Raw genomic sequence first — 115,343 nt, 5'->3', positions numbered from 1 at the left:
ACGACGACCCGGAGACCACCGAGGTCGCCTGCGACGCCGCGGAGCGTGACCCGCGGGTGCGTGTCGTCGTCGACACCCACGAGAAGAAGAACAAGCCGAGGGCCATGAACACGGCGCTGCCGCACTGCCGCGGTGACGTCGTCGGGGTCTTCGACGCCGAGGACCAGGTCCACCCGGAGCTGCTCGCGCACGTCGACCACGCCTTCCGCTCGACGGGCGCCGACGTCGTGCAGGGCGGTGTCCAGCTCATCAACTTCCACTCCAGCTGGTACAGCCTGCGCAACTGCCTGGAGTACTTCTTCTGGTTCCGCTCCCGACTCCACCTGCATGCGCAGAAAGGTTTCATCCCGCTCGGCGGCAACACCGTCTTCGTTCGCACGGACGTCCTGCGCGAGGCCGACGGCTGGGACCCCGACTGCCTCGCCGAGGACTGCGACCTGGGAGTCCGGCTCTCCAGCGTCGGCAAGAAGGTCGTCGTCGCCTACGACTCCGACATGGTGACCAAGGAGGAGACGCCCGGCAGCCTGATGTCGCTGCTCAAGCAGCGCACCCGGTGGAACCAGGGCTTCCTGCAGGTCTACCGCAAGAAGGACTGGAAGCAGCTCCCGGGCTTCGGACAGCGGCTCCTCGCCCGCTACACCCTGATGACGCCGTACCTCCAGGCCATCTCCGGTGTGATCATCCCGCTGAACGTGGCCGTCGCGCTCTTCCTCGACGTGCCGGTCGGCATCGCCTTCATCACCTTCCTGCCGGCCGTCACCGCGTTCGTCACCTTCGTCTTCGAACTGGTCGGGCTGCACGACTTCGGCAAGCAGTACGGGCTTCGTGTGCGATTCGTCCACTACCTGAAGCTCGTCGTCGGCGGCCCCTTCTACCAGGTGCTCCTCGCCGGTGCGGCCGTCCGTGCCGTGTGGCGCGAGCAGAGGGGCCACAACGACTGGGAGCTGACCAGTCACGTCGGTGCGCACCTCACCGACACCGAAGCCGCGGCCCTGACCCGCGGGTCCCGAGAGGACGTTCCTGCGTGACTTCCACCCTTCCCGCGGTGACCACGGTCAAGGTCCCCGCGCAGCGCACTCCTGTACCCAGCACCCCTCCGGCACCTCGGACAAGGCCGTCACGGCTGCGCCGTTCGCGGACCGACCTGATCCTGTGCGGCGTACTCCTCGCGGCCGTCATGACCGTGCAGGGCTGGAACATCGCCGACTACCCGACCCTCAGCGACGACGAGGGCACCTACCTCGCGCAGGCCTGGGCCGTGCAGCAGGGCGACGGCCTGGCCCACTACACGTACTGGTACGACCACCCGCCCCTCGGCTGGATACAGATCGCCCTGCTGACCTGGATACCGTCCCTGATCAGCCCCGAGTCGATGACGGTCGGCTCGATGCGGATCGTGATGCTGCTGGTCAGCGCCGTCAGCGCGATCCTCGTCTACGCGCTGGCCCGCCGCCTCTCGCTGCCCCGCTGGGCGGCCGGCCTCGCCCTGCTGCTCTTCGGGCTCTCGCCGCTGTCGGTGGTCCTCCAGCGCGAGATCTTCCTCGACAACATCGCCGTGATGTGGACGCTCTTCGCGTTCTTCCTGGCCGCCTCCCCGAGCCGCCACCTCTGGCACCACTTCGGCGCCGGACTCGCGGCCGCCGCGGCGGTGCTCACCAAGGAGACGATGCTCGTCGTCCTCCCGGCCGTGATGCTCACCATGTGGCGCCACAGCCACCGGGACACCCGCAAGTTCGCCCTCACCGGAGCCGTCACGGCCTGCGTGCTGGTCGGCCTCTCGTACCCCCTCTTCGCGCTCCTCAAGGGCGAGTTCTTCCCCGGCGCCGGACACGTGTCGCTCTGGGACGGCCTCAAGTACCAGATGACCAGGCCCGGTTCCGGATTCATCCTCGACGCGGGCTCCGGCTCGTACGGGGTCCTGCAGTCCTGGCTCTACTACGACCGCGTCCTGCCCCTCGGCGGGCTGGCCGGGGCACTGCTGCTCCTCGTCACCTGGCGCTGGTCGGTGACCGCGCGGGCCCTCGCCGGGCCCGCCCTGACCGTCGCCATCCTCGCGCTGGTCGCCCTGCGGCCGAACGGCTACCTGCCCGCGATGTACGTCATCCAGGCCCTGCCGTTCCTCGCGCTGGTCCTCGCCGGAGGCACGGCGAGCATCGCGCACGGGGTGCTGCGCAGGTGGCGCGACGTCGACGAGAAGCGGTTCGTCACCGGGGGGAGGTACGTGATCGCGGCGCTCCTCGTCGCCGCCTCGGCGGTGTACGTCGTGCCGCGCTGGTACGACGGCGCCCGCACCGCCGTCACCACCGACGCCAACGCCCCCTACCAGGCCGCGTCGAAGTGGCTGGCGACCGAGGTCGACAACCCCGAGGAGACCCGTGTCCTGGTCGACGACGCGCTCTGGCTCGACCTCGTGCACGCCGGATACCGGCCGGGCCTCGGCGTCATCTGGTTCTACAAGGCCGACCTCGACCCCGCGGTGACGAAGACGATGCCGCGCGGCTGGCGCGACCTCGACTACGTGGTCGCCTCCCCGACCGTGCGGCGCGACGCGGTCGACCTGCCCAACGTCAGACAGGCGATGGAGCACTCCACGCCGGTCGCCACCTTCGGCAAGGGCGAGGACCGGATCGAGATCCGGCAGATCAGGGGCGGCTCCGAGAGGAGCAGGGCGAGCACGGCGGGCACGCCCGGCACCTCCGGCGCGGCGGCCGGCGGAGACGGCCGATGACGTACGAGTCCGTCGTCCCCGAGGAGGTGGGCGAGCCCGCGCTGCGGGTCACCGCGGTCCCCGAACCCGGCGCCGTCACCATCGTCGTCCCGACCTTCAACGAGTCCGCGAACATACGGGAACTGCTGCGCGGGATCACCGAGTCGGTGCCCGCGCGGCTGCCCTGCGAGGTCGTGTTCGTCGACGACTCCACCGACGACACCCCCGAGGTGATCCGCGAAGCCGCCGGGGACTGCCCGTACCCGGTGACCGTGCTGCACCGCGAGAGCCCCGTCGGCGGTCTCGGCGGGGCCGTCGTCGAGGGGATGCGGGCCGCGACCTCCGACTGGATCGTCGTCATGGACGGCGATCTGCAGCACCCGCCGTCGCTGGTACCGGAGTTGGTGGAGGCCGGCGAGCGCACCCACGCGGGGCTCGTCGTCGCCTCCCGCTACATCAGGGGCGGCAGCCGCGCCGGGCTCGCCGGCGGCTACCGCGTCGCCGTCTCCCGCGGCGCCACCTGGCTGACGAAGACGCTGTTCCCGCGCAGGCTGCGCGGCATCAGCGACCCGATGAGCGGCTTCTTCGCGATCCGCCGCAGCGCGGTCACCGCGGACGTCCTGAAGCCGCTCGGCTACAAGATCCTCCTCGAAACGGCCGTACGCGCCCGCCCGCGCCGGGTCACCGAGGTGCCGTTCGTCTTCCGGCCACGGTTCGCGGGCGAGTCCAAGTCGACCGCGCGGGAGGGCGTCCGCTTCCTGCGGCACCTCGCCGGACTGCGCACGGCCTCGCCGGTGGCCCGGATGGTGGTCTTCGGGCTGATCGGCGCGACCGGCTTCCTGCCGAACCTCGCCGCGCTGTGGGCCCTGACGGCCGCCGGGATGCACTATCTGCCCGCCGAGATCGCCGCCAACCAGCTCGGCGTCGCCTGGAACTTCCTGCTCATCGAGCACCTGTGCTTCCCAGGCCGCCGGCAGTACCGGCGCTGGTGGGACCGGGCCGGCCGGTTCGCGCTGCTCGCCAACGCCGACCTGGTGGTACGCATCCCGCTGATCGCGCTGCTCGTGAGCCGGTTCGGCATGAGTGTGCTCGGCGCCACGGCGCTCGCTCTGGTGACCACCTTCGTCCTGCGGTTCGTGGGCACGGAGGCCCTGGTCTATCTGCCGCGGAAGGGAGGGCGCGCAGGTGACACGACGGCCGTCGAGACCGGCCGTCACGTTGGGAGCCGCACAGCAAGGAGACCCAGTTGATGTTCCGCAGATCCGCTCCGAAGTTCAGACGCCCGAACCGCCCCAGACGCCGCACCACCCTGCTGGCCGTGGGGGCGCTCACCTCGGGACTGCTCCTGTCCGTCCCCCAGTCCGCCTCCGCCGCCAACCTCGTGAAGAACCCGGGCTTCGAGACCGCGGGCACGGGCGGCGACGGCATGCCCTACTGCTGGGAGAAGTCCGGCTGGGGCGACAACGACTTCACCTTCTCCACGGTCGGTGACGCCCACTCCGGCTCCAAGGCCATGAAGGTCGAGCTGACCCGCCGCACCGAGGGCGACCGCAAGGCGCTGATCACCGAGTCCGCCCAGTGCGCGCCGGTCGTCGGCGTCGGCAAGCAGTACGACCTCGGGCTCTGGTACAAGTCGACGACCCCGGACACCTCGCTGACCCTCTTCCGGCATGACACGACCGCCGGCTGGCAGTACTGGACCGACCTCAAGACCCTGCCGGTCAGCGCCGGATGGGCCGAGGCGACGGTCCGTACCCCCGAGGTCCCCGCGGGCACCGACCGCATCAGCTGGGGTGTCTCCGTCTACGGGACCGGCTCGGTGACCACCGACGACTACACGATGGACCAGGTCGCCGACCCGATCCCCGACCCGGTGTGCACGGGCACGGCCGAGGAGTGCGCCAACGGCAGATGGGACGTGCTGCCCACGCAGAACCCGGTCCGCTCCATGCACTCCGTCGTCCTCAACAACGGCAAGGTGCTGCTGATCGCGGGCTCCGGCAACGACCCGGAGATGTTCAAGGCGGGTACGTTCACGAGCACGGTCTACAACCCGGTGAACGGCACGTACAAGCAGATCCCCACGCCCAAGGACATGTTCTGCGCGGGACACGTGCAGCTGGACGACGGCCGGGTGCTGGTGATGAGCGGCAACAAGGGCTACCCGTCCGCCGACGGCACGATCGGCTACCAGGGCTACAAGGACTCCTACACCTTCGACCCGGTCACCGAGACGTACACCAGGACGAACGACATGAACGACGGTCACTGGTACCCGTCGGCGACGATCCTCGGCAACGGTGACGTCATCTCCTTCGGCGGCCTGAAGGAGGACTCCACCGGGTCCGTGACGGCCGAGCGCTGGTCCGACGCCGAGAACAAGTGGCTGCCGACCTGGCAGGTCAACCAGACCTGGTCGTACTGGGGCCTGTACCCGACGATGGTCCTGATGCAGGACGGCCGCCTCTTCTACACGGGCAGCCACACCTTCGGCAACAACATCCCCGGCTCGGGCTCGGCGATCTACGACTACGACGCCAACACCATCACCGACGTGCCCGGACTGCGGCGCAAGGACGAACGCGACCAGTCCGCGAGCGTGCTGCTGCCCCCCGCCCAGGACCAGAAGGTCCTCACCATCGGCGGCGGCAACATCGACTCGAACCCCGACGCCAACCGACTCACCGACATCATCGACCTCAAGTCCGCCAACCCGGCGTACGTCGCCGGACCGCCGCTGCCGCAGGGCACCGTCGACCTGGGCAACGGCAGGGTCCCGCAGACCGGCGACCAGGGCAAGATGTACGTCTCCACCGTGCTGCTGCCCGACGGGAAGGTCCTGGAGACCGGCGGCGCCCTGCACAACCGCGCCGATCCGGTCTACTCCTCGTCGATCTTCGACCCGGCGACGGAGACCTTCGACCCGGTGGCCACCGACCCGGAGGCACGCGGCTACCACTCGTCCGCGTTCCTGCTCCCCGACGGCCGCGTGATGGCGACCGGCGACAACCCGGGCAACGGCTCCTGGAACCACGACGTGTCCGTCTACACCCCGCCGTACCTGCTCAAGGGCCCCCGCCCGACGATCACTTCGGTGATCGACAACGAGTGGACGTACGGCGACACGCAGCGCATCACGGTCGACCGGCCCATCGCCAGGGCGGAGCTGATCCGCCCGGCCGCGGTGACGCACTCCTCCGACCCGAACCAGCGCTTCGTGGACCTGCCGCTCTCCGTCGACGGCAACAACATCGACCTGAACGTGACGAGCAACCCGAACATCGCCCCGCCGGGCTGGTACATGCTCTTCGCGGTCGACGCGAACGGTGTGCCGTCGGTGGCGAAGTGGGTCCGTCTCCAGGGCCCGCCCGCCCTGGCCGCCGCGTCCGGGGAGGCTTCCTCGGGCCACGTCCACTCGTTCGCGGACTCCCTGGAGGGCAAGGTCAGGAAGCCCGGCAAGAAGCGTGACTCGGTGGAGGTCAGCCCGGCCGTCGCCGGCTGCGACCGCCACTACGGCACCGCCAACGTCTGCGTCCCGACGGTCTTCCCCGACGAGGTCAAGAAGACGACGGCGGCCCGCTGCGCCTGGCTGAAGGCGAACGACTACGGCCGCCTGAAGGTGAACGGCAAGGACGACCCCCTGCGCTTGGACCGCAACGGGGACGGCCTGGCCTGCGGCAAGGGGGACACGTCGAGGCGCTGACCCCGATTCCCTGAACGGATGTTGTCCCGTGCCCCGATGGGGGCGCGGGACAACGTCGTTCGCCGGGGCCGAGGACTGAGGGATGCGAGCTGCGGGGCGCCTTCAGGGGCGCGGGGAACTGCGCGACCAGCCCCCACCCGCCCGCACCGGACAACGAACCCGCAAGGCCCCGGCAGGCGTCCGCTCAGCCGGAGCCGAACTCCGCGAGCGCCCGCCCCACGATCGCCTCCAACTGCTCGTGGTGGGCGCCCCGCCAGTACGCCCGCCCACACTCCCCGCACTGGGCGAACACGTCGTACGACCGCCGCGTCCCCCCTTCGAGCTGCCCCGCGACCTCCTCCCTGGAGGCCTCCCGCAACAGCCCGTTGCACGCCGTGCACCGAGTCCACGGCCTCAGCTGGGGCGCGAACCGCCCCAGCACGTCCCGCAGTTGGTCATCGGGCTGCGTGCTGTAGACGAACGCTCCCGCCCACAGCTCCCTTCGCCGCAGCAGCCCCCGGTCCCGGCTGAGCAGCACCCGCCGCTCGGCGGCGGACCGCGAGGCCAGCGCGGGGTCCCCGATGTCGAGCGACTCGTACGCGGTGTCGACACCGAGCAGCCGCATCCGGCGGGCCAGCGTCCCCAGATGCACGTCGAGCAGGAACCGCAGCGGTGCGCCCGGCACCGGCTGGGGCCGCTCGACCGCCCGTACGAGAACGGACTCGTCCGCGAGCGGCACATGCGAGACGGCCACCGTACGACCGTCCACCACGAGCTCTCCGACCTCGGTGAGCGGGACGCCGAGCGACTCGACGACATGGCCGAGCGTGGACGAACCGTCGGTGGTGACGCCCGTGGCGCCCGCCCGACGCCCGTGCGGGACGAACAACCGCAGCTCGGGGGCGAATTCGACGTGGATCTCCGGTCCGTTCACCGGGTCAGGATGCCATGCGGACCGGGCGGCCGGCCGGTGCTTTTCGCCGCCGCGGTGTGTCCGCGATCAGCACTTCGGGAGGTCCTTGAAGGTGGCGAGGGTGCGGTCGACCAGGTCCAGCAGGTCACCTCGGCAGTCGCGCTCGGCCCAGTAGATGGCGGTTTCGAGGAGTGCGCCCATCAGCCCCATCGCGTAGACCCGTACCTCCAGGTCGTCCGCCTCCCTCCCCGTGCGCTCCGCCATCGCCCGGCACATCAGGCGGCCCGTGACGGACATGCTCTCCATGGCCCGGGTCCGCACGGCGGGCACCCGCGCCATCAGCATGATGCGCGGTTTCATCTCCCGTTCCACGAAGTCCGGACGGTCGGCGACCGCCATGGCCAGTCCCTGCCGGATCGCGAACCGCAGCGAGTCCAGCACGCTCTCCTGCGCCGGGCGTTCCCGCAGCAGGTCCTCGATCAGGGGGTCGTACTCGTCCGTGAGGACGATGTCCTCCTTGGCCGGGAAGTAGCGGAAGACGGTGCTCGGTGAGACCTCCGCGCGCTCCGCGATCTGCTCGACGGTCGTCGCGTCGTACCCCTGCTCCGCGATCAGCGCGTAGGTGGCGTCCCTGATGGCCGTGCGCGTCTTCAGTTTCTTCCGCTCCCGCAGGCTCATCCGGGCCTGCGGCGCGGCGGGGGTACGTGCCGTGGTCATACCGTTCATTGTCGGTCACGGAGGCCGGGGCCGGCCACATCCGTCCTTGCCCGGTCCGGGAGCACCTGGTCCGGGAGCGTCGGCTCGGCGGGGACCGGGTCCGCCGTCGGGCCGTCACCCGGCCCGGTCACGGCAGGTGGTTCGCCGTCGGGCCCGGCGGGCCGTACGTTCGGCAGCAGAGCCGCCGTCAGCAGCGCGGTCACGAGCGCCGCGACACCGCAGACCGTCAGGACCGCGCCCATGCCGTCCACGTACGCGGCGTCGGCGGAGTCGGCGAGGCGTGGCAGCCCGAGCCGCTCGGCGACCAGGTGCGCGCCGGTCAGGGAGTCGCCCGCCGCCTCGGCGGCCCGCGCGGGCAGGCCGGTGGTGTCGAGCCGGTCGTCGTAGGCACCGGCGAGGAGGCTGCCGAGCAGCGCGATGCCGATCGCCGCGCCCACCTGGCGCAGCGTCATGAGCAGCCCGGAGCCGCTGCCCGCGCGGTCCGCCGGGATCCCGCCGAGTGCCGCGTCCATCGCGGGCACCATCGCGAGGCCGAAGCCCAGCCCGGCGATCGTCAGCCACAGCGCGGTGAACGCGTAACCGCTGCCGGGTTCCGTGCGCGCGCCCAGGAGGGCGGCGAAGCACAGCACCGTCAGGCCGGCGGTCACCACCGGGCGCGGTCCCAGGCGTCGCACCAGCGCCGTGCTCGCCCGCGCGGAGACCATCAGTCCCGCCATCAACGGCAGCAGTCGCAGGCCGGTGCCGAACGCGTCGTTGCCGCCGACCTCCTGCAGATACGCCGGCACCATGAACAGCAGTCCCGCGAAGACGAACGTGCCGAGTGTCGCGGCCAGGCCGTTGCACAGGAAGCCGCGGTTCGAGAGCAGCGTCAGGTCGAGCATGGGCCGCGAGGCGCGACGCTCCCGCAGGACCAGGGCGGCGAGCAGCACCGCGGAAGCGGTGAACGAGCCGATGACGAGAGCGCTGCCCCGGCCGTGCTCCGGCGTCTCGATGATGGCGAGGACCAGCGCGCCGAGTCCCAGTGCGCTGAAGGCGGTCGACAGCACGTCGACCCGGGGCGAGGCGGGATCGCGGGACTCGGGCAGCAGGAAGAGGCAGGCGGTGACGCCGAGGGCCACCATCGGGATGTTGATCAGGAAGATCGAGCCCCACCAGTAGTGGTCGAGGAGCAGTCCTCCGACGAGCGGCCCGAGCGGCATGCCGGCGGCCATGGAGGCGGTGACGGCGGCGACGGCTCTGCCGCGCTCCGCCGGCCCGAACATCGAGGGCAGGACGGACAGTCCCAGCGGGATGACCAGCGCGGCGCCCACACCCATGACGGTGCGCGCGGCGATGACGAGAGCGGGGCTGTCGGCAAGGGTGCCGAACAGGGCTCCGGCGAGGAACACGAGGAGCCCGGCGATCAGCATCCTGCGCCGGCCGAAGCGGTCGCCGAGCAGTCCCGCGGGCAGCATCAGGGCCGCGAACACGACGATGTAGGAGTCGACGATCCACTGGAGCTGACCGCTGCTCGCCCCCAGCTGATCGGCCATCGTCGGCAGCGCGACGTTGAGGATCGTCATGTCGAAACCGAGCACGAGCATGCTCGCGACCAGGGCGCCGAGCGCCCACCAGCGACGGGGGTCGAGGCGCGCCCCGGCCTGCGTGGTGACAGTAACCATAAAATGAAAGTAACTATCAAAAGATAGTGTCTGTCAATGAATAGGACGGGGATGTCCCGAGGGAAGTGGCGGACCGGGCATGCGAAAGGGCCCCGCCGCGTGCTGCGGTGGGGCCCTCTCGTCGCAGGGCGGCCGTGGCCGTCCGTGGCTATCCGTACTGGTAGGCCACCATCGAGATGCCGATGTAGTGCGCGATGAACGCCGCGAGGGTCAGCGAGTGGAAGACCTCGTGGAAGCCGAACCAGCGCGGTGACGGATTCGGCCGCTGGAGCGCGTAGATGATGCCTCCCGCGCTGTAGAGGAGCCCGCCCGCGATCACGAGCACCAGGACGGCGACGCCGCCGGCCCGCATGAAGTCGGGGAGGAAGAAGACGGCCGCCCAGCCCATCGCGATGTAGCAGGGGGTGTAGAGCCAGCGCGGGGCGCCGATCCAGAAGACGCGGAAGGCGATGCCCGCGATCGCCGCGCTCCAGATGCCCCAGAGCAGCCAGCGGCCCTTGCTCTCCGGGAGCAGCAGCATCGTCAGCGGTGTGTAGGAGCCCGCGATGATGAGAAAGATGTTCGCGTGATCGAGCCTGCGCAGCACACCGTCCATCCGCGGACTCCAGGTGCCGCGGTGGTAGATCGCGCTGACGCCGAACAGCAGGCAGGCCGTGAGGACGAACACCGCGCAGGCGGCGCGGGCGCGGGTCGAGTCGGCGAGTGCGGTGAGCACCAGGCCGGAGACGAGGACCGCCGGGAACATTCCGGCGTGCAGCCAGCCGCGCAGTCTCGGCTTGACGGGGTGCGGCAGGGAGAGCGCTTCGGCGACGCGGTCGACGACCGGCGTGTCCGTGGAGGCGTCGGAGATGGGCGCAGTCATGCCGTCCATCGTACCTACGGAACCGTAGGTTACATATCGGTCGGCCGGTACGAGGGGCGCCGAGTGGCGGGTGTCTCACCGGGTGCCGGGCCGCGTGACGGGCGGGCCGGAACCGCCCTTTCGTAAACGGCCGGCAATAAGTGGCGATGCTCACGCTGCTCAGGTGTGAGGCCCTCTGGACATATGCGCGGGCCCGTCGGATGATCAAATGAGTGCGGTCGGCACCGGATGAGCGCCAGGAAGATCGATACGTACCGGAAAGATCGGTAAGGATCGGTTACGTGAAGCATCCGGGTCGCGGCCCCCACGGGGCACAAAAAACAAAAACCCCTCATCTAGGAGCGATCGTGGCGCGCGACATCGCGGCTCCCACTTCCACCGGCGTCCCCACCAACCATCAGGAACTGGTCTCGTGGGTCAACGAGATCGCCGAACTGACCCAGCCGGACAGCGTGGTCTGGTGCGACGGCTCAGAAGCCGAGTACGAGCGGCTGAGCGAGGAGCTCGTCCGCAAGGGCACCTTCAGGAAGCTCGACCCGATCAAGCGCCCCAACTCGTACTACGCGGCCTCCGACCCGACCGATGTCGCACGGGTCGAGGACCGGACGTTCATCTGCTCCGAGAAGGAGGAGGACGCGGGCCCGACCAACCACTGGAAGGACCCCGCCGAGATGCGGGAGATCTTCAGCGGCGAGCAGGGCGTCTTCCGCGGCTCGATGAAGGGCCGGACGATGTACGTCGTCCCGTTCTGCATGGGCCCGCTCGGCTCCGACCTCTCCGCCATCGGCGTCGAGATCACCGACTCCGCGTACGTCGCGGTCTCCATGCGCACCATGACCCGGATGGGTCAGCCGGTCCTGGACGAGCTCGGCTCCGACGGCTTCTTCGTGCGTGCTGTGCACACGCTCGGGGCGCCGCTGGCCGAGGGCGAGGCCGACGTGCCGTGGCCCTGCAACTCCACGAAGTACATCTCCCACTTCCCGGAGACCCGCGAGATCTGGTCGTACGGCTCCGGCTACGGCGGCAACGCGCTGCTCGGCAAGAAGTGCTACGCGCTGCGCATCGCCTCCGTGATGGCCCGGGACGAGGGCTGGCTCGCCGAGCACATGCTGATCCTCAAGCTCACGCCCCCGCAGGGTGAGTCGAAGTACGTGGCCGCCGCCTTCCCGAGCGCCTGCGGCAAGACCAACCTCGCGATGCTGGAGCCGACGGTCCGCGGCTGGACCGTCGAGACCATCGGCGACGACATCGCCTGGATGCGCTTCGGCGAGGACGGCCGTCTGTACGCCATCAACCCCGAGGCCGGCTTCTTCGGTGTCGCGCCCGGCACCGGTGAGCACACGAACGCCAACGCGATGAAGACGCTGTGGGGCAACTCCGTCTTCACGAACGTCGCGCTCACCGACGACAACGACATCTGGTGGGAGGGCATGACGGAGGAGACCCCGGCCCACCTGACGGACTGGAAGGGCAACGACTGGACCCCCGAGTCGGGCGTCCCCGCCGCTCACCCCAACGCCCGGTTCACCGTGCCCGCCGCGCAGTGCCCGATCATCGCGCCCGAGTGGGAGGACCCGAAGGGCGTGCCGATCTCGGCGATCCTCTTCGGTGGCCGCCGCGCCACGGCGGTGCCGCTGGTCACCGAGTCCTTCGACTGGAACCACGGTGTCTTCCTCGGCGCGAACGTCGCCTCCGAGAAGACCGCCGCGGCCGAGGGCAAGGTCGGTGAGCTGCGCCGCGACCCGTTCGCCATGCTGCCGTTCTGCGGCTACAACATGGGCGACTACATGGGTCACTGGGTCGACGTCGCCAAGGGCAGGGACCAGGCGAAGCTCCCGAAGATCTACTACGTCAACTGGTTCCGCAAGAACGACGAGGGCAAGTTCGTGTGGCCCGGCTTCGGTGAGAACAGCCGCGTCCTGAAGTGGATCGTGGACCGGCTCGACGGTAGGGCCGAGGGCGTCGAGACCCCGATCGGCATCCTGCCGGCCAAGGGGGCCCTGGACACGGAGGGTCTCGAACTCTCCTCGTCCGACCTCGACTTCCTGCTCACGGTCGACAAGGAGGTGTGGCGGGAGGAGGCGGCGCTGGTGCCGGACCACCTGAACACGTTCGGCGACCACACGCCGGTCGAGCTGTGGGACGAGTACCGGGCGCTGGTCAAGCGCCTGGGCTGACCTCCGCACACGCCGGACGGGCTGATGAACCAGCGCCCGTCCGGCGTCCGAGGACCGGGGGGTCACGCCCGGTCCTCCAGATACCGTGTGTGGGACTCCTGGCGTCGCGCCTCCGTCTCGCGGAGGTTCGACGCCAACGACGTCAGTTCGTCGTGCAACAGTCCGAGCTGCCGATCGAGATGCCGCTCGGGCGCCTCCGTACCGGGCGTCAGCCGAGCCCACCACCGCGTCCGTACGAACGTGTCGACGGCCTCCGGAACATCGAGCCGCACGGCCCGCGACAGCGCGTGCACACCCTCCGCGTCCCGGGCGAGGATCTCGGCGACCCAGCCGGGATCGAGCAGCGCGCCGAGCAGTTCGGTCAGTTCGGTCAGCCGCCCGGCTGCGGCGGGCGGCAGCTCGACGTCCGCCAGGTAGGCCCGCAGCTTCACGAAGTCGCCCCGCACCTCGTCCAGCTGGGCGGACGGATCGGGGAAGTCCGGCAGCGGCGGCCGCTCCGGCGGGGCGACCAGCGCGCCCGCGCCGTACAGCCCCGCGACGACGACCGGCCAGTACGGCCCCGCGACTCCCGCGAAGGTCAGCGCGAGGCCGACGACCCCGCAGGCGCTCCCGGTGATGTTCTTGCGGGACTCCAGGTAGCCCAGAAACCTATTGGTAGCCACGGATCTCCTCGAAGGCGCCGTCGAGCGAGCCCTTCCGGGCGTCGAAGAGGCGGCCGCCGGTCAGGTCGGCGATGTGTTCCAGCTCGCCGCGGTCGGAGTCGCCGAAGAGGATCGGGAAGACGGGGATCCGCCGCTCGTCCTCGGCCAGCCGGCGGTAGAAGCCGTCGAACTCGGCCGGGCCGGCGCCCGCCGTGTTCTCGCCGTCCGTCATCAGCACGATCGACGTGAACGTGTCGTCGTCGGCCCCGAGGTGCTCGTACGCCTTCTCGAGCGACGTGTAGATCGCCGTGTCGCCCTCGGCGGTGAGCTCCTCGGTGTCCCGGCGGATCGCGTCCAGGCCCGCCCGCGGGTTCCCGGGCCGCACCACATGCGTGCGTACGCTCTTGACCGCCGAGCCGAACGGCATCAGCGTCACCTCCTCACGCTCGCGGAAGTCGCCGGTGAGACCGGTGAGCGCCTTCTTCAGCCGGTCGAGCCGGCCTTCGTCGCCCATCGAACCCGAGGTGTCGAGGACGTACACCGTCCGGGAGGGCCGGCGCAGCTTGTTCTCGTACGAGTCGAGCAGCCCGTCGGCGACCGAACGGCTGCCCGGGAAGGGGAGTTCGCGGCGCCGGGTGGTGTCCAGGCCTGCCGCGGGCGGCACGGAGGGCACGACGGGGCGGCGGAGGGTGCGTTCGGTGATCAGCCGCTGGGTCGCCGGGGTGCGCAGGGCCTCGGCGAGGCGCCGGACGTCCTCGCGGACCTCCCGGCTCGTGGACGCCAGCGAGGAGATCGGGTAGTCGGCGGTGACGACTCCGTCGCGTGGCCGGATCACCGTCAGGCCCTTCTTCGACTGCAGCACCGACTCGTAGTTGAGCAGGGCGTCGACGTCACCGCGCCGGTCGTACGCCGCCGCCAGCCAGCCCGAGGAGCCGGACGTCAGCCGCTGGCCCCCGAAGAACTCCCGCAGCCTCGGCGCCGCCTGCCGCACGTCGGCGTCCGTGAGCGCGGACTGGGCGCCGGAGAGACCCGAGGCCACCGAAACGAGCGTGGAGAAACCGGAGTTGGAGCGCGCGGGATCGGTCATCCCGTAGGTCAGCCCGCCGTCCTTCACCGCCTTCTCGACGTCGGCCCAGGTGACGTCCTTTGGCTGCCAGCCGAGCTTCCGCACGGTGGCGTCCTTCACCCCGACGGCCAGCGGGCTGGACATGACCGGGGTCTGGGACACGACCCGCTTCGCGGCGGCCGGATCCAGCCGCAGGTAGTCGTTGGAGGAGAGCCAGACCGCGTCGTACGTGCCCTCGGTCCGGCCCTTCGCGAGGAGGCCGACGGCGTCGAGGGTGCCCATGTAGGTGGGGCGGACCGTGATGCCGGTGTCCTCGCGGACCTGCTCCAGAATGCCCTTCATGTCCGCCAGTTCACTGGAGGCGAGGACGCGGAGGGTGCCGGGTTCGTGCGGCGCGGGCCCGGTGGTGTCCTTCCCGGGAGCCGTGCACGCGGCCACCGCGAGCAGCAGGACCGCGCCGAGAGCCGTACGCCGTACTCCGGGATGAACCGGGTGAACGGGGTGGCCGGAGCGAGCGGGGTGAACTCTCATGTGAGACCCCCTTCCAACGCGCCCTTCGACCTCGACCGCTCCAGGTACGCGCTCGCGTGCTGGAGTTCGGAGGTCAGCGACTCCACCGTCGCGGCCATGGACTCGGTGGCCCGGGCCTTGTACGTGTCGATGGTGTCGAGGGTCCGGTAGATCTGCTGGAAGGCCGAGCGGAGCGTCTCCGCGCCGACGGCCGGGTCGGCGGCGATGCGCTGGATCTCGCCGGACTGCGTGGCGAGCATCTCCGCGTTGCCGCGGATGAGGTCCTCCGTCGTGCCCCGCAGGGCGTTGACCTGCTCGACCACCTTGCGCTGGTTGTCGAGGGCGGAGGCGAGCATCACGGAGATGCGCAGCGCGGAGACCGTCGTGGTGGCGGCGCGGTCGACGCCCTTGATCAGCTCCTCGTTGTTGCGGCGGACCACGTCCATCGCCAGGTAGCCCTGCGCGCACACCGCGAGCTGGGTCAGCAGGTCCTGGTGCTTCTGCCGCACGGGGAACAGGACGTCGGCGCGCAGGGTGTCCGCCTGGGCGGGATCCACCGCCTCCGCGCCGGCGATGTGCCGCTCGACGGCCGCGTCCAGGGCCTCCGTCAGGACGACGTACTCCTGGAGCTTGCCCATCGAGTCCCACAGGCGGACACGCTCGGTCTGCAACGCGGCGTTGTCGCGGCGCAGTTCGTCCTGGCCGCCGCGCAGTGAGCCCACGATCCTGTTCAACGTGCCCTGTGCGGAGGCGTACTTGGCGACGTGGTCGCGGAGCCTGTTGCCGCCCGGCAGCCGGGACAGCAGCTTGCGGGCCTTCCCGCCGGGCACGTCGCGCGGGTCCAGGTCCTCGACGGTGCGCCGCAGTTCGACCAGTGAGGACGAGACACGTGACTGGGCGTCCTCGCCGTTGGCGGGCAGGCTGCGGATCGTGCGGTCCAGCATGCGGTTCGACTGGGCGGCCGCGCCGCGCATCTCACCGGAGCCGAGGGCCACGATCTCCCCGATCCGCCCGGCGAACTCGGGGGAGCGGGCGTCGAGCGCGGCGATCCCGTCGACGTACTCGGCGGCTCTGCGGGCCATGTCGGTGCGGACCGACTCGTCGACCGGCACGAGTCCGCCGGCCTTCTCCTTCGGTACGGCCCCGACCGCCTCCGGAGGCGTCAGGACAAAGGTGTCTTCGGTGTCGCTCATGTGCGGTTCCCCCTAGCCCTTCGCCCGGTGCGCCATCTCGTGCAGCACCTTGGATGCGGGCACGGGCGCCTGCCGGACGCCGGTCAGCGTCTGGTTGAGATACGTGGAGTGGGCGTCGGTGGCCGTCGTGAACTCGACGGCCGCGCCCTGTGGCCTGAACCCGTGCCGGACCGCGAGCCCGCGCAACTCCTTGTCGGTGCCGAGGAGTTCACCGACGGCCCGGCCCTCGTCCGTGAGGGGGACGACGGTGTGGTCGCTGTTCGCGGTGGTGTCCGGGTAGAGGACCGTCAGGTCGCCGACGCCCCGGCCCTGGGTGAGGAGCGCGGCGACCTGGGACTCGTACACGAGGACGAGAGGGTTCCCCACTCCGCTCACGAAGTCCCTGAACGCCGCGTCCGTGCTGGTCTGCTGGGCGCCCTGGACACTGATCAGCTTGCGCATCAGGGGTGCCGTGCGGGCGACGGCGGCCTCCGAGTCGGCGACCCGGCCGCCGTCGGCGACGTACGAGGCCGCGGCGAGGTAGAGCGCGCCCGAGTTCGAACTGGCCGGGTCGGTGGTGGAGATGAACAGCGTGCCGCTCAACTCCCCGTAGCGGTCGGCTCCCTCGAGCTGCTGCCAGGTCCGGTCGGCCTCGGCCGCCTTGAGGAAGGCGCCCATCCTGAGGGTGCCGTTGCCCTTCTTCCCCAGGGTCGCGAGGCCGTTGCGGGCCAGCACCCCGGCGGCGCTCCGGTGTGCCACGACCACGAGGGGCGAGTAGAAGGGGCGCGGCAGGGGCTGCCGTACGTGGTACTTCGAGGCCAGTTCCCCGGCGGGTGCCTGGCTGGAGGGGAAAGCGAAGTCGTACCCCTTGAGGTCGAGTCCCTCCATGGCCCAGGACCCGGAGGTCTCCGTCTCCACGGTGTAGCCCCTGGCAGCCAGGGCCTTCACCACATCCGGGTCGGCGAAGAACTCCGCCTTCTCCGATCCGATCACTGCTCGCACGGTCTTCGTTGCCGTGCTCCTGCCCTGTTCTTCGCGGCCCACTACGACGGCTGCTGCCACTCCGCCGATCAGGAACACCGCCAGGACGATGGCGACTATTCGTCTCACACCCGGAGAGTGCTCCCGGAATCCAACGTTCCTCGCCGTTCCGGATGAACAGGGGGTGACGACCCGATCCCAGTACGCAACCGGAGTGGCGGTCTCCGGTGGCGGGCCGCTCCTGACCGGGCGGCCCTGGGGCGCGTGGGGCCGTGACCTGTGCGGCTCCGCCCGCGTGGGGGTGATCGGTCACGCCGGTCGGCGGGTTCGTCACCGCTTCCGGCGGAATGCGTGGCGCCCGGTCCGCGCGTCGCTGCGGGTGCGCGCGGACCGGGGCCGATCGGGGGGCCCGCAGGCTCCGGGAGCCCGGGGGCTCAGCGGGAGGTGAGGGTGGGTGTCCCGGTGGCCGCCGCGTGCGCGTCCATGCGCTCGGCGGCGAGGATCGCGGACGCCGTGTCCGCGCGGGACGCGGCGACGACGAGGGCGCGGCCGGCGAGCGCGTGGGCCCGCCGGTGGCGCGCGGCAGGACGCGGTTCGCGGCCGGCGGTGACGGCCGCACGGAGGGGCGGGCGGCCTCCGCGCAGGTGGGTCACCCGCTCGGTCAGCCGCTCCGCGGCGGTGTCGAGCTCGGCGGACGGTTCGAGCTCACGGAGCTCGTCCGTGACCGCGAGCAGCGCCGCCAGGTGACCGGCGAGCTGGATGTCCAGCTCCTCCTCGCGCGACCGGTGGGGGAAGTCGGCGGTGCCGGCCACCGTGTGGACCGACTTGGTGCGGATCGGTTCGTACATGGGAGATGGCCTCCTGTGCTCTGACAGGACGCCATCCTAGCTTAGATCTCGTCTAAAGTTGAGCAGGTTCGGGAAAAGGGGTCGGCCGATCGCGAAGGGTGACCGCGCCGCCCGGCAGGGCGGCAGGGGGTGCGGTCGGGCGGCACGGGGTGCGGTCGGGCAGGGGGGTGCGGTCGGGCGTCAGCGCTGCCCGTACCCGTCCAGGAAGTTCCCGATCCGCGTCACCGCGTCCGTCAGGTCCCGGGCCGTGGGCAGGGTGACGACCCGGAAGTGGTCCGGTTCCGGCCAGTTGAACCCCGTCCCCTGCACAACCATGATCTTCTCGGTGCGCAGCAGGTCCAGCACCATCCGCCGGTCGTCCTTGATCTTGAAGACCTTCGGGTCGAGGCGGGGGAAGAGGTAGAGCGCCCCCTTCGGCTTCACGCAGGTCACGCCCGGGATCTGGGTCAGCAGCTTGTGCGCCACGTCCCGCTGCTCGCGCAGCCGCCCGCCGGGGAGGACGAGGTCGTTGATCGTCTGCCGGCCGCTGAGGGCGGCGACCACGCCGTGCTGGCCGGGCATGTTCGCGCACAGCCGCATGTTCGCGAGGACCGTCAGCCCCTCGATGTAGGAGTCGGCGTGCGCCCGGGGCCCCGAGATCGACATCCAGCCCACCCGGTACCCCGCCACGCGGTACGCCTTCGACATCCCGTTGAAGGTGAGCGTCAGCAGGTCCGGGGCGACCTTGGCGGTCGGCGTGTGCGTGACCTCGTCGTAGAGGATCTTGTCGTAGATCTCGTCGGAGCAGACCAGCAGGTTGTGGCGGCGGGCGATGTCGGTGAGTCCCCGCAGCATCGCCTCGTCGTAGACCGCGCCCGTCGGGTTGTTCGGGTTGATGATCACGATCGCCTTGGTGCGGTCGGTGACCTTCCGCTCCACGTCGGCGAGATCGGGCATCCAGTCGGACTGCTCGTCGCAGCGGTAGTGCACGGCCGTGCCGCCGGAGAGCGAGACGGCGGCGGTCCACAGCGGGTAGTCCGGCGCCGGTACGAGCACCTCGTCGCCGTCGTCCAGCAGGCCCTGCATGGCCATCACGATCAGCTCGGACACGCCGTTGCCGATGAAGACGTGCTCGACGTCCGTCTCGATGCCGAGGGTCTGGTTGTGCATGACCACGGCCCGGCGCGCCGCGAGGAGGCCCTTCGCGTCTCCGTAGCCGTGCGCCGACGAGACGTTGCGGAGGATGTCCTCCAGGATCTCCGGCGGGCACTCGAAGCCGAACGCGGCCGGATTCCCGGTGTTCAGCTTGAGGATCCGGTGGCCCGCCGCTTCCAGCCGCATCGCCTCCTCGAGCACCGGGCCCCGGATCTCGTAACAGACGTTGGCGAGCTTGGTCGACTGGATCACCTGCATGCCCGTGAGCTTACGGCCGGGTAACGCTTCCCGCGGCGTGTTTCCCACCACGTGAGACGGGGTGATCCGGGTGATATCCGCCCCCGGCTGCCGGGCACGCCCCTCCTGTCGTCCGTGTCCGTCCCCGCAACTCGGCGTGGTGGCCGGGGATTTCGTGGCGGGGGCCGGGCGAGGCGTGAATACGCCGTGTGCGCGGCGACGTCAGGGAAGTGCGGGACCCCCGGTCCGCCGAGCGTGTACCGCCTGGCGGGTTCCCGGTTCGGCGGGCGGCTTGATTCGGCTCCTTGTCCGCCGGATCTCGTCCCTTCAGAATGCGCATGACAAAAACGGGAAGTGGCCGGAAGACCTCCGGTCGCTCACGTCGCAAGAGGGGACCCCCACATGAAGAAGCCTCTCCTTGCCGCGCTCGGAGCCCTGATGATCACAGGGACGGGCCTGGCAGCACCGGCGGTCGCCGCCACGGAGACCTCCACCGGCACCAAGGCGCCCGCCGCCGTCCAGGCCGTCACCTTCGCCGGCACCGTCTCGCTCAGCAACTGCTCCGGCTCCGTCGTGCGCCTGCCGGACTCGGAGGACAACGACCCGGCGCTGGTGATGTCGAACGGCCACTGCCTGGAGTCCGGCTTCCCGGGGCCCGGCGAGGTCGTCGTCGACCAGCCCTCCAGCCGCACCTTCGGCCTGCTCAACTCCGCGGGCACGAGAGTCGCCACCCTGCGCGCCAGCAAGATCGCGTACGCGACGATGACCGACACGGACGTCTCGCTCTACCAGCTCACCACCACGTACGGGCAGATCAGGAGCTCGTACGGCATCAGTCCGCTGACGCTCAACGACACGCACCCGGTGGCCGGCCGGGCCATCACCGTCGTCTCCGGCTACTGGAAGCGCACCTACGCCTGCAGCATCGACGGCTTCGCCCACCGCCTCAAGGAGGGCAGCTGGACCTGGAAGGACTCGGTCCGCTACACCTCCGCCTGCCGGACCATCGGCGGCACCTCGGGCTCACCCGTGATCGACAACGCCACCGGCAACGTCGTCGCCGTCAACAACACCGGCAACGAGGACGGCGGGCGCTGCACCGACAACAACCCCTGCGAGGTCGACCAGAGCGGCAACGTCACCGTCCGCGCGGGCATCAACTACGGGCAGCAGACCTACCAGATCCCCGCCTGTTTCGGGCTCGACAGCAAGCTCGACCTCGACGCGAGCGGATGCACCCTGCCCAAGCCGTGACCGTTCGGCAGCGCCCGGGCGGCGGGCGGTCAGCCGGTGCTCCGGCGGACCGCCCGTCCGGCCAGCACGTCCGTCCGGCGGCCGTCCTCGATGACGAAACGGCCGTCGATCAGGACGTGCGGGATGCCGGTCGGGAGCGTACGGGGAGCGTCGAACGTCGAGCCCGCGGCGACCGTCCGCGGGTCGAAGAGGACCAGGTCGGCACGGTAGCCCTCGCGGACCAGACCGCGGTCGGGCAGCCGGAGGCGGGCGGCCGGCCTCGACGTCAGGTGGGCGACGCACTCCTCCAGGCTCAGTACGCCCAACTCCCGTACGTACCGGCCGAGATACTGCGGGAACGTGCCATAGGCGCGCGGGTGCGGCTTGGCGCCGCGCAGGATGCCGTCGGAGCCGCCGGTGTGGACGCGGTGCCGCATGATCGCCCGCACGTTCTCCTCGTGCCCCACGTGCTGCAGGATCGTCGGGCCGAGACCGTCGTCGAGGAGCAGGCGGCGGGCGGTGGTCCACGGCGTCTCGCCGCGCGCGTCGGCCGACTGCCGGACCGTCCGGCCCACGTACGACGCGAGCGCCGGGTCGCTCACGCCCGAGATCTCGATGGTGTCCCATTCGATGGGGACGCCGTGGCAGCCGTCCGCGCCGACGACCTCCATGTGGTGGCGGATCCGCTCGGCCGTCCCGTCGTCCCTCAGACGAGCGAGGACCGCCTCCGGCCCGCCCTCGCCCGCCCAGCTGGGCAGCATCGCCACGAGTGTCGTACAGCCGGGGGTGTACGGATACGTGTCCAGGCTGATGTCCGCCCCGCCGGCGAGCGCCTCGTCGAGGAGCGCCAGCAGGTCCGGCCCCCGGCCCTTGTTCACGCCGAAGTTCATGGTGGCGTGGGCGAGATGGAGCGGGCAGCCCGCCTCGCGTGTCAGGTCCACCATCTCCCGGTACGCGTCGAGGGCGCCGGCGCCGTACGAGCGGTGGTGCGGGCAGTAGTAGCCGCCGTACTGCGCCACCACCCTGCACAGTTCGGTGAGTTCGGCGTCCTTGGCGTACATGCCGGGTGTGTAGGTGAGCCCCGACGACATGCCGACCGCGCCCTCCCGCAGGCCGTCGGCGACCAGCTGCCGCATCCGGTCCAGCTCCCGGGGTGTCGCCTCGCGGTCGTCCCAGCCGACGGCCAGCATGCGCACCGTGCCCTGGGGGACGAGATAGGCGGCGTTCACGGCGATGCCCTCGCCGTCGAAGCCGTGGTCCAGGCGGTCCAGGTACTCGCCGACCGAGCGCCAGGTGAAGTCGATGTCGTCGCCGTCGCCGTTCCAGCCGGTGATCGACCTGCGGACCTCCGCGAGCGTGCGGTCGTCCACCGGCGCGTACGACAGCCCGTCCTGCCCGACGACCTCCAGCGTGACGCCCTGCGCGGCCTTGGCGCTGTGGTCCGGGTCCCGCAGCAGGGCGAGGTCGCTGTGGGCGTGCATGTCGATGAAGCCCGGCGCCAGGACGAGGCCCTCGGCGTCCAGGACGCGGCGGGCGACGGGCCGCAGACAGCCGGCCGCCGCGGCCTCCTGGACGACGGTCGTGATCCTGCCGCGCTCGATGCCCACGTCGGCGCGGTAGGAGGGGCCTCCGCTGCCGTCGACGACGTCCACGTCCCGGATGACGAGATCCATCATGGCGGGCTCCTAGAAGTAGGTGCGGATGTAGTCGACGACCGTGCCGTCCTGCTCCACCACCGGGATCAGCTGCCACTTGTCGAAGGACGTGCAGGGGTGTGAGAGGCCCATGCCCACCCAGTCGCCGACCTCCAGGCCGCTGTCCGCGGGCGTCCGGAGCCAGGTGTGCTGGTCGGAGAGCCCGGTGACCGTGATGCCGTCCGCCGGGCGGTACGCGGAGTCCGCCCGGACCACCTGGACCTCCGGCAGGTCCAGGTCGTACGCCGCGTCGCGCTTGCCCGCGTTGGCGAAGGCCTGCTCGGGCGAGGGGCGGGAGACGACCTGCGCCCAGAGGCGGAAGGCGGGGTGCAGGGTGCCCTCCTCGGGGACCCGGGTGAAGGGGGTCACCTCGCGGTAGTGGCCGTCGTCGTGCGAGACGTACGCCCCCGAGCGCAGCAACTTGCAGACGGGCAGCGACAGTTCGGGCAGCTCGGCGAAGACGTCGGCCACCGCGTCGAACCAGGCGCTGCCGCCCGCGCTCACCACGATTTCGTCCGTCCCGGCCGAGGAGAAGCGGCCCGCCTTGTCGAAGTCCGCGGCCAGGGCGGTCAGCCGGCGCAGCCACGCGCGCACCCGCTGCCCGTCCGCGTCCGGCACCTCGCCCTCGTACCCCGCGACGCCCACCAGCCGCAGGGTGTCCACGGCCGCCACGGCGTCCGCGACCGCCGCGCACTCCTCCTCCGTCCGTACGCCGGTCCGGGCGCCGTCGCCCGCGGCCAGTTCGACGACGACGTCCACCGGGCGGGCCGTCCCGCGCAGCGCGGCGTCCATCAGCCCGACGCCGCGCACGGAGTCGACGTAGCAGACGAAGCGGAAGGCGGGGTCGGCGGCGAGCTCCGCGGAGACCCAGGCGAGGGCGGCCGGGTCCACCAGCTCGTTGGCCAGGAAGACGCGCCGGACGCCGAAGGCCCGGGCCACCCGCACCTGGTGGGGCACGGCGAGCGTGATGCCCCAGGCGCCGTGCTCGATCTGCCGCTGGAAGAGCTGGGGGGCCATCGAGGTCTTGCCGTGCGGGGCGAAGACGAGGCCGTGACGGGCCGCGTACGTCTCCATGAGCCGCAGGTTGTGCTCCAGGCGCTCGGCGGAGAGGGCGAGCACCGGTGTGGTGAACCCGCCACTGAACAGGTTGCGCCGCTGGGCGGCCAGCTCGCCCACGGTCAGCCCGTCGGCGTCCGGCGGGAGGCCCTTGAAGCGGTGGTCGACACGTTCGTCCGCGAGCGCGGCGAGACGCTCCGCGGGGGTGGCGGAGACGGGATCGGCGGCCATGAAGCCTCCCAGATAAGGGCCGTTGCACTCTCTGCAACAGTCATTGCGTATCGCGCTTACCGCTGTCTAACATCTCGGCCAACGCCGGGTCAACGGATCCGCCCGGCCCCCGCCGCAGCGACGAGGAGCCTCAACCATCGTGACCCCCACCGGACCGCCCGTCGGCACCGAACACGACCCCACGCGCCCGCCGGCCGCCGTGGCCGCCGTGGAGGTCGTCACGCTCGGCGAGTCCATGGTCACGTTCCTCCCCTCCCGCCCGGGCCGCCTGGCCGACGTGCCGTCGTTCGAGCGGGCGATCGGCGGCGCGGAGTCCAACGTGGCGTGTGTCCTCGCTGCCGCCGGCCACACCGCGAAGTGGGTCAGCCGCGTCGGCGCCGACGGCTTCGGCGACCACCTGGTCGAGACGATCGCGTCGTACGGCGTCGACACCTCCGCCGTACGGCGCGACCCCGCCCGCCCCACCGGCATCTACTTCCGCACGGCGGGCGACCGGGCCACCGACGCCCACGAAGTGGCCTACTACCGCACGGGATCGGCGGCCTCGGCCATGGCGACGGACACCGTCGACCAGGCCGCCCTCCGCTCGGGGCGCGTCCTGCACCTCTCCGGCATCACGGCGGCCCTCTCCGACGGCTGCCTCCGTCTGCTGCGCGAGCTGACCGCGCGCCGCCCCGGACGCCCGCTCGTCTCCTTCGACGTCAACCACCGCCCCGGACTGTGGGACACCCCCGAAGGGCCCCGCGTCCTGCTGGACCTCGCGCGCGGCGCCGACATCGTGTTCGTCGGGGACGACGAGGCACGGGCCGCGTGGGGGCTGTGCGGAGCGGCCGCCGTCCGGGAGGCGCTGCCCGAGCCGGACGTCCTGGTCGTGAAGCACGGCAGAGGCGGAGCGGTCGTCCACGAGCGGGTGCGGGACCGGGCCGACTTCGGCGAGGACGTCGTCGATGTCGTCACCTTCGTGCCCGCACTGCGCGTGGACGTCGTCGCGGCCGTCGGCGCCGGTGACGCCTTCGCCGCCGGATTCCTCTCCGCCACCCTGCGCGGACTCCCCGTCAGGGACCGCCTGCGCCACGGCCACCTCATGGCCGCCGCCGCGCTCACCGTCCCCGGTGACCTCGCCGCACCCCCCTCCCGCGACCACGCCGACCGGCTCGCGGCCCTGGACGACGAGGCGTGGGGGACACTTCGACTCGGCCCCGGCTGGACGCAAGCCGCAGACCGGGCCCAGGAGGAGGTATCCACCCCATGAGCCAGACCGTCGACCGCGCACTGAGCATCCTGCCGCTCCTCGCGGAGGGCCCCGCAGACCTCGGCCAGGTCGCCGACCGCCTCGGCGTCCACAAGTCCACCGCCCTGCGCCTCCTGCGCACACTCCACGAACACGGCCTGGTCTACCGCCAGTCCGACCAGCGCTACCGCCTGGGCGCCCGCCTCTTCGCACTCGCCCAGGAGGCCGTGGAGAACCTGGACGTCCGCGAGATCGCCCACCCCCACCTCGTACGCCTCAACGAGCAGTGCGGCCACACCGTCCACCTCGCCGTGCACGAGGACGGCGAGGTCCTCTACATCGACAAGGTCGACAGCCGCTACCCGGTGCGCATGTACTCGCGGATCGGCAAGCCCGTCGCCATCACGGTCGCCGCCGTCGCCAAGCTGCTCCTCGCCGACCTGCCCGAGCCCGAACGCCGCGCGCTCGCCGACAAGCTCGACTACCCCATGTACACGTCCCGTTCGACGCCCAGCGCGCCCGCCTTCCTGCGGGAGCTGGACAAGGTGCGTGACCAGGGCTGGGCCACCGACCTCGGGGGCCACGAGGAGTCCATCAACTGCGTCGCCGCCCCCATCCGCGGCACCGACGGACGGGCCGTCGCGGCCATGTCCGTCTCCGCCCCGAACGTCGTCGTCACCGCCGACGAACTCCTCACACTGCTCCCGCTGGTCCGCCGTACGGCCGACGCCATCAGCGGCGAGTACTCCGGCAGGACCCCGACGAAGGAAGCCAGTTCATGACCGAGAAGACCGCCCTCACCCCGAAGACCCACACCACCCCGCCCGCGAGGTTCTCGCACGGCGTCAGGAAGGGGAACATCCTCCAGGTCGCGGGCCAGGTCGGCTTCCTGCCCGCGGTCGAGGGACAGCCGCCCACGCCCGCCGGACCGACCCTGCGCGAGCAGACCCTCCAGACGCTGGCCAACGTCAAGGCCATCCTCGAAGAGGGTGGCGCCTCCTGGGACGACGCGATGATGATCCGCGTCTACCTCACGGACGTCGACCACTTCGCCGAGATGAACGCGATCTACAACACGTACTTCGAGGAGCAGGGCCTCACCGCGCCGCCGGCCGCCCGCACCACGGTGTACGTGGGCCTCCCGGCGGGCCTCCTCGTCGAGATCGACGCACTGGCGGTACTGGACAACTGAGCCCCACCCGCGCCCCGGAAGGGGCGCGGGGAACGGCGCGACCCGCCACGGACAACGCGCACCCGGCCACCACAGGCACCACCCCACCCCCCTCACCTCCCGGCCCCCCCACAAACAAACCCGCACGACGTACGGCGATACCCCCTGCCCGAAAACACCATGCCCTCCAGCAGAGGACCACCCCATGTCACCCCTCCTCGCAGCCGCACCGGCCCCCGAGACGCCACCTCACACAGGCGGCCTGCTCCTGCTCCTCGACGGCACCGCGGGACTCCTTACCGTCGCGGCCCTCGGCATCGTTCTGCTGCTCGTCCTGATCATCAAGGTCAGACTCCAGCCCTTCGTGGCGCTGCTGGCCGTCTCCATAGCCGTCGGCCTCTCGGCCGGCCTCTCCGTCACCGAACTCTTCGGCACCGTCCAGCGCTCGACCTCCGTCTCGATGATCGAGTCGGGCATGGGCGGCATCCTCGGCCATGTCGCGATCATCATCGGCCTCGGCACGATGCTCGGCGCGATCCTGGAGGTGTCGGGCGGCGCGGAAGCCCTCTCGACCCGCCTGCTCAACCTCTTCGGTGAGAAGCGCGCCCCGCTCGCCATGGGCCTGACCGGCCTGATCTTCGGCGTCCCGGTCTTCTTCGACGTCGGCATCTTCGTCCTGGCGCCGATCGTGTACGCCGCCGCCAAGCGCTCCGGCAAGTCGATCCTGCTCTACTGCATGCCCCTGCTCGCGGGCCTGTCGATGACCCACGCCTTCCTGCCGCCGCACCCCGGCCCGGTCGCCGCCGCCGGACTGTTCAAGGTCGACCTCGGCTGGGTCATCCTGATGGGCATCGTCGTCGGTATCCCGGCCGTGCTCGCCGCCTGGGCGTACGCCGCCTGGATCGGCAAGCGCCTCTTCGTCCCCGTACCGCAGGACATGCTCGAAGCGGCGGACGAGGCGAAGGCCGCCGTCGCCGAGGAGCGCGCCGCCCGCCGCGCCGCGGCCCGGTCCACGACCGCCACCGGAGCCGGAGCCGGAGTCAAGGGCCCGGGATCCGGCTCGGGACCGGACAGCGCCCCGGTCGCCCTCGCCGACACCCCGGACGAGGACCCCGCGGAGCAGCCGGTTCCCCTGAGCACCGTCTTCCTCATCATCGGTACGCCCCTGCTGCTGATCCTCGCCGCGACCTTCTCCTCGATCGCGCTGGACCCCTCGACCCTGCGCTCGGTCATCGAGTTCTTCGGGCACCCCTTCGTCGCGCTCACGATCGCGCTGCTCATGGCCTACTACCTGCTGGGCATCCGGCGCGGCTGGTCCCGCAAGTCCCTGGAGACGGTGTCCACCTCGTCCCTCAAGCCGGTCGGCAACATCCTGCTGGTCGTCGGTGCGGGCGGCGTCTTCGGCGCAGTGCTGAAGGGGTCGGGCATCGCCGACGCGCTCGCCGACACCTTCAACGACGTCGGGCTGCCGGTCATCGTGCTGGCCTGGCTGATCTCCGTCGTCCTGCGGGTCGCGCAGGGATCGGCGACGGTCGCCATCGTCACCACCGCCGGAATCGTCGTCCCGCTCGTCGAGGGCCAGGACCTCTCCCAGGCACATCTGGCACTGATCATCATGGCGATCTCGGCCGGCTCGATCTTCGCCTCGCACGTCAACGACGGCGGCTTCTGGATCGTCGCCAAGTACTTCGGCATCTCCGAACGCGACACCCTCAAGTCGTGGACGGTCCTGGAGACGGTGCTGTCGGTGGCGGGCTTCGCGATGGCGGCGTCGCTCAGCGTCTTCATCTAGCCGGCGTCCTCGTACGGCCGGGCGTCTTCATATAGCGGGACGAAGCGGAGCCCGGCTGTTCCTGGCACAGGATCGTCGACCATACTGCCCGCTGTGGAGCAGCGCATAGGACCCAACATCCAGCCCCTGCAAGGCGCCGCGGTCGACCCGGCGTTCGTGCCCGGCATCACGGGCCCGCGCCCCGCCGAGCCCAAGGACGCCGAGCCCAAGGACGCCGAGCCCAAGGACGCCGAGCCCAAGGACGCCGACCCGGACGCCAGGACGGCGGCGGCCGCCGAGGAGACCGCCTCGAAGGAGCCGGCCGCCGGTGAGCGCCCCGCCGCCAAGGTCTCGGTCTCCAAGGACCCGGCCCCCGAAGGCCCGGCCTCGAAGGAGGAACCCGGAACGGAGAGCGCGGGCGAGAAGCCCGAGGACGCCCACAAGGCCTCGGGCGAGAAGCCCGTACCCGCGCCGGACGGAGGACCCGTCTTCGAGGCCTCCGACCGCCGCGCGAAGATCGTCGCCGACCACAGCGGCGTACGGCTGCGCCTGGACGACCAGGAGGCCGAGTTCCGCTGGGACGAGATCGGCGCCGTCGAGACCGAGTCCCCGCGCTTCGGAAAGCGTTTCACCATCACGGTGCACACGCCCGACCGGCGCTGGTACCCGATCGAGATCGAGGCGACGGCCAGGTCACGCTTCGCGGAGTGGGAGACCCGGCTGGACGAGGTCCTGGACGCCTACTTCGAGGACGCCGAAGAGGCCGAGGCCGCCGACAAGCCCGAGGACAGCGACAAGCCCGAGGGCGCCGAGAAGACCGAGGGCTCAGAAAAGGCCTAGGAGAGCGCCCCGTTGAAGGGCGCGGGGAGCCGCGCGGCCGGCCAGGACGGCCGCGCGGCTCCCCCCACTCCTCGGATCACCCGGATCAACTGCAGTACTGCGCTTCCTTGCCGATGGAGCGGTACATGCAGTCGGCGTTCTCCAGCAGCTGGAGCACCGCGTCCCTGTTACGGGACGTCTCCCGCTCGATGACCTCGTCGGGCGGGTAGAAGCCGCCCCCGCCACTGGACCCCGGATACATCTCGAAGGTGTAGCCGAAGATCTTCTGGCTGCCCCAGAGGTAGTCGTCGATCGAACCGTCGGTGATGTAGAGGTCGCTGGACTGCTCGGGCGTGTAGCCGTTGCTGGCCGCCATCTTGCCGCCGACCGCGGCGAAGGCGTTGCGGTCGTCGGCCGTCATGCCGGTCGTGGTGTTGGCCGTGGTGTAGCCGAAGGGCCACAGCACCAGCTCGCTGTAGGTGTGGAAGTCCACGCCCGCCCTGATCTGCTGCTTGCCGCCGACGACCCGGCTGCGCACGAAGTCGGCGACGACCTTGACCTCGGGCGCCGACTCGGGCGCCGTGCCCCGGTAGGTCTCGGAGGACGTGGACCCCGAGGAGCCGCCGCAGCAGCCCCAGCGGTAGTTCCAGTTGCGGTTCATGTCCGTGCCGACGTACGAACTGCCGGTGTTGGGCTGGCGGTTCTTGCGCCACGAGCGGTACGCGCCGGACGCGATGTCGTACTCGCCGCCGTCCGGGTTGAGGTCCGGGAGGATCCAGATCTCGCGGTTGTTCACCATGTTCGTGACGCGGGAGTCCGAGCCGTAGCCGGCGCCCAGCTCGCGCAGCAGGTAGAGCGCCATCTCCACGGTCAGGTGCTCGCGCGCGTGCTGGTGGTGGGTGAACAGGACCTCGGGCTCGGACTCGTCGGTGGCGACGTTGTCGCTGATCTTGATGGCGACGATGTCCCGGCCCTGGTACGACTTCCCGATCACGCGCTTGCTCATGATGCCCGGGTAGGCGGCCAGGCGCTGGTTGATCTCCGTGTTCATCTCGGCGTAGTTGTGATAGCGCGAGTCGGCGGAGGGGAAGTCGAGGATGCCGACGTCCGCGGCGCTCGACCGGTCCGGGGCGGTGCCGAGGGGCGAGACCTCGTAGCCGAGTTGGCGCAGCTTCTTCGCCTGGGCCGCGCGGCCCGAGACGACGACGGTCTCCTCGTCGGCCTCGTCTATGGACACGCCGGTCTGCGCGATGGCCGTACGGGTGGCGGAGGAGCTGCCGTGCAGGTGGATCTCGTACTGACGGATGGTGTCCGTGTCGGAGGCGGGGGCCCCTCCGGGGGCGCCGCTCGCGTTGGTCGTGGCGGCGATGGGTGCCGCGAGGGCCAGGGCGAGGAGCGTGGCGAGGGCGGCGGTGCGTCGGCCGCGTCTGCCGGGGGAGGCGGTCGTGGCGGGAGCTCCGCCACTTCCTCTGCTGCGAAGTCGCATTGATTCTCCTAGTTTCTCCAGAAAATCCGGGATCACCGGAAGTGTGGGGATTGGAGCGGGGGGTGGATCGGTGCGACGTGCCGGGGTGACCGTCGAAAGAGCCGACGGGACCCTGTGTGCGGGTTGTGGCGCTCATCGTGAAGGTCTGGCATGTTCGGGTCAAGGGTAGGCCGGAAGCCGGTGGCGGGAACGGACCGAAACCGCGCCGGTCGCCCGCGCGCGCCCGCGAGGCGGCCGGACATGACACCGCCCTGCTCGGCGTACCCGCGGCGAGGTGCCGCCCGGCACTGTCTCCTCGCTGTGCACATCGGGTGGTGATCGGCGCACGCCCTCTTGTGCCCCGGTCGTCTTTACGCTTTCTTGATCGGCATGGCGGACACCACGGGCAACGCGGACACCACAGGAAGCCACGGGACCGGGGAGAGCATCCCGGGTCCCCGCAAATCCAGTTGGAAGTACATCGGGCCGGGCATCGTGGTCGCCGCGACCGGTGTGGGCGCGGGTGACCTCGTCGCCACGCTCATCGCCGGCTCGAACTTCGGCTACACCCTCCTGTGGGCCGCCGTCATCGGCTGCCTCGTCAAGATCTCCCTCGCCGAGGCGGCGGGCCGCTGGCACCTGTCCACCGGCCGGACGCTCTTCGACGGCTGGGCGAGCCTCGGCCGCTGGACCTCGTGGTTCTTCGGCGTGTACGTCGTGGTCTGGGGCTTCGTCTACGGGGCGGCGGCCATGTCCTCGTCGGGTCTGCCCCTGCAGGCGCTGTTCCCGGACGTCATGGACCTCAAGTGGTGGGCTATTCTCACCGGTCTTGTCGGTCTGGTCTTCGTCTGGTTCAACAAGTACGCGGTCTTCGAGAAGGTCATGACCGTCCTGGTGGGCGTCATGTTCGTCGTCACGGTGTACCTCGCGATCCGCGTCACCCCGAACCTCGGCGAGGCGTTCGCCGGCCTGCTGCCGGTCCTGCCCGACGAGAAGGACTCGATCCTCAACACGCTCGGCCTGATCGGCGGCGTCGGCGGCACGATCACGCTCGCCGCGTACGGCTACTGGGTCAACGCGAAGGGCTGGACGAACACCGGCTGGATGAAGGTGATGCGGTTCGACAACCGGGTCGCCTACGCCACCACCGGCATCTTCGTCATCTCCATGCTCTTCGTCGGGGCGGAGATCCTCCACTCGGCCGACATCGCCATCGCGAGCGGCGACAAGGGCCTGATCCAGCTCGGCGACATCCTGGCGGACGAGTACGGCACGGCGACCGCCAAGTTCTTCCTCATCGGCTTCTTCGCCACGTCGTTCACGTCGCTCATCGGTGTCTGGCACGGCGTGAGCCTGATGTTCGCGGACTTCGTGGAGCGCTACCGCCGTGGCCGGGCCGCCGCCTCGCCGGAGGCGAAGGACGGCCGCGGCGGGAACGCGGCCCCGGGCGAGCGGGCGGCCTCGGGCGAGGAGGTGGCGTCCGGCACCCACGAGAGGTCCTGGCCCTTCCGTGCCTACCTGCTGTGGCTGACCTTCCCGCCCATGGTCCTGGTCTTCCAGGGCCAGCCCTTCCGCCTGATCATCCTGTACGGGGTCCTGGGCGCGGCCTTCCTCCCGTTCCTCGCCCTCACCCTGGTCTGGCTCCTCAACTCCTCGCGCACCCCGGCCGAGTGGCGCAACGGCCTCCTCAGCAACGCCATGCTGACGATCGCGGGCCTGCTCTTCGTCGTCCTGTGCGTGAAGCAGGTCTGGGACCAGCCCTGGTCGGAGTTCTTCTGATCCCGCCTCCACCCCGGAGCGGGACCGGGGCCGGTCCTGCTCCGGGGTGACGCGCCGCCCTACGGCAGCCCGTGCACGTGCGGGCCCACCGCGTTCGACCACGCGTTGCCCGCGGTGGCGTCCCAGTTCGTCGACCAGGTCATCGCGCCGCGCAGGTCCGGGTAGGTCCTCGACGGCTTGAACGAGCCGCAGTTCGTGCCCTTGGCGAGGCAGTCCAGGGCGTTGTTCACGATCGACGGGGAGACGTATCCGCTGCCCGCGCCGCGCGTCGACGCGGGGACGCCGAGGCCCACCTGGGACGGGGCGAGGCCGCCCTCCAGCTGGATGCAGGCGAGGGCTGTCAGGAAGTCCACCGAGCCCTGCGAGTACACCTTGCCGTCGCAGCCGAGCATCGAACCGCTGTTGTAGTACTGCATGTTGACGACCGTGAGGATGTCCTTGATGTTCAGGGCCGTCTGGAAGTAGGAGTTCGACGTCGACTGCATGTCGATCGTCTGCGGGGCCATCGTGATGATCAGCGAGGAGCCCGCCTTCGAGGACAGGGACCGCAGGGCCTGCGTCATGTAGGTGGCGTTGAGGCCGTTCTCCAGGTCGATGTCGACACCGTCGAAGCCGTACGTCTGCATCAGCGAGTGGACGGAGTTCGCGAAGTTCGCCGCCGAGGCGGAGTCGTTCACCGCCACCGTGCCGCGCTCGCCGCCGATGGAGATGATGACCTTCTTGCCCGCGGCCTGCTTGGCGCGGACGTCCGCCTTGAACTGGTCGACGGTGTAGCCGCCGAGTCCGGCCGAGTCGAGGGTGAAGGTCACCGCGCCGGGAGTGGCCGTGGCGTCGGCGAAGGACACCGCGATGATGTCGTACTGGGAGGGGACGTCGGAGATCTTCTGGACGGCCGCGCCGTTGTTGAAGTTCTGCCAGTAGCCGGTCACCGCGTGCTTGGGCAGCGTGCCCCCGCCGCCGGAGGACGCCCTGGTCGTCCCGGTGACCGTCGCCGACCTCGCGGACTCACCCGCCGTGTTCGTCGCGGTGACCTGGAAGGGGTACGAGGTGGAGGCGGCCAGGCCGGTGACGGTCGCCGAGGTGCCGCTCACCGCGAGGACCTTCGTACCGCCGCGGTAGACGTTGTAGCCGCTCGCGCCCGACACCGTGTTCCAGGCGAGGGAGACGGACGAGGAGGTCGTGGACGCCACGTTCAGACCGGCCGGCGTGGACGGGACGACCGGGTCGGGGTCGCCGCCTCCGCCCCCGTCGGGCCCGAACACGGACACGTCGTCGGCGAAGTACGCCGCCTGCCCGTACCAGCCGTGCGTGTAGACGGTCACGGACGTCGTGTTCGCGCCCGTCGTGAAGGACGTCGTCAGCTGCTTCCAGGACGCGGAGTCCGGCGTCCAGGCCGACACGTCCGTCGTACCCGTGCCGCTCGCGCCGAGGTACGCGTACCCGCCCCGCACCCACGCGCTCAGCGTGTACGTCGAGTTGGCCCTCACCGCCACGGTCTGGCTGCACCGGGCGTTGTCCTGCCCGGCCGGCGTGGCCTTCAGGGCGCCCGCGCCCGCGTGCACGGGCGAGGAGACGGTGGCGCCGCTGCCCGCCGAGCAGGTCCAGTGGGAGAGCCCGGACTCGTAACCGGCGTTCTTGGTGTTGTTGACGTCCGCGGCCGAGGCCTGGCCGGCGCCGGCCAGGGAGAGGGCGGACGCGGCGAGTACGGCGGCGAGTGCACCCGCCCATGTCCTTCTGCGTCCGGGCATGCCTGATACGCGGTCCACTGGGGCCTCCGGTGGGGGAGTGGGGGTGAGGAGGGGGTGAAGGGGGACGAGCGCGATGGCCACCGCAGGACGTCCAAACTGGTCCAGACCAATCAGGTTGTCAAGACCTTTGACGAGCTCAACGCCCCTGCCGGACCGCTCAGTTGGGGCATATGCGCCTCACTCTGTGTGGATCACGTGGGCACCTTGTGTGAATTGATCTCAAGGATCCGGTGTTGGGTGGCGCATGCCGTGGATAAGGTGCAGTTGCGGATGGGTTCCATCGTGGCGATGTGTGTCCGTCCGTGAGGTTTTCATGGCGAAATAGGGGCGATCTGAGGCGGTGGCCGACCACCCCGCCGCAGTGAACGGGGTGGTGTGCAGCGTGCCGACCGCGATAGCCGTCACCAGTTCCGACCTGGTGCTCCCGCCGCACGACCGGCAGACGCCGCCCGCCGCCGTCCAGCCCCTCGAAACTCTCGAAAGCTCCCTCACCGGGATGCACGCGCTCATCGAGCAGCACGGGTACGTGATCGCGCTGTACCCGGCCTCCACGCGAGGTGACGTCACCCGGCGGCTGCACGCCGTGCGTTCCGTCCTGGAGAGCGACCGCATCGCGCTGCTCGGACTCGACCTGCCGCCCCTCGGACTCGCCCTGCTCGCCCAGCAGTTGCGGCAGCTCTCCGTCTGCGACTTCAGTCCCGGCGTGCTCGCCTCCTCGGCGCGGCTGCTCGCCCACTACATCTATGCGGGCGCCCTGCTGAACTCGGTGGCCAAGCTCGACCGGGTCCCGGTGTCCCTGAAGTCGCACGCCAAGTCGTGGATGCCGGGCGCCCAGTTCGCCGTACTGGCCACCCCGCGGCCCCAGCTGGTACGCGTCGGCCAGGAGGAGCTCACCGGGCCCGAGTTCGGGACGCGGATGCTCGTCGCGCCCGGGCAGCTGCCCGCCGAGTGGGTCACCGGGACGCTCGCACCCGCCTGGCGCGTGCAGAGCGTCGCGACCGTACCGCTGCCCGCCGAGTCGACCCGCTGGTGGGGCACGGGAAAGACCGTCGAGTTCGCCGCGGGCCTCCACGACGTGTCCGTGCTGTACCAACTCGTCTCGTCCGTACGGCGCGAGGAGTGCCACTGGTGCGGGCTGGAACTCATCGGCGACCGCTGCGGCTTCTGCGCGGCCCCCTTGCCTTCACCCTCGTCACGGGAGCTTTCGACGGCCACCGGGCGGGCAGCCTCTTCGGTACGCGCCCTGCCCCGAGGGGCCACGTGAGTCACGCATGTCCTGCACGTACACGTGAATAACGGTGCACAACAGGCACGTTGAACGAGTTACGAGGCACGCAGTACCCCGCACGACCGCCAGGCCCCGCTGTCCTCCCGCTTACCCGATCGAGGTTGTCCGCGTCATGCTGCATCACCCCGGGGGGCGACCCCCGGACCCCCAGCAGAACAGCAGGCCAGCTCAAGTACTCGGAACCGCCCCACGAGGTGAGATGTAGTGAACTCACGCCAGCGCCGCGGCGTCATCCTGCTGGTCCTCTCGGTCCTGTGCGCCGTGGGTGCCTTCGCCGGAGTGCTGTCGGTGATCCGCGACGTGAAGTCGAAGGTCGGCCCCGAGGTCACGGCGTACCGGCTGAAGGACGACATCGCGCCCTACAAGGAGCTGTCGGCCGACCAGTTCGAGAAGGTCTCCATGCCCGAGCGGTGGCTCTCGTCCACCGCGGTCACCAGGCTCTCCGAGGTGCGCGGCAAGATCGCCGTCACCCAGCTGAGGAAGGGCTCGCTGCTCCAGAGCGACATGATCGTCGACCGGCCCGCGCTGGAGGCCGGCCAGCAGGAGATCGCGATCCTGATCGACGCGGCGACCGGTGTGGCGGGCAAGATCAACCCGGGTTCGCGGGTCAACATCTACGCCACGTTCAAGGACGAGCGCGACAACGGCAAGGACCAGTCGAAGGTCATCGTGGAGAACGCCCGCGTCATCGACGTCGGCAAGCTGACCGCGCTCGACCCCGGCCAGTCCAGCAACGACCGCCGCCGCACCGCCAGCGAGGCCGTCCCCATCACGTTCGCCCTCGACACCGCCGACGCCCAGCGCGTCGCGTACGCCGAGTCGTTCGCCGAGCACGTCCGCCTCGCCCTCCTCGCGGACGGCTCCGACGCCACCGTCGCCCCCGGCGACCGCTCGTACACCCTCGACGAGGACAAGTAGGAGGCCGTGATGCGCTCAGCCCCCACGAAGTCGTCCCACGCGAGGACCTGCCGATGACCGTCCGCATCCTGCCCGCCGTCGGCGACATCGACTCGGCCCGCGCCCTCAGCACGCTCCTGAGTCAGCTCGCCGACGCCGAACCGGCCCCGCCGGTCGCCGACACCACGGCCCTGCTGGACACCCTGGCCCGGCTGGCCGCGGAATCCCTGGACGAACTGCCCGAGGTCGTCCTGGTCCACGAACGCGTCGGACCCGTCCCCGCACTCGACGTCATCCGCGACCTGGTGCTGCGCTTCCCGGCCGTCGGCGTCGTCCTCATCACCGCCGACACCAGTACGAGCGTGCTGACCGCCGCCATGGACTCCGGCGCACGCGGCATCGTCGGCCTGCCCCTCGGCTACGACGCCCTCGCCGAACGCGTCCAGGCCGCCGCCGCCTGGTCCACCGGCATGCGGCGCCACCTGGGCAGCAGCACCCCCGAGCTGTACGCGGGACCCGGCGGCACGGTCGTCACGGTGACCGGCGCGAAGGGCGGCGTCGGCGCCACGGTCACGGCCGTCCAACTCGCCCTCGCGGCACAGGCGTCGGGCCGCTCCGTGGCGCTGCTCGACCTGGACCTCCAGTCCGGTGACGTGGCCTCCTACCTGGACGTGCAGTTCCGCCGCTCCATCGCCGACCTCGCCGCGATCAGCGACATCAACCCGCGGGTCCTCCAGGACGCCGTCTTCACCCACGACACCGGGCTCGGACTGCTCCTCGCCCCCGCCGAGGGCGAGCGCGGCGAGGAGATCACCGACCGGGTGGCCCGGCAGGTCCTCGGCGCCCTGCGCTCCCGCTACGACGTCGTGGTCGTCGACTGCGGCGCCCAGCTGAACGCGGCGAACGCCGCCGCCGTCGAACTCGCCGACCAGGCACTGCTGCTGGTCACCCCCGACGTCGTCGCCGTCCGCGCCGCCAAACGCATGGTCCGCATGTGGGACCGCCTCCAGATCCGCAAGGCCGAGGAGACCCGCACGGTGGTCAACCGCTTCGCCCGCGGTACGGAGATACAGCCCTCCCTGGTCGAACGCGTCACCGGCACCAAGGTCGCCCGTACCACGGTCCCCGCCGCCTTCAAGGAACTCCAGTCCGTCGTGGACGCGGGCCGCATGCAGGACCTGGACGCCCGCTCGACGGTCAAGCAGGCGCTGTGGTCCCTGGCGGGCGAGCTGGATCTGGTGGCCGAGCAGCCCGCCGGGGGCGGCGGCCGTCGCCGCAGGTCCTCCTCGGACAAGGGCGCCCTCGCACTGCGCCGCAAGGGAGGCGACCGGGGCGCGGTCACCCTGGAGTTCGCGGGCATGTTCCCGATCCTGCTGGTCGTGATGACGATCCTGTGGCAGTGCGCGCTGTACGGCTACACGTACTCCCTCGCGGGGAACGCGGCGGACGAGGCGGCGCGGGCGGCCACGGCGGCGTACGCGGTCGACGGCGATGTCGGGGGAGCCTGCGAGACCGCCGGCGGGGAGAACCTGCCGGGCGCCTGGGACGACGCCCAGATCGGCTGCGCCCCGGCCGGGCCGGTCATGAGGGCCACCGTCACCGCCCAGGTGCCCCTGTTCTTCCCGGGCTTCGACGCCGGCTGGACCGTCGAGGGAGAGGCGGGCGCCGCACTGGAGGGGGACGACTGATGAAGCGGCTGACGAAGCACCTTCCGCAGCGCCTCTGGAGGCGGTTACGGGACCACCGGGACGACCGGGGTGTCTCCATGCTGGAGTTCGCCGGATTCCTGCCCATCCTCCTCGTCATCGGGATGGCGGCCATCCAGCTCGGCCTCATCGGCTACGGCATCAACCAGGCCGGTTCGGCGGCGCGGGCCGCGGCACGGGCCGCCTCACAGGGCGACAACGGCGCCGCGGCCGGGCAGGCCGCGGTGAGCGGATGGCTCAACCCGAACGTATCGGCTGCCGAGGGCGCCGACCTGACCACCGCGACGGTCACGCTCCAGGTGCCCGCCGTCATCCCCCTCCTGCCGAGCGTGACCGTGGAACGCCACGCCACGATGCCCACCGACGACTGACCGAGAGACCGAGCGAACCGCACGACCGAACCGCACGACCGAGACACCGAGAGGAGGCGACCCCATGAGCCTGCGAGCCCGTATCGCCGCACCCGAAGAGAGCGGACCCGGCCGCGAGGACGGCCACCTCGTCGCCATATACCGCGCCAAACTGCTCGAAGAGATCGACCTCGCGGAGATGTCGAGCCTCGCGGCGGCCGAGCGCCGCATACGCCTGGAGCGCGTGCTCGGGCACATCATCAGCCGCGAGGGCCCGGTCCTGTCGACCGCCGAACGCTCCCAGCTGATCCGCCGGGTCGTGGACGAGGCCCTGGGCCTCGGCGTCCTGGAACCCCTCCTCGCCGACGCTTCGATCACCGAGATCATGGTCAACGGCCCGGACTCCATCTTCGTGGAGCGCGCCGGGCGCGTGGAGCAGCTCCCGCTCCGGTTCGCCTCGAACGAGCAGCTGATGCAGACCATCGAGCGCATCGTCTCCACGGTCAACCGCCGCGTGGACGAGTCGAACCCGATGGTGGACGCCCGCCTGCCCACCGGCGAGCGCGTGAACGTCATCATCCCGCCGCTCGCCCTGACCGGCCCCACCCTCACGATCCGCCGCTTCCCGCGCGCCTACACCCTCCCGGAGCTGATCGGCCTCGGCTCGCTCGACGAGCAGATGCTGATGCTGCTCGCCGCGTTCGTCCGCGCCCGCTTCAACGTCATCGTCAGCGGCGGTACGGGCTCCGGGAAGACGACACTCCTCAACGCGCTCTCCGGACTCGTCCCGTCCCACGAGCGCATCATCACCATCGAGGACTCCGCGGAACTGCAGCTCCAGCAGGAGCACGTCATCCGCCTGGAGTCCCGCCCGCCGAACGTGGAGGGCAAGGGCCAGATCACCATCCGCGACCTGGTCCGCAACTCCCTGCGCATGCGCCCCGACCGCATCATCGTCGGTGAGGTCCGCGGCGGCGAGACCCTCGACATGCTCCAGGCCATGTCGACGGGCCACGACGGCTCCCTCGCCACCGTCCACTCGAACTCCGCCGAGGACGCCCTGATGCGGCTCCAGACCCTCGGCTCGATGTCCGAGGTGCAGATCCCCTTCGAGGCGCTCAAGGACCAGATCAACTCCGCGGTGGACGTGGTCGTCCAGCTCACCCGGCACGCCGACGGCTCCCGCAAGGTCACCGAGATCGCCCTGCTGGTCTCGCACGGCCGCGAACAGTTCCGCATCGTCCCGGTCACCCGCTTCGTGTCCCGCCCGACCGGCCCCGACCGCGTCGTCCACGGCCACTTCGAACACCTGCCGCTGCCCCGCTCGGTCGCGGAGAAACTGTTCGTCGCGGGCGAACCGCTGCCGCCCGCCTTCGGGGTGGCGGAGGCGATCGACGTCCTCAACACCCGCCAGGCCATCGGATGACGCCGACCCGCCGGGCCACCGGCGAGACGACGCCCACCCGGACCACGGGGGAGAGGGCACGGCTCCGGGTCGGCGGGCAACCGCCACCCACCCGGGCCACCACCGGAGACACGAGAGAGAGGAGCGAGCCGTGAACAACGCCGTCCCCCTCGCCCTCGGCGCCACCATGCTGTGCGGCACGCTCGCCGTGGCGGGCGTCCACACCTACGCGTCCGGCCGCGCCCAGCGCCAGGACCTCGTCGACCGCCTCTCCGGCGGGCCCCTGCGCACCGCCGCGGGCCGCGCCCGCCGCTTCGCCGCCGTCGACCGCCGGCTGCGCCGCACCCGCCTGGGCCGCACCATCCAGCTGAGGATCTCGGCGACGGGCCTGGACGTGACGGCGGGCGAGTTCTTCACGTACGTCGCCGCCGTGGTCGTCGCGCTGTGGCTGATCGCGGCCGCCGCCCTGGCGCCCTTCTTCGGCCCCATCGCGGGCCTCCTCGGCATGTGGAGCGCCGCGATCTTCCTCAACTGGCAGCGCCAGAAACGCATCGAGGCGTTCATCAACCAGCTCCCGGACGTGGCCCGCCTGCTGGCCAACGCGGCAGCGGCCGGCCTCGCCCTGCGCACCGCCCTCGCGATGGCGGCGGAGGAACTGGAAGCACCCGCCGGTGAGGAACTGGCCCGCGTGGCGGACCAGCTGACACTGGGCCGCTCGGTCGACGACACCCTCGGCGAGCTGGCCGAACGTCTCCCGTCCCGCGAGCTCGTCGTCCTCGTCACCACGCTGGTCCTCTCCAACAAGGCGGGCGGCTCGGTCGTCAACTCCCTGCGGAACCTGACCCAGACCCTGGAGGACCGCAAGGAGACACGTCGTGAGGTCCGCACGATGCTCTCCGAGGTCAACGCGACGGCGTTCACGGTCCCGCTCCTCGGCCTCGGCTCGCTCCTCCTCATCAACTCCTCGAACGAGGGCGCCCTCGCCAAGGTGACCGGCTCCCCGCTCGGCCAGACCCTGGTGCTGATCTCCATGGGGCTCTACACGATCGGTTTCTTCGTCATCCGCCGCCTCGGCAAGATCGAAGTATGAGGAGGGGATCACGGTGCTCGCTCTGCTGCTCGCCGCACTGATGGGCCTCGCGGTCGCAGGCATCCTTCTGGGCGTCCGCATGTACCGCGCGGAGGCCAAGCTTCCCGGCGACATGGCGCTCGCCCTGGAGGTCGGCGCGACCCGTGTCTCCACGGCGGAGTCGGCCGTCGACCGCCTCGGCATGCGCTTCGCCCCGCTCGTGCTGCGGGTGATGGGCCCGCGCCGCGTGGACGCCAAGCGCCGCCGCATCGACATGGCGGGCAACCCCGGCGGCCTGACCCTGAACCGCTACGCGGCCCGCCGGGCGGTGTACGGCGTCTTCGGCGTCCTGCTCTTCCTGATCTTCCTCACCAACGGGCGGCTCCTCTTCGCCCTGATGGCCCTCGCCTTCGGCCTGCTGGCCGCCGACGCCCTGATCTGGCAGGCGATCCGCGAACGCAAGGAGGTCATCGACCGCACCCTCCCCGACTTCCTGGACGTCCTGGCGGTCGTGGTGTCGGCGGGCCTCGGCTTCCGCCAGGCCCTGGACCGCGTCGCCGACCACTACGAGGGGCCGTGGGCGGACGAACTGCGCATCACCCTGCGCCAGATGGACATGGGCGTCAGCCGCCGCCAGGCGTTCGACGAGCTGCGCAGGCGCAACTCCTCCGAGCAGGTCGCCCAGTTCGTCTCGGCACTGCAGCAGGGCGAGGAGCTGGGCTCCCCGATCGCCGACACCCTCATCCAGCTCGCCACCGACATGCGCCGCACCGACGCCCAGAACTCCCGCCGCCGGGCCGCGAAGACGATCCCCAAGGCGACGATGGTCACGCTGGTGTTCATGCTCCCGGCCACGATGATCCTCATCGCCACGGGAATGTTCCTCGGCTCGGGCACGAACTTCGGCTCAGTCCTGGGGCGTTGAGATGACGGCCAGCTGGAAGCACCGGTGGGCGGAGCCCCCCTTCAAGGGGCGCCGTCAGGAGCGCGGAGAACTGCGCGACCAGCCACGACGGACCCGCAGCCTCCGCACGGCCCTCCCCACCGGCGGCTCCGCCAAGTGGGCCACAGGCTACTTCGCGGACGACGCGGCAGCGCCCGGCAGCGTCCGCCTCCAGCTCAACGCCCTACAGGCCCTGTGCCGCCAGGCGTTCGCCGTACGCCTCACCCTCATCGCGATCGGCGCGCCCTTCGCGACCGCCAACGCGACCGACGGCCTGCCCCGGCACGCCGTCCTCACCGCCGCGGTCCTGGGCGTGATGGGCTCGTACGCCATGCTCAGGGACTGGGACCGCTTCGCCCCCCGGCTCCTGGCCCACCCCACCCTCATGGCAGTGGACCTGGTCTTCGGCGCGATACTCCTGCTGACGGCGTCCCCGGCCTCCCCGCTCGCGTACGCGGCCGTCTGTACGCCCCTCCTGGCGGGCCTGCTGTACGGCTGGCGCGGCTCCGGAGTCTTCACGGGCCTGCAACTGGTGGTCCTGCTGACGGTGTTCAGGGCGTGGGAACAGCGCCCGGGCGCCGGTGCCAGCACCCTGCTGATCGCGGGCTTCTGCGTCGCCGCGGGCATCATCGGTGTCACCCTGCGCAATCTGATGTTCCACTTCGGCACGGCGAGTCAGGCCCTCGCGGAGGCGAACTCCCGCCTGGCCGTCGCGGAGGCCGTCGAGTCCGAACGGGCGCGCCTGGCCCGGGAGATGCACGACTCCGTGGCGAAGACCCTGCACGGTCTCGCGCTGGCCGCCGAGGCCCTGGCGGTGGCCGCGGACCACGACACCGACCCCCGCGCGCTCACGTCCCAGGCCGCGGCGGTGGCGGGTGCGGCACGCCGGGCGGCGGCGGAGTCCCGGGACCTGCTCACCGACCTGCGGGACCACACCACCCTGTCGAGCCCGCCCGCGGACCTGGCGACGGAACTGGCGTCCAGGGTGGCGGACTTCGAGTCCCGTACGGGTATCAGGGCGACCTTCACCCACCGGCCCGCCCCGGCACCGGCCCGCGAGACCGCCACTCCGGCCCCGACCCCGACACCGGCCTGCGAGGCCGCCACACCAGTTCCCACGCTCCCTTCCGAGGCGCCCAGACAGCTCCTGGCGATCGTCTCGGAGGCCCTGGAGAACGCACACCGTCACGCGGGGGCGACCCGCGTGGACGTGACCCTCGACGCCTCGCACCCTGTCCTGAGCCTGACCGTGCGGGACGACGGCGCCGGCAGCGCCGTGTCCCTCGACGACGTACAGGTCCTGGCGAGATCCGGCCACTTCGGTCTGCTGGGAATGCTGGAGCGCGCGGCGTCCGTGGGCGCGTGCCTGCACCTGCGCACAGCCGAGCGCGGAGGCACGGAGGTCACCGTGGACCTCCCGCCCGCCGCCCCCTTGCCCGCACCTTCCTCTCACACTCCTCAAGAGGAGGCCGCACATGCCTGACCAGGCACTTTCCGGCCCGCCCCTGCGAGTGCTCGTGGCCGACGACAACCCGGTCGTCCGGGCCGGCCTCGCGGCCCTGCTCGACGCCCACCCCGGCATCCGGGTCGTGGCCCAGGCGTCCAACGGCGCGGAAGCGGTCGCGGCCGCGACCCTGCACCGCCCCGACGTGATCCTGCTCGACGTGCGCATGCCCGGCACGGACGGCCTGACCGCACTGCCCCCGCTGGCCCGGCTCGCTCCCGTGATGATGCTGACGTACAGCAGCGAACCCGAGGTGGTGGCCGAGGCGTTGCGCCTGGGCGCCGTCGGGTATCTGGTCCACGGAGAGTTCACGACCCCCGAACTGATCACCGCCGTGCGGGACTTGCACTCCGGAATGGCCACTTTCACATCCTCCGCCGCCGATGTGTCGGATTCGCTCGGTGTTTCGTACGAACCGAACCAAAACTCTTCGCATGTGCAATCAGTTGTGGCACAGTCGTCGGAGGCTCGACCTGTCCATGCGGCGGGGCTCCACCGTCGCGGCCGCAACCGACGCGATTTCGGTCTGAGTTCACGGGAGGTGGAGGTCATGGATCTCATCGCGGCCGGCATGAGCAACCAGCAGATCGCCGCCACGTGCTTCATCAGCGAGAAGACGGTCAAGAATCACATCAACCGCATCTTCGCAAAGCTGCACGCTTCCACGCGCAGCGAAGCGATAGCCCACTGGCTGGGCACGGCCCACGGGGGGTGGAACCGGTGACTCCGACGACGGGAAGTTGGGCCCCTGGACCCACCCCCAGTAGGCGGGTTCTCACGTACGGTGCGCGGGACGGTAGTGGTTCTGGGTGGGAAGGAAGCGGTCGTGGTGGCGAAGGACTGGACGCTGAGGGCAGCGGTGGGCGTGGAGCGGGCCGTAGAGGCCTGGGCCCAGAACGTGTCCGCCCGGACGCGGGGGCAGGACCGCGACCGGGGAGCCGGATTCGTGGAGTACGCCGGCCTGATGATCCTCATCGCGGGGATCTACACCTTGATCGACCAACTCGGCCTGGACGGCAAGATCTCCCAAGCCATCGGCAACGCGGTCAACAAGGTCATCGCGGGATAGCGCTGTTCCGTTTCCGAGGAGACCAGGGTTCGACCCTTCCCATCTACATCTGGTTGACGGGAATCCTGCTCTTCGCCGCGTTCGCGTTCTTCGCGTTCGCCCAGGCGGCGTCCGCCCGCAACGGTGCGCAATCCGCGGCGGACGCCGCCGCGTTGGCAGCCGCGCAGGACGCCCGCGACGAACTGATGGAAGGCCTTGGGGGCGCCATCGGAACGGACGACCAGTGGCTGGACTGGCTCGACGGTGACAAGTTCGAGGGCGCCGGGGCCACGGCCGCGGCCCAGCAACTGGCCGCCGAGAACGACTCAACCGTCCAGGGCGGTGCCCAACAGGTCGCCATCAACGCGCTGCCCGGATTCCGGGTGGCCGTCGAGACGAACTACACGGTGGGCGACTCGATCATCCCTGGCACCGAGACAAAACATGCCAAGGCTGATGCCGTTGCCGTCATCGAACCCCGGTGTGACTTCGACCTCGACGCCGATCCCACGAAACTCATCACGTTGGACTGTGACGGCGAACCCGTGGACATCGACCCCGAAGATTTCGAATTGGACGACCTTCCCGACGCGTCCGTGCTGTTCTCTGTGCATCTGGCCGAGTGAAAGGAAGTCGTACCGATGAACGTTCGGCGCACCACGAAGGGCCGCACGGTACTGACCGCGGTGGCGATCACGACTGGGCTGGTCCTCACGGTGGCCGGCTGTGGCGGGGGAGGCGACGACGGCAAGTCGGACAAGACGGCGTCTTCCACCCCGGCCAAGAGCGACGACAAGGAAAATGGTCAGGACAAGGAGTCCGAAGCGGCCGAGCCGGACCAGGTCCTGGCCGAGGTGAAAAGCAACGGCATCACGCTCACGGTCACATCCGCCAAACGGGACGAAGGCGGATTCGTTACCGTCCAGGGCAGGGTGACGAATGCGACATCCGGGCTCTGGATCGCGAGTGAGTGGCAGAGCGACGAGACGGAACTGCAGAAGAACGGGGGTTCCCTGGCGGGCGCCAGTTTCGTCGACCAGAAGGGCAAGAAGAAGTACCTCGTCCTCAGGGACACCGAAGGCCGCTGCCTGTGCACGAAGTTCCAGGGCGGTATCGACCAGGGGAAGACCGCTGAATGGTTCGCCCAGTTCCCGGCGCCTCCGGAGGGCACGACGAAGGTGCAGTTCCAGGTGCCGACCATGCCGCCGGCCTCCCTCGAACTCTCCGAGGGCGAGTAGCCATGTCCCTCAGCCTCCGCGCCACGTCGGTCACCCTCACCGCCCTCACCACGCTCGTCTTCATGACTCCGCTGACCTCGGCCCATGCGGACGACGAGGACCCCAGTGCCCCGCCGGGCAGCGTCACCACGTCGCCGCCCCCGGAGGTCGACGCGAACAGCCCGGGGCTGAAGCTCGCCGACGGCGCCACGCTCGCCTCCGCGAAGGTGCTGGACATCAAGTCGGTCGTCGAGGACCTCGGCGGCGAGGAACGCCGCGAGGACACGAACGAGGACGTGACGTTCGCCCTCCAGGCCGAGGTCCTCTTCCCGAAGGACAGCTCGAAACTCAACCCGGAGGCACGCTCGCGCATCGCGGCGATCGCGGCCGAGATCAAGTCCCAGAAGGCCACGAACGTCCGCGTCTTCGGCTTCACGGACAACCTCGGCTCGTACGCCCATGGCCTCACGCTCTCCAAGAAGCGCGCGGAAGCCGTCCACGAGGAGCTCGCCGCCGGTGTCGGAGGGGCCAACGTCACCTTCGTGGTGCGCGGCTACAGCGAGGACTACCCCATCGCCGACAACACCTCGGAACAGGGCCGCCGCAAGAACCGCCGCGTGGAGGTGACGTTCCCGAAGGAGGCCTGAGCCGGTCCTGCAATGGGAGCCGACGCGACGGCCGCCCGGCCGGGTCTCCGGGGCGCGCACCACGTCACGCGACGGCTACCGCGTCCGGCAGCGTGGGCATCCGCACGGCGGGAACGCCGACGTACGCGACACCGGCAGGGCGCCGCCGCGGACCAGGACCTCGATCCTGTCGCGTTCCTCGGCCACGTTGCCGTCCGTGTCGACCCGGTAGACACGGAGCGTCAGGCGGGAGCGCCTGGAGGTGGATCCGAGGAGCTCGTACGGGTCGGTGCGGGGCGGGTAGTGATCGGCGCAGTCCGCGCACGCGTAGACGTTGAAGCCGGGACCCGTGGCGGCGTGCACCTCGTGCACCAGGACGGGCTCCTCCGTGGTGCGCTCGCAGCGGGCACACATCCGTACCGGTGGGCGCGTCATCGGGATGCCACGCGTACGCCGTGGATGCGGGCCGGGCCCACATCGATGCCGAGGGTCGCGAGGTAGGCGGCACGGCGGCGCTCACGCTGGAGCCGGTCTTCCGCGAAGCGGGGCGGTGGGAGGGGGACGAACCGCAGGGGCGGCACCGCACCGAGCCGGTGACGGCCCCGGGGGCGTGGGGTGCAGCAGCTCAGCACTCGGGCGAGGAGGCGAAGGGTAAGGTCCAGCACGTTGGCGCTCCTGATACAGCGTCGGCCATGCCCCGGGACGGTTGCCTCCGTCGCCGGGGTTCTTTCAGTTCTGTGCTGCAACTTATCTCGCCTTGTATCGCTTCGTATAGAGACGTATCTCAATGACAGGGTCCTTATCTGTACGAGTAGCTTTCTGATCATGGATTTTCAACCGGATGCCGAAATCGATCACGAGGGGCCGGTCACGCCCTACCGGCAGTTGGCGGGCATCCTGCATGCCCGGATCAAGCGGGGCGACTGGCAGCCGAACAGGCCCATCTCCAGTGAGACCCAGCTCGTGCAGCAGTACGGGCTGGCGCGCACGACGGTCCGTCGCGCGATCGCGGTGCTCGTGGAGGAGGAGTTGGTCTTCACTGTTCCGCAGCGGGGGACGTACGTCGCTCCGCTGCCGACGCCGAAGGCCCCCGACTCGGCTTGATCACGCCCGCTCCGCGCAAACAAGTTGTCCCCCGCCCACCCTCCGGGTAGGAAGACCGCATGACTGCACTCGGTGCTGTATTCCGACCTCAACTGCCCCCGGAGCGCCTACGAGCCGTGGTCCGCGCAGCGGACGACGCCGGGCTGGAGGAGCTCTGGCTCTGGGAGGACTGCTTCCTGGAGGGAGGCATCTCGACGGCGGCGGCGGCCCTCGCGTGGACGGAACGGCTGCGCGTCGGAGTCGGCCTGCTCCCCGTGCCGTTGCGCAACGTCGCCGTGACCGCGATGGAGACCGCCACCCTGGACCGGCTCTTCCCCGGCCGGGCCGTCCTGGCGGTGGGCCACGGCGTACAGGACTGGATGGGGCAGGTCGGCGCGCGGGCCGAGTCGCCCGTGACCCTGCTGCGCGAGTACCTCCTGGCGCTGCGCGCACTGCTGCGGGGCGAGCGCGTCACGACGGACGGCCGGTACGTGAAACTCGACGACGTGGCTCTCGACTGGCCCCCTCCGGCGCCGGTGCGGATCCTCGCCGGGGCCACCGGACCGCGTTCGCTCAAGCTCTCCGGGGAGGCCGCGGACGGGACCGTTCTCACCGCGAACACATCCCCGGAGGGGGTGCGCAGGGCCCGCCGACTCATCGACCAGGGGCGCGAGTCGGCGTCCCGCACCGAGGCGCACCAGGTGGTCGTCTACCTCCTCGCCGCCACCGGCCCGGACGCCACCGCCCGCCTCCGCGCCGAGCAGGAGACCGAAGGCGTGGCGTCGGTCCCGGACCTCGGGGTCGCCGGGGACGCCGACACCGTCGCCAAGGCCGTGCAACGCCTCGCGGACGCCGGCGCCGACACCGTGATCCTCCAGCCCACCGCCGACGAACCGGACCCCGAGGGCTTCGTCCGCTTCACGGCCGAGAAGGTACGCCCCCTCGTCCCCTGAGCCCCTGGCGCTGATGGGCCCGTGGCCCGGCAGCCGACATCGCTCGCGTCGGCTGCCGGTGCCCAGTGCCCGGCGGCCGGTGTCGGACCGGCCGCACTCGACGGCGCCCGGTCTAGGAACCGCCCGACTGCGGGCGGTACGCCCCGGTCTCCCCGTCGATCAGCTCCCGCACGATGTCCATGTGGCCCGCGTGCCGCACCGTGTCCTCGAGCATGTGGATGAGGACCCACCGCAGCGACACCTCGTGGTCGCGCCACGGAGCCTTGCCGGGTGCGTCCAGCGGCAGCTCGGTGATCACACGGTCGGCCGCCGCGCGGGCCCGGCCGTAGAAGTCCACGATCTGCGCCGTCGTCTCGCCGGGGCCGACCGACATGTCCTCGTCCGTGTACGGGTCGAACCACAGCGGCTCCACCTCGCGGCCGAACGTCGTACAGAACCAGCCGTACTCGACCGACCCGAGATGCTTCACCAGCCCCAGCAGATTCGTGCCGGACGGGGTCATGGGTCGGCGCAACTGCTCGTCGTCCAGCCCCTCCAGCTTCCAGAGCACCGCGTCCCGATGGTGGTCGAGGCTCGCGTGCAGACTTTCCTTCTCGCCGCCGGCGTACGGCATTCCAGCCCCAGGAGTGGTCATTCCGCGAACCTAACAGCGCCCACCGGCACCGCCCACCGGCACCGCCCACCGGCACCGCCCCGCTGGGCGCGGCGAGGGAGGCCGGCAGGGGGGTCGGCAGGGCGAAGGAGTGAGGGACGGCGGTCGGGGACAGCGGCCGGGGAAATCGGTCGCCGCACCCGGGCCCCGCCTGCCACCATCGCCCCATGAGCCCGACCACCCGCACCTTCCACGAACTCGTCGCCGAGGCCGAGGCCGCGCCCACGGAGGGGTGGGACTTCTCGTGGTTCGAGGGCCGGGCCACCGAGGAGCGCCCGTCCTGGGGGTATGCGCGCGCCATGGGGGAGCGCCTGGCCAAGGCCGAAGCCGCTCTCGACATCCAGACCGGCGGTGGTGAAGTCCTGGCGTCGGCGCGGGAGTTGCCGAGGGTCACCGTCGCCACCGAGGGGTGGCCGCCGAACGTCGCCAAGGCCACCGCCCTGCTCCACCCGCGGGGCGCGGTCGTCGTCGCCTCTGCCGAGGACGCCCCGCTGCCGTTCGCCGACGCGGCCTTCGACCTCGTCGTGAGCAGGCATCCGGTGACGGCGCACTGGACGGAGATCGCCCGCGTCCTGAGGCCCGGCGGCACGTACTTCGCCCAGCACGTGGGTCCCGCCAGCGCCTACGAGGTGGTCGAGTACTTCCTCGGTCCGCAGCCCGAGGCGCAGCGCGGCGCCCGCCACCCGGACCATGAGCGGGCCGGCGCCGAGGCGGCCGGCCTCGAAGTCGTCGACCTGCGCGCGGAGCGGCTGCGGATGGAGTTCCACGACATCGGGGCCGTCGTGCACTTCCTGCGGAAGGTGGTGTGGATGGTGCCCGACTTCACCGTCGACCGGTACCGCCCCCAACTGCTCAGCCTGCACGAGCGGATCGAGGCCGAGGGTCCGTTCGTGGCCCACAGCTCCCGCCACCTCTTCGAGGCCCGCCGCCCGGACGCGTAGGACGAGCAGGACGCGTAACCCGTACGTCGCGTCCGGCAGTCCCGGCGCGCGGCTCCTGCGCCTCGTCCCGCAGTCGGGTTACGCAGCCGGGTTACGCCTCGTCCCGCAAGGTCTCGTCCCGCAACCCCAGCCGCAGGTGCTCCACATGGTGCAGCGCCTGCTCCAGCAGCTCGGCCACATGGTGGTCGTACAGCGCGTAGACGATCGACCGACCGCGCCGCTCGCCCGTGACGAGCCCCAGATTCCGCAGCAGCCGCAGCTGGTGCGAGCACGCCGACTGCTCCAGGTCCGCCGCCTCGGCGAGCTCGCCGACCGCGCACGGGCCCTCCCGCAGGCGCGCCAGGATGCGCAGCCGGGAGGGCGTGGCCAGAGCCTGGAGCGTCGCGGCGACGTCCGCGGCGCCGACGGCGTCCAGACGGTCGCGGGTGCTGCTCTTCGCATCGACTCCATGGCCCATGCCGTCATCGTAGCGAGACGGCCCCGCCACGCATCGGAACGAATGAAGACCTATTCATGTGTTCCTGTATGGTGGCGCGCATGTCCGCCCCGACATCCACCCCCACAGCCCTGTCCGCTCCCGCTCCCGTGCGCGTGCGGCCCGTCCGCACGCGTCTGTTCGCCCTTCCCGAAGCCCGCTGGGCCGCCGCCTCCACGGCGGCCTTCCTGCTCGCGCTGCCGCTCCAACTGCTCGGCGCATCCGCCTGGTTGTGGGGCCCGCTGTACGCCGCCGCCTACCTGGCCGGCGGCTGGGAGCCCGCCCTCGAAGGGCTCAGGGCGCTGCGCGCGAAGACCCTCGACGTCGACCTGCTGATGATCGTCGCGGCGCTCGGCGCGGCCTCGATCGGCCAGGTCATGGACGGTGCGCTGCTCATCGTCATCTTCGCCACCTCGGGCGCGGTGGAGGCCCTGGCCACAGCCCGTACCGAGGACAGCGTCCGCGGCCTCCTCGGTCTGGCACCCCCGACGGCCACCCGTCTGCACCCCGACACCGGCGCGGAGGAAACGGTCGAGGCCGCCCGGCTCGCCGTCGGGGACGTCGTCCTGGTGCGCCCGGGGGAGCGCGTCGGCGCCGACGGCCGCGTCCTCGACGGCGCGAGCGACATCGACCAGGCGACCATCACCGGCGAACCCCTCCCCGTACCGAAGGGACCCGGCGACGAGGTCTTCGCCGGCACGCTCAACGGCACCGGCGCCCTGCGCCTCCGTGTCGAGCGCGACCCGTCCGACACGGTCATCGCCCGCGTGGTCGCCCTCGTCGAGGAGGCGTCCCGCACGAAGGCCCCGACGCAGCTCTTCGTCGAGCGGATCGAACACCGCTACGCGCTCGGCATGGTGGCCGCGACCGTCCTCGTCTTCGTCGTCCCGCTCGCCTTCGGCGCCGAGCTCACCGGGGCGCTGCTGCGGGCCATGACCTTCATGATCGTCGCCTCCCCGTGCGCGGTGGTTCTGGCGACGATGCCGCCGCTCCTGTCGGCCATCGCCAACGCGGGCCGCCACGGCGTGCTCATCAAGTCGGCCGTCGTCATGGAAGGCCTCGGCCGGACGGACCGGATCGCCTACGACAAGACCGGCACGCTGACCGAGGGCACCCCCCACCTCACCGAGGCCGTACCGGAACCCGGCTTCTCGGCGGACGAGTTGCTCTCGCTCGCCGCCTCCGCCGAGCACCGCAGCGAGCACCCCGTCGCCCGCGCGATCGTGGCGGCCGCCCGGGACCTGCCGCGCGAGGAGGCGTACGACTTCCGGTCCGCGCCGGGACGCGGAGTGGGCGCGACCGTGGGCGGGCGGAAGGTGGAGGTCGGCTCCCCCGAGCAGCTCGGCGAGCGGGACGCGGTCCCGGGCACCGACGGCACCGCGGTCGTCGTGCGCGTGGACGGCGAGCGGGCCGGCTGGCTGCTCCTCGCCGACCGGCTCCGACCGGGCGCCCCCGAGGCCGTCGCCGCCCTGAGCCGCCTCACCGCCGCCCCGTCCGTCCTCCTCACCGGTGACAACCGCCGCGCCGCCCACGCGGTGGCCGGGCGGACCGGCGTCCCCTCCGACGGCGTACGCGCGGGCCTGCTCCCGCACGAGAAGGCCGAGGCCGTACGGGACCTGGGCGGGCAGGTGCTCTTCGTCGGCGACGGTGTGAACGACGCGCCCGCCCTGGCCGCCGCCCACACCGGTGTCGCGATGGGCCGGGCGGGCTCGGACCTGGCCCTGGAGACCGCGGACGCCGTACTCGTCCACGACGACCTCACGGCGATCCCGAAGGCGGTCGCCCTCTCCCGTCGCGCCCGGCGTCTCGTCGTCCAGAACCTGTGCCTCGCCGGGGTGTTCATCACCGTCCTCGTCACCTGGGACCTGGTCGGCCATCTCCCGCTGCCCCTCGGCGTCGCGGGCCACGAGGGCTCCACGATCCTGGTCGGCCTCAACGGCCTGCGTCTGCTGAGGGAGAGCGCCTGGCGCGAATGAGTCCCCGGCGGCGGCATCGGGGCCGCGCCCCGGGAGGTCAGGCGTGCGCCCCCGTCGTCACCTTCCCCACCACCAGCTCCGGCCGCGCCTCCAGGACCTCGCCCACCCGCTCGACCTGCTCGCCCAGCTCCTTCTCCTGCGCGCCGGTCAGGGACCCCAGCGGCTCCACCGTCACCGTCGTCCGCTTCCCCCGGCGCCGCTGGTGCCAGACACCCGCGACGACCCCGTCGACGAGCAGCACGGGATAGTTCCCCGCCTGGCCGCCCGCCAGGGCGCGCCCGTAGGCGGCGCCGGGAAACATCCGCTCCCTCGGCTGGGCGGCGATGGCGTACGCGTCGAAGTAGGGGAGAAGCCGCACCCCCCGTACGGTCCCGTCCGGGAAGTCGGTGTCGCCCGCCACCACCCAGGCCGGCGCCCCCTCGAAGTCGACCTCCTCGATGTCGCCCGAGGAGGCAAGTGAGGCGAACAGGCCTCCGGCCCAACCCCGGGGCGCCGCGGCCCACTTGGCGAAGTGCTGCGGCGTCGCGGGTCCGTACGCGCGCAGGTAGTGGTGTACGAGCTCGGCGAGGGCCCGGTCGGCGGGGAGCGGGTCGAAGCGCGGCGGGCGGGTGTAGGCGGCCTTGCGGCCCCGGTCGGGGGCGAAGCACAGCGCGCCGGACTGGCCCGCACGGTGCATCACCTGGCGCCAGCGCGGCCACTTGCCCTGGAACGCCTCCATCACGAGGTCGCCCGCCCAGGGGCCGGTGCGGGCCACGACCTCCTCGCTCAGCTCGTCGATGGTCAGCTCGCGCCCGTCCAGCGCGTCACCGATCGCGGCGACGACCTGCTCCTCCTGCTCGGGCGTCATCCGCACGTCGGCCGGCGCCGACCCGGGACCGGAGGGGACGGCGGTCAGCGCGGCGCTCCAGAAGGGGAGTTCGGCGGCGGCGAGAAGATGGACCGTGCCCCGCGGGCCGTACGTCTTCACCAGGCTCCGGTCGTCCCACAGCGCCGACCGCACGTCCTGCCGGGTCGAACCGTCGAGCCGCAGCGCCACGGAGAGCTCGGCCGCCGACAGGACCTGCGCGTGGGTGGCCAGCAGGGTGGACACGACCTCGGCCACGGATGTGCCGGACTGCGCCGGTGTGCGCAGCAGTTGTCGCCCGTAGCGCCGCGCGCTCGCCTCGTCCCATGTGATCCTCGATGTCATGGCGGCGACGGTAGACCCGAAATAGGTCAGATCCTGTCCGCTGCCCGGTCTCGGGAGGAGATGACCATGTCGAGGGGCAAGGGTCCTTACAGCTGCGGTCTGGACGCGGCCGTGGACGTCGTGGGCGGCAAGTGGAAGCCGATGATCCTCTGGGCGCTGCACGATGGCGGGATCCAGCGCTTCGGGGAACTGCGCCGGAACGTCTCGGGGGTCAGCGAGAAGGTGCTGAGCCAGCAGCTGCGCGAACTGGAGGCGGACGGTGTGGTGCACCGCGAGGTGTACGGGGAGGTGCCGCCGCGCGTCGAGTATTCGCTCACCGAGCTGGGCAAGGCGCTGAACACCGCCCTTCTGCCACTGGGCGAATGGGGCGATCGGCACATGAGGGAAATTATCTCCCGTAAACACCCAGGTATGAGCAAAGAGTCATCAGCGGTCGCTCAGGCGGGGTGACGGGACCCCTGAAAATCCCGAGAATGCGCACAGGGTGTCCACATCGTTACCCCGATTGGCTCATTCGCCCCTCTCGGGTCGCGTAAGTTCAGACCAAGGCAATTCGCGCCAGCAAAGCTGCGCGGGGTGGTACCGCGCGGCGGAGGGGGCCGCGCGGTGCCTGCCGTCGCCCCGGCCGGTGAGGCCGGGGCGGGTGTGGATCGAGGGCCCGGCCGCGTCACCCTTGGGGCGTACGTCCGAGGCGGATGGCCTAATGCCCCATATTCGTGCGTGAACCCCCTGGTTCTCTCCGAATTCTCCTCGATCGCCTTGGAATCCGCTGTGATTCGGCCATGATCCGCCCTTGAATGAACGCTTCCGCACTCACCCCGGCGTCGCTGGGTGACTCCGGAGAGTAGTTGTGGCACGCCGATGCACGCAGCATCACTTACGAAGGGTTATGGTGGAAACCCCCCCTCGGGCCGGTCCGTCTCCCCCCCCACGGACCGGCCCGTTTTTTGTGCGCTGCCACGCGCTCGGCGTACGCCCCGCGGGTGCCGCGCTCCCGCGCCGGCCGCCCCCCGCTCCCGTACCGCCGGAGGGTCGGGAGGCCTTGTACCCCAAGGGGGAGAAGCGCTACGGCGGGGGTAGGGTGTCGCCCTCGGGGACTGCCATCTGCACGGAGGGGCTGACGAAAACGTGAACCTGCGCGACAACCTGCGCCGCTTGCTGGTCAGGTTCTATGCACGCAGGGTGGAAGGCCACCTTGACCACGACCAGGTGCCCAAGCACATCGGGGTCATCATGGACGGCAACCGGCGCTGGGCGAAGGCGGCGGGGAGCACCGCCGCGCAGGGGCACCGGGCCGGAGCGGACAAGATCGAGGAGTTCCTCGGCTGGTGCTCCGAGACCGACGTGAAGGTCGTCACCCTCTGGCTGCTGTCGACGGACAACTTCGACCGCCCCGAGGAAGAGCTCGTACCGCTGCTCGGCATCATCGAGAACGTCGTCAGTTCCCTCGCCGCCGACGGCCGTTGGCGCGTGCACCACGTGGGCACGCCGGACATCCTGCCGTCACGGATGCAGACGGTCCTCAAGGAGGCCGAGGAGTCCACCGCGCACGTCGACGGAATACTCGTCAACGTCGCCATCGGCTACGGCGGCCGCCAGGAGATCGCCGACGCCGTGCGCTCGATGCTCCTCGACCACGCCGACAAGGGCACCTCGATGGAGCAGCTCGCGGACGAGGTCGACGTCGACATGATCGGCAAGCACCTCTACACCAGCGCCCAGCCCGACCCCGACCTTGTGATCCGTACGAGTGGCGAGCAGCGGCTGTCCGGATTCATGCTCTGGCAAACGGCCCACTCCGAGTACTACTTCTGTGAAGTCTTCTGGCCGGCCTTCCGCAAGGTCGACTTCCTGCGCGCGATGCGTGACTACGCCGCACGCCACCGCCGGTACGGAGGCTGAGATTCCGGGCGCGCTCGCGCCCACGGGGGCGCCACCAGGTACGTACGTCATCTGGAGTTAACGCACGCGCCGTCCTGCGCTCTGGCATGGCATCGCGTGTTCGAGGGCATAAGCCTTGCAGGTCGACACCCGAACCACGGGTGTCGTATCTCAGCGGACGGCACGGGGCCGTCCGCCCGGGAGGCCCTTTGCACCAGCCCGACCGTGCGGTCAGTACGGACGAAGCGGAGAGGGCCGGTTTTCGGCCCGTGCATCGCGGCCGCAGACCGGTCCAGCTCTCCTCCGTCGCTCCCCGACCTCATCCGAGGGGGTACGTCCTTCCGTGGTGACAAGCACAAAGCGCCGTATGCCAGACCGGCGCACCTATGTTCTCGACACCAGCGTCCTGCTGGCCGACCCGCACGCCATGAACCGCTTCGACGAGCACGAAGTCGTGCTGCCGATCGTCGTGGTCACGGAATTGGAGGCCAAGCGGCACCATCCCGAACTCGGCTACTTCGCCCGGCAGGCCCTGCGCCTGCTCGACGAGTTCCGGGTGAAGTACGGCCGCCTCGATGCCCCCATCCCCACCGGGGAGCTGGGCGGGACGATTCGTGTCGAGCTCAATCACTCGGACCCCAGCGTGCTGCCCAGCGGCTATCGCCTGGGGGACAACGACTCCCGCATCCTCGCGGTCGCCCGCAATCTGCAGGCGGAGGGCTTCGACGTCACGGTGGTGTCGAAGGACCTGCCACTGAGGATCAAGGCCTCGTCGGTCGGGCTCCTCGCCGAGGAGTACCGCGCGGAGCTCGCCATCACGGGCTCCTCCGGCTGGACCGGAATGTCCGAACTGACACTCTCCGGCGAGCAGGTCGACCTCCTTTTCGACCAGGAGAGCCTGTACGTCCCCGAGGCGTCCGACTTCCCGGTCCACACGGGGCTGATGATCCAGTCCGAGCGCGGCAAGGCCCTGGGACGCGTGACGGCCGAGGGCAACGTCCGGCTCGTCCGGGGTGACCGGGAGGCCTTCGGCATCAAGGGCCGCAGCGCCGAGCAGCGCATCGCGCTGGATCTGCTGCTCGACCCGGACGTCGGGATCGTGTCCATGGGTGGCCGGGCCGGCACCGGGAAGTCCGCGCTCGCGCTGTGCGCGGGCCTGGAAGCCGTGCTCGAACGGCGCCAGCACCAGAAGGTGATGGTCTTCCGCCCGCTGTACGCGGTCGGCGGGCAGGAGCTCGGCTATCTGCCCGGTTCCGAGTCCGAGAAGATGGGCCCCTGGGCGCAGGCGGTCTTCGACACGCTCTCCGCGGTCGCCAGCCGCGAGGTCATCGAGGAGGTCACCGCACGCGGCATGCTGGAGGTCCTGCCGCTCACCCACATCCGCGGGCGCTCCCTCCATGACGCGTTCGTGATCGTGGACGAGGCCCAATCCCTGGAACGGAACGTCCTGTTGACCGTTCTGTCCCGAATCGGCTCGAATTCACGGGTGATCCTGACCCATGACGTGGCCCAGCGGGACAACCTCAGGGTCGGGCGGTACGACGGTGTCGTCGCCGTGGTGGAGAAGCTGAAGGGCCATCCGCTCTTCGCACACGTCACACTCACCAGGTCCGAGCGGTCCCAGATTGCGGCCCTTGTGACCGAAATGCTGGAGGACGGACACATCTGATCCTGCCTGCCCCACCCGTCCCGTCTGTCCAAAGGGTGGTGGCTACACGGTAGTTGGCGCCGTCCGGCAAAGGCGAAGAGCCTAGCCGGGCGGCGTCTTGGTGCGTGCTCGTTTCCGAAAAACTCCTGGGGCAAACGAGGTGTGAGCTTTCACACCCGACTCGGAATTGCCTCCCGGTGCCGGGTTACGGCAGAGTCTCATTCCTGTCAGGCCCCGCATACGACACATCTGTACCCCCAGCGGTGCAGCACAGCAGAACCACCAGAACTCCATAACGCCGTCGTATGCCGCCCGAGCACCACGTGGCGCTTCCTTCACGGGAGTTGCCCACCGGGCCCGTGCCTCCCGTGACCCCGCAGTTGGGAGGCCAGTGCCGGGGGCACGATTGCGTCCGCGAGGGTCACCTGTAGCGGTCGATGCTGGAAGGAAACCGTGTGAGCCGGATTTCGGTCCGGGGGCTCGCAGTGGCCTCGGCCACCGCAGTCACCGCTGTCGGCGCTGTCACCGGTGTTGCCTCGGGCAACACCGCGTCCTCGAGCGACGACGCCGAGGCAACGGCGAGCGGCGCGACGCTCCTCGCGGACATACCCGCGGGCGCGCAGGCGCAGGTGCAGACCGCCTCTCTGACACAACAGGCCGACTCCCAGGCCATCGCGGCCGACGCGACAGCCAAGAAGGACGCCGAGGCAGCCGCGCGCAAGCAGGCGGCCAAGGACGCTGTCGCCAAGCAGAAGGCCGCGGAGAAGGCCGAGCAGGAAGCCAAGGAACGCAAGGAAGCCCTCAAGGTTGCCAGCCGTTCCGCCACGCGTGACGCGTCCAGCTTCGCCACGCAGTCCTCGTACACCGTCGCCGAGATCCAGGCGATGGCGCGCCAGATCGTCCCGGCGGACCAGTTCCAGTGCTTCAGCACCATCATTGACCACGAGTCGGACTGGAACTACCGGGCGGACAACCCGACCTCCGACGCCTACGGTCTGATGCAGGCGCTGCCGGGTTCGAAGATGTCGTCCGCCGGAGCCGACTGGGCGACCAACCCGGCCACCCAGATCAAGTGGGGCCTCGGCTACATGAACGACCGCTACGGCAGCCCGTGCGAAGCCTGGAGCTTCTGGCAGGCCAACAACTACTACTGAGCCCAGGTCGAGCCCACGTCGGCTCAACCCCGCGAAGCCCTTCGCCGTCCTACGGTGAGGGGCTTTCGCCATGTACGGTCGATGCCGACGACTCCGGGGGAGTAGTGGGGCGCAACAGGGGCAAAGGACGGAACATGTCGCGAGTGCCAGGGTGGTTCGGCCGGATCGGTGCCGGACTCACCGAAGTGGGAGAGCGGTTGGACGCGCGACGCGCGGCCGCCGAGGAGGAGGACGGGGCGGAGAAGGACGAAGCGGACAGCGCGGACGCCCCGCCCCTGCCGCAGGCCGCTCCCGTGGTCCATGCCCCCCGCCCCGATCCCGCCGCCGCCGTCCCGTGGGGCGTGCGGGTCGCAGCCGAGGCCGGCTGGCGGCTGCTCGTACTCGCGGGCACCCTCTGGGTGTTGATGCGCGTCATCAGCGCCGTGCAGCTCGTCGTCCTCGCCTTCGTCGCCGCGCTGCTCATCACCGCGCTGCTCCAGCCCACGGTCGCCCGGCTGCGCAGGCACGGGGTGCCGCACGGGCTCGCCACCGCGATGACCGCCGTCCTCGGATTCGTGGTCCTGGGCCTGGTCGGGTGGTTCGTGGTCTGGCAGGTCATGGAGAACATCGACAACCTCTCCAGTCAGATCCAGGACGGCATCGACGAGCTCCAGCGGTGGCTGCTGGACAGCCCGTTCCATGTCACCGAGGACCAGATCAAGGACATCGCCAAGAGCCTGCGCGAGGCGGTCGGGGCGAACACGGACGAGATCACGTCGGCGGGGCTCGAAGGCGTCACCGTCATCGTCGAGGCGCTCGCCGGCATCCTCCTCACGATGTTCTCCACGCTCTTCCTTCTCTACGACGGCAAGCGCATCTGGGAGTGGTCGCTCAAGCTGGTCCCGGCGGCGGCCCGTCCCGGGGTGGCGGGAGCGGGACCGCGTGCCTGGCGCACCCTCACCGCCTACATCCGCGGCACGGTGGTGGTCGCTCTGATCGACGCCATCTTCATCGGCCTCGGCATCTTCTTCCTCGACGTCCCGATGGCCGTACCGCTCGCCGTCTTCATCTTCCTGTTCGCCTTCATCCCGCTGGTCGGTGCCGTGGTCTCCGGGGCGCTGGCGGTGGTGGTCGCGCTCGTGACGCAGGGCGTCTTCACGGCGCTCATGACCCTGCTGGTGGTGCTGGCCGTCCAGCAGATCGAGGGGCACATCCTCCAGCCGTTCATCCTCGGCCGGGCCGTGCGGGTGCATCCGCTCGCGGTCGTCCTCTCCGTCGCGGCGGGTGGGGTGGTCGCGGGGATCGGGGGCGCGGTGGTGGCCGTGCCCCTGGTCGCGGTCACCAACACGGTGGTCGGCTACCTGCGTTCGCACTCCCGTGAGGTGGCGCTCCGGCACTCGCCGGCACCGCACGGCGCGACGGCGACGTCGGCGGCCCCCGTGACCCCGCCGGCGGATCCACCGGCCCCGCCGCCGGTGGCGTAGAGGCCCGTCTTCGCCCCCGCCGCCCGTACCCTTCCCGTCCCTTCCGGGGGCGGAGACCCCGAAAAGAAAGCCCCGCTCACCCGGACCGAAGGTCGGGTGAGCGGGGCTTCACGGGCTGAGCGAGCCGCAGGCTACTCCGCGAGGACCGCCTCCGAGTCCAGCGTCACCCCGACGGCCTGCACGACCGACGCGATCTTGAACGCCTCCTGGATCGTCTCCCGGCCGACCCCGGCCTTGCGCAGGACCTGCTCGTGGGAGTCGAGGCACTGTCCGCACCCGTTGATCGCGGAGACGGCGAGCGACCACAGCTCGAAGTCGACCTTCTCCACGCCCGGGTTCCCGATGACGTTCATCCGCAGACCGGCCCGCAGCGTCCCGTACTCCGGGTCGGAGAGCAGGTGCCGCGTGCGGTAGAAGACGTTGTTCATCGCCATGACCGCGGCGGCGGACTTCGCCGCCGTGTAGGCCTCCGGCGTGAGCTTCGCGTTGGCCTCCTCCTCCAGCTCCCGCAGGACGCGGGGCGAGCGCGAGGCGATGGCACAGGCGAGCACCGTGCCCCACAGCTGCTGCTGCGGGAGCTCGGAGTTGCCGATCACCGAACCGAGGTTCAGGCGAAGGTCCTTGGCGTAGTCCGGAATCGCGGCCTTCAGCGCGTCGAGCGACATGGGTCACTCACCTGCCAGCAGCTTGACCGGGTCGAGGGTGTCCTCGCCCTGGGTCCAGTTGCAGGGGCACAGCTCGTCGGTCTGCAGCGCGTCCAGCACCCGCAGGACCTCCTTGGGGTTACGGCCTACGGAACCGGCGGTCACCATGGAGAACTGGATCTCGTTGTTCTGGTCGACGATGAAGACGGCACGCTTGGCGAAGCCGTCCTCGCCCTCGATGCCGAGGTCACGCATGAGCTCGTGGCGCGGGTCGGCGAGCATCGGGAACGGCAGGTCGCGCAGGTCGTCGTGGTCCTTGCGCCAGGCGTGGTGCACGAACTCGGAGTCGCCGGAGAAGCCGAGGACCTGCGCGTCACGGTCGGCGAACTCGTCGTTCAGCTTCCCGAAGGCGGCGATCTCGGTCGGGCACACGAAGGTGAAGTCCTTGGGCCACGCGAAGACGATCTTCCACTGACCCTCGTACGTCTTGTGGTTGATCTGCTCGAACTCCTTGCCCTTCTCCAGCGAGACACAGGCAGTCAGATCGAACTCGGGGAACTTGTCACCGACAGTGAGCACACGCACTCCTTGCAGCAAAGAAAACCCCCTTTTGAGGGGTTTTCCCATGGGTTGGACGTCCTTGATCGTGGCACAGAGTGCATTGATTACGGAAATAGCTACACTCGGTCGTGTTGATCGGAAGTGGCTATCAATGCCCTGAGCAAGAGGACCGCCGGTGGCCCCCACCAGGAAGAGACAGCCCAGCCTCTCGCAACTGCGCGCCTTCGCGGCGGTGGCCGAGCACCTGCACTTCAGGGACGCGGCGGCGGCCATGGGCATGAGCCAGCCCGCGCTGTCCGGCGCGGTCTCGGCGCTGGAGGAGACCCTCGGGGTGACGCTGCTGGAGCGCACGACCCGCAAGGTGCTCCTGTCACCGGCCGGCGAGCGGCTGGCCGTACGGGCGAAGGCCGTGCTCGACGAGGTGGGCGCGCTGATGGACGAGGCCGAGGCGGTGCGGGCGCCGTTCACCGGGGTGCTGCGCCTCGGGGTGATCCCGACGGTGGCGCCCTATCTGCTGCCGACCGTCCTGAGGCTCGTCCACGACCGCTATCCGGCCCTCGATCTCCAGGTCCACGAGGAACAGACGGCGAACCTGCTGGAGGGGCTCACCACGGGCCGGCTCGACCTCCTGCTGCTCGCCGTTCCCCTCGGCGTGCCCGGAGTCGTCGAACTGCCGCTGTTCGACGAGGACTTCGTCCTGGTCACACCCCTGGACCACTGGCTCGGCGGGCGGGAGGGGATCCAGCGCGAGGCACTGCGCGAGCTCAACCTGCTGCTGCTCGACGAAGGACACTGCCTGCGCGACCAGGCCCTCGACATCTGCCGGGAGGCGGGCCGCGCGGACGCCCCGGTCACCACGACCGCCGCCGGGCTCTCCACCCTCGTACAACTGGTCGCGGGCGGACTTGGCGTGACGCTGCTGCCGCGTACGGCGGTCAAGGTCGAGTCGGCCCGCAGCAACCAGCTGCTCACCGGCTACTTCGCGGAGCCGGCCCCGACCAGGAGAATCGCTCTCGCCATGCGGACGGGGGCGGCGCGCGGCGCGGAGTACGGGGAGCTGGCCGCGGCTTCGAGCGGAGCGGTGGGGTGCGCCGCCCCACCCCGCTACTCCGTGCGCAGCCCGTCCGGGCGCATCAGCCTGACCAGCGGCGGCAGGCTCAGCAGCGTCACCACCAGGACGACCGCGGCGCCCACCCCGGTCATCGCCAGCACGCTCGGCCAGTCGACGCGTACCGCCGTGCCGGTCATCCGCAGCAGGACCGCGCCCAGGGTGACTCCCACCACCAGGGCCAGCAGCAGGCCCAGCGTGATCGGGATCGCCGTCTGCCACAGCACCGAAAGGCTCAGTGTGCGCCGCCGGGTGCCGAAGGCGACCAGCGCCGACAACAGCTTCTTGCGCTCACGCAGTTGCTCCAGCTGCGACACCAGCAGACTCGCCCCGATCAGCGCCAGCACACACGCGGCGCCGACGAACAGCCCGGTGCGGATGGCGGTGAACTTGTCGGCCCGCTTGGCGGACTGCCAGACCATGGGCTCGCTCAGCGGGTCGATCCTGGCCGCCTCGTTGCGCACCAGGTCGCGCACGTCCGGTACGGATTCGTCGAGATTCAGGTAGAGCTGGCCGGCCATCGCCGTAGCGGCGGCGGCCGGCAGCGCCTCCGGGGTGATCAGGAAACCGCCGCGCTCCGCGCCGGTCGGGTCGATGCGGGGTTTGCCCCGCTTCAGGTCCGACGGCACCACCCAAGGGGTTGCGGCGCTGTCTGCGCAGCCCTGGCAGCCCGGGTCGATGAACAGGGTGCGGCCGGGCTTCGCGAGCGTCGTGACGGAGTCGTCGCCGGAGTTGTACGCGCCCCCGGGCACGGCGAACGCGTCACCGGGCCGGCACGAGGGCAGAGTCGCCACCTCGCGCAGCGCCGCGCAGTCCGCGACGGTCACCTGCGTGGTCGTGAGCGCGTCCTTCTTGCGGTCCCCGAGGTAGCCCTCCGAGTAGGCGTAGACGTGCCGCACGCCCTCGGTGCGCCGGAGCTTCTCGGCCGCCCGGTCGAGCGGCGTCCCGTCGTCCACGGTCATCTGCATCTGCGCCAGGTCGACGTCGTAGCCGGTCTCCTTCGTGTAGTCGCTGTCCACCCCGGCGAACAGCATCTGGAGGGCGATCGCCCCGGCCACCGCGACCGCGATGCCGTTGACCATGCGGGCCGCCGCGCCGCTGCTCAACTGCAGCCTGCGTACCGCCAGTTGCCAGGCCACACCGCCGCCACCGAGCCGGGCGACCACCGCCTCGACGATCCACGGCAGCAGCGCGGTCACGCCGACGAGCAGCAGGATGACGCCGCCGGTGACCAGGTACTCGTTGAACGCGCCGCCGTCGCGGCCCTGTCCGACCATCGGGTAGAGCATCGCGAGCCCGGCCAGTGGCACCAGCAGCCGCCACCACAGGCGCCGACGAGGCGGCTTGGCCGTGCGCACCACACCGAGCGGCTCGATCACCACGCCGCGCAGCGCGAGCAGGGTGACCAGTACGGCCGCCGCCGGTACCGCGAGACCGACCAGCAGGGCCAGCGCGGGAGAGGGGTTCAGATAGCTCGGGAACACGCTGATGTCGTACACCTCGACCGAACCGGCCACCTGACGGCCGATCAGGAAGAAGCCCGCGCCGAGGACGAGCCCGAGCACCGCGCCCGCGCCCGCCTCACCGGCCGCGATCCGCCGGGTCGTCCGGCCGTCGGCGCCGACCAGCCGGAGCGCGGCCAGCCGTCGGTCGCGCCGCTCGCCGCCGAACCGTACGGCCGCGGCGATGAACACGGCGACCGGCATCAGCAGCACCACGAACACGACCAGGATCAGCAGGAGCAGCACCGGGTCGGTGTCCTGCTTCGCCGGGTTCTCGTCCCCGAACCGGTCGATGCGGGTGACCCGGGCGTTGTTGACGCCCCGCTCCGCGAGCCCTTCGGCGCCCCGGTAGAAGGCGAGTTCGGCGGACCCGATCAGTCCGCTCTCGCCGATCGTCCCGACGATCCGGTCCGGCAGCCGCTGCCGCAGCAGCTTTCCGCTGTCCGACCCCAGCAGCTCCTTCAGCGCGGGGGAGACGACCATCTCGCCCACTCCCGGGAACTTCCCGACCCCCGGCGGCAGCGGCGCCCGTGCGCCCTCGGGCTCCAGGTCCCGCCCCCGGACGTCCTTCTCGCGGAAGGTGGTGCCCGACCGGCCGATCAGCAGCGTGTTGTCCGCCTTCGGAACCGTCTTGCCGCTGTAGGTGAAGTCGGCGCGCGCCGCCTCGCGGTCGTCGCGCACCGACAGGGCGGTCGGCAGCGCTGTCGTCAGCAGCAGCAACGCCACCCCGAGTCCGACCCCGACCGCCGTCAGCAGTGCCCGGACCCACCCCTCGCGTCCGCCGGCGAAGGCGAACCGGACCCCCATGCCGAGGTCCCTGGCCCCCTGCCGCACGCTCATACGACGCGCTCCATGTCCCGGGACTTCCCGTCCCGTACGACGATCTCGCGGTCGGAGTAGGCGGCCACCCGTGCCTCGTGGGTGACCAGCACGACGGCCGCGTTGGAGGACCGGGCGGCCTCCGTGAGCAGTTCCATCACGCGCTCGCCGTTGAGCGAGTCGAGCGCGCCGGTCGGCTCGTCGGCGAACAGCACGCGCGGGCTGGTGACCAGGGACCGCGCCACCGCGACCCGCTGTCCCTGACCGCCGGAGACCTCGCCGGGCCGCTTCTTCCTCAGGTCGTCGACCTCCAGGCGCTCCATCCACGACATGGCGGTGCGCTCGGCGTCCTTGCGGGAGGTGCCGTTCAGCCTCAGCGGCAGGGCCACGTTCTCGACGCAGGTCAGCTCCGGCACCAACTGGCCGAACTGGAAGACGAAGCCGAACGCGGAGCGCCGCAGCTGACTGCGCTGGGCGTCGTTCATGGTGGCCATCTCCTGGCCGTCGTACATGATCGATCCCGAGTCGGGTGTCACGATGCCGGCGAGGCAGTGCAGGAGCGTCGACTTGCCGGAGCCGGAGGGGCCCATCACGGCGACGATCTCGCCCGGGTGGATGGAGAACTCCGCACCGTCGAGCGCGTTCGTGGGGCCGTACGCCTTGCGCAGGTCGTGGGCCACGAGCAGGGAGCCTGCGGGGGTCATCGGGTCACCGCCTCGGCGAGTTTGCCGAGGCGCGCGGCGGTGAGTTCCAGCCAGCGCAGGTCGGCTTCGAGATGGAAGAGGGCGTGGTCGCAGATCAGCTGGTCGGCGAGATCGCCCCGGCGCTTGCGGTCGGTGAGGATGCGCATCATGCGCAGGTGCTCCGACCGCTGGGTGTCGAGGATGCCGGACGCGTCGCGGTGCGTCAGGAGTGCGAGGACGACCTTCGTGTAGAGGACCGACTGGAGATAGGGCTCCGGCTTCTCCGGCGTCGCGAGCCACCGCTGGACGTCGGTGACGCCCGCCTCGGTGATCGCGTACCGCTTCCGCTCGGGGCCTTCGCCCGCCTCTATGCCGTCGACCTCCACGAGGCCGTTCTTCAGCAGCCGGGACATCGTCGAATAGACCTGGCCGTAGTGCAGCGGCCGATCGTGACCGAACTTCTCGTCGAAGGCCCGCTTCAGGTCGTAACCGTGACGGGGCCCGGACTCCAGGAGCCCTAGGAGCGTGTGACCGATGGACATGCGGAGCACTGTACACACGGCGTATACACCGCATGTATACGCACGGTGGATAGTCCGATCCGGGCAGTACGGATCCGCAGGTCAGCGGGCATTGTCACGGTTTTGCTACTGGGGGAGGGGGTGGCTCCCGCGCCCCTCAGGGGCGCGGGGAACTGTGCGACCGGGCCGCCCTCCGACCTGCTGTCGAAGCCCAACCCGAAGCCGACCCCGACCCCGAAGCCGACCCCGACCCCGAAGCCGAGGTCGAGGTCGAAGGGGGCCTCGCTCCCTACTCCTCGGGATCGCCGGAAAGGGGAGGCCGCCCGCGCCGGGGAATCGGCCCGGTCCCGCCGGGCAGCCGGCCGGCCTCGCCGAGAGCCCGCCGCAGCAGGAACTCGATCTGCGCGTTGGCCGACCGCAGCTCGTCCCCGGCCCACCGCGCCAGCGCCTCGTACACGAGCGGGTCCAGCCGCAGCAGCACCTGCTTGCGCTGCTGCTGCGGCCTTCGCTGAGGGGGTGTCCCCTCCGGAGAGGAGCTCACTGGTAGAGGGATCCCGTGTTGAGGACCGGCTGCGGGGCCCGGTCGCCGCACAGGACCACCAGCAGGTTCGAGACCATCGCGGCCTTCCGCTCGGAGTCCAGCTCGACGATGTCCCGCTCGGCGATCCGGGCGAGCGCGTCCTCGACCATGCCGACCGCGCCGTCCACGATCTGGCGTCGCGCGGCGACGACCGCACCCGCCTGCTGGCGCTGGAGCATCGCCGAGGCGATCTCGGGAGCGTACGCGAGATGCGTGAAGCGGGACTCGATGATCTGCACCCCCGCGGCCTCCACGCGCGCGTGCAGCTCGACGGCGAGCTTCTCGGTGATCTCCTCCGCGTTGCCCCGCAGCGACAGGCCCGCCTCGTCATGCGCGTCGTACGGGTACTCGATGGCGATGTGCCGCACGGCCGCCTCGGTCTGCGTGGCGACGAACTCCAGGAAGTCGTCCACCTCGAAGCTCGCCTGCGCGGTGTCCTCGACCCTCCACACCACGACCGCGGCGAGCTCGATCGGGTTGCCGTAGGCGTCGTTGACCTTGAGGACGGCCGTCTCGTGGTTGCGCACCCGCGTGGAGATCTTCGTGCGGGACGTGAGCGGATTGACCCAGCGCAGCCCGTCCTCGCGGATCGTGCCGCGGTAGCGCCCGAAGAGCTGGACGACGCGGGCCTCGCCGGGCGCCACCATGTTCAGGCCGCACATGGCGACGAAGGCCGCGAGGCCGATCAGGATGCCGGTCACGATGAGCGCGGCCTTGGCGCCGGTGGCGTCCACCGCGGTGGCGGAGACGACCATGCCGGCGCCCGCCAGCAGGCCGAGGAGCCCGAGCAGCAGCGCGAGCCCGCCGCCGATGCTGTGCGCGGCGAACTCCCGGACGCGTGGAGCGGGCATCTCGGGTACGTCGGCGATGTCTGGAGAGTCGTGCGTGGCCATGGGTGTTCCCCCGTTTCGTGGTGCTGCCGCCCGGGATGCGGGCGCCTAGCTTCATTCTAGCTAAGTGATATCACTTTACCCGCCACGGCAACCTTCCACTCCCCTGAATCGTCGGTTCCAGAGGGACAGGTGCTGATTCTCACGTCCGTAAAAGGCCGGATCGGCCGACCTTTGTCCCGAGCGGCGGTGTTAGTTTGCTGAGCTGACCCGAGCGACGAACCTGTGAGACACCAGAGACGGAAGCGGAGCGGACGTACCCATGGGACGAGCGGAAGAGAGACGAGCGCGGCAGCGTGGTGGCCACCGCGGCGCGCCGAAACGCTCGTCCAGAGCCGGCGCCGAGGGCGGTGCCACCGGTGGCGCCAAGAGCGGCATACGCCGCCTCTTCACCTGGAAGAAGATCCTCGGCTCGTTCTTCGGCCTCTGCCTGCTCGGGATGGCGGCCTTCGTCGCGCTGTACCTGATGATCGACGTTCCCAAGGGGAACGCGGCGGCGGTGCAGCAGAGCAACATCTACAAGTACAGCAACGGCGACACGCTCGCCCGGTCCGGTGTCGTGAACCGCGAGCTGGTCGACCTCGACCAGGTCTCCGAGGGCGTGCGGATGACCTTCGTCGCCGCCGAGAACAAGTCCTTCTACAACGACGCCGGCGTCGACTTCAAGGGCACGGCCCGCGGTCTGATCAACACCCTCTCCGGCAAGGGCAAGCAGGGCGGCTCGACGATCACCCAGCAGTACGTCAAGAACTACTACCTCACCCAGGACCAGACCGTCACGCGCAAGCTGAAGGAACTGGTCATCTCGCTGAAGGTGGACCGCCAGCAGTCCAAGGACCAGATCCTCGCCGGCTACATCAACACCAGCTACTACGGCCGTAACGCGTGGGGCATCCAGGCCGCCGCGCAGGCGTACTACCGCGTCGACGCGGACAAGCTCAAGGTCGAGCAGGGCGCGTATCTCGCCGCGCTGCTCCAGGCCCCGAGCCAGTACGACTGGGCGGTCGCGAGCGACACCAGCAAGAAGCTGGTCAAGGCCCGCTGGAACTACGTCCTGGACAACATGGTCGGAGAGGGCTGGCTGAGCTCCGCCGAGCGCGAGGGCATGAAGTTCCCGGTGCCGAAGGACCCCAAGGGCGCGCCCGGCATGGAGGGCCAGGCCGGCTACCTGGTGGAGGCCGCCAACACCGCGCTGGAGAAGCAGCTCATCGCGCAGGGCACGGCAGCCGACCTCGACGAGGCCGAGACGATGGTCAAGGCGGGTGGCTGGACCATGACGCTGAACATCGACAAGAAGAAGCAGGCCCAGCTGGAGAAGGCCGTCAAGGCCAAGCTGACCAGCAAGCTCGACGGCAAGGAGCGGAAGGTCGACGCGGACGTCCAGGCGGGTGCCGCCTCCGTCGACCCGAAGACCGGCCGGGTCCTCGCGATGTACGGCGGCGTGGACTACGTGGAGCACTACACCAACAACGCGACGCGCCGTGACTACCAGCCCGCCTCCACCTTCAAGCCGCTCATCCTGGCCGCGGCCGTCGACAAGGACGCCACGACCCAGGAGGACCAGCCGATCACGGCGAACACGATCTACGACGGCACCAGCAAGCGTCCCGTCGTCGACGACGGCAGGAAGGTCGGCTTCTCCCCGCCGAACGAGGACGACGTCGACTACGGCGACGTCACCGTCCAGACCGCGATGAACAAGTCCATCAACTCCGTCTTCGCCCAGATGGGCGTCGACGTGGGCATGGACGAGGTCATGAAGACGGCGGGCGACCTCGGCATGGACGTCAAGGGCATCAAGTCGGTGCCCGCCCAGACCCTCGGCACGATGGGCGCGAGCCCGCTGGAGATGGCCGGCGTCTACGCGACCCTCGACAACCACGGCAAGAAGGTCACCCCCGCCCTCGTGAAGTCGGTCGAGCACAAGGACCGCCCGGTCGAGTTCCCGGACGCGATCGGCGACCAGGTCATCAGCCGCGAGGCCGCCGACACCGTCACCTCGGTGCTGACCGGCGTGGTCGACGACGGTACGGCCAGGACGTCCGTACGGGACAACCCGGCGCGTGACGGCCAGCAGGTCGCGGGCAAGACGGGTACGTCCGACTGCAACAAGTCGGCCTGGTTCACCGGTTACACGCCGAAGCTCGTCACCTCGGTGGGTGTCTTCGGTGAAGCGGCCAAGGCGGGCACCACCCGCTGCGGCAAGGAGAAGCCGGTCAAGGTCAAGGCGTTCAGCCAGGTCACGCTGCAGGGCGCGGCCGGTGGCGGCCGCGTCAACGGCGGTGGCTTCCCGGCCCTGGTCTGGGCGGCGTACACGTTCGACGCGATGGACGAGGTCTCCAGGTTCGACCTGGAGACGGACCAGGGGGCGGCCGTCCAGCCCACCCCGACGCCCACGCTCAGCCCGTCACCGACGGCTCCGACCGAGGAACCGTCCCCCGAGGACCCGACGTCGAAGCCGCCGACGAGCAGCGCTCCGCCGGAGAGCTCTCCCGAGACCACCCCGCCGGACGACGAGGAACCGACCCCGACGAGCAGCGCGCCGTCGCCGTCGGGCGACATCGAACTGCCGGGAGATCCGGACGACCCCCAGGCGTTCCGGTGACCGCGCCAGGGGGCGCCCCCTGAGGGGGCGCGGGGAACTGCGCGACCGGCCGCGGACACTTCGCGGCGTACGGCCCGCGGTTCCCCGGCGGCGCTTCGGCCCGCCGCCCGGACGGGCCCGACCATGGTTCGATACTGCCGACTGCCGACTGCCGACTGCCGACTGCCGACTGCCGACTGCCGACTGCCGACTGCCGGTGACCCGGGCCGGGTGGGCGGCCGTCAGCTGCTGTTCAGCTCGAACCAGACGACCTTGCCCGTACTGAGCCGGGTCGCGCCCCACCGCCGGGCCAGCTTGTTCACCAGATAGAGGCCGCGTCCGCCCTCGTCCGTGGCGCGGGCCTGCCGCAGGCGCGGCAGTTGCGGTACGTCGTCACCGACCTCGCAGCGCAGCACGTCGGTACGCAGCAGACGCAGCGTGACCGGCCGGGAGGCGTAGCGCACGGCGTTGGTGACGACCTCGCTGACGAGCAGCTCGACGGAGTCGGTCATCTCCTCCAGACCCCAGCGGGAGAGCGCCTTGCGGGCCAGCCTGCGGGCCCGGCCCGGCGCAGCGTCCTCGGGGTCCAGGTGCCAGAGCGCCACATCACTGGGCGCGATGCCGTCGAAGCGGGCGGCGAGCAGGGCGATGTCGTCGTCCCGGTCGCCCGGACCCAGCATGTCGAGGACCTCGTCGCACAGCGCCTCCAGGGGCGGCGGATGGTCCGGACCGGTCAACTGGGCGGTGGCCGCGATCCGTTCACGCAGTTGCTCTATCCCGGTCCACACGTCACGCAGCCGTGACTCGACCAGGCCGTCGGTGTAGAGCAGCAGGGTGGCGCCCGCGGGCGCGTCCAGCTCGACCGCCTCGAAGTCCACCCCGCCCACGCCGATGGGAGCACCCGGCGGTACGCGCAGCACCTCGGCACGGCCGCCCAGGTGCAGCAGGACGGGCGGCGGATGGCCGGCGTTGGCGATGGTGATGCGGTGCGCGACCGGGTCGTACACCGCGTACAGGCAGGTCGCCATGCGGTCGGTGCCCAGGCGCTGGGCCTGTTCGTCCAGGTGGTGCAGGACCTCCTGGGGCGGCAGGTCGAGGCCCGCGAGGGTCTGCGCGGTCGTGCGCAGCTGACCCATGATGGCCGCCGAGGTCATGGAGTGGCCCATGACGTCCCCGACCACCAGCGCGACCCGGCTGCCGGGCAGCGGGATCGCGTCGTACCAGTCGCCGCCGACCCGGGCCGTCTCGGCGGCGGGCAGGTAGCGCGACGCCAGCCGCACACCCGTGGGCCGGGGCAGCGTCTCGGGCAGCATGGTGCGCTGCAACTCGTCGGCGATGTACGCCTCGCGGCCGTACAGCACGGCCTTGTCGATGCCGAGCGCGCTGTGCGTGGCCAGCTGAGCCGCCACCAGCAGGTCGTCCGCCTCGAAAGCGGGCCGGTCCGGGCGGCGCAGGAAGAGCGCCGCACCGATCACGCGCCTGCGGCCGCGGAGCGGTGCGAGGATCGCGCGCTGGCCGCCCGGCACCGTCAGGTCGTCGCCGATCAGCTCGGGCAGCGCGGCCCGGGCGGCGGGCGCGTCCGCGAACACCGGCCGGACACCGCGCAGTACCTCGTTGAGAGCGCCGCCGGGCCGTACCGTGCACAGCTCGGCGGTGATGCCGACGTCGGGTTCGGGCTGGAGCGCGGGCAGCAGGAAGCCCTCGGTGTCCCGGTCCTCCGGGATCCGGTCCGTACGCCGCAGCCGCAGCACGACGGGCCCGGTGGGCCGCTCGTCGCCCACCGGCAGCGGGTCGCGCAGATAGACGAGGATCGCGTCCGAGAAGGTCGGCACGGTGGCCCGGCACAGCCCCATCACGATCTCGTCGAGGTCGATGCCGCGGGCGATCCGCCGGGTCGCGGCCCCCACGAAACGCAGCCGGTCTCCGTCACGGCGCATGGGCATGGGTCCTCCGGGCGCCGGGCCCTGCCCCGTTCGGCGCTCCTTGGCGCCCTGGAGGGCGGCCGTCTCGCTGCCGGGCTGGGCCGGAACCCCCTCGGGGGCGGGCCGCGGCCGGTGCGGATCGGATTCCGCGGAGTCGGATTCCGTGGAGGAGGGCTGGGAGTGCTCGGGCCCGGAGCCCGCGGGCGCACCGGTCGGGCCGTGGCCCCCGGAGGGCGCGGGCGGGCCCTGACTGCCGGCCGGGGGCCCCGACGCCGCGGGCGTTCCCGTGGCGGCGGCGCACGCGCCGGCGGGCTCGGACGGACCGGGCGGGCCCTGAGCCCCGTCGGGTCCGCTCATGCCGCCGGTCCCCGAAGAGGCGGGAGCCTGGGCCGGTCGTCCCTGTGCGGGTAAACCCGGTGAGCCCTGAACCGGCGGCTCCGGGGTACGCAGAAGCGCCCCGTGGTGGGGGTCCGCCGGGGCCGTGGGCCGGGCAGCGCTTGGCTGTCGGCGCTCATGGGAGGTGGGGTGCTCCGTCACGCGTGTCGAATCCATCCGTCCGGTGCTGCGCGCCGTGCGTGCAGTTCGTCCCGCAGGAAACCCGATACCCGGAATGTGTGCCCCAGGAACGGAATCCCCGCGTGATCAGACAGCCTCTCAGAAGAAGGGCCGTCCGGCACCGGCGGGAACAGCCTGTCCCGCCGCCTTAGGGCCGTGCCGCTGTGGCCCTCGTACCCCTCGCTCACGTCCTGCCGCCCCTCGGTGACGTTCGGTCAAGCACAGTGCCGTCTGCGGGAGTTGTTGTACCGCGCCCGCCCGCCACCCGACCACCACTCCTCAACGACGGTGCTGCGCACCGACCCTGACTGCTCGTTGCGGAGGACGATCCTACGGTTCTACCACGGGGGCGCATCAAGGGTCTCATGTGGACACGTGCGCGGGCGTACGATCCCAGTCGTCCGGCAACGACGGTACGGACCAGGCCGGATCCGGGCGCCAGTGCTGCCAGCCGTCCGAGAACGGCGGCCCCCAGTCGCTGATCACCTCCAGCACGGCCCGTCCGGCCTCCTGCACCCGCGCGGCCAGTCGCGCGTCCATCAGACCGTCCCGCTGGGCCTGCGCGAACTCGTCCTCGTCGTGCCAGCCCCAAGTCCGGTCCGGGTGGACCGAGATGTCGAGGAAGTGGTCCTCGGAGTCGACCCCGCCGGCCCATCTGGCCAGCGGTTCCTCCAAGTTGACGTACCAGTTCTTGAACTGCCAGCCGGGCTCCCAGAACAGCCACACCGACCACGGCTCGCCCGGCCTCGCGAGCTTCAGGACGCCCGTGCCGAACCAGCGGCCGCGCCGCACGGTCCGCGGTCTGGTGTAGCGGGTCTCCAGCGGCTCCACGTGCACCGGCGTGCCGTCGGCGAGGACGGGCTTCACACACTCCGTCCCCGGCGCCAGCCACACCGCGAGCAGCTCCTCGTCGTCCCGTACGACGGTCACGGGACGCACGATGTGGAAGCGCTCGCCGGCGTTCTCCCGGTAGCGCCACAGGATCCGACTCCCGGGCTTCCAGTACGCCGCCGGCCCGCCCGCTTCCACCTGTGTCACCGCTCCACCCTCTGCCATGAACAGATATTAGGTGCCCGTGGCATACGACGCTGCGGTACGCGTCATGGTTCGCGTGATGGCCGGATGACGTTACGGCCGTGTCATCCGCAGGACATCCAGGGCCTCGTCCAGCTGCTCCCGGGTGAGGTCGCCGCGCTCGACGTAACCGGACTCCAGGACGACCTCGCGGATGGTCTTCCGCTCGGCCAGCGCCTTCTTGGCGACCTTCGCCGCCTCCTCGTACCCGATGTACTTGTTCAGCGGCGTCACCACCGACGGCGACGACTCGGCGTACTCCCGGGCCCGTTCGCGGTCGGCCGTGATCCCGTCCACGGTCCGGTCGGCGAGCAGCCGGGAGACGTTCGCGAGGAGCCGGACCGACTCCAGGACGTTCTTCCCGATGACCGGAAGCATCACGTTGAGCTCGAAGTTGCCGGAGGCTCCGGCGACGCCGATCGTGGCGTCGTTCCCGGTCACCTGCGCGGCCACCATCAGGACGGCCTCGGGAATGACCGGATTCACCTTGCCGGGCATGATCGACGAGCCCGGCTGGAGGTCGGGCAGGCTGATCTCGGCCAGTCCGGTGCGCGGCCCGGAGGCCATCCACCGCAGGTCGTTGGCGATCTTCGTGAGTCCCACGGCGATGGTCCGCAGCTGCCCGCTGGTCTCGACGATCCCGTCCCGGGCGCCCTGCGCCTCGAAGTGGTCGCGCGCCTCGGTGAGCGGCAGCCCCGTGGTCCGGGCGACCTCGGCGATCACGGCGGCGGAGAAGCCGGGCGGGGTGTTGATCCCGGTCCCGACGGCCGTGCCGCCCAGCGGCAGCTCCGCGAGCCGGGGCAGGGAGGCACGGAGCCGCTCGACCCCGTACCGCACCTGGGCCGCGTACCCGCCGAACTCCTGGCCGAGCGTCACGGGGGTGGCGTCCATGAGGTGGGTCCGCCCCGACTTCACCACGTCGGCGAACTCGTCGGACTTGCGCGTGAGCGACGCGGCGAGGTGCTCCAGCGCGGGGATGAGGTCGCGGGTGACGGCGGCGGTCGCGGCGATGTGGATGGAGGACGGGAAGACGTCGTTGCTGGACTGCGAGGCGTTCACGTGGTCGTTCGGATGGACGTCCCGGCCGAGCCGCTCCGTCGCCAGCGTGGCGACGACCTCGTTGGTGTTCATGTTGGACGAGGTACCGGAACCTGTCTGGAAGACGTCCACGGGGAAGTGCGCGTCCCACTTCCCGTCCGCGACCTCGCCCGCCGCCTCCTGGATGGCCTCCGCGACGTCCTTGTCCAGCACACCGAGGCCCGCGTTCACCTTGGCGCCGGCCGCCTTGATCCGGGCGAGGGCCTCGATGTGCGCGCGCTCCAGGTGCTGGCCGGAGATCGGGAAGTTCTCGACGGCGCGCTGGGTCTGGGCCCGCCACTTCGCGTCCGCGGGGACGCGGATCTCGCCCATGGAGTCGTGTTCGATGCGGTAGTCGCTCATACCCCGTATATCGCCCCCGCCGCCCCTGCCCATTCCCGTCACTTCCTGGCGGGCGAACGCCGGACGGGCTGGGAATCCAGCCCGTCCGGCGTTCGAGGACCGGAGGTTCGGGGGCGGAGCCCCCGAGGGCGGGGCGGGGCAGGGGCGGCGGGGGCGGAAACCCTAGAGCCCGGGTCCCCGTACGGGAATCGACGTGAACGTGGGCGCCGGAGCAGGGTCCTTGAAGAAGTCGTTGCCCTTGTCGTCGACCACGACGAACGCCGGGAAGTCCTCGACCTCGATCTTCCAGACGGCCTCCATGCCGAGCTCCTCGTACTCGACGACCTCGACCTTCTTGATGCAGTCCTGGGCGAGCCGGGCGGCGGGCCCGCCGATCGAGCCCAGGTAGAACCCGCCGTGCGTGCCGCACGCGTCGGTGACCTGCTGCGAGCGGTTGCCCTTCGCCAGCATCACCCTGGACCCGCCCGCCGCCTGGAACTGCTCCACGTACGAGTCCATGCGCCCGGCCGTCGTCGGCCCGAACGAGCCCGACGCGTATCCCTCGGGGGTCTTCGCCGGACCGGCGTAGTACACCGGGTGGTCCTTCAGGTACTGCGGCATCTCCTCGCCCGCGTCGAGCCGTTCCTTGATCTTGGCGTGGGCGATGTCGCGCGCCACGACGAGCGGACCGGACAGGGAGAGCCGCGTCTTCACGGGGTACTTGGTCAGCTCGGCGAGGATGTCGTCCATCGGCTGGTTCAGGTCGATCTCGACCACGTCGGACGCCTCGTCGAGGTGCTCGTCGGTGGTCTCCGGCAGGAAGTGCGCCGGGTCGGTCTCCAGCTGCTCCAGGAAGACGCCCTCCGCGGTGATCTTCGCGACGGCCTGGCGGTCGGCGGAGCAGGAGACGGCGATGGCGACGGGGCAGGACGCGCCGTGCCGGGGCAGGCGCACGACGCGCACGTCGTGGCAGAAGTACTTGCCGCCGAACTGGGCGCCGATGCCGATCCGCTGCGTCAGCTCGAAGACCTTCTCCTCCAGGTCCTTGTCCCGGAAACCGTGGCCGAGCGCGGAACCCTCGGACGGAATCTCGTCCAGGTAGTGCGCGGACGCGTACTTCGCGGTCTTCAGGGCGTACTCCGCGCTCGTACCGCCGACGACGATCGCGAGGTGGTACGGCGGGCAGGCGGCCGTGCCGAGCGAGCGGATCTTCTCCTCCAGGAACTTCATCATGGAGGCCTCGTTCAGGACGGCCTTCGTCTCCTGGTAGAGGAACGACTTGTTGGCCGAGCCGCCGCCCTTGGCCATGAAGAGGAACTTGTAGGCGCCGCCGTCGGTCGCGTACAGCTCGATCTGGGCCGGGAGGTTGGAACCGGTGTTCTTCTCGTCCCACATGGTCAGCGGGGCCATCTGCGAGTACCGCAGGTTCAGGTTCCGGTACGCGTCGTGGATGCCGTGGGAGAGGGCCTCCTCGTCGCCTCCCGCCGTGAGCACGTTCTGCCCGCGCTTGCCCATCACGATGGCCGTGCCGGTGTCCTGGCACATGGGCAGGACGCCGGCGGCCGCGATGTTCGCGTTCTTCAGGAGGTCCAGCGCGACGAACTTGTCGTTGCCCGACGCCTCGGGGTCGTCGATGATGCGCCGCAGCTGCGCGAGGTGCGCGGGCCTCAGGTAGTGCTGGATGTCGTGGATCGCCTCGGCGGCGAGCTTCCGCAGCGCCTCGGGCTCCACCTTGAGGAACGTGCGCCCGTCGGCCTCGAAGGTGGAGACACCCTCGGAGGTCACCAGCCGGTAGGGGGTGGTGTCCTCTCCCTGGGGGAGCAGATCGGTGTACGCGAACGCAGGGCTGGGCGGGGGGGAGTTTTGCGGCATCTCGCCAAATCCTTCATCGACAGACAGCGGCCGGCATCCGTTGGCGGCGCCCACCAGCGTAGGACCTGGCTCGCAGGAGGAGCTTGTGAGGTAAGGCTCAGTTCGGCCGGTCTCGCTCGTCCCCACCCCTAGTCGCGATCTATCGCGTTTGGGTACGCTGCTGTCGTGGACCTTCAGAAGCACAGCGAACCAGGCCTTCGGAAGCACACCGACCTCCGGGCCTCCGACGCGGACCGCGACCGGACCGCGGACATTCTGCGCGAGGCCCTCGCCGAGGGCCGCCTCACCGCGGAGGAGCACGCGGAGCGGGTCGAGGAGGTCTTCCGCGCGAAGACCGTCGGCGAGCTGGAACCGATGGTGGCGGACCTGCCGGCGGCCCACCGGCCGCGCCCGGCCGCCTCCTTCGCGCCCGCCCCCAACCGTCCCGCCCCGGGATCGGTCCCCTCGGTCGCCGACGAGAACGTGGTGGCGGTGTTCAGCGCCGCCGTGCGCAAGGGCCGCTGGCGCGTAGGCCGCCGCACGCACGCGTACGCCATCTTCGGCAGTGTGGAGATAGACCTCAGCGAGGCGCTCTTCGAGCACCAGCAGGTCGTGATCAAGGCGATCTCGGTGTTCGGCAGCGTCGAGATCCGCGTCCCGGAGAACGTGTCGATGCGCGGCAGCGGCGGCGGCGTCCTCGGCACCTTCGAGGTGAACACGCTGGATTCGGGCGAAGAGGGCGCCCCCGTCGTGTACGTGGACGGCCTGGCCGTTCTCGGCAGCATCGAGGCAAGGCCCAGGCGGGGCAAGCTGATCGAGGACATCCTCGACCGGGTCGGCGACCGGGTGCACGCCAAGTTGCGCAAACACCTGGGGCATTGACGGTCGCGAATCCCTTCGGACGGAGGGCATCGGTCCGGCGATGAGGGTCCGGCGCCGACCGGGATCCTCCGCGCTCGGGAACTGAGTGCATAGGCGCGCGCACAGCGGGTAGGCCTTGCTGCATCGTCTCTCGCTCGCGAAGCCGTCGTCAGGAGTAGACCGTGCTGCATCCGCCGCATCAGTCCCTGCAGGTCGCCGCCGTTCCGCCCCAGCCGGTGCCGGTGCGCGACAGGGACCAGGACGCCCCATGGCACACGGAGGCCGTGTGCCGCCGGGACGAGGCCGGGCTGTTCTTCGCGCCCTCGAAAGAACCCACCGCGGCCAGGCTGTCCCGGGAGGAAGCGGCGAAGCGGGTCTGCGCGCGCTGTCCCGTGATGGTCGAGTGCCGGGAGCACGCGCTGCTGCAACCCGAGCCGTACGGCGTCTGGGGCGGCCTCACCGCCGCCGAGCGCCGCGTGGTCCTGGCCCGGCGCCGCCGCCGCGACGTCGAACTGCAGAAGGCGGCCCGCACCTCGGGGACGATAGCCGCGGCCGGCTGACCGTACGGCGATGGGGCGCCCCTCCGCACAGGGGGCGCCCCATCGCCGTACGCGAGCCCGGGTGAACGGCCCGGGCGGTGGAGCTACTTCCGGGGGAGCTACTTCGCGCGGTCGAAGTCGATCGCGCTGTAGGCCCGCAGCTTCGCCAGTCGGTGCTCCGAGGTGATCTGCCGGACCGTGCCCGACTTCGAGCGCATCACGATCGAGTCGGTGGTCGCGGTCTCGGGGCGATAGCGCACTCCCCGCAGCAGCTCGCCGTCCGTGATGCCGGTCGCCACGAAGAAGACGTTCTCGCCGGAGACCAGGTCGTCGGTGAGCAGGACGCGGTCGAGGTCGTGCCCCGCGTCCATGGCGCGCTGCCGCTCCTCGTCGTCCTTGGGCCACAGCTTGCCCTGGATGGTGCCGCCCAGACATTTCACGGCGCAGGCCGAGATGATGCCCTCGGGCGTGCCGCCGATGCCGAGCAGCAGATCGATGCCCGTGCCCTCGCGCAGCGCCAGGATCGAGCCCGCGACGTCGCCGTCGGAGATGAGCTTGATGCGCGCGCCGGTCTCCCGGATCTCGTTGATGATGCCTTCGTGGCGCGGCCGGTCGAGGATGACGACCGTGACGTCCTCGGGCGTGACGCGCTTGGCCTTGGCGACCCTGCGGATGTTCACGGACACCGGGGCGTTGATGTCGACGAAGTCGGCGGCTTCGGGGCCGGTGACCAGCTTGTCCATGTAGAAGACCGCGGACGGGTCGAACATGGTGCCGCGGTCGGCGGCGGCCAGCACCGCGATCGCGTTCGTCATGCCCTTGGCGGTGAGCGTGGTTCCGTCGATCGGGTCCACGGCGATGTCGCACTCGGGGCCCGTTCCGTCCCCGACCCGCTCTCCGTTGAAGAGCATCGGGGCCTCGTCCTTCTCGCCCTCCCCGATGACGACGACGCCGTTCATCGAGACGGTGGAGACGAGGGTTCGCATGGCTCGTACCGCCGCGCCGTCGGCGCCGTTCTTGTCGCCGCGGCCGACCCAGCGGCCCGCGGCCATCGCGGCGGCCTCGGTGACCCGGACGAGCTCCAGGGCGAGGTTGCGGTCGGGGGCCTCGGACGGGACCTCGAGTTCGGACGGCAAGTGATGCTCGGTCATCGGAGCGCACCTTTCTGATACGGCGACGGCCGGATGAGGGTTCGCGCCGACTCTATCCCCAGTCCGACAAAATGAGCAGGGGGCCCCACGGATGAGCAGACCAGTACACCTGCGACGATGGGGGCGTGGCAGGTATGAAAGGCAAGCAGTCGGTCCGGGACATGGTGTTGTCCCTGGGCCTGATCGGCATCGTCGCGGGCTTCATCTACGTCTTCATCCCCAATGACGACTCGGAGCCCCCTCTCGAACGGGTCGACTACCGCGTGGAGCTCCTCACGGCGCGCCGCGCGGCCGCCTATCCGGTGGCGGCGCCCGAGGGTCTGTCCCGGGAGTGGAAGGCGACCTCGGTGAGGTTCCGGGGAGACGACTTCGACGCGTGGCACCTCGGCTTCCACGACCCCGACGGGGAGTACGTGGCGATCGAGCAGTCCACTCAGAAGCCCGTCACGTTCATCGAGGACGCCAGTCAGGGTGCCGAGGAGACGAACGTCGAACAGCGCATCGGCGAGCGGACCTGGAAGCGCTACAAGGGCGCGAGGTACGACGCGCTCGTGCTCCGCGAGAAGAACTCCACGACCGTGGTCACGGGCACGGCGTCGTTCGCGCGGCTGGCGAAGATGGCTGAGGCCCTGAAGACGTCGTGAGCGCGAGGGCCCGGCAGTCGCACCCCGCCTGAGCCGGACACGCTACGGAACATGCGAGAAGCCCCCGGCCGCGCCGGGGGCTTCTCGCATGTCCGGGGCTCGGCCGGGGGCTGCCCGGCCGGCGCGGATCAGACCGTCGTGATGACCTGGTCGGCCTCCAGGCGCGGGGAGCGCGGGAACCAGGCGTCCTCGGCGGGCCGGCCGATGTTGACCACCATCAGCGGGGTGTGGTCGTCGTCGAGGAACTCCTTCTGGACGCCCGCGAAGTCGAAGCCCGTCATCGGACCGGCGGACAGGCCGGCGGCGCGGACACCGACGATGAAGTACGCGGCCTGCAGCGCGGCGTTGAGGGCGGCGGCGTTCTCACGCACCGGGCGCTCGGTGAAGAAGAGGTCCTTGGCCTGCGGGAAGTGCGGGAGGAGATGCGGCAGCTCGTCGTGGAACTCGTTGTCCGCGGAGAGGATCGCGACGAGGGGGGCGGTGGCCGTCTTCGGCTGATTGCCCTCGGCCATGTGCCGCACCAGGCGCTCGCGGGCCTCGGCGGAGCGGACCAGGGTGATGCGCAGCGGTGACTGGTTGAAGGCGGTCGGGCCGTACTTGACCAGGTCGTAGATCGCCTGCACCTGCTCGTCGGTCACCGGCTCGTCGGTGAAGGCGTTGGCGGTGCGGGCCTCGCGGAAGAGCAGGTCCTGGGCGGCGGGGTCAAGAACGAGAGACATGAAGAACAACCTTCTCGGGACGTGCGTCGGATCCCGTGGGATCAGCTGGCACGTCCGACGATACGGCGATTAGGTTTAAGCTTCAACCAAAAGTGGAGCATGGTGATCCGATTCACAGGTCACGGGGTCACGGCACGCGGATCACGGGACGCGGGGCGGCCCGGAGGGCTTCCGGACATTCGGGCCCGGCCCGGCCCGGCTGCTCGGAGCCGACCCCGGCCTCCTCGGACCCGGCCCCGGGCCGGACCACCCGGAGTCCGGGCCGGGGTGGTGCGGGGCTACCGGCCGTCGGTGTCCGTCGCCGTGCCCGCCGTCGGCGTCTCCTCCTCGGCCAGGGCCGCGTCGAGGCGCGCGCGGGCCCCTTCCAGCCACCGCCGGCACACCTTCGCCAGCTCCTCGCCCCGCTCCCACAGGGCGAGCGACTCCTCGAGTGTCGTACCGCCCGTCTCCAGGCGTCGTACGACCTCGATGAGCTCGTCCCGCGCCTGCTCGTACCCGAGCGCCTCGTCCGTCTTGCTGGTCATGCGCCCACCCTAGGGTCTGTCTCGGACATCGGCTCGTACCGTGAACTCGCCCTCGGCGACGCGCGCCCGCAGGGGCTCGTCCGCGGTCACCTCGTCGGGGGACCGGACGGCGTGGCCGTCGGACTTCTGCAGGACCGCGTAGCCCCGCTCAAGGGTCGCGGCGGGGGAGAGCGCCACCACGCGCGCGTGTGTGTGCGTCAGCTCCGAGTCCGCGCGGTCGAGGAGATGGCCGAGCGTGCGGCGGCCGCGGTCCAGCAGCGAGGAGACGTGGTCCGCCCGCTCGTCGACCATCCGGTGCGGATCCTCTATCGAGGGACGGGCCAGCGCGTGCGCGAGGCCCCTCTCCTCCCGGTCGACGAACGACCGGACGCTGCGCCGGGCGCGGTCCCGCAGGAGCCGTACGCGCTCGTACTCCTCGCCGACGTCCGGTACGACCTTCTTCGCCGCGTCGGTCGGAGTGGAGGCGCGCAGGTCGGCCACGTGGTCCAGCAGCGGGTTGTCGGGCTCGTGGCCGATGGCCGACACCACGGGAGTGCGGCAGGACGCGACCGCGCGTACGAGCTGCTCGTCCGAGAACGGGAGGAGGTCCTCCACGCTGCCGCCGCCCCGCGCCACGATGATCACGTCGACGTCGTCGAGGGCGTCCAGCTCCTTCACCGCCTGGACGACCTGGGGGACCGCGTGGACGCCCTGCACGGCGACGTTGCGCACCTCGAAGCGGACGGCGGGCCAGCGGTGCCGCGCGTTCTCCAGCACGTCCCGCTCGGCGGCGGAGGCCCGGCCGCAGACCAGCCCGACGAGCTGCGGCAGGAAGGGCAGCGGCTTCTTGCGGTCGGCCGCGAACAGCCCTTCCGCGGCAAGGGACTTCTTGAGCCGCTCCAGCCGGGCGAGCAGTTCACCGACACCCACGGGCTTGATCTCGGCGGCCCGCAGCGACAACTGCCCACGCGGCGCGTACCACTCGGGCTTCGCGTGGACGACGACACGCGCCCCCTCGCTCACCACGTCGGCGACGGCGTCGAACACCTGCCGGTAGCAGGTCACGCTCACGGAGATGTCGTGCGACGGGTCGCGCAGCGTCAGGAAGACGACGCCCGCGCCCGGGCGGCGCGACAACTGGGTGATCTGCCCCTCGACCCACACCGCGCCGAGGCGGTCGATCCATGACCCGATGAGCCGCGACACCTCACCGACGGGCAGCGGAGTGTCCGCGGACGTGTTGAGAGCCATGCCGCGAGCGTAGCGGCCACCTCGGACAGCGCCGCCCATGCGTGCGCGGCGGGGCGAAACCCCCGGCTCAGCCGGCCGCGGGCGCCCGCCCCCGCTGAACCAGCAGCACCACGAGCCCCACCGCGAACCACACCGCCCCCACCACCTGCGCCGCCCCGGACGCCTCGAAGATCACCAGGACGGTGATCCCCGCGCCGACGACTGGCACCAGCACATGCCGCCACCACACGACAGGCCCGCCCCGCCGCCGCACGGCGAACCAGCCGACCACGCTCGCGTGCAGCAGGGTGAAGGCGGTCAGCGCCCCGACGTCCACCACCGACACCAGGTGGTCCATCCCGTCGTCGCGCCGCGCCGCCCACACCGCGGCGACCAGGGTGATGAGGGCCGCACAGGACAGGGCGACGCGCGGCACCCCGGAGTCCGTCCTCGACAGGGCACGCGGCAGCCGCCGGTCCCGGGACATCGCGAACAGCAGCCGCCCCGCCGCGGCCTGCCCGGCCAGCGCCGCGAACGCCGCCCCGATCGCCTTGCTCACGGCCACCAGGTCGTGCAGCCACGTGCCGACCGAGGCGTCCACGGCGTCGTAGAAGGCCGACCCCTGCCGGACGGGATCGGCCGCGAGCTGCGCGGACGACACCGGCTCCAGGAGGGCGACCAGGTACGTCTGTGCGATGAACAGCACACCGGCGAGGGCGAGACAGAACAGCACCGCCCTCGCGACCTTCTCCGAACTGCCGGTGACCTCCTCCGCGAAGGAGGCGATCGCGTCGAAGCCCAGGTACGACAGCACGGCGATCGACACGGCTCCGAGGACCGCGGACAGCGCGAACGCCCCCTGGGAGCCGTCTCCGGAGAGGGGCGTCAGCCAGCCCCGCTGTGCCCCGTCGCGCGCGAGGACCACGACCGCCGACACGACGAAGACGAGGAGGACCACGATCTCCATCGCGAGCACCAGGAACCCGACACGGGCCGCGGCCCGTACCCCCCACAGGTTCAGCAGCGTCGTGACGACGACCGCGAGAGCCGTCCACACCCACCGCGAGACCCCGGGGACCAGGGCGTTCATCGCGATCCCGGAGAAGAGGTACGCCACCGCCGGGATGAGGAGGTAGTCCAGCATCGCCATCCACCCGGCGACGAACCCCGCCTCCTTGCCGAGCCCCGCGCGCGCGTAGGCGAACACCGAGCCCGCCTGGGGGACCACCCGCACCATCTGCGCGTAGCTGAATGCGGTGAACGCCATCGCGACCGTGGCGACGACGTAGACCAGCGCGACCGCCCCGTGCGACTTCGCGTCGAGGGCCCCGAAGACCCCGACCGGTGCCATGGGGGCGATGAACAGCAGGCCGTAGACGACCAGGTCGCGGAAGCCGAGACTGCGCCGCAGCCCTCTGCCCTCGTCGGCCGCGCGGGCCGGGGTCTGCGTGCCGGACATCCATTGCCTCCCGATGGTCGTGCCGTACCCCCTCCCAGCTCCCCGGCTTCCGACCAGTCTCCCCAAGGAGGTGATCTTTGACCCGTCGGGCGCGGCCTTACGATGGGAGGCATGACTGCTTCTGCCGGCCGCCGTGTCCTGCTCGCCGCCCCCCGGGGCTACTGCGCGGGAGTCGACCGTGCCGTGATCGCCGTCGAGAAGGCCCTGGAGCAGTACGGGGCCCCGATCTACGTCCGCCACGAGATCGTCCACAACAAGTACGTCGTGCAGACCCTGGAGAAGAAGGGCGCGATCTTCGTCGAGCAGACGGCGGAGGTTCCCGAGGGGTCCATCGTCATGTTCTCCGCGCACGGCGTCGCCCCCGTCGTCCACGACGAGGCCGCGGCCGGCCGGCTCGCCACCATCGACGCGACGTGCCCGCTCGTCACCAAGGTCCACAAGGAAGCCGTCCGGTTCGCGGACGAGGACTTCGACATCCTCCTCATCGGCCACGAGGGCCACGAGGAGGTCATCGGCACGTCCGGCGAGGCGCCGGACCACATCACGCTGGTCGACGGCCCCGGGGACGTGGCCAAGGTCGAGGTCCGCGACCCGTCCAGGGTCGTCTGGCTCTCCCAGACCACGCTGTCGGTCGACGAGACCATGGAGACGGTGGGCGCCCTCAAGGAGAAGTTCCCCCAGCTCATCTCCCCTCCGAGCGACGACATCTGCTACGCCACGCAGAACCGTCAGCTCGCGGTGAAGCAGATGGGCGAGCAGGCGGACCTCGTGATCGTGGTCGGCTCGCGCAACTCCTCCAACTCCGTGCGGCTCGTCGAGGTCGCCAAGCTCGCGGGAGCACGCGAGGCGTACCTCGTGGACTTCGCCGACGAGATCGACGAGAGCTGGCTGGAGGGCGTCTCGACGGTGGGTGTCACCTCCGGGGCCTCGGTGCCGGAGATCCTCGTCGAGCAGGTCCTGGAGTACCTCTCCACCCGCGGCTACGAGGACGTCGAACTCGTCAAGGCCGCCGAGGAGTCCATCACGTTCTCCCTGCCCAAGGAACTGCGCCGCGACCTGCGCGCGGAGGCGGCGGCCCTCGTGGCGGAGCGCACCGGTAGCACCCCCTCGGCCGAGTGACTGTCCGTCGTACGACGTAACGTAGAGCCATGCAGATCTTCGGCGTGGACATCGGCGGATCAGGGATCAAGGGCGCTCCCGTGGACCTGGACCGGGGCGACCTGGCGGAGGAGCGCCACAAGGTGCTCACCCCGCACCCGGCGACACCCGACGCGGTGGCGGACGGCGTGAAGGAGGTCGTCGACCACTTCGGCTGGACGGGCCCGGTCGGCATCACCTTCCCGGGAGTGGTCACCGACGGCGCCACCATCCGCACGGCTGCCAACGTGGACAAGGACTGGATCGACACCGACGCGCGCGCCCTGCTCGGCGACCGGCTGGGCGGCCTGCCGGTGACGGTCCTGAACGACGCGGACGCGGCGGGCGTGGCCGAGATGCAGTTCGGCGCGGGCCGGGACCGCCGCGGCACGGTCTTCCTTCTCACCTTCGGTACGGGGATCGGCAGCGCCCTCTTCGTGGACGGCGTCCTCGTGCCGAACACGGAGCTCGGCCATCTGGAGCTGAACGGCCACGACGCGGAGAAGCACGCCTCCACCAAGGCCAAGGAGGACCACGACCTCTCCTGGGAGCACTGGGCGCACCGCGTCCAGAAGTACCTCGCCCACGTGGAGATGCTCTTCTCGCCCGAGCTGTTCATCATCGGGGGCGGCGTCAGCCGCAAGGCCCAGAAGTTCCTGCCGCTGATCGAGGGCATCAGGGCGGAGATCGTGCCGGCCCAGCTGCAGAACAACGCGGGGATCGTGGGCGCGGCGATGCGGGCGGCGAAGGCCGGCTAGGGGACGGGCGGCCAGGCGACGGGCGGGCGCCCGGCTCGGGTGCCCGCCGACTCGCGTGACGGGCCGTTCCGGACGGTGCCGGAACCGCGCGGGCCCGGCCCGGGCGGAGCCGGTCGGCCGTCACGAGAGGCAGGCGGGCCGGGACGGCCCGAACCTCAGGGGGCCCGAACCTCAGGCGGCCCGGCGCCGCTGCGCGGCTCGGCGGCTCATCATCCGCACCTTGCGCACGGTCACGATGAGCCCCGCCACCAGCGTGCCCCCGTACAGCCATCCCGCGTGCGTCGCGAGCGCGGTGACCAGCCCCATCAGCCGGCCGCCGATGCCGCCGCCGCTGTCGGCGATCGGCAGCAGGCCGATGGCGAAGGCGATGGGCACGGCGACGACCGCAGTGACGAGGTCGGCCCGCCGCACCCACACCGCGGTCAGCGCGCAGACCGGCAGGAAGAGGACGCCGTAGACGACGAGCGACGCCCCGAACAGCAGCTGGTCGAGACAGGCCAGCGCGAACATCGAGGCGGCGCAGAACAGCCCGCTGCCGAGCCCGGTGAGCCGGGGGTTGGGAAACCGGCGCACCGCCTGCACGAGCGGTGAGACGGGCGCCGCGGTCCGCGGGACCCCGGCCCCGGCCTGCCGGGCCGTACGGGCACCGCCCCGCCCGGCCTGCGGGGGAAGGGGCGTGCCGCGCCGTGACGGCTGTGACTGGGGGGGACGCGTCCTGTGTTGCTCCACTGGTCCAACTTAGGTCGGGTTATGTGCGGAATGGGCCCCGAGACACGCCCTTTGGCTGACCTTGGGCAAGCGTTCGATACGTCGCAGGGGCGAGGTGCCGCACGCCGTAGACTGGTGGATCGGCCCGCGCATCACGAAGTGAGGGCCCCGGGCCCGTCCGAACCGCGGTTCTGTCGCCCCGGTCCTCGTCCTCCAACCTCACGTACGGGAAGTCGCAACGTGTCGCTCACGATCGGAATCGTCGGTCTGCCGAATGTCGGCAAGTCGACCATGTTCAACGCCCTGACCAAGAACGACGTGCTGGCGGCCAACTACCCGTTCGCCACGATCGAGCCGAACGTCGGCGTGGTCGGTGTCCCGGACGCGCGCCTCGCGAAGCTGGCCGAGATCTTCGGCTCGCAGAAGATCCTTCCGGCGACCGTCGACTTCGTCGACATCGCGGGCATCGTGAAGGGCGCCTCGGAGGGCGAGGGCCTGGGCAACAAGTTCCTCGCGAACATCCGTGAGTCCGACGCGATCTGCCAGGTCATCCGCGCCTTCCAGGACGAGAACGTCGTGCATGTCGACGGCAAGGTCTCGCCGAAGGACGACATCGAGACGATCAACACCGAGCTGATCCTCGCGGACCTCCAGACCATCGAGAAGGTCCTGCCGCGCCTCCAGCGGGAGTCGCGCATCAAGAAGGACATCGGGCCGAAGGTCGCCGCCGTCGAGGCCGCCAAGGAGATCCTGGAGAAGGGCGACACGCTCTTCTCGCAGGGCATCGTGCAGGGCTCCGGCAACGAGGAACTCCTCCACGACCTGCACCTCCTCACCACCAAGCCCTTCCTCTACGTCTTCAACGTCGACGAGGACGAACTGGTCGACGAGGACTTCAAGGCCGAGCAGAGCGCCCTGGTGGCGCCCGCCGAGGCGATCTTCCTCAACGCCAAGCTGGAGGCGGACCTCGCCGAGCTCGACGAGGAGGAAGCGATGGAGCTCCTGGAGTCGGTGGGCGTCGAGGAGCCCGGCATGGCGACCCTGGCCCGCGTCGGCTTCGACACCCTCGGCCTGCAGACCTACCTCACGGCCGGTCCCAAGGAATCGCGCGCCTGGACCATCCAGAAGGGCGCCACCGCCCCCGAGGCCGCCGGTGTCATCCACACCGACTTCCAGAAGGGCTTCATCAAGGCGGAGGTCATCTCCTTCGAGGACCTGGTGGAAATGGGCTCGGTGGCCGAGGCCCGCGCCAAGGGCAAGGCCCGCATGGAGGGCAAGGACTATGTGATGCAGGACGGGGACGTGGTGGAGTTCCGCTTCAACGTGTGAGCGGATGAAAGAACACCACGTTGGGGGCCTGGCGTACACACAGGCCAAATGGGGTCGACTCTTCCGAGAGCCGGCCCCTTGCTGTTTCCCGTGCTGGGTTTCCTGATAGGCCGCCACCTATTTGGTTCCGCTTGAGACGGCCGTGAGCGGTACGTTATCCGGTACCGCTTGATGTGGGGAGTCAGCCCATGTCCATAACTGCGAGCGAAGCCCGTAAGGCTCTCTTTCCACTGATCAAGAAGGTCAACGACGATCACGAAGCCATCGAGATCGTCTCCAAGCATGGCAACGCCGTCCTCGTCTCGGCCGAGGATTACGCAGCGTTGCGCGAGGGCTCGTATCTCCTGCGCTCGCCCGCAAACGCGCGGCGGCTGCTCAAGGCGTACGAGAACGCTCTGAGCAGCATCGATGTGTCGGAGCACGAGCTGATCGATCCGGATGTGGCGGCCCCTGCGTGCGGGTGCTGCGTGAGGCTCGTCTTCGACGATCAGGGCTGGGAGGGCTACACGTCCTGGGTCAAGAACGACCGCAAGATACTCGCGCGGATCAACAAGCTCATCGAGGACGTCAAGCGTGACCCCTTTCACGGGGATCGGCAGGCCTGAGCCGCTCAACTACCACTTGCCTGGGGCGTGGTCGAGGCGGATAGACGCCGCCTTGTCCACCTGGTCACGGACACGGAGATCGTGATCCTCGCAGCCCGCTACCGCTACTGACCTCAGGGGCCACCTGTGCCTGCGGTGGCGTGGGCACCTTGTTCCGGTGGGCTTGGGCGAGAGCGACGGGATCGGCGCGGGTGTCGCCGAAGGGCGGCCATCCGGTGACCATTTCGCACATCACGCAGCCGAGTGAGTACAGGTCGCTGCGTTCGTCGCCCGGCTCGGCGAAGCGGACCTTCAACACGGTCGTCCACCATGCGTCGCATCGTGGTGCGATCCGGCTCCGCCGTAAACACAGCATTCTCGGTGGCCAGGTGAAGAGATTCTGTGATCAGGTATGGCGGTTCGTCGACGGCGAGAGCGCATTCCTGGGCGCGTCCAGCGTCATGATCGGGCGTTATCGCTATTGCTTATCGCTACCGCGGAGCACGCATACCGGCTTCGTGGGCCATCGATTCGGCAGCCGGACCCGGCTGACCGCAGGGCACGGCACGTGGGGATCCGGAGGCGTGGAGACACGCGCCTCCGGTTCGGGCCGGCGGCTCGGGGAAACGGAGCGGCGGCACAGTCGTCACCGCGCCCCGAGCCGACCGCACAGGGGCACCCGCGAGTTTATGCGGGAACAGTAGGGTCGAGGAGGTCGTTGGTGCCGTGGTCGGGCATGGGCCCTGATGCCAGGACGGGCATCCAACAAGGGAACCAGGAAGGGCACCCAACAAGCGAACGGGGAACGGGGAAACATGGTCAAGAGCGGTAATCAAGGGGGAAGCGAACACGCTGTTCGGGTCTTCCGGGTCCAACGAGCTTTCACCGAGCTCGAAGGACAGATGCACGGCCCAGGTGAGCTGGCCGAGGCGACGGGACTGGACGACTCGACGGTTCACCGGATTCTGCAGTCCGGTATTCACGACGGCATATTCGTACGCGAGGGGCGTGGCCTCTACCGGCTCGGCTCCGGCGCCGCGCGTCTCGGCCTGAAGGCCCTCGCGCACGCGCCAAACACCGATGAGGCGCATGGGGTGTTGGAGGAGATACGCAGGGCCACCGACGGAGGGTTTGTGTTCCTCTTCGGGCTGGCTCCCTTCGGCGGCGCCAAGAAGCAGTGCCTGGACATGGCTGTCGGCGACTCGGACCTGTCGGAGCTCGGCATCAGCCAGCGTGCCATCCTGACGGTCTTTCAGTCATTACGTACGGGTGCCTGCGGGCGGGCGATCCTTGCCCACCTGCCGGAGGTCATCCAGGAAGGCGTCATGGCCGAGCCGACTCCCGTGGACGCGGGCCCGGGGGCGTTCCGGGACGAAGACACCCTGCTGGCCTCCCTCACGGCCGTGCGCGAACAAGGGGTGGCCATCGACTCGGATGAGTGCGCCGCCGGCTGGAACGGCCTTGCTGTGCCGGTCCGTTGGGATGGGCTGATCATGGGTTCCGTGGCGGTGCTCAAGCCCAAGGAGGCCATGCCTGAGTGGCCCGTCGGCATTCTGAGGGCGATGAAGGGGGCCGCCGCGGTGTTCACCGAGGCGGGCGGCCGCGGAGCCTGGTCGTCGGAGACCGCCAGCTCGTTCTGATCCCGGAGGTCCTGGAGGCCCCGCGTACGCGGGGCCTCCAGCGGAATCATCGCCGCAATCGCGATGTGATCCTGCTGTCACAGAACTTCGCGTCGGGGCATCCGGTGTGACCGGCGTTCACGAAACATTCGCTTCGCTGTACATGAGAAACCGGTGTCGTTTCTCATGTGTCGGGAATGGCGCGCCGCCCATTCTCGCCCTGCGGGAGAGGATTTGCGTTTCTTGACAGAACCCGGTGCCGGTGCCTAATACTCGAACGGTGATGAGCCGGAGTTCCGACGATCCGGATTCGCCGTCAGGGGGAGCTGTCTTGGTCTGCGCCGTCGATACCCGTTCGCATGCACCGCCGGAAGAGCGGCCGGACGAGGGGAAGAAAGCGGTTTACTGCGCGGCAGCCAGTGCCGCGGCAGGTGACACCGAAGGGCTTGCCGCAGTTTGTGTCGCAGGTCACGCCGCAGGTCGCCTCGCAGGCTCCGCCGGTGAAGGAGATGACGAACTACTCTCCTGGAAGCTGGAGTTGGAGCGGGTTCCGCTGCTCTCCGCGCGCGAGGCGGAAGTATTCGGTCTCCTCGGTGAGGGGTATTCCAACCGCAGTGTCGCGCGGGAGCTGGATATCACCGAACGTACAGTCAAGTTCCATGTGGCACGAGTGCTGAGCAAATTGCGCGTTGAATCCAGGTTGCAAGCAGGCCTTGTCGCCCATTCTTATCGCCGCCTGTACCAAAGTGCAGTTCCGTGCGGAATGGATGCAAGATAGTTTTGCCTGGAAGGAAGGTCGAGGCCACGGTCCCGGTTTTTCTCCGGAGCTTTTCCCGAGACGCACCCGGCGAAGGCCCCGACAGGCCCGACCTCATGGAATCTCGCTGCTCTCGCTCTCGCTCTCCCCTCCCCTTCTCGGTGACGGAGAAAGGACACGCCCATGCCGGCCCAGCCCGCCGCTCTCGCCGAGAGCCCCGCGCAGACCCGTACGGCGCATGCCCCCGAGCCCGCCCCGCCCGGCATGCGGGACAGCATCGACACCCTGCACGCCACTCGCCTGACCGCCGAGCAGGGGCCCGGCGCGCGCGCCACCGAGCAGCAGCACGCCCGGGGCAAGCTGACCGCCCGCGAACGCCTGGACCTCCTCTTCGACGAGGGTTCGTTCACCGAGGTCGAGCAGTTGCGCAGGCACCGCGCCACCGGCTTCGGCCTGGAGAACCGCAGGCCTCACACCGACGGCGTCGGCACCGGCTGGGGCACGGTCCACGGCCGCACCGTCTTCGCGTACGCCCACGACTTCCGCATCTTCGGCGGCTCGCTCGGTGAGGCCCACGCCATGAAGATCCACAAGATCATGGACATGGCCGTCAAGGCGGGCGCCCCGCTGGTGTCGCTCAACGACGGTGCGGGGGCCCGTATCCAGGAGGGTGTCTCCGCACTGGCCGGGTACGGCGGGATCTTCCAGCGCAACACCAGGGCTTCGGGTGTGATCCCGCAGATCTCCGTGATGCTCGGTCCCTGCGCGGGCGGCGCCGCCTACTCGCCGGCCCTGACGGACTTCGTCTTCATGGTCCGTGGGACCTCGCAGATGTTCATCACCGGACCTGACGTGGTCCAGGCGGTGACGGGCGAGGAGATCACACAGAACGGGCTCGGCGGCGCCGACGTCCACGGCACGGTCTCCGGCGTCGCCGGGTTCGTCCACGACGACGAGACCGAATGTCTGGAGGAAGTGCGCTACCTGCTGTCGCTGCTGCCGTCCAACAACCGGGAGCTGCCGCCGGCCCTCGAACCCGACGACCCGGCGGACCGCCGGACCGACGCGCTCGCCGACCTGGTCCCCGCCGAGGGGAACCGGCCGTACGACATGCGCGCGGTGATCCAGGAGATCGTCGACGACGGCGAGTTGATGGAGACGCACTCCGGCTGGGCGGGCAACATCATCTGTGCTCTGGCCCGGCTGGACGGGCGGACCGTCGGCGTGATCGCCAACCAGCCGGCCCATCTGGCCGGAGCACTGGACATCCACGCCTCGGAGAAGGCCGCCCGGTTCATCTCCACCTGCGACGCCTTCAGCATCCCCCTGGTCACCCTGATCGACGTACCGGGTTTCCTGCCCGGCGTGGACCAGGAGCACAACGGCATCATCCGGCACGGCGCGAAGCTGCTGTACGCGTACTGCAACGCCACCGTGCCGCGCGTCTCCCTCGTGCTGCGCAAGGCCTACGGCGGGGCGTACATCGTCATGGACTCCGAGTCCATCGGCGCCGACCTGACGTACGCCTGGCCGACGAACGAGATCGCGGTGATGGGCGCCGAGGGCGCGGCGAACGTCGTCTTCCGCCGGGAGATCGCCGCCTCGGACGCTCCGGAGGAGACCCGGGCCCAGCTGGTCAAGGAGTACAGGCAGGAGTTGATGCACCCGTACTACGCCGCTGAACGCGGCCTCGTCGACGATGTCATAGACCCCGCGCACACCCGCTCGGTGCTCATCGAGGCGCTGCGTGTCCTGCGTACCAAGGACGTCGACCTGCCGTCGCGCAAGCACGGCAACCCGCCGGCATGACGGGCGCCGCGGACACCACGGACAGCACGGGTACAACGGAGACCACGGACACCATGCTCACGGTGGTGCGGGGGCGTCCCGACGATCTCGAACTGGCCGCGGTCACCGCCGTCCTGGGGGCCATGGCGCAGCAGGCGGACACCACCGCGCCGCCGACGGCGCCGGGCCCGGTGGGCGTGCGTTGGGGCGGCGACGGCCGTACCCGCCCGGCCGGCTCCTGGCGCCGTGACGCCGGCAGACACCGGCCGGGCCCCGCGGGCCGCGCCCGGGGCATGTCATGAGCCGCCCCGCGAAAGCAGCCGGGGGCCGCGGCCCGCCCGTCCCTGGCCGACAGGGGATGGGGCCGAGCCCCGGACCGTACCCGCGTGCCGTACCGACGCCGGTTTCCCCGACACAATCGACTGGGAGCCGATAGTGAAGCATCCACTCAACCCGATCGACGAGGTCTTCCTCGCCATGGACCGCGAACTCAGCCTGGCCCAAGGGCAGTTCCTGCGGTTCCGTGGAGAGGCACCCTCGCTGGACGAGCTCCATGACCACCTGGCGGAGCGACTGCCCGGTCTGCCGCGGCTGACCCACCGGGCGGTGACCGGCAGGCGCGGCGCGTTCCGTGCCCCCAGTGCAGGCTTCGACCTGCGCGACCACGTACAGGAGATGAAGCTCCCGGCCGGCACCTCGCTGGACGAGGTGCTGACGGCCCTGGTGCGCCTGCCGCTGAGCGGGAGCGGCCCCCTGTGGTCGATCCGCCTCGTCCACGGATACGCGGACGGTGAGTACGCCGTCTGCTACCGGGTCCACCACGGCCTGGAGGACGGGATGGGCGCGGCTCACGTCGCCGCCGTCCTGTTCGGCGGCACTCCGCGCTCGGGGCCGACACCCCGGGACGGGCAGCGGGACGGGCTGCGCACGGGACCGGTGTGCACCGCCGGGCCGTTGGAGCTGCTGCACGGCACGCTCAGCGTGGGCGCCGGCATGGTGCGGGGGCTGGCGCCCGGCCGGCTCTGGCCCAGGACGTACCCCGGTCCGGAGAACCTGGCCATGTGCAGTACGAGTGCGACCCGGCGCGAACTGAGCGAACTGGGAAGGGGATTCGGCGGCACCGTCAACGACGCCTTCCTCATGGCGCTGTGGGGCGCGCTGTCCGCCTGGAGCGCGACGGGCGACGGCCGCCGCGACGCGCGCTCGGTGTTCCGCGCGTCGCCCGTACCGGTGCGGATGCCGCTGAGTACCCGGCAGGACGGTGAGGAGGACGCCGTCGGCAACCACCTCACGACGGCGGTCGTCACACTGCCCAGCCAGGAACTGCCGCCCGCCGAGGCGTTCGCGCAGCTCGTCGGCAGCACCCAGCGGATGCGTTCCAACGGTCTGCGGCCGGCCAGCAGGGCGCTGATCGCCCTGCTGCCGGCAGCCCTGATCCGCTGGACCGTGAGGCGACTGCTCAGCCCCCGCTCGTCCCCGCTGTACGCCTCCAACTACCTTCTGCCCGCCTCTCTTTCCTTCCGCGGCGACCAGGTCGTGGATGCGATTCCGCTCGGTGTGCTGCTGCCGGGCAACGCCCTGTCGGTGACGCTGCTGTCCTGCGGCTCGCGGGTCCAGGTGAGTTTCCTGTACGACCGCAGGCTGCCGGACGCCCAGCGGCTGGCCGCCTTGTGGCGTGAGGCCCTCGACGAGCTCGACGCGATCAACGTGCCGCACCCGGCGTAGCCGTCCGTGCCGCGCGCACCCTGTCCCGCCCCCCCCCACGTCCCGCACCCCCCACCACCCAGCCTTCGGAGGGCTTTCCATGTCGAGTCGGTCCAGTTCTCGCGGTCATTCCGTATGGACCCTGATCGTGACCGGACTCGCGGTCTTCATGGCGGCGTTGGACAACCTCGTCGTCATCACCGCTCTGCCCGCCATCCAGGAGTCGCTCGACACGAGCCCGCAGGACCTGGAATGGACGGTGAACGCCTACACCCTGTCCTTCGCCGTCTTCCTGATGGCCGGTGCGGCGGCCGGTGACCGCTTCGGCCGCCGCCGGATGTTCGTGGCGGGACTTGTCGTCTTCACCGCGGCGTCGGCGGCCTGCGCCCTCGCCGACACCTCCCAACAGCTGATCATCGCCCGTGCCGTGCAGGGCTTCGGCGCCGCCATCGTCATGCCGCTGACGCTGACCCTGCTGACCGTCGCGGTGCCGCCCCGCCGGCGTGCCCTCGCGCTGGGCATCTGGGGTGCGCTGAGCGGACTGGCTGTCGCGCTCGGGCCGCTGATCGGCGGCGCCGTCGTCGAGAAGATCTCCTGGGAGTGGATCTTCTGGGTCAACGTGCCGATCGGTGTGGTGGTGCTGGCACTCAGCCTGTGGAAGCTCGCCGAGAGCAAGCACCCACAGAGCACGCTCGACAAGACGGGCACCGTCCTGCTGAGCCTCGGCATGTTCGGAGTGGTGTACGCCCTCGTGCGGACCACCGAGCACGGCTGGGCCAGCAGCGAGGTGCTGACCTACCTGATCGGCGGAGTGGCACTCATCGCTGCCTTCGTCCTCTGGGAGCTGCGCACTCCCCACCCGATGCTGCCGATGCGGCTGTTCCGCAGCCGTTCGTTCAGCGCCGTCAACTCGGCCAGCCTCCTGATGTTCGCCGCCATGTTCGGGCTGGTGTTCCTGCTGACCCAGTTCATGCAGAACATCCAGGGCTTCTCGCCGCTCGAAGCGGGGGTGCGGATGCTGCCGTGGACCGCGATGCCGGTCCTGGTCGCCCCGTTCACCGCCCTGCTCACCGGGCGGCTGGGCAACCGGCTGGTGGTCGCCACGGGTCTGCTGTTCGAGGCGGTCGGCCTCGGCTGGCTCGCCCTGGTGACCGAGGTGAACACCGACTACGCCGACCAGGTTCCCGGGCTGGTGCTCGGCGGCATCGGACTCGGGCTGTTCTTCGCCCCCGTCGCCGAGATGGCCATGAACATCGTCGCCCCCCGTGACCAGGGCATCGCCTCCGGAGCCAACAACACCTTCAGGGAGCTCGGCGGTGTGCTCGGCGTGGCCGTGCTGATGTCGGTGTTCACCGCCCAGGGCGGCTACGGCTCGCCGCAGACCTTCGTGGACGGCCTGGTCCCGGCCACCTGGGTCGGCGCCGCGATCGCCGCCCTCGGCTGCCTCGCCATCCTCGCCGCACCGCGCCGGTCCAGGGAGCAGAACGACGCGTGGCAGGAAGAACAGGAAGAACGGGACGGGGAGCGCCCGGACACCGGGAGGACGGACCCGGCCGGCCCGTCGGACCCGACCGACCCGGCTGACGTGCTCGAGCCCTCGCAGCGCTGACAGCCGCCCGGAGCCCTCGGCCGCCCTGGGCAAGGACCCGGACCGTACGCATTCGCCCGACAGTCGACCAGCCAGTGGCAGGGAGTCGAGATGTACGACGCAATAGTTGTCGGCGCACGGATCAGCGGCGCTGCCACGGCCATGCTGCTGTCCCGGGCAGGCCACAAGGTGCTGTTGCTCGACCGGGCCGTGTTTCCGGGCGGCAAGGCGGCGGCGACCAACCTGATCCACCCGCCGGGCATACTCCGGCTCAAGCGCTGGGGTCTGCTCGACGAGCTGACGGCCACCGGCTGCCCGCCCATCACCGAGTACGGCCTGCGCAGCGGCCCGGTGGAGCTGATGGCCCGGCTGCCCGCCGTGGACGGGGTGGGCGAGGCGTACTCCCCGGAGCGCGCCAGGCTCGACCAGATCCTGCTGGACGCCGCGGTCAGGGCCGGGGCGGAACTGCGTACCGGCGTCTCGGTCCGGGAGCTGATCACCGACGACGCGGGCACGGTCACCGGTGTGCGGGGGGAGACGGCGAACCGCACCCCCGTCGTCGAACACGCCCCGGTCGTGGTGGGGGCCGACGGCTCCAACTCGACCCTGGCCAGGCTGGTGGACGCGCCGAAGTACGACGCGCACCCGGTCCTCAACAAGAGCCACTGGTCGTACTGGGAGGGACTGCCGCACGACGGACGGGTCCGCACCTACCGTCAGGCCGGCAAGCACGCGTTCACCTGGCCGACCCACGACGGGCTGACCATCGTGGGAGTGGCTCTGCCGGTGGCCGACTTCAAGGCGACGAGCGACGAGGACCGCGACCGTACGGTCATCTCCGCGTTCGACGAGGTGGATCCCGAGCGGGCCGATCTGCTGCGCACGACCAAGCGCGTCGACCGCTGGATGACCGGGTCCGTACCCAACTTCCTGCGCCGCTCGCACGGCCCCGGCTGGGCGTTGGCCGGAGACGCCGGCTACACCCGGGACCCGATCACCGCCGCCGGGATCACCGACGGGCTGCGCGGCGCCGAACTCCTCGCCGCCGCCATCGGGTCGGGCCTCTCCGGCAGCGAACCGCTCCCGGCCGCGCTCGCCCGCTACGCCCGCGAACGCGACGACCTGGTCACCGGCCATTACCGCTACACCCGGGACCACGCGACGATCGCGGACCACTCGCGCGAGGAACTGGCGTTCATCCGGGCCATGAACCGCAGCCCCACACACGGCCGCGCGATGGTCGGCATGTTCGCCACGATGATCCACCCGGCGGAGTTCTACTCGCCGGCCAGCGTCCACGCCCTGCTCGACCATCTGGAGCCGGGCAACGGGCCGGGCTGGAAGCTGCGCATGGTGCGCTGGCTGGCCCGCGGCGCGCCCCGGCACATCCCCGGGGCGACCCGTACCGCCGACCGGCTGGTGGCCAAGAACCTCGGCCCCATGGGCCAGTACCTGGCCTGACCCTCGCCCTTTCCCTCATCCTCCCCTTCGCCCTCATCCGATCCGCACCACCAGCTTGGAGGCACCACCATGACCGTCCACACGTCGACGGACCTGCACACCACCTTCCTCTTCCCCGGCCAGGGCGGTTTCGACAGTGCGGCCCTGCGCCTGGCCGAGAAGAAGTACCCGCAGGTCCGAGGGGTCCTCGAGCGTATCGACGCGGAGACCATGAGCCTGTTCTCGCGCCGAATATCCGACGTGGTCCTCGGGACGCACCCCACGGACCTGCGCGAACTCCTCGACGACGATGCCTGGGTCTCCCAGGTGGCCATCTACGCCGCCGGCCTGGCCGCGTACGAGATCCTGGACGCCCAGGGGGTACGTCCGGACGTCCTCGTCGGCCACAGCCTCGGCGAGATCACCGCACTGGTCGCCGCCGGGGCGTTCTCCGTCGAGGACGGGGTGCGGATCGTCGCCCAGCGCGTGGCGGTCATCCAGCGGCAGAACGGCGTCGAGGGCCGCATGGTGGCGCTGTCCGCAGGCGCCGAAAGGTCCCGCCGCCTGCTGGAACTGCTGGACGACCCGATGCTGGCCGTCGCCACCGAGAACCACGACGAGCAGACCGTGGTGAGCGGCCCGGGCGAGATTCTCGACCGGGTGATCGCGATCGCCGGGCAACTGGGCATCGGCGCCATCGAGATCGACGCCCCCTTCCCCTTCCACACTCCGGCTCTCGCCCCCGCCGTACCCGAATTCGCCGCCTACGTCGGCAAGCTGGACCAGCACCCGCTGCAGCGCCTGGTGTACTCGCCGATCCTCCAGCGGTACTACGAGCCCGACGACGCGTTGGCCGACCGTCTCGCCGAGCACTTCGTCACCCCGGTGCGGTTCGCCGCCGCCGTGCGCCACCTGCAGGCCGCCGGTGTCCACACGTTCGTGGAAGCGGGCGGGCGGGCCGCGCTGTCCAAGCTCGTCGTCCGGCTGACCAAGGGCTCGGACGTACGCGCCCTGCCGTCACTCGCGGTCGACGGCGACGGCGGCCTCGCACTGGACGCCACCCTGCGGGTCCTGAGGGACGCCGGTCTGGCCGGTGCGACCAGGGCCCCGGGCCTCGCCGAACTGCTGGCCCCCACCGTGCCTGCCGGCGTGTTCGAGGCGTACTGGGCCCGGCACGGCGACGAGGTGCTCCGGCGCATCGCCGACGACCTGGGCGACTTCACCCCGGAGCCGGCGGCGCAGGCACCCTCGCCCGGCACCGGCGCGACCACTCCTGCCGCACCGGCTCCTTCCTCGCCGGCGCCGTCCGCCGAGGCACCGGACCGTGCGGAGATCCACGCCGAACTGCGGACCCTGTACGCCGAGGCGCTGGAGTACCCGGAGGAGGTCTTCGAGGACGGCGTGCAACTGGAGGCCGAACTGGGGGTCGACTCGGTCAAGCAGGTCGAGCTGCTCTCCCGCGCCTCCAAGCGATACGGCCTGCCCACACGGGAGGCCGGCTTCCGCCTGGAGAACTACAACACCATGGACAAGATCGTCGACTTCGTGCTCGCGGAGCTGTCCGGCCGGGAGGCCGTCGCGGCCGGCTGACGGCGCGCAGGGGGCTGCTGTCGGCCTCCCGTTCCGCCGGCTCTTCGTTCCGCCGGCTTCCCCCTGCTTCCTCACTTCCTCCCGGCTTCCCCTCGCTCTCGGCTCCAGAAGGGCACGTGTTCCATGAAAGACCTCACAGGCAAGGTGGCCCTGGTCACCGGCGGATCGAAAGGGATAGGCAAGGCCATCGCGCGTGAACTCGCCTCGCGCGGCGCCTCGATCGTCCTCAACTACTTCCACTCGCACGACCAGGCCAAGGCGACCCGCGACGAGCTGACCGCCGAGGGCCACCGGGTCGACCTGGTCCGTGGATCAGTGGCCAGGCAGGAACAGGTCGACCGGATGTTCGCGGAGACGGACCGGCTGCACGGCCGGCTCGACATCCTCGTCAACAGCGCCGCCGACGGCGCGCTGCTGCCGCTGGACGAGATCACCGACGAGCACCTCGACAGGGCCATCGAGGTCAACTACAAGGGCGGGCTGCGCTGCGCACGCGCTGCCGCGCCGCTGATGGCCAGGGGCGGTGGCGGTTCGATCGTCACCGTCTCCGCCCTCGGCGGCTCCCAGATGGTGATGGCCAACTACCTGGCGTGCGCGCCGGCGAAGGCCGCGGCCGAGGCCGCGGCCCGGTACCTGGCCGTGGAGCTGGCACCGCTCGGCATCCGGGTCAACACGGCGTCCGCCGCCATGCTGAGCAGCGAGGTGGCGGACAAGTTCCCCCAAGCGGCCCAGATGCAGGACGTCATCGCGCGGGCCACCCCCTGGGGGCGGCTCGGCACACCGGAGGAGTTCGCCACCGTGGTGGCCTTCCTCGCCTCCGACGACGCCCGCTGGATCACCGGCCAGGTCATCCTCGCCGACGGCGGCCTCACGCTGGGCGCCGCCCTGCTCTCGCCTCCCGCCGCGCCTCCCGCCGCGCCGGAGGAGCAGCCGACGGCGCAGGCCCGGCCTGCTCCGGATCCCGCCGCGCTGTCCCCGGCCCAGCCGGCTGCCGTGCCGGAGCCGGCCTCGGTGCGGCGCGTCGAAGCCGTGGCCGAGACGCCCGTGGAGCCCTTGGAGCCCGTGGCGGCAGCCGAAGTGCCCTTCGCCGAGGCGGAGTTCGGGGACGACTCGATCGCCGTCGTCGGCATGGGCCTCGCCGTCGCCGGGGCGAACAGCCCGGAGGAGTTCTGGAAGCTCCGCATGACGGGGGACGAACTGTTCGTCGAGGTCCCCGAGGACCGCTGGCAGCACCGGAGCTTCCACTCGGCGGACACGGCCGCCGAGGACAAGGCGTACGCCGACCGCTGTGTGTTCATCACCGGCTTCCAGCCCGCCGACGGCGCCCTGGACGGTATGGAAGGGGGCCCCGACGAGCAGGAGTACACCACCCGGTGGCTCCGCCACAGCATGGTCCAGGCGCTCGACGGGGTCCGCCGCGGCGACACCGACCGCTGCTCCTTCGTGGTCGGTTACACCCCGGACGGCAGCCAGCACCTGGAGGAGGCCGGGGTCCTGGCCGGCGTGACCAGGATGACGCACGAGATCGTCGACGACCTGGCGATGTCCGACGACGAGCGTGCCGCGCTGCGCGCAGGCATCGACGAGTCGTTGACCCGCCGCTACCGGCGCGGCGGCAGCAACCCGTCCCGGTTCCTGCCGCACCGGGTCGGCGAACTGGCCATGCGGGGCATCCTGCCGTCGTCCACCGAGCTCCACATGGTCGACACCGCGTGCTCCTCGTCGCTCTACGCCATCGACATCGCGGCCAAGGGTCTGCTGATGGGCAAGCAGGACATCGCGGTGTGCGGCGGGGCCTTCGCCCTGGCGCCGCGCGGCACCGTGCTCTTCTCCAAGCTTCAGGGACTGTCCAAGAGCGGCAAGGTGCACGCCCTGGACGAGGCGGCCGACGGTGTGATCTTCGCCGACGGCGCCGCCCTCGTCGTACTCAAGCGCCTGAGCAAGGCCCAGGAGGACGGTGACCAGGTCCTCGGCGTGCTGCGGGCGTTCGGTTCCTCCTCGGACGGCAAGGGCAAGGCGATCTACGCGCCGAACTCGGCCGGCCAGAGCCTCGCCGTGCGGCGCGCGCTGGAGAACGGTGACGTGAACGGCGACGACGTGGACTGGATCAACGCGCACGCGACCGGCACCCCCGCCGGCGACCTCGCGGAGTTCTCCACGCTGCGGGAGCACTTCGGCACGGCCCGGCCCACCGCGGTCACCTCCAACAAGTCCCTGATCGGGCACACCGGCTGGGCGGCCGGAGTCGTCTCGCTCATCGAGAACCTGAAGGGCCTCGAAAAGCGGACCATTCCCGGCCAGTACCGCTTCACCAACCCCCGCGAGGACTTCCGCCTCGCCGAGACCCAGCTGGACATCCCGTCCGAGGCGGCGCAGTGGTCCGGGCGCGGTGACCGGCCCCGGCTCGCCGCCGTCTCCGGGTTCGGCTTCGGCGGGACCAACGCGCACCTGATCGTCGCCGAGAACCAGCCACGCGTGGCGCCGCCCGCCGCGGGCCCGTCGGCGGCGACCTCGTCGGAGGCCGTCCCCGCCGTCGCGGCTGCGTCAGCGGCAGCCGTGGCCGACGTGGCCGAGGCCGTCCCGGCCGACGCGGTTCCGGCAGGGGCAGCCGTGACCGGGGCGGCCCACACCCGGGCGACGGCGGTCCCCGCCGGGACGATCCCGGCCACCAAGAAGCCGGACCCCGACAGCCGGGTGGCCATCGTCGGGTGGTCGTCGCACCTGCCCGGCCTGGCGGACCACAAGGAGGTGTCGGGCTGGCTGGCCGGCGGGAAGCCGCCGCTGGACACCTTCGGCACCGCGTACCCGTCGCCGCCGTTCAACGAGGTCCGGCTGCCTCCCAAGACCATCAGGGCCCTGGACCGGTGCCAGCTGATGATCCTGCAGTGCGCCCACCGGCTCCGTGACCAGATGCCCGAGTTCTGGGGCAAGCAGGCCGCCAAGACCGGTGTCTTCGTCGGGCACATGGGACCGACCCGGGCCGCCATGCTGTACGCGAACCGCTGCTACCTCGACGACATCGGGCAGGCCCTCGCCGACTCACCGCTGGCCGGATCCCCGGCCGCCGCCCAGGTGCTGGAGCAACTGCGCGAGCAGGTACGGGCGTTGATCCCGGAGTCCAACGAGGACGCTTTCCCCGGCCAGATGCCCAACATCATCTCCGCCCGGGTGTCGAACTACTTCGACCTGCACGGCCCGAACATGACGATGGACTCCGGTTTCGCCTCCGCCCTGTCGTCGATCACCTCGGCCGGCCGCTATCTGCGCACCGGCGAGCTGGACTTCGCGCTGGCCGGCGGCATCAACGGCAACAGCCTCCCGGAGTACCGCGCCCTCATCGGCGACCTGCTCCCGGAGAAGGAGCAGCAACTGGCCGAGGGCGCCTTCCTGTTCGCCCTCGCCACCGAGGAGCGGGCGAAGCGCGAGGGCCTGCCGATCCTGGCGTACGTCGACGAGCCGCTCGGCAGCGCCGCCGCACAGGCCGGCGCCGTATCCGAGCGGGACTCCGTACGGGACTCCGTGCGGTGCACAGAGCCCGAGCACGCCCGTTATCTGGGCGCCGCCGGGGGACTTGCCGTACTGAAGGCCCTGCACAGGCCCGCCGGCACGGTGGAGGTCTCCTGCGACCAGACCGGCGGCGCACCGGGTGCCCGGCTCCGGCTGACCGTGCCCGGCCCCGCCGCCCTCGCCGGGCCCACCCCGGAGCAGGGCCGGTCACACGGCGCCGCCGTCACCGGCACCCTGCCGGAGCGCTTCGTGTCGGCCACGCACACCGGGGAGGGCGTCCCGCTGCGGGTGCGCCGCCAGATCCCGGTGCTCGAGGCGACCCCGCCCCGGCGGGTGCGCGAGCCGATTCCGTTCCTGCCGGACGGTGCCCTCGTCGTCACCGACGCCCCCGGCCCGCTGGCCGAGGCGGCAAGCGCCGACGCCGCCCTGACCGTGCTGTCCACCACCCCGCTGGCGGCGCCCCGCCCCGGCTGGCACCACCTGCCCGAGGTCACCGCCGACGCCGTCCGCGAGGCCCTGGCGGGCGCCGGGCGACCGGTCACGCATCTGCGTGTGCTGGCCGACCTGGGGCGCTCGGCACCCGCCGGGCAGTCGCTCACCGAGGCTTCTTCGGCTCTTCTCGCCCTGCACGACGCGGCGTATCTGGCTGTCCAGCACGCGTATGACGGGCTGTCCACCGCCGAGTCCACCCTCGTCATGCTGTTCCTCGACGCGGTGCCCGGCGGCACCCCGCACCCCTTCTCCGGGCTGTTCACCGGTCTGCTCAAGAGCGCCGGCCGGGAGCTCACCGACAGCACCAGTTTCGCGCTGCTCACCTCGGCCACCGAAGTGGGCGACGCGGTGAGGCTGGTGGAGGAGGAGAGCCGGGCGTACCGGGACTTCCCCGTAGTCGTCGACACCGACGGGGTGCGCCGCACCCACCGGCTGAACGACGAGCCGATCGCCCTGGACGCCTGTGCCCCGGCGGTCCTGGACCGGGACTCCGTGGTCGTCGTCGCCGGCGGCGCCCGAGGCATCACCGCCGAGGTGCTCAAGGCGGTCGCCGCTGAATTCGGCCCCCGCATCCATGTGTTCGGCAGCAACGACCTGGACAGCTACCCGCCGTCGGTCTTCGCCGGCAGCGACGAGGAGTTCGCGGCGGGCCGGGCGGCCCACATCTCAGCCGGACTCGCCGAGGCCAGGAACAAGACCAAGAACAAAGGCAAGGGCAAGGCGAAAGGCAAGGACTCGGGCACGGGCACGGGCAAGCGCCCTTCCGTGGCGGACCTCAACAAGTCCTTCGACCGGATGCTCAACGCCCGCGACGCCCGGCGCAACCTCGACGCGATGACGGAGCACAGCGGCGCGGGCCGGGTCACCTACGTGCAGTGCGACATGCGCGACGACGCCCAGGTGGAGAAGGCCATCGGCGAGGTGCTCCAGGAACACGGGCGGATCGATCTGCTGGTCAACGCCGCCGGGCTGCAGCGCTCGGCGCTCATCAAGGACAAGGACTTCGCGGAGTTCACCTCCATCCGTGACCTGAAGGTCGAGTCGTACCTCAACCTCAAGTACGCGCTGCGCGACGCCCCGCCCCGCATGTGGTGCAACTTCGGTTCGCTGCTCGGGTACTTCGGGCAGCTGGGCGAGTCCGACTACGCCTCGGCCAACGACTTCCTGGGCAGCGCGGCCACCTATGCGGCGGCCACCTCGGAACTCCACGAGTTCACCATCGGGTGGACACTGTGGGCCGGTGTCGGCATGGGCGCCAACGAGCTGACGAAGGCGTACTACGAGCGGGCCGGCTCCTACAGCAGCATGGCCGTCCCCGAAGGCGTGCACCACTTCGTACAGGAACTGCACGCGCCCGTCCGGCGGCCTTCCCTCGTGCACCTGGGGGACGCCGAACGCGTCACCGTCGAGGAGTTCTACCCCGGCTACCTCACGGGCGGAACGGCCACCGGTGCGACCGCAGGTACGGCCACCGGTGCGGATGCGGTCGCGTCGGCCGCCGGTACGGATGATGTCGCGCCGCAGCCACAGCCGCCGGCCCCCGGCTTCTTCCTGCGCCGTGTCGTCGAGTCGACGGCGACGTCCGCCGTGTTCGAGTGCCGCTTCGACCTGGACACCGACGGCTACCTGGAACACCACACCGTGCGCGGCGAGCCGACCCTGCCGGGCACGTTCGTCACCGAAATGGCCGCGGAGGCCGCCCGGCACCTGGCGCCCGACCAGCACGTCGTCGCTTTCGAGGACCTGCGGTTCGAGCACTTCCTGCGCGTCTACCGCGACCTGCCGACCGCCCCGAAGCGGCTGCACGCGCGGATCGCCGCGTCCTCGGGCGACACGACCACAGTCGAGGTGCGGATCACCGAGGACGTGGTGTCACCGGCCGGCGTCGTACTCGTCAAGGACCGGGTGCACTTCACCACCCGGGTGCTGCTCGCCGGCACCTTCCCCGCCGCTCCGCTGTGGGAGGCGTGGGACACCGCGGACGACACCCCGGTGCCCGACCCGTACCACCAGTCCGGCTCACCGGTGCGGCTGACCGGGCCGTTCGTGTCCACCACCGGCACCCGTGTCCACCCCAACGGCAAGCGGGCCCGCTACGCCCTGTCGCTCCCCGCCGACGACCCGACGTGGCAGCGGTTCACCGTTCCGAGCATCCTGCTGGACGGCCTGGCCAGGGTCGGCGTACTGGACCTCGTCGACGGTCATCTGATCCCCGTCGCCGCGCCGCTGTCGATCCGCCGCATCGACCTGTACGAGGAGACGAACGACCTGACCCTGTCCGGGGCCGGCGAGGACATCGACCTGTACGCCACCCCGCCCGGCTTCGACCTGGCCGCCGACCTGGTCGACAACCGGTTCATCGCCACCCGGCCCGACGGCCGGATGCTCCTGCAGATGAAGGACATGCAGGCGACGCTGATCGGCTATGTCGACGCCCGGACCGGCGAAGCCGTCGCGGCCACCCGTGACTGACAGGGAAGGAATCGCGGCCACCCGTGACTGACGAGGAAGGAAAACGCAGCATGACGCCCGTACGCGAAAGGCCGCCGGAGCCGGTGTCCACAGGCGTCGGCGGCAACGCCCCGGTGCAGGCGGTGAGCCGGATGGAATGGCAGCTCACCGCGCTGCCGACGGCCCCCGCCGACCCCGCGCGCCTCGTGGGCATGCGGGTGCTCCTCCTCGGCGGCGACCAGGAGACCGCCGCCGCCGTGGCACGTGAGCTGACCGGACACGGAGCCCTGGTACGCCGCCACCCGGCGGCCCCCGGGCCCGGGGACGACGGCGCCGTCGACGCGATCGTCGACCTCACCGTGGGCGGCCCGGCACCCGGCGCCGCCGTGTCCGGCACCCGTGACCCGGGCGAGGTCTGGCGCGAGCCGCTGCTGGAGACGGTCGCCGCGCTGCGCGAGCACTACGCCGACTGGGCCGCCGAGACATCGGCGCGACGCCTGTACTACCTGGCCGTGACCTATCTCGGCGGCGGCCTGGGGCACCACCCGCAGGACGACCTGGCCCAGCCGCTCGGCGGCATCTGGGCGGGACTGGCGAAGACGCTGCACCGCGAACTGCCGAACTGCAACGCACGCGTCGTCGACACGAGCCTGACCGCCGCCGACGACCTGCCGGGCATCGTCGCCGCCGAACTGGGCAGGCCCGGCGAGCTGGAGGTCGGTCACCGCGACGGGCAGCGGCTGACGCTCACCCCGGTCGCCCGGCCCGCCGGGGGTCCGGCCGTCCCGCTCGGCCCCGACGACTGCGTGCTGATCTCGGGGGGTGGCCGGGGCATCGGCTGGGAGCTGGCCCGCTCCCTCGCCACCACCTACGGCCTGCGGGTCGTGGTGACGGGCCGGGAGGACTTCCCCACCGGCGACGAACCGTGGTTCGGCGTCGGAGAGAGCGAACTCAAGGCGTACGAGCAGCAGTTGTGGTCCCGGCTGCGGCAGGGGACGACATTGGCCGAGATCCGGCAGGACATCGCCCGTGTCCGCAGCCGGTGGGAACTCGCCACCAACATCTCCGAGGCCAGGTCCCGCGGGCTGCGCGTCGACTACGCCCGGTGCGACTTCACCGACCTGGAGCAGGTGCGCTCCCTGCTGGCGCGTGAGGGCGCCGCACTGACCGGGGTCGTGCACAACGCGGGGGTGGACACCGCGGCGAGGCTTCCCAAGAAGACCGACGAGGAGATCCTGCGGACCGTCCGTACGAAGATCGAGGGCTTCCTCAACCTCTTCGGCGAACTGCGGGAGCACCGGCTCAAGTTCTTCTGCAGCGTCGGCTCCCTCACCGGCCGGCTCGGCGGGATGGTGGGCCAGCTCGAATACGCCGCTGCCAACGAGGGACTGGCCCGGCTCGGCCGGTGGGCCGGCCGCCGTGCGGACTTCCCCGTGATGACGCTGGCCTGGCCGACCTGGGACCGTATCGGCCTCATCTCCAACTTCTCGGCGACGCTGCGCTACATGGCGGCCATCGACGTCACCGACGGCCTCGCCAAGTGGCAGGCCGAGCTGCGCGCCGGCTCCGAGGGGGAGGTCACCTTCGTGGGGCCGCTGGGCAGGGCGATGAGCCCCGGCCAGGCGACCGACTACCCCGTCGTGCCCGACCTGCCGGGGTTCACCGGCACCTACCCGCGGATCTTCCACCTCGGGGAGGTGACCACGTACCAGCCGCACGTCCGCATGGTGTCGCGGGTGACGTTCGACCGTGACCGGGCACCGGTCCTGGGCGACTTCCTGCTGGACGGCGCCGCGGCCGTTCCCGTGAGCATCCTGCTGGAGAGCGCGGTGCGCGGCGCGGAGTGGATCGTTCCCGAGGACTTCCCCGCGCTGCGGGCCGGCTGTCTGGAGGAGGTCGTCGTACCGCTGGACCTGCTGCGGCTCGACGCCGGCCCGACCGTGTGGGAACGGGAGGTGCGCGGTGCCCACGAGGGGGACACGTGGGTGGTTGAGGTGCGATTCCGGCGGGTGTCGGACGGTGGGGACGGGCCGGAGGCACGCCTGCGTGTCGTCCACGAGCCGGGCGAGGCTCGCTCCCCGGCCCTGCCCCGGCCCTACGTGCAGCGGACGACCACCTGGCGATCCGGCCGGCCGCTGCTGAGCTGGCGCTCGTCGGTGGTGCCGGCCGCCGTCTGGTCCGAGGGCCCGGACGGCCGACGGTCGGCCGTGGTGCGGCCGTGCGTCCCCAACGACCTGTGGGCGACGCTCCACGCCCCGCGCACCGCGCTTTCCGTCTCCGCGCTGGAGAACGTGGTCCGGGCGGGCACGCGGCAGAGCGAAGGGATTTCGGTCGCTGAGGACCCGCTGGTTCTCGGCCGTATCGCACTCCATTCCGAGGAGCACGGAGATTCCCTCATCGAGGTGGATCCAACTCTCGGGGTATGGAAAGTGAAGAACGCGGAAACGAGGGCTCCCGTCATGACCGTCACAGGCCTTCGCGGGCCGATCGGAAACGGTTGACCGCTGCCCTTTCGAATGACACGGTTTCGAATGGCACGGTTGAAAGGTTCGCGGCTCGAATGTCGCGACTCGAAGGGTCCAGTGGATTACTCCACTTACCTCTGCTGATAAGAAACAGAAAACCAGGGAAGGTACAGATGTCGAAGCTGCTGGAGAACAAGGCCGTACTGGAGCGCTACTACGAGGAGTGCCTCAACAAGGGCAACCTCGATGTGATCTACGAGGGCGCCGGCGACGGCCACATCAGCCATGGAACGGCCCCGAACGGCAAGGAGGGCGTCGAGCACCTCAAGGAGTGGGTGCGGCTCCAGCGCGCGTCCTTCCCCGACCTCCACGTGACCGTCGACGACTGGATCCTGGAGGACGACAAGGTCGTCAGCCGGTTCACCGCACGCGGCACCCACACCGGGGAGCCCTACGAGGGTGTGCCGGCCATCGGCCGGGAGTTCGCCGTCAGTGGCATCGTGATCGACGCGTTCGAGGACGGGAAGATCGTGGAGAGCTGGTTCTCGCTGGACGGGCTCGAACTCGCCAAGCAGCTGGGCGCCCTGGGATGACGGCGTCGGCCCCGGCACCTGGTGGTGCCGGGGCCGGCCGGGTTCCCCGGGCTCCTCGGCTCGGAGTCCGGTGCCGCTCTTCAGTCCTGCTTGCCGGAGCGTGCGGCGTACGCGTCGGTGATGGGTTCGGCGTGTGCCTCCGCGTTGCCGGAGGCGGCGATGGAGTCGAGTGCCCGCTGGAGGACGACGGTGTCCTCCAGAGTATGGATCTCGGTGATCCTGCCCCACTTCAGATACATGAACTGGGTCATGATGTTGTCGTAGCGCGTGCCGTCGGGCAGCGGCCCGCCGATGCGTACGCGGGTCGCCACCTTGGTCAGCCAGGGGCCGCCGGAAATGACGATTTCCAGCGGCTCGAAACCGGCGTCGGGAATCAGCCTGAAGACCCGCTGCCACCACAGGCTCATCGCTTCGACCGTATGCCGCTCGCCCGAAAGAGCGTGCTCTCCGTAGAACACGTAGGTGAAATCGGGTGCCAGCGTGTCCACCATGGACTGCCAGTTTCCTGCATTGATGTCGGCAAAAGCTTTACGGAGCTTGGCGGCAACGATTCGATGGTACATAAACTACCTTTCCCTGGTGTGCGAGCGGCCCTTTTCTGCAGCCCCCTGAATGGTTTCCCGTCAACGTCTCAATTGATACCACGGTACCCCACGCAGAAATACCCCGGAGATCGGGCCAAAGAAATAGGAGAGTGGGATGACGACCCCCCTGCCCGTGCTCATCACCGGCTGTTCCTCCGGGATCGGCCGCGCCTGCGCACTGCGGATGCATCGGGCCGGTATGACCGTGTACGCCACGGCACGCAGGCCGGAAACCCTGACCGGCCTGGCAGCGGAAGGAATCCGGACGCTGCGCCTGGACGTCACCGACGAAGCGAGCATGCGTGCGGTCGTCGACCTCGTCGAGGCCGAGCACGGCTCGGTCGGCGCCCTGGTCAACAGCGCCGGATACGCCATGTCGGGTGTCGTGGAAGAGGCCGATCCGGACGACATGCGGAGGCAGTTCGAAACGAACGTGTTCGGGCTGGCCCGGCTCAGCCAGCTGGTGCTGCCGGCCATGCGGGCCGCGCGGCACGGAACCATCGTCAACATCTCGTCGATCTTCGGCCGTTACGCGGTTCCCGGCGGGGGTTTCTACCAGGCGTCCAAGCACGCGGTCGAGGCACTGAGCGACGCCCTGCGCCTGGAGGTTGCCGATTTCGGCGTCCGGGTCGTCCTCATCGAGCCAGGGCCGGTGCGTACGACCGACTTCGGAGCCACCTATGTGGCGAACCTCAAGCCCGTGAGCAAGGACTACGACGACTTCCGCCGGCGTACGGCCGAATTCTTCGACGCCATCTACACGGGCAGCCGCCGCACCCTGGCCGGCACGTTCGCGATCCAGTCCGACGACGTGGCCCGGGTGGTGGAGCGGGCGGTCCGCAGTGCCCGCCCGAGCGCCCGCTACCCCGTCGGGTTCCTCGCCCGCAGCACCCTCGCCCTGCGCCGGCTGGCCCCCGACGTCGTCTTCGACAACCTCTTCGTGCGGCGCGTGTTCCCGGTGCCGCGCAACGAGGCCCGCAGGCAGGCCCCGGCCACCGGAGTCCGCCCGGTCACCGGATCCGGCCCGGCCGCCGGCACCCGCGGGGTCACGCCGATCGACGACGCCCACCGGGCAAAGCCGCCGCACTCGCAGCCCCGCCACGAAGGAGACCGCCGATGAACGCCACCACAGCCCCCACGACCACCCCCCGTCGCGCCGCCCAGGCCCCCGGCCCGAAGGGCGTCCCGCTGCTGGGCAGCCTCGGCCCCTGGCGCCGCAACACCGCCGAGTTCCTGCTGGGTCTGCAGCGCGACCACGGAGAGACCGTACGCATGCGGCTCGGACCGATGACGGTCCACCAGATCACCGGCCCCGAGGCGGTTCAGCAGGTTCTGGTGAACAACCACGGCAACTACGTGCGCGGCCCGCTGTACGAGCAGTTCAGCGTCGTCATGGGCAAGGGGCTGCTCACCTCGGACGGCGATTTCTGGCGGGGGCACCGCCGGGCGGTCCAGCCCGCGTTCCAGAAGAACGCCATCCTCGACATCGTCCCCAACATCGTCACCGCCACGAACGAGATGCTCGACGCGTGGGAGGCCAAGGCCGCGCGCGACGAGCCCGTGGACCTGATGACCGAAATGCTCAGGCTCACCCTGATCACGCTCAGCCGCTCGCTGTTCGCCTACGACATCGAGCCCTCGTCGCGGGTGCTCAAGCACATCGTCGACGACGTGGTCGAGGTGATGTTCCGGCGCGGTACGCCGTCCGAGATGATGCCGTCCTGGCTGCCGACCGACCGCAAGCACAAGATCGCCCGGATCCACCGGGTCTTCGACAGGATCGTGGCCGACGTCCGGCAGAACTACGCGCGCACCGGCGAGGGTTCGCTGATATCGCTGATGGAGCAGGCCGAGGACCCCGTCACCGGTGAGCCCTGGACCGATCAGGAACTGCGCGACGAACTCCTGACCATCTACCTGGCGGGACACGAGACGACCGCGGTGTCGTTGTGCTGGACCCTGCTGTCGATCGCGAACCACCCGCCGGTGCAGGAGGAGTTGGACGCGGAGATCGGCCAGGTCCTGGGCGGCGGCCTGCCGGACAGGCAGAACACCGACGCGCTGACGTACACCCGCATGGTGGTGGACGAGAGCCTGCGGATGCACCCGCCCATCTGGATCTTCCCGCGTGCTGCCGTCGGCCCGGACAGCCTGGGCGGTTACGACATCGAAGCCGGCTCGTCGATCCTGCTGTCGCCGCTCGTGTCCCACCACAATCCGCGCCACTGGGACAACCCGCTGGCCTTCGACCCGTACCGCTTCACCGCGAAGGCCGTGAAGGAGCGCCCGCGCATGGCCTACTTCCCGTTCGGTGCGGGACCGCGGCAGTGCATCGGCAACACCATGGCACTGCTCGAACTGCGGACCATCGTGACGATGATCAACCAGCGGTTCAGGCTGAGCATGATCCCGGGCCACGCACTGCGGTACGGCTCGCCGGTGATCTCGCTGCGCCCCCTGCAGGACGTCATGGTGCGCCTGACGGCACGCGACCGCACGGTGACCGGGAGCCGCCCCGTAACCCCGCGCACCCCCGCCGCCGACACCGCCGACACCGCCGACACCGCCGCCGAAGGCGATGCCCACACCTACGCCGCCAAGGACGCGTCTTCAGCCCGTACAGCAGGATGCCCCGCTCACCGTGGCCCAGGCTCTGAAACACGGTGACGCCACCGATACGCAGACAGCCGGTCAGATAGGTCGGATCGGATCGGCTCGCTTGAGCCAGATCGTGTCCACCCCCCGGCCTCCTGGGAGGACTGCATCGCCACCGTCCGCAGCGAGCCCGGTGCTAACCCAGGGGAACCGGGCGGTCGTAGACGTTCTCCGGGGTCACGACCTCGGTGATCGCGCGGGCGACGAGCGAGGACGGCTCCTGGCCCTCGTGGGTGATGTCGGTGTTGAGGAGGATCACCAGGGTGGCCTTCTCCGAGGGCAGGTAGACCGTCACGCTCTCGTATCCGGGGATGGAGCCGTTGTGCCCGATCCAGCCGTCGGACTCGAAGATGCCGAGGCCGTACTTCGTGCCGGGGTGGCCGGTCGGCAGCATCCTGAGCCGCTCCCGCTGGGTCTCGGGGCTGAGCAGTGTCCCGGTGGCCACGATCCGGGCCCAGCGGCGCAGGTCGTGCAGGTTCGAGATCATCGCCCCGGCCGACCAGGCCCAACTGGGGTTCCAGTCCGTGGAGTCCTCGACCTCGCCGGTCAGCGTCTGGTTGGTGTAGCCGCGCGCGTGCGGCTCGGGGAACCCGGCGTCCGTGGGGAACAACGTGTGGCGCAGGTGGGCCGGGCGCAGCACCCGCCTGTCGATGAAGTCGGCGAGACGGTGACCGCTGACCTTCTCGATCACCAGGCCGAGGAGGATGAGGTTGCTGTTGGAGTACTGGAACTTCTGCCCCGGCGCGAAGGTGTTCCGGTGCTTGAAGCCGTACGCGAGCACCTCGCGCGGGGTGAACGAGCGGCTCGGGTCACTCAACAGGTCGTGCGCGAAGTCAGGGTCGGCGCTGTACGGGAACAGGCCGCTGCGCATCTCGGCGAGATGACGCAGCGTGATCCGGCGGCCGCCCGGCACGCCGCCGATGTACTTGGAGATCGGGTCGTCGAGCCGGATCCGGCCGTCGTCGACCAGCTTGAGCAGCGCGGTGACCGTGAAGGTCTTGGTCTCGCTGCCGATCCGCGTGTACAGGTCGGTGGTCATGGGCCTGCCGGTGGTGGTGTCGGCGACCCCGGTGGCGCGGACGTACCGGCCCTTGCCCGGCATCCACAGTCCGACGACGACGCCGGGGATGCCGGCCTCCCGGCGGACGTCCTCGACGGCCTTGTCCAGCCGGGCGGTCAGCTTGCGACCCAGACCGTCCGACGGGTGCCCGTCCTTGTCGAGCTTCTCGGACGTGTCGAGCTTCTCGGACCGGTCGACGCCCGCGGCGTGGACGGCCGTGGTGGGCATCGCCGCCATCGGGGCCAGCACGGACGCCACGAGGAGTGCCGCGGTGAACAGCCGTCGGGAGGGGGTACGTCGCATGTGGGGGCGCCTCTTCCAGGTCAGGGGCTCGGACGGCAACGTCACCATCCGGACCCCGGGCGGAGGTCTTCGTCCGGTACGCGCTCCCGCGAGTCCACTCGTTCGGAGCCACCGGGGTTCCGGGACGGTCCTCGCCCGGGCTCTGTCGGTGGCCCGTGGAAGGATGTCCGCTCGTTCGGGGTGTACGGCACGCGAGGGGTGTCATGGCGGAGGGTGAGGGGGCGGTCGGCAGCCCCGTACCGGTGGGGCGCAGGGCGCGTGAGGTCGTCGCGCGGGCCGAGCGGTTGTCCGGGCTCGCGCGGGGCGTCCTCGCCGATCACGCCCGGGCGGTCGACCAGGTGCGTACGGCCCTCGCACCGCTCCTCGCCGAGCTGGTCGCCCAGGAGCTGGAGGGCATTCCTGTCTCCCGGCTGAAGGACGTCACCGAGGGGCGGCTGCGGCTCGGGGCCCTGGAGACGGCTGGATTCGGCAGCGTACGGCCGGTGTTCGAAGCGAGCCGGCACGAGTTGCGGCAGATACCGGGAGTCGGGGCGCAGACCGCGGACCAGGCGCTCGCCGCCGCCCGGCAGATCGCCCGGGCGCTCGAGGAGACCGTGTCCGTGCGGATCGACGTCGATCACCCGGAGCCGCGGACCACCGCCCTCGTCATCGCGTTGCGGCGGATCGTCGAGGCGGGTCCCGAACTGCGCCGGGCCGTGGATGCCGCCGGGAAGGCGGAGCGCAGGATCGCGGCGCTCCTTCCGGTGGCACGGCCGGCGGGCGGGCGCCTGCGGATGGCCCTTGCGGGAGGGGCCGGGCGCCAGCGTGCGCTCACGGCGGTGGGCGAGCTGCGCGCGCTCGTCGCGGACGCCGTCGCGAGGGATGTGCCGATGCTGCTCACGCAGGCCTCCACCGACCTGCTCCGGGAGTCGGCCTCCGACGCCGAGGCGTGGGTGGACTTCGAGCTGCGGTCCACGGAGTACTACAGCCAGCTCGCCGGGATCGCGGGCAGCGCACCCGACGTCGAGGCCGCCGAGGGCTTCCTGCCGGCGGAGGTCGCGGACCGTGTGCACGCGCAGGGACTCGACGACACCCACCTCCGGGTCTCCCTGCGCGGCTACCAGTCCTTCGGCGCGCGGTTCGCGCTCGCCCAGCGCCGGGTGGTCCTCGGCGACGAGATGGGGCTCGGCAAGACGGTCCAGGCCATCGCGGTTTTCGCGCACCTCGCCGCCGACGGGCACCGCCACTTCCTGGTGGTGTGCCCGGCGAGCGTACTGATCAACTGGACGCGCGAGATCCGCTCCCGCAGCACTCTGCGCGCGGTGCCCGTGCACGGCCCCGACCGGCTCGACGCGTACGCCGAGTGGCGCGAGCGCGGTGGCGTCGCGGTGACCACCTTCGACGTGCTCCACAGCCTGCCGGACCCCAGGAAGGCCGAGAAGCACCCGCTGGACGCCCCCGCCGCGCTCGTCGTCGACGAGGCGCACTACGTCAAGAATCCCGACGCCCGCCGCTCCCGTGCCGTCGCGCGCTGGACGAACCGCTGCGAGCGCGTCCTGTTCCTCACGGGCACGCCGATGGAGAACCGCGTCGAGGAGTTCCGTACGCTCGTGCGCTATCTCCAGCCCGACCTGGTGCCCAGGATCCAGGGCAGCGACGCGGTGGCGGGGCCGCACACCTTCCGCAGGTCCGTCGCCCCCGCCTACCTGCGGCGCAACCAGCAGGACGTGCTCACCGAACTGCCCGCGCTGGTCCAGGTCGACGAGTGGGAGGAGCTCGGCGCCGCCGACCTGGACGCCTACCGCGAGGCGGTCGCCGCCGGGAACTTCATGGCGATGCGCAGAGCCGCGTACGTGCACGCCGAGAAGTCGGCGAAGCTCCAGCGGCTGCGCGAGCTGGTCGAGGAGGCCGCGGTGAACGGCCTGAAGGTCGTGGTCTTCTCCTACTTCCGTGACGTCCTCGCCACCGTCCGGCAGGCGCTGGGCGACGCGGTGCTGGGGCCGCTGGCGGGAGGCGTTCCGGCCGCCCGCCGACAACAGCTCGTCGACGAGTTCACGGCCGCGCCCGGCCATGCGGTGCTGCTCTGCCAGATCGAGGCCGGCGGGGTCGGGCTCAACCTCCAGGCCGCGTCCGTGGTGATTCTCTGTGAACCGCAGGTCAAGCCCACGCTGGAGCATCAGGCTGTTGCCCGTGCCCACCGGATGGGGCAGGTCCGCTCGGTCCAGGTGCACCGGCTGCTCGCGGCGGACAGTGTGGACGAGCGGCTGCTGCACATTCTGGAGAGCAAGGCCCGGCTCTTCGACGCGTACGCGCGGCGCAGTGATGTCGCCGAGGCGACGCCGGATGCGGTTGATGTCTCGGACGGCACGATCGCCCGGCGCATCGTGGAGGAGGAGCAGGTGCGGTTGGCTGTCGCCGGTGGGGGTGCGTCGCGGGGCGACCCGGAGTAGGGGAGTGGGGCCGTGGGAGGGGGGCGGTTCGTTCTTCGGGTGCGGGCCGGTGGGGGCTGGTCGCGCAGTTCCCCGCGCCCCTCACAGGCTGCGCAGTTCCCCGCGCCCCTGAAAGGACTGCGCCGTTCCTGGCGCCCCCGAGATGACCGCGCAGTTCCCTGCGGCCGCAACGGACGCGTCCCTGTCAGGGCGCCGTCGTCAAGCCCGTTTTCAAGCCTGCGCCGCACAGTGGTACCACCGCTGTGCGGGTGCCCAGGGGGCCCTCGCGTACTGCCGCCCAGCACGCCACGCCCGTCGACTCCACGTACAGGCCGCGGGAGGCCAGGTCGGTCTGGGCGTGGCGGATCTGGTCCTCCGTCACGGTGAGGAAGGTGCCGCCCGACTCGCGTACCGCCCGCAGGATCTGGCGGGCCCGCGGCGGGTGCGGGATCGCGATGCCCTCGGCGAACGTGGGGGCCGCGGGGGTGACCCCGACCAGATCGTCCGCGCCGTCGGCCCAGGCGTGGGCGAGTGGGGCGACGGCGGCGGACTGGACCGCGTACAGGGCGGGCCTGCGGTCGATCAGGCCCGCCGCGTGCAGTTCGGCGACGGCGAGGGCCGCGCCGAGCAGCAGCGTGCCGTTGCCGACTGGGACGACGATCACCTCGGGGAGCCGTCCGCCGAGGTCCTCCCACAGCTCGTGGACGTACGTCTTGGTGCCGTGCAGGAAGTACGGGTTGAAGACGTGCGAGGCGTAGAACGTGCCCTCCTCGTCCGCCGCCTCCCGGGCCGCACGGGAGGCGGCCTCGCGGTCGCCCGGGACCACTTCCGGCCGGGCCCCGTGCGCCCCGATCTGCTCCAGTTTCTTGGCGGACGTGCCCTCGGGGACGTACACCGTGCACGGCAGCCGGGCGCGGGCGCAGTACGCGGCCACGGCCGTGCCCGCGTTGCCGCTGCTGTCCGCGACGACCTGCCGGGGCCGCAGCCGCAGGGCCAGCTCGGCGAGCAGGACGGCCCCGCGGTCCTTGAA

94 protein-coding genes and 3 pseudogenes (2 of these 97 cut by a window edge) are annotated in these 115,343 nt (G+C 70.7%); 58 read left to right on the top strand and 39 right to left on the bottom strand.

The genetic code is table 11. The features are described from left to right. The 4 genes in view from O1Q96_RS39330 to O1Q96_RS39315 are tightly spaced (each overlapping or abutting the next) and all read left to right on the top strand, a layout consistent with a single transcriptional unit that may run on beyond the window. Window positions 1–1,028: the 3' portion of a glycosyltransferase gene (locus O1Q96_RS39330; RefSeq protein WP_269252654.1), read on the top strand. The gene continues 259 nt to the left of window position 1, outside the view; only the last 1,028 of its 1,287 coding nucleotides appear in the window; its start codon lies off the left edge, out of view; its stop codon occupies window positions 1,026–1,028. Then, window positions 1,025–2,728 carry an ArnT family glycosyltransferase gene (locus O1Q96_RS39325; RefSeq protein ID WP_269252653.1) on the top strand — a complete coding sequence of 568 codons (1,704 nt, stop codon included), beginning with the start codon at window positions 1,025–1,027 and terminating at the stop codon, window positions 2,726–2,728. The genes O1Q96_RS39330 and O1Q96_RS39325 overlap by 4 nt, the downstream gene beginning before the upstream one ends. Further along, window positions 2,725–3,957, top strand: coding sequence for a glycosyltransferase (locus tag O1Q96_RS39320; RefSeq protein ID WP_269252652.1), 1,233 nt, complete (start codon window positions 2,725–2,727; stop codon window positions 3,955–3,957). The genes O1Q96_RS39325 and O1Q96_RS39320 overlap by 4 nt, the downstream gene beginning before the upstream one ends. After that, complete coding sequence (locus tag O1Q96_RS39315) at window positions 3,957–6,410, top strand: galactose oxidase early set domain-containing protein (RefSeq protein ID WP_269252651.1); 2,454 nt, start codon at window positions 3,957–3,959, stop codon at window positions 6,408–6,410. Before O1Q96_RS39320 ends, O1Q96_RS39315 begins: the two co-directional genes overlap by 1 nt. A 184-nt stretch (window positions 6,411–6,594) precedes the next feature. On the opposite strand, the gene O1Q96_RS39310 is transcribed toward O1Q96_RS39315, so the two are convergent. The 4 genes from O1Q96_RS39310 to trhA all read right to left on the bottom strand — a co-directional run bounded on the left by O1Q96_RS39310 (window position 6,595) and on the right by trhA (window position 10,542). Beyond that, window positions 6,595–7,323, bottom strand: coding sequence for a Mut7-C RNAse domain-containing protein (locus tag O1Q96_RS39310; RefSeq protein ID WP_269252650.1), 729 nt, complete (start codon window positions 7,321–7,323; stop codon window positions 6,595–6,597). A gap of 66 nt (window positions 7,324–7,389) precedes the next feature. Continuing rightward, entirely contained in the window at window positions 7,390–8,019 is a 630-nt protein-coding gene (locus O1Q96_RS39305) for a TetR/AcrR family transcriptional regulator (protein WP_269252649.1), read from the bottom strand. A 5-nt stretch (window positions 8,020–8,024) separates the two neighbouring features. Further along, window positions 8,025–9,680, bottom strand: a complete 1,656-nt coding sequence (locus O1Q96_RS39300; protein ID WP_269252648.1) for a DHA2 family efflux MFS transporter permease subunit — start codon at window positions 9,678–9,680, stop codon at window positions 8,025–8,027. 148 nt (window positions 9,681–9,828) lie between these two features. Next, window positions 9,829–10,542 (bottom strand): PAQR family membrane homeostasis protein TrhA, encoded by a 714-nt coding sequence (gene trhA, locus O1Q96_RS39295; protein WP_269252647.1) that lies wholly within the window; start codon window positions 10,540–10,542, stop codon window positions 9,829–9,831. A 347-nt stretch (window positions 10,543–10,889) separates the two neighbouring features. Between trhA and O1Q96_RS39290 the strand changes: the two genes are divergently transcribed. Then, complete coding sequence (locus tag O1Q96_RS39290; RefSeq protein WP_269252646.1) at window positions 10,890–12,719, top strand: phosphoenolpyruvate carboxykinase (GTP); 1,830 nt, start codon at window positions 10,890–10,892, stop codon at window positions 12,717–12,719. Window positions 12,720–12,781: 62 nt separating this feature from the next. Here the strand turns inward: O1Q96_RS39290 and O1Q96_RS39285 are convergent, their stop codons facing one another. The 6 genes from O1Q96_RS39285 to O1Q96_RS39260 all read right to left on the bottom strand — a co-directional run bounded on the left by O1Q96_RS39285 (window position 12,782) and on the right by O1Q96_RS39260 (window position 19,329). Beyond that, the gene (locus O1Q96_RS39285; protein WP_269252645.1) at window positions 12,782–13,381 is read right to left on the bottom strand and encodes a hypothetical protein; all 600 of its coding nucleotides are present in this window, start codon (window positions 13,379–13,381) and stop codon (window positions 12,782–12,784) included. After that, a complete protein-coding gene (locus O1Q96_RS39280; RefSeq protein ID WP_269252644.1) occupies window positions 13,368–14,957 on the bottom strand; it encodes a substrate-binding and vWA domain-containing protein in 1,590 nt (529 codons plus the stop codon). The genes O1Q96_RS39285 and O1Q96_RS39280 overlap by 14 nt, the downstream gene beginning before the upstream one ends. Next, window positions 14,954–16,129 carry a toxic anion resistance protein gene (locus O1Q96_RS39275; RefSeq protein WP_269252643.1) on the bottom strand — a complete coding sequence of 392 codons (1,176 nt, stop codon included), beginning with the start codon at window positions 16,127–16,129 and terminating at the stop codon, window positions 14,954–14,956. Before O1Q96_RS39275 ends, O1Q96_RS39280 begins: the two co-directional genes overlap by 4 nt. A 12-nt stretch (window positions 16,130–16,141) precedes the next feature. After that, a complete protein-coding gene (locus O1Q96_RS39270; RefSeq protein ID WP_269252642.1) occupies window positions 16,142–17,218 on the bottom strand; it encodes a hypothetical protein in 1,077 nt (358 codons plus the stop codon). A 305-nt stretch (window positions 17,219–17,523) separates the two neighbouring features. Next, window positions 17,524–17,937 (bottom strand): SCO4983 family protein, encoded by a 414-nt coding sequence (locus tag O1Q96_RS39265; RefSeq protein WP_269252641.1) that lies wholly within the window; start codon window positions 17,935–17,937, stop codon window positions 17,524–17,526. 180 nt (window positions 17,938–18,117) lie between these two features. Continuing rightward, window positions 18,118–19,329 carry a pyridoxal phosphate-dependent aminotransferase gene (locus O1Q96_RS39260; protein ID WP_217454831.1) on the bottom strand — a complete coding sequence of 404 codons (1,212 nt, stop codon included), beginning with the start codon at window positions 19,327–19,329 and terminating at the stop codon, window positions 18,118–18,120. 381 nt (window positions 19,330–19,710) lie between these two features. On the opposite strand from O1Q96_RS39260, the gene O1Q96_RS39255 reads away from it, so the two are divergent. Further along, window positions 19,711–20,562, top strand: a complete 852-nt coding sequence (locus O1Q96_RS39255; protein WP_269252640.1) for a S1 family peptidase — start codon at window positions 19,711–19,713, stop codon at window positions 20,560–20,562. 29 nt (window positions 20,563–20,591) lie between these two features. Here the strand turns inward: O1Q96_RS39255 and O1Q96_RS39250 are convergent, their stop codons facing one another. Continuing rightward, complete coding sequence (locus tag O1Q96_RS39250) at window positions 20,592–22,217, bottom strand: N-acyl-D-amino-acid deacylase family protein (RefSeq protein ID WP_269252639.1); 1,626 nt, start codon at window positions 22,215–22,217, stop codon at window positions 20,592–20,594. Between the two features lie 9 nt (window positions 22,218–22,226). Next, window positions 22,227–23,522 (bottom strand): amino acid deaminase, encoded by a 1,296-nt coding sequence (locus O1Q96_RS39245; protein ID WP_269252638.1) that lies wholly within the window; start codon window positions 23,520–23,522, stop codon window positions 22,227–22,229. A gap of 235 nt (window positions 23,523–23,757) precedes the next feature. Here O1Q96_RS39245 and O1Q96_RS39240 point away from each other — a divergent pair, with 235 nt between their 5' ends. The 5 genes from O1Q96_RS39240 (at window position 23,758) to O1Q96_RS39220 (ending at window position 28,535) form a co-directional block, all read left to right on the top strand. Continuing rightward, entirely contained in the window at window positions 23,758–24,774 is a 1,017-nt protein-coding gene (locus O1Q96_RS39240; protein ID WP_419587090.1) for a sugar kinase, read from the top strand. Next, window positions 24,771–25,535 (top strand): IclR family transcriptional regulator, encoded by a 765-nt coding sequence (locus O1Q96_RS39235; RefSeq protein WP_269252637.1) that lies wholly within the window; start codon window positions 24,771–24,773, stop codon window positions 25,533–25,535. The genes O1Q96_RS39240 and O1Q96_RS39235 overlap by 4 nt, the downstream gene beginning before the upstream one ends. Then, window positions 25,532–25,945 (top strand): RidA family protein, encoded by a 414-nt coding sequence (locus O1Q96_RS39230; RefSeq protein WP_269252636.1) that lies wholly within the window; start codon window positions 25,532–25,534, stop codon window positions 25,943–25,945. Before O1Q96_RS39235 ends, O1Q96_RS39230 begins: the two co-directional genes overlap by 4 nt. A gap of 184 nt (window positions 25,946–26,129) precedes the next feature. Continuing rightward, on the top strand, window positions 26,130–27,716 hold the full coding sequence (locus O1Q96_RS39225; protein ID WP_269252635.1) for a GntP family permease: 1,587 nt from the start codon (window positions 26,130–26,132) through the stop codon (window positions 27,714–27,716). A 93-nt stretch (window positions 27,717–27,809) separates the two neighbouring features. Beyond that, window positions 27,810–28,535, top strand: coding sequence for a hypothetical protein (locus O1Q96_RS39220; protein ID WP_269252634.1), 726 nt, complete (start codon window positions 27,810–27,812; stop codon window positions 28,533–28,535). A gap of 85 nt (window positions 28,536–28,620) precedes the next feature. Here O1Q96_RS39220 and O1Q96_RS39215 read toward each other — a convergent pair whose 3' ends face one another. Further along, window positions 28,621–30,000 (bottom strand): M14 family metallopeptidase, encoded by a 1,380-nt coding sequence (locus O1Q96_RS39215; protein WP_269252633.1) that lies wholly within the window; start codon window positions 29,998–30,000, stop codon window positions 28,621–28,623. Window positions 30,001–30,369: 369 nt separating this feature from the next. Between O1Q96_RS39215 and O1Q96_RS39210 the strand changes: the two genes are divergently transcribed. Further along, complete coding sequence (locus O1Q96_RS39210) at window positions 30,370–31,758, top strand: Nramp family divalent metal transporter (RefSeq protein WP_269252632.1); 1,389 nt, start codon at window positions 30,370–30,372, stop codon at window positions 31,756–31,758. 59 nt (window positions 31,759–31,817) lie between these two features. On the opposite strand, the gene O1Q96_RS39205 is transcribed toward O1Q96_RS39210, so the two are convergent. Beyond that, window positions 31,818–33,506, bottom strand: a complete 1,689-nt coding sequence (locus tag O1Q96_RS39205) for a chitinase (RefSeq protein ID WP_269252631.1) — start codon at window positions 33,504–33,506, stop codon at window positions 31,818–31,820. A 382-nt stretch (window positions 33,507–33,888) separates the two neighbouring features. Between O1Q96_RS39205 and O1Q96_RS39200 the strand changes: the two genes are divergently transcribed. The 13 genes from O1Q96_RS39200 to O1Q96_RS39140 all read left to right on the top strand — a co-directional run bounded on the left by O1Q96_RS39200 (window position 33,889) and on the right by O1Q96_RS39140 (window position 45,580). After that, a complete protein-coding gene (locus O1Q96_RS39200; protein ID WP_269252630.1) occupies window positions 33,889–34,770 on the top strand; it encodes a hypothetical protein in 882 nt (293 codons plus the stop codon). Window positions 34,771–34,998: 228 nt separating this feature from the next. Continuing rightward, the gene (cpaB, locus tag O1Q96_RS39195; RefSeq protein ID WP_269252629.1) at window positions 34,999–35,712 is read left to right on the top strand and encodes a Flp pilus assembly protein CpaB; all 714 of its coding nucleotides are present in this window, start codon (window positions 34,999–35,001) and stop codon (window positions 35,710–35,712) included. 53 nt (window positions 35,713–35,765) lie between these two features. Further along, window positions 35,766–37,379 carry a CpaE/TadZ family protein gene (locus O1Q96_RS39190; protein WP_269252628.1) on the top strand — a complete coding sequence of 538 codons (1,614 nt, stop codon included), beginning with the start codon at window positions 35,766–35,768 and terminating at the stop codon, window positions 37,377–37,379. Continuing rightward, complete coding sequence (locus tag O1Q96_RS39185; protein ID WP_269252627.1) at window positions 37,379–37,768, top strand: TadE/TadG family type IV pilus assembly protein; 390 nt, start codon at window positions 37,379–37,381, stop codon at window positions 37,766–37,768. Before O1Q96_RS39190 ends, O1Q96_RS39185 begins: the two co-directional genes overlap by 1 nt. 64 nt (window positions 37,769–37,832) lie before the next feature. Next, the gene (locus O1Q96_RS39180; RefSeq protein ID WP_269252626.1) at window positions 37,833–39,173 is read left to right on the top strand and encodes a TadA family conjugal transfer-associated ATPase; all 1,341 of its coding nucleotides are present in this window, start codon (window positions 37,833–37,835) and stop codon (window positions 39,171–39,173) included. Window positions 39,174–39,339: 166 nt separating this feature from the next. Further along, entirely contained in the window at window positions 39,340–40,242 is a 903-nt protein-coding gene (locus O1Q96_RS39175) for a type II secretion system F family protein (protein ID WP_269253901.1), read from the top strand. A gap of 13 nt (window positions 40,243–40,255) precedes the next feature. Then, window positions 40,256–41,146: a DUF5936 domain-containing protein gene (locus tag O1Q96_RS39170; protein ID WP_269252625.1), complete on the top strand. Its 891-nt coding sequence runs from the start codon at window positions 40,256–40,258 to the stop codon at window positions 41,144–41,146. 1 nt (window position 41,147) lies between these two features. Then, window positions 41,148–42,647, top strand: a complete 1,500-nt coding sequence (locus O1Q96_RS39165; protein WP_269252624.1) for a sensor histidine kinase — start codon at window positions 41,148–41,150, stop codon at window positions 42,645–42,647. Then, window positions 42,640–43,392 (top strand): response regulator transcription factor, encoded by a 753-nt coding sequence (locus O1Q96_RS39160; RefSeq protein ID WP_269252623.1) that lies wholly within the window; start codon window positions 42,640–42,642, stop codon window positions 43,390–43,392. The genes O1Q96_RS39165 and O1Q96_RS39160 overlap by 8 nt, the downstream gene beginning before the upstream one ends. Before the next feature lie 135 nt (window positions 43,393–43,527). Further along, on the top strand, window positions 43,528–43,737 hold the full coding sequence (locus O1Q96_RS39155; protein WP_383206485.1) for a hypothetical protein: 210 nt from the start codon (window positions 43,528–43,530) through the stop codon (window positions 43,735–43,737). 53 nt (window positions 43,738–43,790) lie between these two features. Continuing rightward, a complete protein-coding gene (locus O1Q96_RS39150) occupies window positions 43,791–44,342 on the top strand; it encodes a pilus assembly protein TadG-related protein (RefSeq protein WP_483409989.1) in 552 nt (183 codons plus the stop codon). Window positions 44,343–44,357: 15 nt separating this feature from the next. Further along, window positions 44,358–44,954: a hypothetical protein gene (locus O1Q96_RS39145; RefSeq protein WP_269252622.1), complete on the top strand. Its 597-nt coding sequence runs from the start codon at window positions 44,358–44,360 to the stop codon at window positions 44,952–44,954. A 62-nt stretch (window positions 44,955–45,016) separates the two neighbouring features. After that, window positions 45,017–45,580, top strand: coding sequence for an OmpA family protein (locus O1Q96_RS39140; RefSeq protein ID WP_269253898.1), 564 nt, complete (start codon window positions 45,017–45,019; stop codon window positions 45,578–45,580). Window positions 45,581–45,655: 75 nt separating this feature from the next. Here the strand turns inward: O1Q96_RS39140 and O1Q96_RS39135 are convergent, their stop codons facing one another. Both O1Q96_RS39135 and O1Q96_RS39130 read right to left on the bottom strand, forming a co-directional pair. Continuing rightward, complete coding sequence (locus O1Q96_RS39135; RefSeq protein ID WP_269252621.1) at window positions 45,656–45,994, bottom strand: hypothetical protein; 339 nt, start codon at window positions 45,992–45,994, stop codon at window positions 45,656–45,658. Further along, window positions 45,991–46,224: a hypothetical protein gene (locus tag O1Q96_RS39130; protein ID WP_269252620.1), complete on the bottom strand. Its 234-nt coding sequence runs from the start codon at window positions 46,222–46,224 to the stop codon at window positions 45,991–45,993. Before O1Q96_RS39130 ends, O1Q96_RS39135 begins: the two co-directional genes overlap by 4 nt. Before the next feature lie 160 nt (window positions 46,225–46,384). Between O1Q96_RS39130 and O1Q96_RS39125 the strand changes: the two genes are divergently transcribed. Continuing rightward, complete coding sequence (locus tag O1Q96_RS39125; RefSeq protein WP_269252619.1) at window positions 46,385–46,663, top strand: GntR family transcriptional regulator; 279 nt, start codon at window positions 46,385–46,387, stop codon at window positions 46,661–46,663. Window positions 46,664–46,722: 59 nt separating this feature from the next. Then, a complete protein-coding gene (locus O1Q96_RS39120) occupies window positions 46,723–47,595 on the top strand; it encodes an LLM class flavin-dependent oxidoreductase (protein WP_269252618.1) in 873 nt (290 codons plus the stop codon). A gap of 112 nt (window positions 47,596–47,707) precedes the next feature. Here O1Q96_RS39120 and O1Q96_RS39115 read toward each other — a convergent pair whose 3' ends face one another. After that, window positions 47,708–48,229, bottom strand: a complete 522-nt coding sequence (locus O1Q96_RS39115; RefSeq protein ID WP_269252617.1) for a DinB family protein — start codon at window positions 48,227–48,229, stop codon at window positions 47,708–47,710. 185 nt (window positions 48,230–48,414) lie between these two features. Between O1Q96_RS39115 and O1Q96_RS39110 the strand changes: the two genes are divergently transcribed. Further along, window positions 48,415–49,188 carry a class I SAM-dependent methyltransferase gene (locus O1Q96_RS39110; protein ID WP_269252616.1) on the top strand — a complete coding sequence of 258 codons (774 nt, stop codon included), beginning with the start codon at window positions 48,415–48,417 and terminating at the stop codon, window positions 49,186–49,188. Between the two features lie 91 nt (window positions 49,189–49,279). On the opposite strand, the gene O1Q96_RS39105 is transcribed toward O1Q96_RS39110, so the two are convergent. Further along, window positions 49,280–49,645: an ArsR/SmtB family transcription factor gene (locus O1Q96_RS39105; RefSeq protein WP_217453738.1), complete on the bottom strand. Its 366-nt coding sequence runs from the start codon at window positions 49,643–49,645 to the stop codon at window positions 49,280–49,282. Window positions 49,646–49,725: 80 nt separating this feature from the next. On the opposite strand from O1Q96_RS39105, the gene O1Q96_RS39100 reads away from it, so the two are divergent. Continuing rightward, window positions 49,726–51,639, top strand: a complete 1,914-nt coding sequence (locus O1Q96_RS39100) for a heavy metal translocating P-type ATPase (RefSeq protein ID WP_269252615.1) — start codon at window positions 49,726–49,728, stop codon at window positions 51,637–51,639. A 37-nt stretch (window positions 51,640–51,676) separates the two neighbouring features. Here the strand turns inward: O1Q96_RS39100 and O1Q96_RS39095 are convergent, their stop codons facing one another. Continuing rightward, entirely contained in the window at window positions 51,677–52,828 is a 1,152-nt protein-coding gene (locus O1Q96_RS39095; protein WP_269252614.1) for a winged helix DNA-binding domain-containing protein, read from the bottom strand. A gap of 66 nt (window positions 52,829–52,894) precedes the next feature. On the opposite strand from O1Q96_RS39095, the gene O1Q96_RS39090 reads away from it, so the two are divergent. The 5 genes from O1Q96_RS39090 to O1Q96_RS39070 all read left to right on the top strand — a co-directional run bounded on the left by O1Q96_RS39090 (window position 52,895) and on the right by O1Q96_RS39070 (window position 58,974). Then, on the top strand, window positions 52,895–53,278 hold the full coding sequence (locus O1Q96_RS39090; protein ID WP_269252613.1) for a winged helix-turn-helix transcriptional regulator: 384 nt from the start codon (window positions 52,895–52,897) through the stop codon (window positions 53,276–53,278). Window positions 53,279–53,956: 678 nt separating this feature from the next. Then, entirely contained in the window at window positions 53,957–54,730 is a 774-nt protein-coding gene (locus tag O1Q96_RS39085) for an isoprenyl transferase (RefSeq protein ID WP_217453735.1), read from the top strand. A gap of 322 nt (window positions 54,731–55,052) precedes the next feature. Continuing rightward, window positions 55,053–56,378, top strand: coding sequence for an RNA 5'-3' helicase PhoH2 (gene phoH2 / locus O1Q96_RS39080; RefSeq protein ID WP_217453734.1), 1,326 nt, complete (start codon window positions 55,053–55,055; stop codon window positions 56,376–56,378). A gap of 434 nt (window positions 56,379–56,812) precedes the next feature. Next, window positions 56,813–57,511: an aggregation-promoting factor C-terminal-like domain-containing protein gene (locus tag O1Q96_RS39075; protein WP_483409988.1), complete on the top strand. Its 699-nt coding sequence runs from the start codon at window positions 56,813–56,815 to the stop codon at window positions 57,509–57,511. Between the two features lie 134 nt (window positions 57,512–57,645). Then, entirely contained in the window at window positions 57,646–58,974 is a 1,329-nt protein-coding gene (locus O1Q96_RS39070; RefSeq protein ID WP_269252611.1) for an AI-2E family transporter, read from the top strand. Window positions 58,975–59,105: 131 nt separating this feature from the next. On the opposite strand, the gene O1Q96_RS39065 is transcribed toward O1Q96_RS39070, so the two are convergent. Further along, complete coding sequence (locus O1Q96_RS39065) at window positions 59,106–59,639, bottom strand: alkyl hydroperoxide reductase (protein WP_269252610.1); 534 nt, start codon at window positions 59,637–59,639, stop codon at window positions 59,106–59,108. 3 nt (window positions 59,640–59,642) lie between these two features. Beyond that, complete coding sequence (locus O1Q96_RS39060; RefSeq protein WP_269252609.1) at window positions 59,643–60,197, bottom strand: peroxiredoxin; 555 nt, start codon at window positions 60,195–60,197, stop codon at window positions 59,643–59,645. 157 nt (window positions 60,198–60,354) lie between these two features. Here O1Q96_RS39060 and O1Q96_RS39055 point away from each other — a divergent pair. After that, window positions 60,355–61,248 (top strand): annotated as a pseudogene (locus O1Q96_RS39055) (hydrogen peroxide-inducible genes activator); the annotation flags it as partial. Window positions 61,249–61,283: 35 nt separating this feature from the next. Here the strand turns inward: O1Q96_RS39055 and O1Q96_RS39050 are convergent. The 5 genes from O1Q96_RS39050 to O1Q96_RS39030 all read right to left on the bottom strand — a co-directional run bounded on the left by O1Q96_RS39050 (window position 61,284) and on the right by O1Q96_RS39030 (window position 66,285). Next, on the bottom strand, window positions 61,284–63,629 hold the full coding sequence (locus O1Q96_RS39050) for an FtsX-like permease family protein (protein WP_269252608.1): 2,346 nt from the start codon (window positions 63,627–63,629) through the stop codon (window positions 61,284–61,286). Next, a complete protein-coding gene (locus O1Q96_RS39045; protein WP_269252607.1) occupies window positions 63,626–64,312 on the bottom strand; it encodes an ABC transporter ATP-binding protein in 687 nt (228 codons plus the stop codon). The genes O1Q96_RS39050 and O1Q96_RS39045 overlap by 4 nt, the downstream gene beginning before the upstream one ends. Continuing rightward, window positions 64,309–64,833 carry a PadR family transcriptional regulator gene (locus tag O1Q96_RS39040; protein WP_217456015.1) on the bottom strand — a complete coding sequence of 175 codons (525 nt, stop codon included), beginning with the start codon at window positions 64,831–64,833 and terminating at the stop codon, window positions 64,309–64,311. Before O1Q96_RS39040 ends, O1Q96_RS39045 begins: the two co-directional genes overlap by 4 nt. Before the next feature lie 268 nt (window positions 64,834–65,101). Continuing rightward, window positions 65,102–65,353 (bottom strand): type II toxin-antitoxin system antitoxin, encoded by a 252-nt coding sequence (locus O1Q96_RS39035; RefSeq protein ID WP_269252606.1) that lies wholly within the window; start codon window positions 65,351–65,353, stop codon window positions 65,102–65,104. Then, a complete protein-coding gene (locus tag O1Q96_RS39030) occupies window positions 65,350–66,285 on the bottom strand; it encodes an SPFH domain-containing protein (RefSeq protein ID WP_269252605.1) in 936 nt (311 codons plus the stop codon). The genes O1Q96_RS39035 and O1Q96_RS39030 overlap by 4 nt, the downstream gene beginning before the upstream one ends. A gap of 259 nt (window positions 66,286–66,544) precedes the next feature. Here O1Q96_RS39030 and O1Q96_RS39025 point away from each other — a divergent pair, with 259 nt between their 5' ends. Continuing rightward, the gene (locus O1Q96_RS39025) at window positions 66,545–68,887 is read left to right on the top strand and encodes a transglycosylase domain-containing protein (protein ID WP_269252604.1); all 2,343 of its coding nucleotides are present in this window, start codon (window positions 66,545–66,547) and stop codon (window positions 68,885–68,887) included. 221 nt (window positions 68,888–69,108) lie between these two features. Here O1Q96_RS39025 and O1Q96_RS39020 read toward each other — a convergent pair whose 3' ends face one another. From O1Q96_RS39020 to O1Q96_RS39005, 4 genes are all read right to left on the bottom strand, one after another. Continuing rightward, window positions 69,109–71,340 carry an ATP-binding SpoIIE family protein phosphatase gene (locus O1Q96_RS39020; protein ID WP_269252603.1) on the bottom strand — a complete coding sequence of 744 codons (2,232 nt, stop codon included), beginning with the start codon at window positions 71,338–71,340 and terminating at the stop codon, window positions 69,109–69,111. 366 nt (window positions 71,341–71,706) lie between these two features. Continuing rightward, window positions 71,707–72,399: a cytidylyl-2-hydroxypropylphosphonate hydrolase gene (gene fomD, locus O1Q96_RS39015; protein WP_269252602.1), complete on the bottom strand. Its 693-nt coding sequence runs from the start codon at window positions 72,397–72,399 to the stop codon at window positions 71,707–71,709. Between the two features lie 72 nt (window positions 72,400–72,471). Then, on the bottom strand, window positions 72,472–73,857 hold the full coding sequence (locus O1Q96_RS39010) for a class II fumarate hydratase (RefSeq protein WP_269252601.1): 1,386 nt from the start codon (window positions 73,855–73,857) through the stop codon (window positions 72,472–72,474). 162 nt (window positions 73,858–74,019) lie between these two features. Beyond that, the gene (locus O1Q96_RS39005; protein WP_217455950.1) at window positions 74,020–75,708 is read right to left on the bottom strand and encodes a fumarate hydratase; all 1,689 of its coding nucleotides are present in this window, start codon (window positions 75,706–75,708) and stop codon (window positions 74,020–74,022) included. Between the two features lie 165 nt (window positions 75,709–75,873). Here O1Q96_RS39005 and O1Q96_RS39000 point away from each other — a divergent pair, with 165 nt between their 5' ends. Next, window positions 75,874–76,569 carry a DUF1707 SHOCT-like domain-containing protein gene (locus O1Q96_RS39000; protein ID WP_269252600.1) on the top strand — a complete coding sequence of 232 codons (696 nt, stop codon included), beginning with the start codon at window positions 75,874–75,876 and terminating at the stop codon, window positions 76,567–76,569. 161 nt (window positions 76,570–76,730) lie between these two features. After that, complete coding sequence (locus O1Q96_RS38995) at window positions 76,731–77,108, top strand: WhiB family transcriptional regulator (protein ID WP_269252599.1); 378 nt, start codon at window positions 76,731–76,733, stop codon at window positions 77,106–77,108. A 98-nt stretch (window positions 77,109–77,206) separates the two neighbouring features. Here O1Q96_RS38995 and glpX read toward each other — a convergent pair whose 3' ends face one another. Further along, window positions 77,207–78,238 carry a class II fructose-bisphosphatase gene (glpX, locus tag O1Q96_RS38990; protein ID WP_269252598.1) on the bottom strand — a complete coding sequence of 344 codons (1,032 nt, stop codon included), beginning with the start codon at window positions 78,236–78,238 and terminating at the stop codon, window positions 77,207–77,209. A 125-nt stretch (window positions 78,239–78,363) separates the two neighbouring features. Here glpX and O1Q96_RS38985 point away from each other — a divergent pair, with 125 nt between their 5' ends. After that, window positions 78,364–78,882 carry a DUF4245 domain-containing protein gene (locus O1Q96_RS38985; RefSeq protein WP_217455946.1) on the top strand — a complete coding sequence of 173 codons (519 nt, stop codon included), beginning with the start codon at window positions 78,364–78,366 and terminating at the stop codon, window positions 78,880–78,882. A gap of 128 nt (window positions 78,883–79,010) precedes the next feature. On the opposite strand, the gene O1Q96_RS38980 is transcribed toward O1Q96_RS38985, so the two are convergent. From O1Q96_RS38980 to O1Q96_RS38965, 4 genes are all read right to left on the bottom strand, one after another. After that, window positions 79,011–79,601, bottom strand: coding sequence for a malonic semialdehyde reductase (locus O1Q96_RS38980; protein ID WP_269252597.1), 591 nt, complete (start codon window positions 79,599–79,601; stop codon window positions 79,011–79,013). Between the two features lie 278 nt (window positions 79,602–79,879). Further along, window positions 79,880–80,125, bottom strand: a complete 246-nt coding sequence (locus O1Q96_RS38975) for an exodeoxyribonuclease VII small subunit (RefSeq protein WP_269252596.1) — start codon at window positions 80,123–80,125, stop codon at window positions 79,880–79,882. 9 nt (window positions 80,126–80,134) lie between these two features. Further along, window positions 80,135–81,355: an exodeoxyribonuclease VII large subunit gene (gene xseA, locus O1Q96_RS38970; RefSeq protein ID WP_269252595.1), complete on the bottom strand. Its 1,221-nt coding sequence runs from the start codon at window positions 81,353–81,355 to the stop codon at window positions 80,135–80,137. Between the two features lie 67 nt (window positions 81,356–81,422). Continuing rightward, a complete protein-coding gene (locus O1Q96_RS38965; protein WP_269252594.1) occupies window positions 81,423–82,793 on the bottom strand; it encodes an APC family permease in 1,371 nt (456 codons plus the stop codon). 102 nt (window positions 82,794–82,895) lie between these two features. On the opposite strand from O1Q96_RS38965, the gene O1Q96_RS38960 reads away from it, so the two are divergent. Further along, a complete protein-coding gene (locus O1Q96_RS38960; RefSeq protein ID WP_269252593.1) occupies window positions 82,896–83,912 on the top strand; it encodes a 4-hydroxy-3-methylbut-2-enyl diphosphate reductase in 1,017 nt (338 codons plus the stop codon). 29 nt (window positions 83,913–83,941) lie between these two features. Continuing rightward, entirely contained in the window at window positions 83,942–84,688 is a 747-nt protein-coding gene (ppgK, locus tag O1Q96_RS38955; RefSeq protein WP_269252592.1) for a polyphosphate--glucose phosphotransferase, read from the top strand. Window positions 84,689–84,859: 171 nt separating this feature from the next. Here the strand turns inward: ppgK and O1Q96_RS38950 are convergent, their stop codons facing one another. After that, the gene (locus O1Q96_RS38950; protein ID WP_269252591.1) at window positions 84,860–85,417 is read right to left on the bottom strand and encodes a DUF6542 domain-containing protein; all 558 of its coding nucleotides are present in this window, start codon (window positions 85,415–85,417) and stop codon (window positions 84,860–84,862) included. A gap of 219 nt (window positions 85,418–85,636) precedes the next feature. Here O1Q96_RS38950 and ychF point away from each other — a divergent pair, with 219 nt between their 5' ends. The 14 genes and pseudogenes from ychF (at window position 85,637) to O1Q96_RS38880 (ending at window position 107,303) form a co-directional block, all read left to right on the top strand. Continuing rightward, the gene (gene ychF, locus O1Q96_RS38945; RefSeq protein ID WP_269252590.1) at window positions 85,637–86,725 is read left to right on the top strand and encodes a redox-regulated ATPase YchF; all 1,089 of its coding nucleotides are present in this window, start codon (window positions 85,637–85,639) and stop codon (window positions 86,723–86,725) included. 188 nt (window positions 86,726–86,913) lie between these two features. Continuing rightward, window positions 86,914–87,165: pseudogene (locus tag O1Q96_RS38940) on the top strand (type II toxin-antitoxin system Phd/YefM family antitoxin); the annotation flags it as partial. A 27-nt stretch (window positions 87,166–87,192) separates the two neighbouring features. Further along, window positions 87,193–87,441: pseudogene (locus O1Q96_RS38935) on the top strand (Txe/YoeB family addiction module toxin). A 683-nt stretch (window positions 87,442–88,124) separates the two neighbouring features. Beyond that, on the top strand, window positions 88,125–88,949 hold the full coding sequence (locus O1Q96_RS38930; protein ID WP_269252589.1) for an IclR family transcriptional regulator: 825 nt from the start codon (window positions 88,125–88,127) through the stop codon (window positions 88,947–88,949). 310 nt (window positions 88,950–89,259) lie between these two features. After that, on the top strand, window positions 89,260–89,706 hold the full coding sequence (locus O1Q96_RS38925; RefSeq protein WP_269252588.1) for a helix-turn-helix domain-containing protein: 447 nt from the start codon (window positions 89,260–89,262) through the stop codon (window positions 89,704–89,706). Between the two features lie 243 nt (window positions 89,707–89,949). Then, the gene (locus O1Q96_RS38920) at window positions 89,950–91,494 is read left to right on the top strand and encodes an acyl-CoA carboxylase subunit beta (RefSeq protein ID WP_269253897.1); all 1,545 of its coding nucleotides are present in this window, start codon (window positions 89,950–89,952) and stop codon (window positions 91,492–91,494) included. Continuing rightward, a complete protein-coding gene (locus O1Q96_RS38915; RefSeq protein WP_269252587.1) occupies window positions 91,491–91,775 on the top strand; it encodes an acyl-CoA carboxylase subunit epsilon in 285 nt (94 codons plus the stop codon). The genes O1Q96_RS38920 and O1Q96_RS38915 overlap by 4 nt, the downstream gene beginning before the upstream one ends. A gap of 133 nt (window positions 91,776–91,908) precedes the next feature. Next, entirely contained in the window at window positions 91,909–93,198 is a 1,290-nt protein-coding gene (locus tag O1Q96_RS38910) for a wax ester/triacylglycerol synthase domain-containing protein (RefSeq protein ID WP_269252586.1), read from the top strand. 79 nt (window positions 93,199–93,277) lie between these two features. Continuing rightward, window positions 93,278–94,786, top strand: a complete 1,509-nt coding sequence (locus O1Q96_RS38905; protein ID WP_269252585.1) for an MFS transporter — start codon at window positions 93,278–93,280, stop codon at window positions 94,784–94,786. 90 nt (window positions 94,787–94,876) lie between these two features. Then, on the top strand, window positions 94,877–96,226 hold the full coding sequence (locus O1Q96_RS38900) for an NAD(P)/FAD-dependent oxidoreductase (RefSeq protein WP_269252584.1): 1,350 nt from the start codon (window positions 94,877–94,879) through the stop codon (window positions 96,224–96,226). Between the two features lie 69 nt (window positions 96,227–96,295). Continuing rightward, on the top strand, window positions 96,296–97,795 hold the full coding sequence (locus O1Q96_RS38895; RefSeq protein WP_269252583.1) for an acyltransferase domain-containing protein: 1,500 nt from the start codon (window positions 96,296–96,298) through the stop codon (window positions 97,793–97,795). A gap of 123 nt (window positions 97,796–97,918) precedes the next feature. Beyond that, window positions 97,919–104,266: an SDR family oxidoreductase gene (locus tag O1Q96_RS38890; RefSeq protein WP_269252582.1), complete on the top strand. Its 6,348-nt coding sequence runs from the start codon at window positions 97,919–97,921 to the stop codon at window positions 104,264–104,266. Window positions 104,267–104,316: 50 nt separating this feature from the next. Then, on the top strand, window positions 104,317–106,746 hold the full coding sequence (locus O1Q96_RS38885; protein WP_269252581.1) for a KR domain-containing protein: 2,430 nt from the start codon (window positions 104,317–104,319) through the stop codon (window positions 106,744–106,746). 137 nt (window positions 106,747–106,883) lie between these two features. Beyond that, window positions 106,884–107,303, top strand: coding sequence for an ester cyclase (locus O1Q96_RS38880; RefSeq protein WP_269252580.1), 420 nt, complete (start codon window positions 106,884–106,886; stop codon window positions 107,301–107,303). Between the two features lie 80 nt (window positions 107,304–107,383). On the opposite strand, the gene O1Q96_RS38875 is transcribed toward O1Q96_RS38880, so the two are convergent. Then, window positions 107,384–107,866: a nuclear transport factor 2 family protein gene (locus tag O1Q96_RS38875; RefSeq protein ID WP_269252579.1), complete on the bottom strand. Its 483-nt coding sequence runs from the start codon at window positions 107,864–107,866 to the stop codon at window positions 107,384–107,386. A gap of 136 nt (window positions 107,867–108,002) precedes the next feature. On the opposite strand from O1Q96_RS38875, the gene O1Q96_RS38870 reads away from it, so the two are divergent. Both O1Q96_RS38870 and O1Q96_RS38865 read left to right on the top strand, forming a co-directional pair. After that, complete coding sequence (locus O1Q96_RS38870) at window positions 108,003–109,007, top strand: SDR family NAD(P)-dependent oxidoreductase (RefSeq protein ID WP_269252578.1); 1,005 nt, start codon at window positions 108,003–108,005, stop codon at window positions 109,005–109,007. Then, window positions 109,004–110,554 (top strand): cytochrome P450, encoded by a 1,551-nt coding sequence (locus tag O1Q96_RS38865; protein WP_269252577.1) that lies wholly within the window; start codon window positions 109,004–109,006, stop codon window positions 110,552–110,554. The genes O1Q96_RS38870 and O1Q96_RS38865 overlap by 4 nt, the downstream gene beginning before the upstream one ends. Window positions 110,555–110,678: 124 nt before the next feature. Here the strand turns inward: O1Q96_RS38865 and O1Q96_RS38860 are convergent, their stop codons facing one another. Beyond that, window positions 110,679–111,905 carry a serine hydrolase domain-containing protein gene (locus tag O1Q96_RS38860; protein ID WP_269252576.1) on the bottom strand — a complete coding sequence of 409 codons (1,227 nt, stop codon included), beginning with the start codon at window positions 111,903–111,905 and terminating at the stop codon, window positions 110,679–110,681. Window positions 111,906–112,108: 203 nt separating this feature from the next. Here O1Q96_RS38860 and O1Q96_RS38855 point away from each other — a divergent pair, with 203 nt between their 5' ends. After that, on the top strand, window positions 112,109–114,334 hold the full coding sequence (locus O1Q96_RS38855) for a DEAD/DEAH box helicase (RefSeq protein WP_269252575.1): 2,226 nt from the start codon (window positions 112,109–112,111) through the stop codon (window positions 114,332–114,334). A 184-nt stretch (window positions 114,335–114,518) separates the two neighbouring features. On the opposite strand, the gene O1Q96_RS38850 is transcribed toward O1Q96_RS38855, so the two are convergent. After that, window positions 114,519–115,343: the 3' portion of a threonine synthase gene (locus O1Q96_RS38850; RefSeq protein ID WP_269252574.1), read on the bottom strand. The gene runs 285 nt beyond the window's last position; the window shows 825 of its 1,110 coding nt (coding positions 286–1,110); its start codon lies off the right edge, out of view; its stop codon occupies window positions 114,519–114,521.

The organism is Streptomyces aurantiacus (assembly GCF_027107535.1).
Lineage (GTDB): Bacteria > Actinomycetota > Actinomycetes > Streptomycetales > Streptomycetaceae > Streptomyces.
Note: the sequence above shows the minus strand (reverse complement) of the source record. Positions and strands in the feature narration are given on the sequence as shown.

Bases quoted from the DNA above. Each gene is read 5' to 3' on its own strand.
- ppgK (WP_269252592.1), top strand. From the start codon at position 83,942: ATGCAGATCTTCGGCGTGGACATCGGCGGATCAGGGATCAAGGGCGCT.
- O1Q96_RS39140 (WP_269253898.1), top strand. From the start codon at position 45,017: ATGACTCCGCTGACCTCGGCCCATGCGGACGACGAGGACCCCAGTGCC.
- O1Q96_RS39305 (WP_269252649.1), bottom strand. From the start codon at position 8,019: ATGACCACGGCACGTACCCCCGCCGCGCCGCAGGCCCGGATGAGCCTG.
- O1Q96_RS39160 (WP_269252623.1), top strand. From the start codon at position 42,640: ATGCCTGACCAGGCACTTTCCGGCCCGCCCCTGCGAGTGCTCGTGGCC.
- O1Q96_RS39125 (WP_269252619.1), top strand. From the start codon at position 46,385: ATGGATTTTCAACCGGATGCCGAAATCGATCACGAGGGGCCGGTCACG.
- O1Q96_RS39205 (WP_269252631.1), bottom strand. From the start codon at position 33,506: ATGCCCGGACGCAGAAGGACATGGGCGGGTGCACTCGCCGCCGTACTC.
- O1Q96_RS39260 (WP_217454831.1), bottom strand. From the start codon at position 19,329: ATGCAGGTGATCCAGTCGACCAAGCTCGCCAACGTCTGTTACGAGATC.
- O1Q96_RS39245 (WP_269252638.1), bottom strand. From the start codon at position 23,522: ATGGCCGCCGATCCCGTCTCCGCCACCCCCGCGGAGCGTCTCGCCGCG.
- trhA (WP_269252647.1), bottom strand. From the start codon at position 10,542: ATGACTGCGCCCATCTCCGACGCCTCCACGGACACGCCGGTCGTCGAC.
- O1Q96_RS39090 (WP_269252613.1), top strand. From the start codon at position 52,895: ATGTCGAGGGGCAAGGGTCCTTACAGCTGCGGTCTGGACGCGGCCGTG.
- O1Q96_RS39025 (WP_269252604.1), top strand. From the start codon at position 66,545: ATGGGACGAGCGGAAGAGAGACGAGCGCGGCAGCGTGGTGGCCACCGC.
- O1Q96_RS39105 (WP_217453738.1), bottom strand. From the start codon at position 49,645: ATGGGCCATGGAGTCGATGCGAAGAGCAGCACCCGCGACCGTCTGGAC.
- O1Q96_RS39050 (WP_269252608.1), bottom strand. From the start codon at position 63,629: ATGAGCGTGCGGCAGGGGGCCAGGGACCTCGGCATGGGGGTCCGGTTC.
- O1Q96_RS39070 (WP_269252611.1), top strand. From the start codon at position 57,646: ATGTCGCGAGTGCCAGGGTGGTTCGGCCGGATCGGTGCCGGACTCACC.
- O1Q96_RS39165 (WP_269252624.1), top strand. From the start codon at position 41,148: ATGACGGCCAGCTGGAAGCACCGGTGGGCGGAGCCCCCCTTCAAGGGG.
- O1Q96_RS39145 (WP_269252622.1), top strand. From the start codon at position 44,358: ATGAACGTTCGGCGCACCACGAAGGGCCGCACGGTACTGACCGCGGTG.
- O1Q96_RS39040 (WP_217456015.1), bottom strand. From the start codon at position 64,833: ATGTCCATCGGTCACACGCTCCTAGGGCTCCTGGAGTCCGGGCCCCGT.
- O1Q96_RS39235 (WP_269252637.1), top strand. From the start codon at position 24,771: ATGAGCCAGACCGTCGACCGCGCACTGAGCATCCTGCCGCTCCTCGCG.
- O1Q96_RS39045 (WP_269252607.1), bottom strand. From the start codon at position 64,312: ATGACCCCCGCAGGCTCCCTGCTCGTGGCCCACGACCTGCGCAAGGCG.
- O1Q96_RS39320 (WP_269252652.1), top strand. From the start codon at position 2,725: ATGACGTACGAGTCCGTCGTCCCCGAGGAGGTGGGCGAGCCCGCGCTG.
- O1Q96_RS39135 (WP_269252621.1), bottom strand. From the start codon at position 45,994: ATGACGCGCCCACCGGTACGGATGTGTGCCCGCTGCGAGCGCACCACG.
- O1Q96_RS39100 (WP_269252615.1), top strand. From the start codon at position 49,726: ATGTCCGCCCCGACATCCACCCCCACAGCCCTGTCCGCTCCCGCTCCC.
- O1Q96_RS38855 (WP_269252575.1), top strand. From the start codon at position 112,109: ATGGCGGAGGGTGAGGGGGCGGTCGGCAGCCCCGTACCGGTGGGGCGC.
- O1Q96_RS39030 (WP_269252605.1), bottom strand. From the start codon at position 66,285: ATGGCCACGCACGACTCTCCAGACATCGCCGACGTACCCGAGATGCCC.
- O1Q96_RS39250 (WP_269252639.1), bottom strand. From the start codon at position 22,217: ATGATGGATCTCGTCATCCGGGACGTGGACGTCGTCGACGGCAGCGGA.
- O1Q96_RS38885 (WP_269252581.1), top strand. From the start codon at position 104,317: ATGACGCCCGTACGCGAAAGGCCGCCGGAGCCGGTGTCCACAGGCGTC.
- O1Q96_RS39175 (WP_269253901.1), top strand. From the start codon at position 39,340: ATGCTGTGCGGCACGCTCGCCGTGGCGGGCGTCCACACCTACGCGTCC.
- O1Q96_RS39190 (WP_269252628.1), top strand. From the start codon at position 35,766: ATGACCGTCCGCATCCTGCCCGCCGTCGGCGACATCGACTCGGCCCGC.
- O1Q96_RS38960 (WP_269252593.1), top strand. From the start codon at position 82,896: ATGGGAGGCATGACTGCTTCTGCCGGCCGCCGTGTCCTGCTCGCCGCC.
- glpX (WP_269252598.1), bottom strand. From the start codon at position 78,238: ATGACCGAGCATCACTTGCCGTCCGAACTCGAGGTCCCGTCCGAGGCC.
- O1Q96_RS39095 (WP_269252614.1), bottom strand. From the start codon at position 52,828: ATGACATCGAGGATCACATGGGACGAGGCGAGCGCGCGGCGCTACGGG.
- O1Q96_RS39225 (WP_269252635.1), top strand. From the start codon at position 26,130: ATGTCACCCCTCCTCGCAGCCGCACCGGCCCCCGAGACGCCACCTCAC.
- O1Q96_RS39005 (WP_217455950.1), bottom strand. From the start codon at position 75,708: ATGCCGCAAAACTCCCCCCCGCCCAGCCCTGCGTTCGCGTACACCGAT.
- O1Q96_RS39215 (WP_269252633.1), bottom strand. From the start codon at position 30,000: ATGCGACTTCGCAGCAGAGGAAGTGGCGGAGCTCCCGCCACGACCGCC.
- O1Q96_RS39275 (WP_269252643.1), bottom strand. From the start codon at position 16,129: ATGAGCGACACCGAAGACACCTTTGTCCTGACGCCTCCGGAGGCGGTC.
- O1Q96_RS38875 (WP_269252579.1), bottom strand. From the start codon at position 107,866: ATGTACCATCGAATCGTTGCCGCCAAGCTCCGTAAAGCTTTTGCCGAC.
- O1Q96_RS38900 (WP_269252584.1), top strand. From the start codon at position 94,877: ATGTACGACGCAATAGTTGTCGGCGCACGGATCAGCGGCGCTGCCACG.
- O1Q96_RS39110 (WP_269252616.1), top strand. From the start codon at position 48,415: ATGAGCCCGACCACCCGCACCTTCCACGAACTCGTCGCCGAGGCCGAG.
- fomD (WP_269252602.1), bottom strand. From the start codon at position 72,399: ATGGCAGAGGGTGGAGCGGTGACACAGGTGGAAGCGGGCGGGCCGGCG.
- O1Q96_RS39240 (WP_419587090.1), top strand. From the start codon at position 23,758: ATGGTCACGTTCCTCCCCTCCCGCCCGGGCCGCCTGGCCGACGTGCCG.
- O1Q96_RS38930 (WP_269252589.1), top strand. From the start codon at position 88,125: ATGGTCAAGAGCGGTAATCAAGGGGGAAGCGAACACGCTGTTCGGGTC.
- O1Q96_RS39230 (WP_269252636.1), top strand. From the start codon at position 25,532: ATGACCGAGAAGACCGCCCTCACCCCGAAGACCCACACCACCCCGCCC.
- O1Q96_RS38870 (WP_269252578.1), top strand. From the start codon at position 108,003: ATGACGACCCCCCTGCCCGTGCTCATCACCGGCTGTTCCTCCGGGATC.
- O1Q96_RS38860 (WP_269252576.1), bottom strand. From the start codon at position 111,905: ATGCGACGTACCCCCTCCCGACGGCTGTTCACCGCGGCACTCCTCGTG.
- O1Q96_RS39255 (WP_269252640.1), top strand. From the start codon at position 19,711: ATGAAGAAGCCTCTCCTTGCCGCGCTCGGAGCCCTGATGATCACAGGG.
- O1Q96_RS39210 (WP_269252632.1), top strand. From the start codon at position 30,370: ATGGCGGACACCACGGGCAACGCGGACACCACAGGAAGCCACGGGACC.
- O1Q96_RS38975 (WP_269252596.1), bottom strand. From the start codon at position 80,125: ATGACCAGCAAGACGGACGAGGCGCTCGGGTACGAGCAGGCGCGGGAC.
- O1Q96_RS39065 (WP_269252610.1), bottom strand. From the start codon at position 59,639: ATGTCGCTCGACGCGCTGAAGGCCGCGATTCCGGACTACGCCAAGGAC.
- O1Q96_RS39315 (WP_269252651.1), top strand. From the start codon at position 3,957: ATGTTCCGCAGATCCGCTCCGAAGTTCAGACGCCCGAACCGCCCCAGA.
- O1Q96_RS39300 (WP_269252648.1), bottom strand. From the start codon at position 9,680: ATGGTTACTGTCACCACGCAGGCCGGGGCGCGCCTCGACCCCCGTCGC.
- O1Q96_RS38920 (WP_269253897.1), top strand. From the start codon at position 89,950: ATGCGGGACAGCATCGACACCCTGCACGCCACTCGCCTGACCGCCGAG.
- xseA (WP_269252595.1), bottom strand. From the start codon at position 81,355: ATGGCTCTCAACACGTCCGCGGACACTCCGCTGCCCGTCGGTGAGGTG.
- O1Q96_RS38890 (WP_269252582.1), top strand. From the start codon at position 97,919: ATGAAAGACCTCACAGGCAAGGTGGCCCTGGTCACCGGCGGATCGAAA.
- O1Q96_RS38880 (WP_269252580.1), top strand. From the start codon at position 106,884: ATGTCGAAGCTGCTGGAGAACAAGGCCGTACTGGAGCGCTACTACGAG.
- O1Q96_RS39280 (WP_269252644.1), bottom strand. From the start codon at position 14,957: ATGAGAGTTCACCCCGCTCGCTCCGGCCACCCCGTTCACCCGGTTCAT.
- O1Q96_RS38865 (WP_269252577.1), top strand. From the start codon at position 109,004: ATGAACGCCACCACAGCCCCCACGACCACCCCCCGTCGCGCCGCCCAG.
- O1Q96_RS39010 (WP_269252601.1), bottom strand. From the start codon at position 73,857: ATGAGCGACTACCGCATCGAACACGACTCCATGGGCGAGATCCGCGTC.
- O1Q96_RS39265 (WP_269252641.1), bottom strand. From the start codon at position 17,937: ATGTACGAACCGATCCGCACCAAGTCGGTCCACACGGTGGCCGGCACC.
- O1Q96_RS38980 (WP_269252597.1), bottom strand. From the start codon at position 79,601: ATGTCTCTCGTTCTTGACCCCGCCGCCCAGGACCTGCTCTTCCGCGAG.
- O1Q96_RS38895 (WP_269252583.1), top strand. From the start codon at position 96,296: ATGACCGTCCACACGTCGACGGACCTGCACACCACCTTCCTCTTCCCC.
- O1Q96_RS39115 (WP_269252617.1), bottom strand. From the start codon at position 48,229: ATGACCACTCCTGGGGCTGGAATGCCGTACGCCGGCGGCGAGAAGGAA.
- O1Q96_RS39120 (WP_269252618.1), top strand. From the start codon at position 46,723: ATGACTGCACTCGGTGCTGTATTCCGACCTCAACTGCCCCCGGAGCGC.
- O1Q96_RS39180 (WP_269252626.1), top strand. From the start codon at position 37,833: ATGAGCCTGCGAGCCCGTATCGCCGCACCCGAAGAGAGCGGACCCGGC.
- O1Q96_RS38905 (WP_269252585.1), top strand. From the start codon at position 93,278: ATGTCGAGTCGGTCCAGTTCTCGCGGTCATTCCGTATGGACCCTGATC.
- O1Q96_RS38915 (WP_269252587.1), top strand. From the start codon at position 91,491: ATGACGGGCGCCGCGGACACCACGGACAGCACGGGTACAACGGAGACC.
- O1Q96_RS39185 (WP_269252627.1), top strand. From the start codon at position 37,379: ATGAAGCGGCTGACGAAGCACCTTCCGCAGCGCCTCTGGAGGCGGTTA.
- O1Q96_RS38965 (WP_269252594.1), bottom strand. From the start codon at position 82,793: ATGTCCGGCACGCAGACCCCGGCCCGCGCGGCCGACGAGGGCAGAGGG.
- O1Q96_RS39020 (WP_269252603.1), bottom strand. From the start codon at position 71,340: ATGGATTCGACACGCGTGACGGAGCACCCCACCTCCCATGAGCGCCGA.